Below are 106,072 nucleotides of genomic sequence, written 5' to 3'. Positions count from 1 at the left end.
CTAGAATGGCCGGCTTGCAGCTGACGTGTCGCAGCTCGCAACTATCTTTTTCTTTCCAGTCACTCTGGTTCGTCCCTTGCAAGCCGAAAGGCTTCTGCCACTGTGAGGCAGGCTTCCTTGATCAGAAGGCAGGTCGGATCTTGTACTGGCTCATCCCAACCCACGTGACCTTTGGTAGGGGTCACCACTAGGAGAGGAGGCGCCATGCCCGTTATTACTCTTCCCGATGGCAGTCAACGTTCGTTTGATCACGCCGTATCCGTTGCCGACGTCGCCGCATCCATCGGCGCGGGCCTTGCCAAGGCCACGGTGGCCGGCAAGGTCGACGGCAAGCTCGTCGATGCCTGCGACCTGATCCAACACGACGCTACGCTGCAGATCATCACCCCTAAAGATGAAGAGGGACTGGAGATCATTCGCCACTCGTGCGCCCACCTGGTTGGCCACGCTGTGAAGCAACTGTACCCGATGGCCAAGATGGTGATTGGCCCGGTGATCGACGAAGGCTTCTATTACGACATCGCTTACGAGCGCCCCTTCACCCCAGAAGACATGGCTGCCATCGAAAAGCGGATGATGGAGCTGATCGAGAAAGACTACGACGTGGTCAAGAAAATGACCCCGCGCGCCGAAGTCATCGAAGTTTTCAAGGCCCGTGGCGAGGATTACAAGCTGCGCCTGGTCGAGGACATGCCGGATGAGCAGGCCATGGGCCTGTACTACCACGAAGAATACGTTGACATGTGCCGTGGCCCGCACGTGCCTAACACGCGTTTCCTCAAAGCTTTCAAGCTGACCAAGCTGTCCGGCGCCTACTGGCGCGGCGATGCCAAGAACGAGCAGTTGCAGCGTGTGTACGGCACCGCCTGGGCCGACAAGAAGCAGTTGGCTGCCTACATCCAGCGCATCGAGGAGGCCGAAAAGCGCGACCATCGCAAGATCGGTAAGCAGCTTGACCTGTTCCACCTGCAGGAAGAAGCGCCTGGCATGGTGTTCTGGCATGCCAACGGTTGGACCGTGTACCAGGTACTTGAGCAGTACATGCGCCAGATCCAGCGCGCCAACGGCTATCAGGAGATCAAAACCCCGCAGGTTGTCGATCGTATCCTCTGGGAGCGGTCTGGCCACTGGTCGAACTACGCCGAAAACATGTTCACCACTTCTTCTGAAAGCCGTGACTACGCGGTCAAGCCGATGAACTGCCCATGCCATGTGCAGGTGTTCAACCAGGGCCTGAAGAGCTACCGCGACTTGCCACTGCGTCTGGCCGAGTTTGGCGCATGCCACCGTAACGAGCCATCGGGCGCCCTGCATGGCATCATGCGCGTACGTGGCTTCGTGCAAGACGATGCGCACATCTTCTGCACCGAAGACCAGGTGAAGAAAGAAGCTGCCGACTTCATCAAGCTGACCCTGGACGTTTACAAGGACTTCGGCTTCACCGATATCGCGATGAAGCTGTCGACTCGTCCGGCCAAGCGTGTGGGGTCCGAAGAGCTGTGGGACCGTGCCGAAGGCGCGCTGGCCGATGCACTGAACGAGTCGGGCCTGGAATGGGAATACCAGCCGGGCGAGGGCGCGTTCTACGGCCCGAAGATCGAGTTCACCCTGCGCGATTGCTTGGGCCGGAACTGGCAGTGCGGCACTCTGCAATACGATCCGAATCTGCCAGAGCGTCTGGATGCCAGCTATATCGCCGAAGATAACAGCCGTGTTCGCCCTGTGATGCTGCACCGCGCGATCCTCGGCTCGTTCGAACGCTTCATCGGCATGCTCATCGAACACTATGCAGGTGTGTTCCCGGCCTGGCTGGCACCGACCCAGGCTGTGATCATGAACATCACCGACAAACAGGCCGATTTCGCGCTCGAAGTGGAAAATGCCCTGAACGGTAGCGGATTCCGTGCCAAGTCGGACTTGAGAAATGAGAAGATCGGCTTTAAAATCCGCGAGCATACTTTGCTCAAGGTCCCGTACCTTTTGGTTATAGGGGATCGCGAAGTCGAAACACGAACCGTCGCTGTGCGTACTCGCGAAGGCGCAGACCTGGGCTCCATGCCCGTCGCCCAATTCGTTGAGCTTCTGACACAAGCGGTTTCCCGGCGTGGTCGCCAAGAATCGGAGTAATGACTATTAAGCGTGAAATGAGAAACGATAAACGAACTGCACCGAAAGCCCCGATCAACGAGAATATCTCGGCACGCGAGGTTCGGTTAATTGGCGCTGACGGCGAGCAGATTGGCATCGTCTCGATTGATGAAGCGCTTCGTATCGCTGATGAAGCGAAGCTGGATCTGGTAGAGATCTCTGCGGACGCGCAACCGCCCGTCTGCAAGGTCATGGACTACGGCAAGCACCTCTTCGAGAAAAAGAAGCAGGCCAACGAAGCCAAGAAAAACCAGAAGCAGATCCAGATCAAAGAAATCAAGTTTCGTCCAGGGACGGAAGAAGGGGATTACCAGGTAAAACTACGCAACCTGGTACGTTTCCTTACCGATGGGGACAAGGCCAAGATCTCTCTGAGATTCCGTGGTCGTGAGATGGCCCACCAGGAGCTGGGCATGGAGCTGTTGAAGCGGGTCGAAGTCGACCTTGCCGAATACGGCACCGTTGAGCAGCATCCTAAGATGGAAGGACGCCAACTTATGATGGTCATCGCCCCCAAAAAGAAGAAGTAATCTCCCGGGCACGGCAGGCCTGATGATTATTGTGTAATTTTTATCGAATGCGGAGTTCCAACATGCCAAAAATGAAAACCAAGAGCGGTGCTGCGAAGCGCTTCCTGAAGACCGCTTCCGGCTTCAAGCACAAGCACGCTTTCAAGAGCCACATCCTGACCAAAATGTCGACCAAGCGTAAGCGTCAACTGCGCGGTGCCAGCCTGCTGCACCCGTCTGACGTGGCAAAAGTCGAGCGCATGCTGCGCGTACGTTAATTCTGGTTTAGATAGAGGAAGTTACTCATGGCTCGTGTTAAGCGTGGCGTCATCGCTCGTAAGCGTCACAAGAAAATTCTGAAACTGGCTAAAGGCTACTACGGTGCACGCTCGCGCGTATTCCGCGTTGCCAAGCAGGCTGTCATCAAGGCTGGTCAATATGCCTACCGTGACCGTCGTCAGAAGAAGCGTCAGTTCCGCGCACTGTGGATCGCTCGTATCAACGCCGGTGCCCGCACCAACGGTCTGTCCTACAGCCGTCTGATTGCTGGCCTGAAAAAGGCTTCGATCGAAATCGACCGTAAGGTTCTGGCCGATCTGGCAGTGAACGAAAAAGCGGCGTTTGCTGCGATTGTCGAGAAAGCTAAAGCCGTTCTGGCTTAAGTACCCGCGACAATCACCCGGCGGCGCTCGCGGCGCTGGGCATTGAACGTCATCGATAGGGGAAGAGCCTTCAAAGCTCTTCCCCTATTTTCGTATCTGGAGTCTGTACATGGAAAACCTGGATGCGCTGGTCTCCCAAGCCCTAGAGGCCGTCGAGCGCGCTGAAGACATCAATACCCTGGAACAGATCCGGGTTCAGTACCTCGGCAAAAAGGGCGAACTGACTCAGGTGATGAAGACCCTGGGCAACTTGCCGGCCGACGAGCGCCCGAAAGTCGGTGCGCTGATCAACGACGCCAAAGAGCGCGTCACCGTCGTGCTCAATGCACGCAAGGCAGCTTTCGAAGAAGCCGAGCTCAGCGCTCGCCTGGCTGCCGAATGCATCGACGTCACCCTGCCAGGCCGTGGTCAGACCACTGGCGGGCTGCACCCGATCACCCGTACTCTCGAGCGCATCGAGCAGTTCTTCACCCATATCGGCTACGGCATAGCCGAAGGCCCCGAGGTCGAAGACGACTATCACAACTTCGAAGCGCTCAACATCCCTGGCCATCACCCGGCCCGGGCTATGCACGACACCTTCTACTTCAATGCGAACATGCTGCTGCGTACCCACACTTCGCCGGTACAGGTGCGGACCATGGAGTCCACGCAGCCGCCCATCCGCATTGTTTGTCCGGGCCGCGTGTACCGCTGCGACTCCGATATCACCCACTCGCCGATGTTCCATCAGGTCGAAGGGTTGCTGATTGACCGTGGCATCAACTTCGCTGACCTCAAGGGCACCATTGAGGAATTTTTGCGGGTGTTCTTCGAAAAAGAACTGGCCGTGCGCTTCCGTCCATCGTTCTTCCCATTCACCGAGCCGTCCGCTGAAGTCGATATCCAGTGCGTGATGTGTTCCGGTAAAGGCTGCCGGGTGTGCAAGCAGACCGGCTGGCTGGAAGTCATGGGCTGCGGCATGGTGCACCCGAATGTGCTGCGCATGTCTGGCATAGACCCGGAAGAGTTCCAGGGCTTTGCTTTTGGCATGGGCGCCGAACGCCTGGCCATGCTGCGCTATGGCGTCAACGATTTGCGTCTGTTCTTCGATAACGACCTGCGGTTCCTGGCGCAATTCCGCTAGGCCCAATCGACGCACTTTCTAGGAGAACAGCATGAAATTCAGTGAACAGTGGCTGCGCGGTTGGGTAAACCCGCAAGTCTCCCGTGATGAATTGGTTGCCCGCCTGTCCATGGCTGGCCTTGAAGTCGACAGCGTGACACCCGCTGCCGGCCAGTTCACCGGCATCGTGGTGGGTGAGATTCTCGCCACCGAACAACACCCGGACGCCGATAAACTGCGCGTCTGCCAAGTGAGTAATGGCCAGGAAACCTTCCAAGTCGTTTGCGGCGCGCCTAACGCTCGTCCAGGCATCAAGATTCCTTTCGCCATGATCGGGGCCGAGTTGCCCGGTGACTTCAAGATCAAGAAGGCCAAATTGCGCGGTGTCGAGTCGTTCGGCATGCTGTGCTCGGCAGCCGAGCTGCAGATCAGCGAAGAAAATGACGGCCTCTTGGAGCTGGCTACCGATGCTCCGGTGGGGCAAGACATCCGCCAGTACCTGAGCCTGGACGACGCCAGCATCGAGATCGGCCTGACTCCGAACCGTGGTGACTGCCTGTCCATCGCCGGCTTGGCTCGCGATGTCAGCGCCCTTTACGACGTGCCAGTCACCCGTCCTGTGGTGCCGGCCGTTGCAGCTGCCCACGATGAAGTGCGTCCAGTCGAGGTCAGCGCACCAGCGGCCTGCCCGCGTTACCTGGGCCGCGTCATTCGCAACGTCGACCTGAGCAAGCCGACACCGCTGTGGATGGTCGAGCGCCTGCGTCGCAGCGACGTGCGCAGCATCGACGCTGCCGTCGATATCACCAACTACGTGATGCTCGAACTCGGCCAGCCGATGCACGCCTTCGACCTTGCCGAGATCAATGGCGGTATCCGCGTGCGCATGGCCGAAGAGGGCGAGAAGCTTGTCCTGCTCGACGGCCAGGAAGTCGCCCTGCGTGCCGATACGCTGGTCATCGCCGACCACACCCGCGCGCTGGCCATTGCCGGCGTCATGGGGGGTGAGCACAGCGGCGTGAACACCGAAAAAACCCGCGACCTGTTCCTGGAAAGCGCCTTCTTTGAGCCGATCTCCGTCGCCGGTAAAGCCCGTTCCTACGGTCTGCACACCGATGCCTCGCACCGCTATGAGCGCGGCGTCGACTCGCAGTTGGCCCGCGAAGCCATCGAGCGCGCTACTCAGCTGGTACTGGACATCGTCGGCGGTGAAGCAGGCCCGGTGGTCGAGGCTGTCAGCGAACAGCATCTGCCGAACATCGCGCCTATTACCTTGCGCGCTGAGCGCATCGATCAGATGCTCGGCATGCAGATGGATCCGGCCCAAATCGAGCAACTGCTCAATGCTCTGGCGCTCAAAACCAGCCGCAGTGGGGAAGGGCAGTGGACGGTAACTGTGCCAAGCCACCGCTTTGACATCAGCCTGGAAGTCGACCTGATCGAAGAGCTGGCCCGTCTTTACGGGTACAACAACCTACCTGTGCGCTATCCGCAAGCCCGCCTGGCGCCGCAAGCTCGCCCGGAAGCTCGCGGCGAGCTGCCAAATCTGCGTCGCCTGCTGGTTGCCCGCGGTTACCAGGAAGCGATCACTTACAGCTTCATCGACCCGAAGCTGTTCGAGCTGTTCAGCCCAGGCATAGAGCCTCTGCTGCTGGCCAACCCGATCTCCAGCGACATGGCCGCTATGCGCGCCTCGCTGTGGCCGGGGCTGGTCAAGGCTCTGCAGCATAACCTCAACCGCCAGCAAGACCGCGTGCGCCTGTTCGAGAGCGGCCTGCGCTTCGTCGGCCAGCTGGATAGCCTGCAGCAGCAGCCAATGATCGCCGGGGTCGTCACCGGCAGCCGTTTACCGGAAGGCTGGGCCAACGGCCGCGATGCCATTGACTTCTTCGACGTCAAAGCCGATGTCGAAGCTCTGTTGGGCTACAGCGGCGCGCTGAGCGACTTCACCTTCGCTGCTGGCAAACACCCAGCCCTGCACCCAGGCCAGACCGCTGTCATCCAACGCGACGGCAAGGACGTCGGCTATCTTGGTGCCATCCACCCGGAACTGGCCAAAGCCCTGGACCTGGATCGCCCGGTGTTCGTCTTCGAGCTGGTGCTGGGCGATGTGGTCGAAGGTCGTCTGCCTAAATTCAGCGAGCTCTCCAAGTTCCCTGAAACCCGTCGTGACCTGGCTTTAATCGCAGGACGTGATGTGGCTTCTCAAAGTGTGCTTGAAGTAATTCGTGACAATGCAGGCGAATGGCTCACAGACCTCAGGCTGTTTGATGTCTACCAAGGTAAAGGCATTGATCCTGATAGAAAAAGCCTTGCGGTCGGCTTGACCTGGCAGCATCCATCGCGCACTCTTAACGACGATGAGGTGAACACTACCCTGCAAAATATCCTCACCTCGCTCGAACAAAGGTTGAACACCACGTTAAGGAAATAACGGCATGGGTGCTCTGACGAAAGCTGAGATGGCCGAAAGGCTGTACGAGGAGCTGGGGCTTAACAAGCGTGAGGCCAAGGAGCTGGTCGAGCTGTTTTTCGAAGAAATTCGGCACGCACTTGAAGAGAACGAGCAGGTCAAGTTGTCCGGTTTCGGCAATTTCGACCTTCGGGACAAACGCCAGCGGCCCGGTCGCAACCCCAAAACAGGGGAAGAGATCCCGATCACCGCAAGGCGCGTCGTCACCTTTCGTCCAGGGCAGAAGTTGAAAGCCCGGGTTGAGGCCTATGCTGGAACCAAGCCATAACGACGAACTGCCCCCCATACCGGGCAAACGCTACTTCACCATTGGTGAGGTGAGTGAGTTGTGCGCGGTCAAGCCACACGTGCTGCGGTATTGGGAGCAGGAGTTTCCTCAGCTCAACCCTGTAAAGCGGCGGGGCAACAGGCGGTATTATCAGCGGCAGGACGTACTGATGATTCGCCAGATTCGGGCCTTGCTGTATGACCAGGGGTTCACTATCGGTGGGGCGCGGTTGCGGCTTTCCAGTGATGAGGTGAAGGATGAGTCAAGCCAGTACAAGCAGTTGATTCGACAGATGATTGTCGAGCTGGAGGATGTGTTGGTAGTGTTGAAGAAGTAGCCTGATTGTTGGTAAACGAAATTTTTTTTGAGAAAAAGGTTTCATTTATCAGGAGGTTAGGGTACATTCTTCAACGTTCTCGGTAGCATTGAGAACATGCTTCAAGCCCAGTCGGGGCGTAGCGCAGCCCGGTAGCGCACTTGCATGGGGTGCAAGGGGTCGAGTGTTCGAATCACTCCGTCCCGACCATTATATTCAATGACTTAGCCACCTTCGGGTGGCTTTTTCATTTCTGCATGTGGGGAGTTTTTCGGGGCTTCATCCGATTTTCCTCTTCAAGATCGTCAACACCGGCCCGCGAGAGTCAGTAGTTGATACCATGTTCGCAGCCTCAATCAGCTTGCCCAGCTCTGCGCCGGAGTAATGACTGGTGATGCTGCCGTTTTTGTGCCCGAGCAGTGATTTCCGATCTTCCTCAGTAACGCCTGCTGCCCGCAGTCGTCGACCGAAGGTGTGCTTCAAATCGTGAATCCTGATCGAGGCATATCCAGGGTGAGCGGGGCGAAGGTTTATCTCCTGCCAGAGTTTCGCCGCTCTCACCCGTGCCTTCTTCCATGCCGAATCGTTCATGCGGTGCATCGCAGTGCCATTGTATGGGAACACCCATTCCTTGCTGATCCCGCGCTGCCTTTCAATGATCGACTTAGCCACGGTGTTCAGCACCACAAGGCGCTCGTCACCATTCTTTACGCCCGACCGGGCGTGTCTTCCGCCGAAGTCAGCGGGGATCAGGAAAACACTGGTTCCCAGTTCCGGCACCGATATCTCCCAATCCCACCTCAGCTTGCATACTTCTTGCTCCCGGCAGCCTGTGTTCACTTTGAAAAGGGCCATCGTTTGCAGGTGACCAGGCAATTCGTTGAAGAGGATCGATTGCTCTTCCCATGACATTGGGTAGGGCTTACGGCTCGACTTCCTCTCCTCGAGCTTTTTCAGCATTGGTACGCTGTCCAGCCAAGGCCTGCGATCATCATCCCGCCATTTTCGCGCGCAGAGGGTAAGAACCCGAATTGCACGCTCGATCGCAATGTTGATCGTCCGATTGCTCACGGCCTTTTCGATCGTGCCGTCATCCCGGACCTTCTCTGTCTGCCGGTCCTTGATGAACGGCTCTAGTGCCTGATCGTCAATATGCGTAAGCGGCAGGTGGCCCAGGTACGGGTGAAGCTGCTTCATGCACAAGGCGGTCAGGTGTATCGAGGGCTGATCCTTGACCTCAAGTAGGTAGCGCATTGCTGCCTCCTCCCAAGTGCGCACTTGCCGAACGCCGTATACCTTCCTTTGACGCAGCTGCTCGAGCTTGTGAATCAGGTACTGCTCTGCTTCTTCCCGGTCACCAGTTCCAGTACTCTCTCGAATTCGCTCCCCTTTGTAGACTTTGTCGATTTGCCAGACACCGCCCTTCTCGTAGAGGCCGGTGATCGTTTTTCGCGCCATGTATCATCTCCTCGGCGCTCGCTGCGGGGCCGATTGTTGTCCTGTCCGGTGGCTTTTTCAATTGCCTTGGCTTCGATGTAGGCATCTGCCCACTCGTCGAGCTCCTGGCGGTCGAAGGCCACGCCCTGTTTGCCAATCGGAAACTCGCGCACGTTCGGCCTGACCGTTTTGTTGAATTCATCCCGGCACATGCCGAGGTACCCAGGCGCATCGCCGAACCGGATGAACCGCGGCTGAATGCTTGAGGGCTTCGCTGCTGTGGCATTAGCCATGTATGTCTCCACGCCGCCGGTGGCGGCAGGTTGGTGGTCAGGTCGTGGCCTGGGCAATGGTCTGCTCAAAGCGCGATGCCAACGCAGCGTTGATCTCGGCCTTCTTGAGGCTGTCTTCGGTGCACTTGGCGCGGTGGTTCGCCTCGTAGCGGCGGAGGGTGGCAGCAGCCTCGACCAAGTCGGCCAGCATGTTCGGTGCCGCGGCGATCAGCTTGGCGTTGGCTTTTGTCTGGTCGCCGTTGAACCACTCGCCTGAATCGCTCGACTCATCCTCGTCAATGACCATCACGTTGCAGATGCCTATCTGCTCATGTCGATTGACGGGAGAGACGTAGATCGGGGTCTTTTCGGTCGATTCCACGAACCAAGGGCCTGGTGTGTGTTTCGTCATGGCAATAGCTCTCCATGCCCGCAGTCGGCGGGCTTGAGTAGTTGGGGGAGGGGTTACTTCTTCTTGAGGTCGGCTTTACGCTTGCGCTCGGCCCGGATGAACTCTTTGGACATGCTGGCAAGTCCGCCAACCACGTCCTCTGGCATGAGGGCGTTGTTGCAATGAGGGCAGAGAGGCGCCATGGTCGTGCTTCGCCATGCGTCGTCCATCGCCTTTGCAGCGCGACTGCGGAGCTGGAATTTCTCAGCCTGGGCCAGTTCTTCGGCTCGACGGTTGAGCTTGCTTACCGCTGCGCCGTAATGCTCGACCAGGTAGATGAACGCATCGAATGCCTCTACCTCGGTCTCGCAATCGCTGCACCAGACGCGCCGCTCCTTCTCGTCGTACACCATTTTCCGGTGTCGGCATGAGGATCTAGGTCGACGCGTTAGGCCTCGGGCGACCCTGATGTCTTCGATCTGGACAACCTTGACGCCGAACGACCACTCCTGCGGCTCGATAGGCGCGTCACTCATCGCGGCCCCCTGTATATCAGGTAGGCCATGTACATCAGGGGCAGGATCATAGAAGGTGTGCTCCTGCTTCAAGAAGGCCGTCGCGGTCCTCAGTCACTCGGGCCAGAGAGCTGGTGAGGTGCTCGATTTCCAGAATTAGGTTGAGCACCACCGCAGGCTGAGCAGCCACCACAAAGGCGGCATCCGGCACGCTCATGAAGGTGGCGAGAGATTTGCTCTGATCCGCCACCGGGCAAACCTGATTGCCGTCTCGCTCCCACTCGCCCTTGGTGGCTGCGCGCGCCAACTGCTTGAGTCGTTCTTTGTTCACAGCTCATACCTCTCATCAATCCAGCGCCCAGGCGCCATAGCGGGTGTAGGTTCGGGTTGGGTTTCGTGCGGGGAGAGCTGGCGCTGGTTGCGGGCGTTCTCCCTGAAGAGCTTGCGGCAGGCCTCGGTCTTGAGGTCATGTGTCATACACCGTTCTGGCTCAGGCTTCTTGAGCATCCAGTTCGGCAGGCAGGCCATACCGCTATCGGACTGCCAGCAGGTAACGGCACGGGCCGTGTCTTCCTTCACTTCCAGGTGACCTGGTTGCTCAATGCAGCCGGCCAGGGTGGCCAGCAGCAGGAGGCAGAGGGCGAGGCGGTTCATCAGCAGTCCACCCAGTTGAGCTCTTTGATGTAGTCACCGCCAGCGCACAGGTGTTCGTCGTTGATCGCCTCCAGATCCTTTATGTCGGCCAGGGCAGCCTTTGCTCGCTCCAAGGCTAATTCGGCGTGACTAAGCTGGTGGCGTTTGCGTGCTTTGTAGCTTCGCAGCGCCTTTTCTTTGTCGGGATAGGCGAAACGACGCCAAGAGTCTTTCGAAACGCGCTTGGCATTTGTCCAGACCTTGCCAGTGGCTTCCTGCCGCGCCATCGCATAGCCCTCGTGACCTTCTGGGACGAGCCAGTAGCAGTGCTCGCTTTCGCGGATTACCACATAACGCCGGCAAACGATCGTGACGCCCTCGGGGCCGATGGAATCTATGTAGCGGTAATGGTCAGGCCAGGTTGTTTGCTTTTCTTGAGACATGACTTCGTCCTTGGCCGCTTCTGCGACCTGCTTGTGCTTAATTGGCGAGTTCTGAATGGATACTTCTAGTTAGGGAGAACACTTATGCTTGGTGTTGGTATCGCGCTGTTTGCTGTCGGGCTTGCCACTTCGAACGCTGGTCTATGGATACCGGGCGCCGCGTTCATGGCCGCCGGCGTCGTGAAGCGTGTGCGCAGCTGATCCCCTGGCCGCCATATCGCGGCAGTGAATAGAGGGGAGAGGGGTTACAGCGAAAAGAGTACGGATGTACTCCGTCAGGGTTCGTCGTACTCAGCCGGGGGCGTGTGCACGATGCTGATTAACTTCGGGTCGTGGGTTGGCGCGCTCGGCTCTGCACTTGGCCTGCTTGGCACACACAGACATTCACCATCCTGCACGCAAGCACAATCAGGGCAGTCGGGTGTGCGGAAAGGCTGAGGCTTTGCGCTGGAGGATAGGGCGGATTTGATGCGTGCTTGCAAGCTATTTTGATAAGGGCCAATTGGGCCAGAAGTGTCAACTTCCCGCAGCAGCGCATGCGCCTCGGCCAGCTGGGCGCGCAGGGTATTTACTTCGCTATCAGCTGTTTCCAGTGCTCGAATCAAAGTGTCGCGTTCGACGCGCAGCCCCTCAACCTCGGCAGGGTCGGCGTGCGGGGTATCCAGCATTGGCAGCCAGCCTACCGGCTCGCCTTCGCCCTGCGTAAAGCAGTCCTGCTCCCATGACCAGCCTGCGAACTGCCACAGGTCTTCGCCCGTATGGTCGAAGCTATTCGCTCCGATTGTGGGAGACGGCATAGCTTCGCTGTCTTCCGTTGCGTGCTCAGTGAATTCTACGAGGAGGCGTACCAGCGTCCCGTCGCGTGGTGCAGTTGCCATGTCGCGCCATTTGGGGTCGTGGTTTTCCTGAGCGCCACATACTGTGCACACCAGCATAAATTCGCCGTCATCGGTCCACTCATGGCTACACGACACCGGCTCACCCTGATTGTGGTATCGCAGAAGGTCTACGAGGCTGATTTCCGGAGCTTTGCACTGGGCCGCGTCGATGGCAGCCATAGCCAAGTCGCAGTCGCGCATTCCTGGCACGCCCTTCAGGCGAGCGATGCACGCTGTGGCAGCCTCAACCTGCTGTTCTGTCCAGATGCTGCGCTCTACCAGCATGAACCCTTCGGGCACGCTGACCATCTCTGTGTTGCTGGATCGGTTTTCTGTGGGCATGGGGACGTCTCCATGTATTACAGCAGAATTAGATAAAGCGGTAATTAATTTGAGCAGTCTTCTGTTCGTGGTAGCCTTTGGCCATTTCCATGGAGGCTCAAATGAATATGGTTAACGGTTTGCTCGTGATAGTGGCACTGCTCGCGGGGCTGTCACTATACTTTTGGTTAAGGTTAAAAAGTGCGGACTCAAGAGAAGACGTCCAGCCTCTCGATACTGGCTTTGTCGCCTGGGTGGCTCTTGTTTTCATATTCATTATCGTTGGTTTGTTTGTTTATTTTGGGGAGAATCTCCCAAAGATACCTACCGATATTGGACAGATAGGTGACTTTGTCGGCGGCCTAACGAATCCTGTACTTAGCTTCCTCGCGCTATTGGTCCTACTGCGAACTACGAGGATTCAAACATTAGAGTCTCGAAAAACTACAAATTTCATGAGGGCTCAGCAAGAGATATTGGAGATAGAAAAGTTTGAGAGTACTTTTTTTCAGCTGCTTAACCAGCTTGAGACGCACTGCGAGAGGCATTTTCGGGAAATCACAGATGGAAAATCTAAAGGGGATATTATCTCGGCTCGTTTGTGGGGATCTTATAAAGAGCTGGCGGAGCTTCCCGAGACGGATCAGCTAGAGGCCGCAAACAAGCACATGTCTTTCATCGCTGATGATCCTTTAGGAATAATTCTTGCGCAGCGAGCGATGAGGGTCGTGAAATTTATTGATGACTCAAGGATTAATAAAGAAAAGCTGGCGAGCTATGCGGAAATCTTGCGTGATACTATTTATCCAGCTGAATGTGCGATAATAATGAGTATTTCATTTGAGTCTCGGGCAGCTCGTGAAGCGCTAAAAAAGTGGGGGATTGTTGACCTTACGAGCGGCCACTTTCCATGTCCTGCAATGGAACATTTCTTTTTCCCACCCGCGCCCTGAATGTTCGGGGCTGACCATGCGCTTAGAAGTATGTATTACTATAAGATGGCTAGATGCAGACGCCGAGGTGGAGCTTGTAGGTCATGGCTTACTCCATGAGTGCAGGCGCCGCCCTAGCCGGGGAGGCGTTATCGTTGAGTAGGGGAAGGCGCTGGCGGGCAGCGCCATGTTTTGCCGAGGGCGTCGATGTTTGATATAACGCCGGACCATTTCACAGGAGGGAACCTCATGAAACGCACCGTCATCGGCGCAATCCTTGTCGCCGTCACTGCGCTGTCGCTGAGCGGATGCTTTGACTCAGAAGACGAGCAGAAAGCTAAGGCGCAGCAGGAATCCAGTGACAAGCTCTGGGACATCCCTAAGCCAGATCGGAGCAAGGACAAGGGCTTCACGCCCTGATTTTTCTGCTGCCATCGACGCCGCCGATATAGGGCGGCGTTTTCGTTTGAGAGCTCGCTGGCAGCGCCGGAGGGTCAGGCGGTTGTGCGCGCGTTGAGCACGCGCTGGCGGGCTGTTTCGTACTCGCTGCTGACAATCTCCACCAGGCCTTCGACATCGCCGTCAGCGGCCTTGCTGCCCAGGTTTAGATACACAGTGTCGCCGTAGGTGAAGCACACCCCGCCGCTGAGCCAGATCCCGCCACGCTCCACGCCGATGGCCTCCCACATTTCGTCGCGGTCGATATCTTCCGGGCAATGAGCTTTCCAGAGGTCATCGAGGCGCTGATGCTCAGCCTTCTCGGCCGCGCGCACTTCTTTGTCCGTGCCCTTGGCATGCTTGGGCGCCCGGCGCAGCGAGCGGTAGCCGTACTCGTCTGGCCGGCACCAGTGCACGTCCAGGTCGCGGCTGGCGCTGAGCTTGATGCCGCCGACGTAGTTGCGGGAGCCGCTGTACATCGGCGATGCATCGGCGCCGAAGTGTTGGCCCAGCTTCTCGCGCTGGGCGTTCCAGGCGGCTTTCTTCTCGTCCCAGGCGCGTACTGCGGCCAGGACCTTTGGCGATTCGGTCTTGTAGAAGTAGCTCATGGCTTTCTCCATGCATGCGCCGCCATCCGTGGCCGGATGCGGCATGATTCGGTGGGATTCAGCCGTTGCCGAGCAGCAACAGGCCGGTGTCGTCGGGGTCGTCGCCCAACATCAAGGCTGGTGCGCGCAATTCGCGTCCGATCCTGAACCGCTCGAGGCTCTGCGCCACATATTCGGAAATCACGATTTCGTGGCGCGGAGCACTGAGGAAGTGGCGGGCCGCTTCAGGCCCTAATTCATGGATGCGGTGGATCAGCAGGGTCATGGCCTCGCCGTTTTCCTCGACCTGGGCCCACTGCATAATCTCAGCCAGGGCCTGGCGGGTGCCCGCACGCGTTTTCATACGCAGCTCTTCAACCCCGGCTTTGGCCTCTTTCTTTTTGCGCTTCTCGTCGCGCTCTTGCGGCGTCATCGCCATACGGCACCTCCTTCAATCCGCTGGGCGGTAGGTTGAACTGCTCACGCCGCCTGTGCAGCTGGAGCGACCGGGTGATTCTTCGTTTCATCAATTAATTCCATGTCGCAGTCGTGCCAGCCAGCGAGCCACCATGCGCTATCCGGTGTCATCTCGGAATGAGGTTGATGCGCTCGGCACCGTCCGGCGGATCGGGCTGTGCGTCCCTGATAGTAGGGGATTGGGTGTATCTGCTTAGGCTTGCGATGATTCATGGGCCCCTCCTGCCTTGCGGGATGGAAAGTCAATGCCGAATTTATTGATGAGCCGCGTAACAGTGGTGTGCCCCGTTTTTAAGGACTGGCATACCTTGTTTCGCGTCAGGCCTTCATCGCGGAGCGCCTTAATTTTCTCGGCCATTTCGGCATCGCGTTCTTCGTCGCCCGGCTTCGGCGTATGCTTTCCTGGCGTAGCAGGGACAAAGCTGAACCCGTTCCTCTTTGCCATATCCCACAACGAGCCTTGCGATATCCCAAGGACTTTCGACGCCTGACTGCAGGTCATGGTGGCCGCAAACTTGGCGACCATATCTGCCTTCGCTTTTGCCCTTTCCTGGCGATTTCCTTTCTGCACAGGATCAGGTCCACGACGGCGTTTTGGGGTTGGCTCGGGGTGTTTACGTTGCGGAAGTGGGCGGTAGGTGAAGCCCTCCAGTACCACAAGCTGACCTCCAGATGCGAAGAAGGCAGCCTTCGCTGCCTCCAGGTCAATTGATGGGTTCATGCTGCCTCCTTCATCCGCTCGCGCATCTCCTTTTCCAGGTCGCTGAGCTCTTCCAGAAACGCCTTGATCTCTGACTCCATCTCGCGGATGCGTTTGAAGTCGCGCTCAAAGCGGTGGCAAACGTACTGAAGCGGCTCGGGCAAGCGGTCGTCGTAGCTGACGAAGTCTGCCCAGGCCCTGCCGGTGCAGGCCATCTGCGCCAGCATTTGCCACTCGTACTGCGGGTCGTGTCGCTCAGACTGCATGGTGGCGATGTGGGTCGCAGTGTTTGGGCACTTGATCTCCAGCACGCCATCGTCGCCAACCAGGCCGTCCGGTGACGCACCAAAGCCAGCAATTGTCGGGTGCATGACCAGGCCGGTTTCGACCACCATCAGGCCTTTATCGGCCTCGTAGGCCATGCAAGCAAATGGCTCAAGCTCGACGCCGCGCTGCACGGCAGGCTTGTTGGACAAGTCAGGTCCGCTTTGCTGGCCGGTGAGGCGCTCGCACAGCAGCTCCATCATATAGTTCTTACGGGTCGCAGACGGCGCGCCTCCTCGGCCGCTCGCCATAACGTCCTTCACTCGACTGGCGGTCACGCACCCAAGGCGTGCCGCGAACCATTCAGCGCTACGCTGCTCCATCTAACACCTCCTCAGATTCGCCATCGATGGGTGCCGCTTCTGCCTTGATGGCGTCGGCGCGCTTGGTAACCTCAGCCTTGAAGCGAGCATGGCCGGTCGCATCCTTTGCCTGTTTCATGGCCGCAGTGCCCTGCTGGTAAACATCGGTCAGTGCTTCCAGGCTGCCGGCCTTCTGTGCCAGTGCGATCCAGTTGTTCACCATCTCGGGGTCGGTGGTTGCGGATCCGGCCACGCTGGCCAGGCCCTCACCGCCATCCGTGTTCAAGTGGTGAATGGCTTGCTCTAGGCGCTCAGTCTTCGGCCAGTACTTATAACCGCGCTTCACCACGGTCTTCTTAGCCATCTCGCCCGGGTCGGTGACCCACGGGCAGGATTTGTTCTTGCTGACCCAGGCCTTCCAGGCGCTCGATCTATCCCGGATGGCGTTCACATCCTCGATGCTCATGGTTTCGGTCAGGTAATCGCCGTCGGCGGTCTTGACCACCACGTAGACGCCGATCACCTCGCCGCGATCCTTGGCGAACGGGTTGTAGGAATGGGTCGGCGGCTTGTCGAAGCCGTTCAGGCTGAAAGCGTCGGCGGCGTACACCAGTTCGGCCTGGGCCCAACGTATGGCGCCGGTCGACATGGCCAGGTCCATCAAGCCGATATAGCTGATGTCCAAGCATATTCGGCCGTCTCGCGGGACCAGGTACGCCTGCTTCTTGGCCGGGTTCAAGCTAATGCCGATGGCGGCGATGTTGGTGATCGCATTGGCCACCGACTGCCGGTTCTGCATGGCCACCTTGGTGGCGTACTCGCTCGAGGTGATCACCTGGATGGCGAATTCGGCCTCGCGCTCGAAGTTCAGCGAGCGGTCAGTCAGCACATTTGCGAACTGGTTCCGCTGCGCGTAAATGTCCTGCGAGATGATGGCTACTGCTTGGCTCATGGCAACCTCAGTAGGAAATGGCGATGTTCGGGATCTTGCGCTGGGCGATCAGGGTGATTGCCTGCTTGGCGCATTCCTCGGTCATGCCGCCGGCGACGAAGGCCTCCAGGGCGGCGCGGTTGATGCTGGCGCGGTGCGCCTTGTCGCGCTCGCGGGCTTCTTGCTGTCGTAGGATCTCGGCAGCAGCTGCATCGGCGCGGCGGCGTTCTTCCTGGCGGGCCTGTTCGGCTGCCTCCTCTTGCCGGCGGGCTGCCGCCTGGCGCTCCTGCTCCATCCGCTGCTCGGCGGCAGCGCGATCGGCCTCGGCCTGAATGCGGGCGCGCTCTGCTTGCTCTGCCTGAAGCTTGAGCTGGAGGCGCTGGTTCTCGGCTTCGCGCTCCTGTGCAGCGGCCTGGTCAAGCAGTTCCTGCTCGCGGCGTGCCGCAGCTTCGCGCGCCGCCTGCTGTTCCTGGGCCACGCGCTGGCGCTCAGCCTCGACCGCGGCCTCTTGTGCCAGGCGGATGCGGTCTTGCTCGGCCCGCTCCTCTGCATCACGGCGCAGGCGGGCAAGTTCTGCCAGTTCCGCTTCGCGCTTTTGATGCTCCTCGAAAGAAGCTTTGAGCTTTGCCAGTGCCGTGGTTTTTGCGCGATGCGCCTCAGCTTCGAACTCTTCGAATGTCGCGTCGACGATGATCTTCTCTTCGAGTTCGCGGAAGAGAAGCTCGAACGGCTGTGGCTGGCCACCGATCAGGCCCAGGCCACAATCTTCAATATGGCGAATCATGGAGTTGTGCTTCTCGACCCTGGCATCTTCAGCAGCCTGCCAATCATTCAGCGGCTGACGAACGCGGTCGCGCAGGGCGTCCATTTCATTCACGAATTCGCGCAGCTCAGCTTCTACGACCTTTGGCATTTCCTTAAGGCGCTTCAGGTATTCGCGCCCTGGCTTTTCTACTGCCGTCTTGTGTCGGCTCACTTGGGCTGCCAAAGAGGCGATTCGCTCGCGACCCTTGCGAGTGGTCAAGTCTGGAACCTCACCCTCGGTCCCGGCCTTTGCGATTTCGATGAAGCGCTTGAGCCCACCAGCCACATAGATGACCGGAGCGTTCTCCTCGCTGATTTGGTCGATTTCGACCAGTTGCAGTTCTGCGGACATTAGTGCACCTCGCGCCAGGCCGGCGCCGTCAGTTGAAAGGGGAAATGCCAGGTCACCCAGGCACGGAGGTACGCTCCAGGCCCTGGCTGCGGTGGATGGTTGCGCGCTCTCGCCGCTTACGCTCCCGAAGGGGTACGGTTATCCCGAAGGGCCGCCGTGCTCGGCTACGTGATTCAGGAAGTGATGCTGCCAGCCAGAGCGCTGGCCAGCATGAAGGCGGTACAGGCGAATAGGGCAGAGAATGAGCCGCGCCAGATCACCAGGCGGCGGGCGCGCTGGTAGCGAGTCATGGGTCGTGCCTCCCTGCGCCATTGCACTTGTAGCAGGACGATGTTGAGCCGTGATACGGGCCCGAGAAGTGCTCAAATCCAGTGCCTTTGCAGACCCCGCACACAACCTTGTTGCGCTCGCGGTCGAGCTGCTTTCTCAAATCGCTCAACTCGCCTTCGCGGGGATCACCGGCCGGTGCATGAAAGGCCATCCCAACGTTCTCAGCCCAGCCAGCAACATCGTTTGCGATGGAGCGGATCTGCTCTTGCGTTGCTGTAACGCCGTGCTCTTCAAAGGCCTCGGCGAGCCCTTCGGCGTAGTAGTCAGTACGTGAGTAGCTCATGGCCTAGGCCTCACAGCGATCTGGCCCGATTTGAGCGCCGCTACGACCTCCGGCGGTAGCTTCTGCACCGGAAGCTCACGAGGAAGCCCCACGCCGATGATTGCCAGACTGCGCTCGATCTGCTCAAGCTGCTCGTCAATTAGGGATTTCACCGGTGCCGTGCTCATGCAACCTCCTTGCGCCCATCAACGATCTTGTTGAGGCGCCCGCAGTAGTGGTTGAACTCTTCGATGGTGATGCGCTGGTCCGCCAGCATTTCGGTGAGGAGCTTCTGCACCATGACGCTCCAGCTCAGATCCGTGCCGGGGTGCGCCATGGCGTCGAGCTCTTCGTCGATCAGCACATGAGGGCTCATAGCTGCGCCTCGTCTGCCTCGTACTGCAGGCCTTGGTCGGCGTACTGGTCGAGCATCGATTCTGCGATCTCGTACAGCTTGCCCCGGCAGTGGTTGCTCTGACCGACGACATCTTCGACCAAGCTTTTCACCGGCCCGCCTACCTGAGCCTGGAGCAGGAGCATGGCGAGGGCGGTTATATCGTCCTTCTCTGTCTCCTGAAGCGCCCGCAGATGCTCGGCTACCTTGGCCACGAACTGGTCTTGGCGCACACCTACCGGCCCGCCAAAGCGCTGCGGGATCAGAACATCACAGCCGCCGACAAGCTCCTCGGCCTTGCTCTCGATCCAGTTCTGCGCCGCTTCCTGATGCTCTGAGTCGTCTTCCGGCTCAGCATGGTCATACCGCCATTGTGCTGCTCGAAGTGCGCCCATGGCGTCCTCCTAGTGGTTGTGCGGCCGCATTGGTCAGGAGCCAGGCGCGGGTGACCAAACCCACCGTGAAAGGTGGCCTGGCGCCTGCCGATGCGGTCGTATGTGAAGGGAAGGGGATGCGGGATGCATCGGTGATGTGATTTGGTAGCCGGGCTCACTAGAGCGATCTCCATCCTCCGCGGATGGCGAGCTAAGCCTCAATGCCAGCTAAGTAGTTGGGCGGTGTCGACCCCGCCTTCCGTTCACATGGCATTTACGCAACCGCTGGCGCCATCGCGAATGGCCGCTTTAGGGTTAACACTGCTCTACCGACTACCAAATCACATCCCGATGCACCCTGCGATGGGGAGCAGGGCATCGGGCAGTTAACGGCAGGCTGGCGCGGCGCTAGTTGTCAGGTGTTGGCCTTGACTAAGGCCTCAGCCTCATCCAGGGTTTCCACAACGTCAATGAGCTCACCACGCCACCCTGTAACTCTGTAGTGCCCAGGCCCTGAGCCGTCTTCGTAGTCGGCGTCAGTGGCGCTTGGATCGTCCAAAACAAACTCCCAGCAGGGTCGCTTCATCGTCTTGCCCTCCCGGGCGGTTGATTTCCTATCTGGCCCTGTCGCCAAGGCCAGCCAGTGAAATCAGGATCGAATCATTTCTTCAGGGTCAAAGCCGAATTCACGGCAGAGCGCCGTAGCAACGCCGGACCCTACGCAAAATGTGTCACGCACCAAGGACCAGCGCGGCACACCGTATTTGCTTCGGTACTTGCTCGGCCCTTTGAGGTTTCGGATTGCCCGGCGGATAAGGTCGCGCTCATCAATTTCGCATCCGCTCAGCTTCATCACAGCCCGGCACCTCGACAGTCAGCAGCCGTCATGCGCTGACCGTCTTCAAGCTCAACCACGCAAACTCCGTTGCGATACCCGCGCTCGGTGTTGAGCCGGTTCGCCTCGCGAATGCAGGCGGCCAGATCGCTGTCGGCGAACAGTTCGCGTTCGCCTGCAAGGGTGATGCGAAGGACTTTGTTCATACCGTGTTCCTCCAGTGAATTCCCGAAACACCCGGTCGCCCAGGTGCTTCAGTGAATCTCGTGGTGTTTCTCCGCACCCGCTTACCAGGTCATTCACTCAGTTCGGTCAACACCTCGTCCGCCGTCGCAGTGGGCTGCGCGTGGGCAGGCTTTCGGGCCTGTCGGATCGCCGGTCGCCGGTAGAGGCAAGTGCGGTTTTGTTCATCGGTTTACTGACCTCCCACCGATGGAGCCGGGAGTGACCTAACCGGCTGTGCCGGGTAGTCGGGCATGGCGCTTGTTGTTAAAGAGCGGTCGGCTTGAGGGCCTGTCGAGGGGCTAAACCGTCTCGACAAATTAAAAGTAGCACTGCTGTTATTTGCGAGTCAACAGCAGTGCTGATATTTTTTTGAGAGACCACAAAAAAACCCGCTCAGAGCGGGTCTTTAGGTTTTGCGGCTATCGAATCAGCGGCCGTCGTCGTAGTAGAGATCGCAGAAAAGAGAGTTCCTCACTTGGAGAGTACGCTGCACGTCATACGCAGCAACCTTCAGTTCATATGGGCCAACCACAACGACAGGGTCTTCGGACTTGACTACTGGCAAGCCCTCCGCCTTGAGTCTGCCCAGGGTCGTAGTGTAATCATCACCAGGGCGACAAGGTATACGCACGGTCCATCCCTTCGACGGGGCCTTTCGCTCAAGCGCGGGAACGTCGGCCTGGCAGTGCTTACATTTGATTGCAGCGTGCTTGATCGGCTCGGCGCAGAAAGGGCAGGGCCTTGAGTCTTCCGCTTCCATCAGGCTCTGGATCTGTTCGCTGCTTAGCTTCTTCTTGCCACCGAAGATTGTCATGAGCAGGCCGGCTAACGCGATGAGAGCCCCGATGGTCAGGTAGTTTTGCTGCTGGGCAATGAGCCCGATGTTGTTCACCCTGCCGCCAATCCCTGTCGAAACGGACACGTCCATAGCCAATGCCCCGATCACGGCAATCAAGCCGACGATCATCGCAAAAATTCCGAAGCCCCGCATGGCATCCCTCCCAAGTAGATGAGGTGCCATCTTATCACTCTGGCCATCAGCCATCACGCAGGCATTTAAAGCCCGCGCTGCTATGCGGGCTAAGGGGGGGAAGATGGACGAGCCTTCACTGTGCAGGGTAGGGCATGAAAAAAGCGTGAAGGTGTGAAAGCCCGCCGAGGCGGGCTTGTCATGCCTCTGCCGTCATCAAAACTTGGCGCCTGACTGCTTGATGTAGGCCAGGAAGTCGATGACAGTTGTCGGGGGTTTTTTCAGAGAGCATACCGCAGGAATTTTGTATTTCGAAAGCGCTTTAGGCAGGCTTAGCTGTACAGCTTCATTTGAAACGAGAGGCAGGCTATTGATCTCCGCGGTTGCAATGATTATTAAATCATTTTCGCCAACACCGACTCCATAGCGATCACCTTCTATGCCAAGAAGCAATTTTAGCTTAGCGGCGCACTTCAGAATTGCAGTGCTGGGGTGCAGGACGCTCAGATTGGCATCTTTTAACCACTGGCCGCAGTCAGGAGATTTTGATGCTGTTTCCTCAAAAGCTACCAATGGCATCGTGATGATGCCCGATGATATTTGGGCGGCCACCCACTCCCACAATCTTGGGAAGTGTTTTTCTGGGTAATTGTCCCAGGCATAAATCATAGAAGAAGCATCAAACGCCCACATAGAATCCCTTAAGGCTATCTATATCCCTGATCTTAATTCCGTCCAGATAGCTACTGGCCTTGGCTAGGCTAATGTTCTTAGCGTTTAGCGAGTCCAGTACAACTCGCACAAACCTGTCACCAAAAATGTGCTTCGGTTCGCGATGCCTGTACATCCTGGTGCCGCCACCGTCCTGTTCTGGGATGCGCAACCCGGCTCTATAGCGTCGATAGTCTTCGTATTCGCTGGTACGCAAAAGTCCCTCGTCCAGAAGACGGCGAACGATTACCTCGCCACTCACACCCCATGCTTTTCTTTGCGGCTCCAGCCAATAGTCGTATTCATCAGCAGACTCAGGCTTGTCTTGCATTCTGATTTTAGTTAGAAACTCATCTGGAACCAAAATCAAGCCGGCAAATTCATTGGCCTCTCGTTCTTGTCCGCTCGAATGATGCAGGTCACAATCGTCATCGATTGAGCTGATCTTGTGAATAAGTACATGACTTAGCTCATGCATGAGCGTAAATGTTTGCAAGGTCTCAAAATATTGTTTTTTTACAAATATCAATGGACATTCAGCGTCGTATAAAGAAAATCCAAGAACGGGATTATCTTTAGCTATCTGCCATTGCCCGTGATAGCCATTGCTCCGAAAAACTAAGATGCCTTTCGACTCAACAGCTGCTCGATATTGGTCAAATGTGCATTGGTTTTTCAGCCCAAGCCAGTTCCGCACCAGAGTTGAGGCCTGCTTGAGGTTGCTTGGGAGAGCAGGGGGGGTGTATTTCGGGGCGTACTCGCTATCAGCATCTTCGAGCAAATCTAGATAGATATCGCGTTGCCGCTCAGCTCGCTCTATTAGACGGCGAAGTTTGTTACCCATTTCAGGCTTCTGATTAGCAATGCTGCGAAAGGCAGGTGTATGCACAGCATCAGGATTAGCATCGCCTTCCTCCATGAAGAAAAGGACTCCGCGCCCAAAGTAATCAGCGACCCGCTTAAGCTGGGCATACGTAAGACCCCTCTCTCCAGCAGACGCTTTTGAGAGGGTTGCCTCTGCCACGCCCGTTTCGGCGGCCAGCTCATGTAGCGTTATGCCGCTGTCCTCGCAGCACCACGCGATACGTCCATGATTGAATTCGATGCGGTCCATCTACCCACCAACCTGTTCAGGTGCCATGCTTTTCAGTCTATCGGACAGCTTGTAGCTATCATAATTTAGCCGACGGCTGTCATCCGTCATTGATTCTGAGATGCTCCATGCGAATCTTTGGTCACTCTGGAAGCCGGCTCCTTGGCCAGGCATGCCTACAGACAGCGCTCAATCCTTCGCACCTTCACCTCATCCCCATACCCGACCAACCGATCCTCGTCAGCCTGCAGCACCTGGTAGATACTGATCACCCACTGGCTACAGGTCGCCACCTCGCCAAATCACCTTGCCGATGATTCTGTGCTCATTCCCATCGCTGCGCAGATGCGACCGATCGGGATACTCGCCTTTGTCGTCGTTGTCACTACGAAGAACCCACTGACCAAGAGGCCCCTGTATAAGTCGCTTGACGATAGCGCCATCGGTGCCCGCCAGAACGAAAATCTGGCCGTCCACTGGGTCTATCCGGGACCGATCAACCAACAACACGTCGCGGTCGTTGATCGTTGGCCACATGCTTTGCCCTTCGGCGTAAATCACAGCAAGACTTTCCGGTTTAGCGCCTTTGGCCTTCAGCCAGTCGCGCTTAAACGCCAGCGTTGAGTGAACCTCAACGTGGGGATTCTCACTGCCCAGGCCTGCTGCTGCTTTGGCGTCATATTGCGGGACGAACGCATAGCGCTCATCCTCAGACTGGGGAACGTCAGCAGATGCAGGCAGCGGCGAATTGGCGGCCTGGGCCTCGTAGTCTGGAAGCTGCCCCGGCGACGCTCTTCTAATGCCAGCGGCCAGGGTAGGGCTAACCTCGGCGGGCTCAAAATCCAATGCCTCGGAAAGCTTGACGAGGGCCTCAAGGTTCAGAGCTACCTTACCGGTCATGTACTGACTAACAGTGCTTTGCGGGGACTTCCACTCGCACCGCTCCCCGACTTCGGTCTGAGTCAGGGCTGGCTTGGTCGGATCCTCTCTGGACTCCTTGGCGCGCTTTTTGTAAATGTCGTGCAGCCGCTTAGCATCGGCAAGCTGCTCGGCAGACAAAGGGGTTCTGATCGGTTTCTTCATGCGCGTGATTTAGTAGCACCGCTGATTCTTAAGCAAACAGCACTGCTACTCTTTGTCCTTGAATATTGTAAAACAGCAGTGCTAATATCCGATCAAACCCCTATGAGGCAGACCAGATGAACACTGTTTCCCTTGAGGAATACCTGGCCGGGCATGGAACCCAGAGCGACCTCGCCAAGGCTCTGGGGATTCAGCAAAGCGCCGTCTCCCAAATGTTCCGCGCCAAGCGAGACATCCGAATCACGATGCATGACGACGGGCACATCGAGGCGAATGAGATTCGCCCAATACCTGCTCGCAAGTCGGCTGCGTAACCATTTTTCAATCACAAGGAAATCCCTGAATGCACCTGGACCCCGCGAACAAACGCAGCGAAGTAATCAAGTTGCGCTGGAAGCCTGAGGACATCAGGAAGCTGCGCATGGAGGCCCGAATGGCCGGCATGCAGCTGGCGACCTACGTACATGAGCTGGCCAACCTTGGTCGTCGACTGGGCGCTGCTGATCTGCTCCGAGAAATGAACGGCGCTGGTGAGCAGGATAAAACGGCCTGAAGCCCCTATGGAGGGCCTATGCCTGAAACCACCTTCGAATTGCTGCCAATCGAGGTGAAGGCTGAGGTTCGACAGCTGGCTGCCGACCTTGGCTGGAGCCTGGACAGATCGACGGAGGAGTACTTGGAAATGAGTCGCTCACTCGCGGTCCAGGAGCAATTGAGACAAATGCGACACAAGGCCCCGGTATTGGGGCTGGTAGGGCACAAAAAGGGCCTCAATGTTCCCTGATTGTGAAAAGACAGAGGCCCTCTTTCGGGCTTCTTACGGGCACAAAAAAGCCGGGATTGCGGCCCGGCTCTCTGCAACACATAACTGAGACCAATTATATGCATACGCAGAACCTGAGTCTACATCCCAACAACAGGCCCGCGCCACAAAATGCGAACCACGATTCTGTGGCGCGCATGTCGTCGCGGGAGATTGCCGAGGTCACTCAAAAACGCCACGACAATGTGTGGCGGACAATCGAATCCCTTCACGCCAAAGGCCTGATCGGACTCCCTCAATTTGAGGAAGTCCCTAATCCGGGCCCAGGCCCCCTTTGCATCAAGCAGTACCTGATCGGCAAGCGCGACAGCTTCGTTGTCGTGGCCCAGCTTTCGCCGGAATTCACCGCCGCACTGGTGGACCGCTGGCAGCAGCTGGAAGCGCAGGTAGCGAAGCCGATGCCCGCCGACCTAAGCAAGCTGGAAATCCTCCAGATGGCCCTGGAGTCGGAGAAAGCCCGCGTCCTGCTCACCGTCCAGGTCGAGGCCCAGGCCAAGAAGATCGACAGCCTGGAGAACCTGTTCAAGGAAGGCATGAGCCACGTTCAGTTCTGCAAGGGCCTCAATGGGGTCAACGTGATGCAGGTCGGCCATTTCCTTGAGCGCCGCAACTGGCTCTACAACGAGAGCAAGTCCGGCACCCGGTACCGCGTGGCCGCCTACGCCCGCGACAAGTACATGACCGAGCACCAGCAGGAGATCACCCCGCACGGGAAAGAGGCGTTCATCAGCTACACGCCGGTCCTCCTGCGAAAGGGCGCCGTCCGCCTGTACGAGCTGTACCTGGCCGGCGAGCTGCCCATGAAGAAGAACTGGGACGGCCTGCACACCCACGACAAGGCAGTGCGGGGTGCAGCATGAGCATCATCCCGCAACAAACAACCGTCTACCTGGCCCCGACTGCTGGTCGCCGCTTCCTGACCAAGGCAGCCGCGATCAACAAGGAAGCCCGCGCGATCATCCAGAAGCACTTCCCGGACGAAGGCCGTAACCACAGCTGCGACGAGTCCTGCGGCTGGTGCCACGACCCGGGCTGGAGCCTTGAAGACGACCAGCCGGAGCGCTTCAAGCGCTACTACAGGATGCTGACTGCTGCGTTGAAGAATCGCATGGCCAAGGAGCGCGACAAATGAGCGTCCAATCCATGATGTGGGCACTGGGCAGGCAAGAGGTCGAGCCGCTGGAAAAGTTCGTGCTGCTCTGCATTTGCGACAACGCGCAGGAGCCATTCTCCAGCGTCAGTGTCGCCTCTATAGCGCGCTACACCAACATTCCAGAGGGCCAGGTTGAGCGCCTCATTGAACGCCTTGAGGACCGGAGGCTGATCGAGGCTGCAGGGAGAGATCGCTTTATCCTAGCCTTCGAAGGTGACGCTCCCGCCAAACCATCCTACCGGAAGAAGGTGATCAGCCCGAGGGTTCGGCTTTCTGTGTTTGAGCGCGACGGGTACGCCTGCCTGCGATGCGGTAGCAGGTCCGATCTGCGTGCCGATCACGTCGTTCCAGAGGCGCGGGGCGGCGAAGCTACAGAAGAAAACCTGCAAACCTTGTGCGCCCCCTGCAACAGCTGGAAGAGCATGAAAACCGTAGATTTTCGTGGCCAAGGGAGGCGCACAGCATGAGCATCATCCGCGCGCCTCGCCCAGAGGCCAATTTCTACATGCTAAACAAGTCGATCAGCGAGGACGGGCGCCTGAGCTGGGCTGCCCGTGGCCTGCTGGTCTTCCTGCTCGGCAAGCCTGACCACTGGGCTGTGTCCGTCACCCACCTGCGCAACGAGACGGCCAAGTCCTCGAAACCGACCGGGCGCGATGGTGTGTACGGCCTGCTGCAGGAGCTGATCGCCGCCGGCTACGTCGAACGCCGCCAGGACCGTGGCGAGTCCGGTTTGCTGGGCGAAACCCACTACGTCGTGTCTGAAACACCGCTTCCGGCTTTGCCGTATCCGGTTGAACCGCTTCCGGCTCAGCCGTATCCGGCAAATCCGACACTAGTAAGTATTGATGGTGAGCAAGGACTGAAAAAGCGAGCAAGGACTGAAAAACCTTCGCCAGCGAAGGTCGCGGGTTTTGATCCGCTCAAATCCTGCCCGGCAAACGTCACCCCGGATACCTGGGCGCAGTGGTGCCAGCACCGCCGCGAGATCAAGAAGCCGCTCACCAAGACCTCCTGCGAACAACAGGCAGCCAAGCTGGCTAACCACCCCGCACCTGACGCCGTGATCAACCAGTCCATCAGTAACGGCTGGACTGGCCTGTTCCCGGAGAAGGTGCTGCCAGGTGCCCAGCAGGGCCAGCGCCGCAACGGCCCCGACTTCAACGACACCACATGGGCTGATGACCTGGGGGCCTTATGAGTGCACAACCAAAACTGCGCAGCGTGACGCAGATCATGGCCACGGCCCGCAACCTGCCAGCCGAGGCGCAGGCCCCGGCCAAGCAGCTCGACCCGGGCACCACCGAAGTGGTCAACGCCCTGTTCAAGGAGCTGCAGGCCATCTTCCCAGCGTGGAAGCAGGCCTGGCCGGATGACGAGGCGCTGAAGGCTGCCAAGCGCAGCTGGATCAAGTCATTCGTCGCCGCGGGCATCAACACGCTCGAGCAGATCCGCTTCGGCATCCAGAAGTGCCGGGTTCTGGGTACCGACTTCGCCCCGAGCAGCGGCAAGTTCATCAAGCTGTGTCAGCCGACGCCGGAAGAGATGGGTATTCCGCCGCTTGCGCGGGCCCTGGCAGAGGCGCTGGAGAACTTCCACCCCAGCAGGGCAGGGTCACGCGTTTGGACGCACGCAGCGGTGCGCCACGCGGCCCTGCAGTGCGAGGCGCAGAACCTGGGTTCGATGGAGGTGGAGCGGGCTGAGAAGGTTTTCGCCCGGGCCTACGACATCACGATCCGCATGCTGGTCGCCGGCGAGCCACTGGGCGACATCGCCGCGGGCATCGGTCATGACAGCCAGAAGGGCGCCGCGCAGTTGGCCGACGAGTATGCCGCCCAGAAGCAGGTGCGCCTGCTAGAGATCCAGCAGATCCCAACCAGCGTCGCCGCCTGCCGTGCACACCTGCTGGCCAAGTTGAACATCAAGCGCGCCGGGCAGCCGGCCGGGGAGGGGGTGTGATGGGTCCATTACATAACGACCTTGAGCGTCATTTAAAGCGCGCCACCGCCATTGGTATCGCATGTCTGGTCTTTATCGCGGTATCTGCCTTCCTTGCCCGGAGATACCTATGAAGCGCGTATGGACCGTAATCGTAGGCCCCAAGGCCTTCCAGATGGTGCTGATGGAGCAGAGCCTTGACCGTGCAGATGCGCTGCGTGAGGCGCAGTTGGTCTGGCCTGAGTGTGAGGTGAGGGGATGACCATCGACAAGCAGAAGCTGAAGGCGCTGGCAGAGGCTGCCAACGCGATAACGACTGACGTGAAAATCACCATGGCTATTGGCGCCGACCCTGTTGAGGTCAAAGCCGTTCAGGATTATCTCCAGGTGGCCATGCCTAAGACCATCCTGGCCCTGCTCGCGGAGATCGAGCGGCTGGAGGCCAAGGTACGGCTGGCAGGTGTAGCGGCTGAGGTGACCGTGCATCAGGAAGTAGGCAGGGCGGTTACCCGGGAGCTTGTTCTGGCCTACGAGCGTGACCAGCTCAAGGCCGAGAACGAGGCGCTGCGCAAGGATGCCGAGCGGTATCGCTGGCTGCGCGAGCCTTGGCAGGACCAGCGCCAGGTGAGGGCTTGGACCTCGCTTGAGGTGATGGATGAAAACATCGACTCGGCCATGGCCAAGGAGGCGAGCCATGGCTGATCTCAATTCGATGTCTCAGGCGGCACGCTCCGCTGCAATGCGCGGCGGCATGGATGGCTGGGGCCAGGTCGGCGGACTGCCGGGCCAGATTCGGTACCACGAGCCTGTCGACGCGAAGTCGCGCCGCCGCTGCGGCTGTGGCTGCCGCCGGCGCGCCACTCACCGCGGCATGGCCAATGGCGTATGCCTGACTATGGGTTGCGACCTGTCGATGCGCCGCTGGGTGAAGGAGGCGAACCGTGACTGAGAAGATTAGCGTCAACAGCCAGGCCAAGCTCTCCAAGGCCGTGACCATGCTCACCCGCCTGTTCCGCGACAAGAAGTTCGTCGTGGTCAGCATGCGCCCAGGCAAGGACCGCACCCTTGACCAGAACGCCCTGTGGTTCGCCATGTACGACCGAATCGCCAAGAGCACCGAGATGGGCGACATCGAAGACGTGCGCCGGTACTGCAAGCTGCACTTCGGCGTGCCGATCATGCGCGCCGGCTGCGAGGAGTTCCGCACCGGCTGGGCCGAGTCGTTCATCCACCTGCCGTATGAGGTGAAGCTGCGCCTGATGGGGCCGTGCGCGATGTTCGGGCCGGATGGCTTCCCGGTGACCCGCCTGTTCGACCGGGCCCAGGGCTGCCAGTACACCGACCGCATCGTTGCCGAGTTCGCGCCGCAGGGCGTGGTGTTCGGCGACCTGCTGAACGAGGAGGCGGCATGACACTGGCCAAAGAAATCAAACCGAAGAAGTGCAAGGCTCCAGGTTGCGGCAAGCCCTTCAAGCCAACCATGACCACCCAAAAGGTGTGCAGCATCGCCTGCGCCAAGACCATGGCCAAAGACCCGAAGCTCCAGAAGATCGCGGCCAAGGCCATCACCAAGCAAAAGCGCGAGGACCTGCTGGCGCGCCGGGAGAAGCTGAAGACCCGACGAGAGCACATGGCCGAAGCGCAGTCGGCGTTCAATGCGTACATCCGCGAGCGTGACGCTGGCCTGCCGTGCATCAGCTGCGACTCGCTGCCGAGCGACCACGACCTCATTACCGGCAGCCGCTGGGATGCCGGCCATTACCGGTCAGTAGGAGCCTGCCCGGAGCTGCGCTTCGAGCCGCTGAACGTCCACCGCCAGTGCGTGAAGTGCAACCGGAACCTGTCGGGTAACGCGGTCGAGTACCGCATTCGTCTGGTGAAGCGCATCGGCGCCGACCATGTTGATTGGCTCGAAGGGCCTCATCAGCCCAAGCGCCTGACCATCGAAGACCTGCAGGCCATTAAGGCCCAGTACCGCCAAAAACTCCGCGATCTCAAGAGGGCAGCAGCATGACACCAGCATGGGCATTTCTGATTTTGGCGGCGCTGATCGTGGTGTCGGCCGGCGCGCTGTCCTGGGCCGGCGCGGTGCGCCGCAAGCGTTACTACGAAGAATTTATCTTGAGTAAGGCCAAGCAGGCAGGGGGCAAGCAATGAAGTATCAGAGCGTTTTGGCGGCAGTAGTGCGTGCCCTCGCGGCAGAAGCCATGAGCGGGGTGGGCGGCGGCGACTTCGAGCCGAAGGTCCAGGCCTCGAAGCTGAAGGGGGAGATCTCCGGGAAGGATGCGGCGATGCTGGTGGACTGCTGGGTGCACGCACGGCTGCACAGCAAGTTGATACCGCGGCACTGGAATGCCCTGACTGCCAGGTTCTCGACCCACAAGGCCAAGAAGGTGGAGGCGATCGGCAAGCTTGTGCCGCTTATCGCTACCCAGGCGCCCAACCTGTTCCGGTACAAGGCTGTCACCGCCTGGGCCATACCGCCGGTCAAAGGCGTGCCGGCGCAGTCGGGGCGTGAGGTGGCCAGCAGAGCGGCACGAGAGCGCGCACAGTTCGATTCGCTGCACGCTGGCGTGGTGCAGCACCTGGCTGGTGGCGAGATGCCCGAGGATGACGGCCAGGCACGCCGCGAGCAGTACGTGAAGCGCTCAACCGACATGATCGTACTGCCGGCCGAGTTCTACGACATCAACACATGGGACAACCAAGGCCTGAACCGGACCACTTACTGGCGATGGAAGAAGGCCATCGAGAAGGTGCTGGACGAGATGGTTCTAGAGGCGCTAGCGGCATCTGCCAAGATTCTGAAGGACGAAGGCATTTTGATGGCAGAAGCAGCTTGACAACCGTGCAACCGTGCAACATTATTCCCTCATCCTGTCATTCCTGCGTGTGTTGAGGATTGACGAACAGAACCCGGCCATAGTGCCGGGTTTTTTGTTTTCTAGATTGAGACTTCGTGGTCGCAGCTTGATATGGTTTCAACCTCATAACAGCTGAGCTAAGGAAGTCCTTTGAAGCGCGATTTGGAACATGTGGCCGGTCTCTTGGGGATGGTCGAAGAGACGGCTGACAAGAAGGGCATCATCAAGACGAGTCTGATCAAAAACTACTGCGATCAGGCCGGGTTAACCTGGAAAGATGCCGATCAGATGGACTACACCATCGAGCTGTGTATCCAAGAAGGGTTGCTCTCATTGGTGCGCATCGGTCACAACATGGATGTCGGTGTTCAACTGACGTGGAAGGGGCATAACTTCCTCGCGAAGTAGGCTACTCATTTTCGAAGCCCTGCTAATGCAGGGCTTTTTGATGCGTAAAAGAGGGCCTCAATAGGGCTTTTGGTCGATTAATCGGTTGCGGTACTGCTCCGAGGCAGCTCTTCGTCATGGGTTGGGCCCAAATCGTCGTGCTGCATTTTAGTCAGACTGAAAGCATCCCAGCCCATGCTAATCAGTCGTTCAGCGCTTCCGCTGAGCCACCAAAAATCCTCATGGTTGCCGTCTAGATCGACTGTCGCGATTTTGGGCGAGATGGCGGAATAGTCTTGAACCAAGCCAGCAGGAATACCCAGTTGATCCAGACCCATGTCGGCGCGATGGACCAAGAATCGGGTTGCATTCGGTTCGTTGACTTTGCGAATCATCAGTTTGGTTGCGTTCTTGCTCACGATCTTCAGCTCTACTTTTAGTTTCAAGGATTCCAAGGCGCGTTCAAGCTGCTCCATCTTGGAAGTGTGGAGGAAGTCTACTAGGCGGTCCCCGGTTGTCTGCGACACGCCCAGCGATCGGCACAGATCGGCCTTCCTCATCCCGCGCGCCTGCATCTCGTTCCATAGGGCAATCTTTGCGACTGTCACTGCTGGCAAGTGAATTGATACCTCACCATCTTTGGCCGGGGTTGCGGCCGGAATGGTACGACGTTGATCGACGTAGATCGACAGCGCCGACTCAATAGCATCGACAGCCTCGCTGATGGCGTGCTGGCGGTCATCTCCAAAGCTGTTCAGTTCCGGCAGGTCACGGCAGAAAACGGCAACGCCTGGCGCGGTGCCGTCCTCTTCGAAGCGGATTGCATAGTCGTACATGGTCACTCCTCAGGGTGATGCGTTCAGCGCTCATAGGCGAAGGGGGCTCTTAGAGCCCCAGTTGCTTGATGATCGCCTTGCGGGTCGGTTCTGGCATTTCCTTAGCGCCGTGGTCCGCGAAGACAGTCTGTTTGCCGTTTGGGGCCGTGATCTTGAAGTGGCTTCCTTTCGCCGCTTCGAAGGTCACCCCGTGGGCCTTCAACCATCGTCTGAACTCGCTGAACTTCATCACCTCGTCTCTGTTGTTTGGATGACTCCAGTATACAACAAATATGTGGTAATACAACATTTATGTGGTGTATCTCTCTAGAGATTCGCCGGGAGATTCTGGATGGACCCGACCGACCTCGGCCCAGGCACGGCAATAAAATTGGCGCTGAGTATCATCATCCACAAGGCTTGCCTCAGCCTCCGCCAGGTGTCTAAATGCCATTACGGTTGACAATGGAGGCTACATGACTGTCGGAATGATTCAGGGATTTGCAGCTTCTGATTGGATTAACGCTCGTGAAACTGCTCGCAGCCTTCTTATTCAGCGTGTAAGAAAGCCTGACCCTTTCATTTTTTATTCGGATTTGGTCACGCAGTTACCTCTCGCAATTGAGGCGAGTGATCCACGCCTGAGCGTGCTTCTTGACGAAATATCCTCCTCCGAGCATGAGCTTGGGCGGGGTTTTTTGACCGTTCTAGTGGTTCGGAAGGGGCGAACGAGAATTCCAGGGCCAGGCTTTTTCGAAATGGCCCGTAAGCATGGCTTCGAATTCCTCGATGACGAGCTGTTCTTCTTGCAGGAGTATCGGCGTTTAATCGAGTACTGGCGAGGCCAGCCCTAGCGATATTCTTATAAGCCCCTTCACTAAGGGGCTTTTTCATGCCTGGAGTAGAGCATGGAGTTATTTCACCGTCTGCTCGACAAGCTGGACTGGGCAATTGCGGGGCTATTGGGGGCCTTGGTAGCCACCCGTTGGCACAAGGACGACCTGACCGACCGAAAGGCCTGGATCCTGTTTCTGCTCACCGGCATGGCCTGCGCTCACTACCTGACGGGAATGGTCAGCGCCTACTTCGGTATCGTCGAGCCTCGCAGCGTTGCGGGGGTAGGGTTCCTGCTGGGCACATTCGGCGGCTCACTCATTGCTGCCGTCACCCGCGCCATCAAGGCCGCTGATCTCTGGTCTGTCATCAGGTCCAAGTTCGGAGGGCCTAACGGATGATTCTCGAATACGTCAACGCGCTGGCTGCCGGTGTGATCGCCCTATGGGCATCCTGGGCAGTGCTGAGCGGGAAAGTGCGGGATGGGGTAATCGGCAAGATCCTGTACTCGATCATCGCCCTGAGCGGCTACGCCATCCTGGCCAGGTCTGACCGCATGTTCTTCACCCCGAACACCGCTGGCGTGACGATGCACGTCGCTCTGGCCCTGGCTGGGCTGCGGCACATGTTCGTCATCACCTACTGGCCCCGCATGAAACGCTGGATCTGCCGGCGACTGGATTGCGATATGTGCAAGCGGTCGAACTGATCCGCGCCACAAAACCGACATGCGCCGTTTCGTGGCGCGAATACCTGAGGATCCACCATGGACAACCAGCACAAGAAGATCACCGGCTACCGCGACCTCACCCAGAGCGAGATCGACGGCATGAACTCGATCAAGGCCCTTGAGGCCGACGCTGGTGTGCTGTTCAAGCAGATAGGCCAGATCGAAGGCGTCGACCCGCGTCTACTGGCCCTGGCCAAGACTAACCTGCAGCAGGGCTTCATGTGGTTTGTGCGCTCGATAGCCAAGCCAGCTGACCCCTTCGTCTGACATTCCGCGGGGAGGCCTGCATGAGCAACGTGACCCGACTCCGGCAGGTCCTGCCGCTTCCTGCTGACGTGGTAGCCGCGACCAATGAGCTGGATGCTGCGGTGATCAAGGCTATCGATGAGGCCAAGAGCGCTGGCCTCCCTCAGGGCCTGCTTGCCGCTATTCTTCACGCCCACGCCCATGCTGAGACCCACAAGATGGTGTCCTCGTGAAGGTCTTGGAGTTCCAGCGTGAGGGATGGCGCGACACGGTAAGGGCGCTACGCAAGATCGCTGACGACCTTGAGCAGGGAAGCATCGACCCATGCGCCATTGGGGCGGTCGCCCTTCGCTCCCCGACGGGGAAGGTGACGGCTTTCGGTATCGGCCCGGCCGCAGATGACCTGCAGGCTCTGGCGCTGTTCAGGCTGGCGGAGCAGCAGCTGATTGATGTTTTGCTCGATTGCGGTGAAGGGTAGGTGTGCCGCAGGAGAGTGCGGCACGGGCAAGTTAAAGAGCGGCAGGCCGATTGATCATATCAATGACAGCCACGATATCGAAGGCGGTGCGACTTTCATGGCTGTTGCCTTGGAAGTTGACCGTTCCGGTGGTGGTGAAAACGTTCATGATCAGCCCACATGCAAACTTGAATTGATGCTGAGTAGCAGTTGGATGACCCTCCTTAACGTCCGGGTGCTTTTGTCTCACGACATTAATAAGGAAATTCAGGTCATTACATTTGATAGCCATTTAAACCACTCATTGGTTGGATTGAATGTAGACCAACGAGCGCTCAGACGCTCAAGCCCTCCTTGGCCGACGTGCTCTGTATGGTGGCTCAAGGACACTATTTCAAGAGCAGGTGGGTAGGAATGTCTAGGCCCATACCTTCCAGTGACCTTCTCGAATCACCATTCCTGACACTGAAGCCCGCTCCCGAGCTGTGGGAGTGGATACAGCGCGAGATCTTGGCCGAGACCGGCAGCATCCATAACCCAGATCACGCTCACCTGATCGACGCCAGCATCCGCGTGCTCTGGGCATCCTCATCATTCAACAAGAAAGGTCGCAGCGTGCTTGGCCAGGCCGAGCAGCTGATGATTCGCGCCGGTGGGTGGCAGAAGGCACGCCAAGAACAGCAGATGCGGGACTGGTTTGGCGAAGAGCCGGAGTTCCTCATCACCCTGGCCGGCGACTACTGCGCCCAGTGCAGTGAGGCTGAGTTCTGCACCCTGGTCGAGCACGAGCTGTACCACATCGGACACAAGCTCAATAAGTACGGCGCCCCCGCGTTCGGTGATGACGGTATGCCCAAGCTTGAGATGCGCGGTCACGACGTTGAGGAGTTCACCGGCGTGGTTCGCCGCTACGGTGCAAGCCACGACGTGCAGCAGCTCATCGACGCTGCAAGCAGGCCGCCCGAGGTGGCCAAAATCAACATTGCGAGGGCCTGTGGAACCTGCCTGCTGAAGTCGGCCTGAATCCTGACAGGTCCTGACGGACGACATTCACATGGCAGCACTACGAAGCGAGGTCAAAGCCTTCATTGTTCAGGCTCTGGCCTGCTTCGATACACCGTCGCAGGTGGTGGAGGCCGTCAAGAAGGAATTCGGCATCGAGCTGAGCCGCCAAACGTGCGAAGGGCATGACCCGACCAAGTACGCAGGGCGTGGCCTTGCTCAGAAGTGGATCGATCTGTTCAACGACACCCGCAAGCGTTTCCGCGAGGAGACAGCTGAGATCCCGATCGCCAACCGTGCGTTTCGCCTTCGCGGCCTCGGGCGTATGGCCGAGAAGGCCGAGAACATGCGCAACCTGGCGCTTACCGCCCAGCTGTACGAGCAAGCCGCCAAGGAATGCGGCGACATGTACGTCAACCGCAAGATCGAACCCGACAAGCCCCTGGGCTCCCAGGCGGACCAGCAGCACGCCGTTGCTGAGTACACGCTGGAGCCAGACGAGAATGTCCCGACTACCCCGCACCTATGACCCGCCGGTGAAGCTGACGCCAAAGCAGGCGAACATCTACGTCTGGGGCTTTCAGCCTGAGGCGCGCTTTCGTGATGCGGTGTGCGGGCGGCGATTCGGCAAGACGTTCCTCGGCAAGGCAGAGATGCGCCGAGCGGCTCGGTTGGCTGCGGAGTGGGGCGTAAGCGTTGAAGACGAGATCTGGTATGGCGCGCCGACGTTCAAGCAGGCCAAGCGGGTCTTCTGGCGCCGGCTGAAGCAAGCCATCCCTGAAGCGTGGCGCGCGGCCAGGCCGAATGAGACCGAATGCTCGATTACCCTCAAGTCCGGCCACATCATGCGTGTGGTCGGCCTGGATAACTACGATAACCTGCGGGGGTCGGGCCTGTTCTTCGTCTTGGTTGACGAATGGGCGGACTGCCCGTGGGCAGCCTGGGAAGAGGTGCTCAGGCCAATGCTCTCCACCTGCCAGTACACGATCCCCCAGACCGGGGAGTCGAGAAAGGGCGGGCATGCGCTGCGGATCGGCACGCCGAAGGGCTTCAACCATTGCTACGACACCTACCGCGATGGGCAGCCAGGCGGTGAACCTGATCACAAGAGCTGGCAGTACACCTCGCTGCAGGGCGGTAACGTCCCGGCCGATGAATTGGACGCCGCCCGGCGCAAGATGGACCCGCGCACGTTCCGCCAGGAATACGAGGCCGGGTTCGAGAACTACGCCGGGGTTGTGTACTACACCTTCGACCGAGCCGAGTGCCGCACCAGCGAGCGCGTCAAGCCGGGCGAGGCCGTGCACATCGGCATGGACTTCAACGTCATGAAGATGGCCGCGGTCGTGTACGTGGTCCGGGATGGCCTGCCGCTAGCGCTGGATGAGTTCCACTCGGTGCGGGATACGCCCGAGATGATCGAGAAGATCAAGGTTCGCTTCTCCGGCCACAGCGTCTCCGTGTACCCCGACGCCAGCGGCCAGAACACCAGCAGCAAGAACGCCAGTGAATCGGACCTTTCCCTACTCAAGAAGGCCGGCTTCACCGTGGTCGTCGACTCACAGAACCCCGGCGTGAAGGATCGCATCAACGCGGTCAACGCCATGTTCCTCAACACCTACGGTGAGCGGCGCCTGAAGGTCAACATCGACCAATGCCCGCAGCTCACTCAGTGCCTGGAGCGGCAGACCTACACCGATAAGGGTGAGCCGGACAAGGACCCCAAGAAGGGGCACGACCACATGAACGACGCCGCGGGCTATTTCATCGCCAAGCGGTTCCCGATCAAGACTCAGTCCGCCGGCACCCGCCGCATCGGAGGTTTGGCGTAATGCCTGTTCAATCCACCAACCCAGACTACGACGCTCACATCGAAGAGTGGCGGATGATGGACGACGCTCTGGAAGGCGAGGGCGCCATCAAGCGCAACCCGCGGAACCTGCCCAAGCCTAGCGGCATGGTCGAGGCCGAGAAGCTGGACGACCAGGGTAATGCCTACCTCTACCGTAACTACACTGACCGGGCCCAGTACGAGCACTGGGTACGGGATTCGCTGCGCTCGATGATGGGGCTGGTCTCCCGGTTGATTCCTGAGGTGAAGCTGCCCGCCGGTCTGAAGGGACTGGAGGACAACGCCACGGCCGATGGCTTCGGCCTGACCCAGCTGTTCCTGCGGATCGTTCGCCAGGCCATTTCCCACGGCCGGGTGCCGCTGGTGGTCAACATCGATGACGCCGGCCAGCCGTACTTCGCCACCTACGCGGTACGCAACGCCATCAACTGGGACACCGCCGACCAAGGTGGTCGCCAGGACCTGGTGCTGTCCGTTTTCCGCGAGTTCCGGCGTAAGGAGCAGGACCGCTACAGCCACGAATGCGAGACGGTCTACCGCGAGTTCTACATGGACGGCGCGGTCTGCCGCACAGGTGTGCGCAACGAGGCCGGCGAGCTCATCGAAGACGACCGCCCGCTGGGCTCCGTCGACGGCAGCAACAACCTGGTGCGCGGCCTGGGCTACATCCCGGTGATCTACTGCGGCTCCACCGACAACTCTCCAGACGTGGATGAGATCCCATTGCTGACCATGGCCCGGGCCGCGCTGAAGTCGTACCAGCTCAGTGCCGACTACTTCACCGCGCTGCACCAGACCAGCCATCCCCAGCCGTGGGTGTCCGGCCTGGACGAGAGCGTAGAGCTCAGCGTTACCGGCCCATCAGCGGCTTGGGACCTTGGGCCCAAAGGATCGTGCGGCTACCTCGAGTTTCAGGGAGCCGGCATCCAGGCCGTCCGCACAGCGATGGAAGACCAGAAGAACGCAGCCCTTGAGGCTGGCGCCAAGGTCATGGACGTGTCCGGCACTGAGTCGGGTGAGGCCCGCAAGACTCGCCAGAACGATCAGCACGCCACGTTGCACAGCATCGTCATCACCGCAGCTGCCGCCATCGAGCAGGCCCTGCGCTACGCGGCGGAATGGACTGGCTACAACCCAGACGAGGTCGTCTTCACGGTCAAGCCCGAGTTCGTGATCCCAGAGGTTAACGCCCAGGTCCTGGCCGAGCTGCAGAAGAGTGTCATGGCCGGCACCATTAGTGCCGAGACATACTGGCAGTACCTCACCACCGGAAAGCTTCCCGAGCGCCCCTACGACGAAGAGGCCGAACTGATCGGCGACGAGCACGGCGCGGGCGGCGTCAACCTGGACAAAGACGATGGCGATGAAACCGGAGCAAACGGCGGACGAGAAGCTGCTGGAGCAGGTGAGCCGCCACTCGGTGCTGCTTGAGCGACTGAAGGCCGGCGAGGTCAAGAAGTTCGAGAGCTACCTCCGCCGCGCTGACGCCCACGTTCGCGACCAGCTCACCCGCAAGGAGCTGACCACCTACGGCCGGAGCCGGCTTGAGGAGTTTCTGGGGCGGGTGGGCGGCAAGCTGCTGGAGATCTACAAGGCCTTCAGCGACCGGATGCAATCTGATCTCGTGGACATCGCGCAGTATGAGGCCGCATTCGAGGGGCGCAGCCTGGCGAAGGCGCTGCTGATCGACGCGGTGACGCCGTCGGATTCCCTGCTCCGGGCGGCTATCACCACGCAGCCCTTGCAGGTTGCCGGGCTGGATGGCGGCAAGCTGCTCAAGCCCTTCCTGAGCGGATGGACCCGAACCGAAGCGGACAGGGTCACCAACGCCATCCGGATGGGTGTTGTACAGGGCCAGACCAACGCCGAGATCACCCAGGCCGTGCGCGGCACCGCTGCGCAGAACTTCACGGATGGCGTGCTGGCGGTCACGAACCGCAGCGCCCGGGCAGTCGTCCAGACCGCAGTCCAGCATGTGGCCACCACCGCGCGCATGGAAACGCTCAAGGCAAATGCTGATGTGGTGCCTGGCTATCGGATCGTAGCCACCCTGGACCGGAAGACCAGCGTGCAGTGCAGGAGCCTGGATGGCAGGGAGTACGAGATGGGCAAGGGGCCTGTGCCGCCGTTCCACATCCACTGCCGGACGACCATCACGCCCATCACCAAGCTGTCAGCGGCATTCGCGAAGGGCGCCACACGCGCATCTGTGGGCGCATCTGGCGGCGCGCAAGTCTCGGCCAGCCTCAACTACTACCAGTGGCTGAAGACTCAGCCCGGCGCGTTTCAAGACGCTGCGCTTGGGCCAGTGCGCGCCAAGCTGTTCCGGGATGGCGGGCTCACGGCTGAGCGGTTCGCCGCGCTGCAACTGGACAAGAACTTCAAGCCACTGACGCTCGACCAGCTCAAGGAGCTGGAGCCGTTGGCGTTCGAGCGGGCAGGAATTTAGCCAGAGGCGACCTTCCCGCCCTCTCTTAGATCAGTAGTTAATCGTCACCGAACTGGCGCCACGAGCCTTGAGCTCTTGGATGATTTGTTCGACCGTCGACTCTGCGAGAGACACGTCCTCAGCTTGCGTAATCTTGCTATTCAGCGAATCCGTTGCCCGACCGGAAAAAAGTGCGTTGAGCTTCTGCCAAGTGGAATCGCGAGGCGCGCAGGCGCAGGAATGATCGTTGTTTTCGTACCGGGAGGGCATAGCCGGGTTGATACCAACCGCTTTCGCGAGCTCGGTGTAAGAAAGGCCCATGGCCTCGCGTGCTGCTTTCAAAGCGGGGGCGAACTCAGGGCTATTCGGGTGCGGTAGAGACATTTTTGTTTCCTTGCTGAGGGCTAATAAGTTGATAATACAGTACTAGTGCTGTATTTCAAGCTAAAAGTACCAACTAAGCTGTATTTAAATCTTTCATGCCCGCCAGGCGGGTCCACTCATCCCATGGGGATAGCCACATGCCTTTTGACTTCGACCCGGCCGCCCACGGTCTCACCCTCGACGAAACCCAAACCGCCGCGCTCAAGGCAGCGCTGGGCGGAGAGGTACAGAAATTCTTGGATGGCGAGGTCTCGGGCCTCAAGTCCAAAAACACCGAGCTGATCGGCTCCAACAAGACCATCAAGGCAGAGCTGGACAAACTGAAAGGTCAGTTCGACGGCCTGGACCTCGAGGCGGTCAAGGGCCTGCTGGCAAAGGCCGGTCAGGACGAAGAGACCAAGCTGATCGCAGAGGGCAAGCTGGACGAAGTGATCAGCCGCCGCACCGAGCGCCTGCGCACCGACCTGGACAAGCAGGTCAAGGCAGCCAACGAGCGCGCCGACAAGGCCGCAGCCTTTGCTGCCAAGTACAGCGACAAGGTGCTGGCTGACTCCATCCGCGCTGCCGCCATCAAGGCAGGCGCGCTGCCTGAGGCCGCCGAGGACATCATCCTCCGCGCCCGTGGCACCTTCAAACTGAGCGAAGACGGCGAGCCTATCGCCACTGACCGTGCCGGCGAAGTCGTGTACGGGAAGGACGGCAAGACGCCGCTGTCTCCCCTCGAATGGGCGGAATCGCTGCGCGAAACCGCTTCCCACCTGTGGCCAAGGGCTCAGGGTGCCGGGCAGACCGGCGACAACGGTGGCAAGGCCACGAAGAAATGGGGCGAGTACACCGAGACCGAGCGTGCTGCGATGGCTCGTGACAACCCCGACGCATTCAAAAAACTCCAAGCCACCCGAGGAACCTAATCCATGGCATCTACCCAACTGTCGGACATCTTCGTTGCCGACTACTACGGCACTCTGGAGCCGGTAAATTCCCCAGAAAAGACTGCCGTCTATGAGTCGGGCATCATCACCCGCTCCGCGACTCTGGACGGTATCGCGAAGAACGGCCAAGGCACTTCCGAAATCAGCTACTGGCAGGATCTCGACGCTGATGAGGCGCCGAATATCTCCAACGATGACCCGGATGACTTGGGTGAAGTTGGTAAGGCCGAGCAGGGCAGCATGCGTGCCCGGACCCTGTATCTCAACAAGGGTTACGGCGTTTCAGACTTGACCGCGGAGCTGGCCAACTCCGAGCCAATGCAGCACATCCGCAACCGCTTCGGCACCTACTGGACCCGTCAGTGGCAACGCTACCTGATGGGCGCGGCACGCGGTGTGATTGCGTCCAACATCGCCAACAATGGCGGCGACATGGTGAAGGACGCTGGCGCATCGATCAGCGCAAACGCCTTTCAAGACGCTGCCTTCACCGCCGGTGACGCCGCCGATATGTTCGCCGCGATCGGCGTGCACTCGGTCGTGATGAACCAGATGGTGAAGCAGGACATGATCGAGTACCTGCGCGACTCTCAAGGCAAGATCATCCTGGCAACCTACTTGGGTAAGCCGGTGTTCATGGATGACGGCCTGATCTACGCCCCAGGCCAGTATCTGTCGCTGTTCTTCGGCCAGGGCGCATTCGGCTATGGCGAGGGTAGCCCGCACATGCCGGTCGAAATGCAGCGCAAACCGGATGGCGGCAACGGCGGCGGCGCCGAGGTGCTGTGGGAGCGCAAGACCTACATCCTGCAACCGGCCGGCTTCAGCTGGAAAGGCAGCAACAGCCAGAACCTCAGCCCGACTGCCACTCAGTACGCCAGCGCTGCGAACTGGGAGCGCGTCTTCGACCGCAAGCAGGTTCCGTTCGCCGCAGTCATCAGCGGCACCGCCACCCCTTGACCCCATGATGCGGGGCGCCGGCCTGGCGCCCTGCGCAGGAGATCAGCATGAAAGTCATCTACACCAACACACCGGGCAGCGAGCGCGGCACCTGCTATCGCCGTCTGGACCAGTTCTTTGGCGTGATCGACGGCGCTACCTCGGTGTCCGTGCAGGGCGATGCTCCGCACATCGGCGAGGCCTACCAGCGGCAGGGCATCAGCGTCAGCGAGATCGAGGAAGGGCTGCGCCTGGACGGCCCAACCATCGCTCAGTGGGTGGCGGAGGGCTACAAGGCGTCGGTCTACCCGCCGAACGGCTACGCCCCGGTCAGCAGCCAGGCCGAGATCGACAAGGCGATCGAGGAGGAGGTGGGCGACGAGACCGACCCTCACAAGATGAAGGTGCCGGAGCTCAAGGAGTGGCTGACGGCGCAAGGCATCACCTTTGATCCAGCCCTCAACAAGCCAGATCTGCAGGCCCTGATCCCATCGAAGGAATAAGCCATGACCGACTTCATCACCGTCGCTGATGTTGACCAGGCGCTCGGGCAGGGCTGGGCAGGAGACGGTGATGCGGTTCTCGCCGTTGCCATGGCCAATGCCTGGCTCACGGCTAAGATCAAGCGTGCTGTGCCTGAGGTGGTGCCTGACGCAATCAAGTCCGCTGGCGCGCAGGTGGCCAAGCTGGCCGCAGCCGGCAAACTTTACAGGGACACCGACCGCGAGGTGCAGAGCAAGTCTGTTTCCGCGCAGGCCGGCACCTCGACGAGCAAGACCTACGTTGCAGGCTCCGTGGAGCGATCGAGCGCCGAGAACTTCGCGCTGGACCTGATCGCGCCGTGGACTCGCCGCCAGGGTACCGTAATCCTCAAGAGGGTTTAGGTCATGGGCATGCGTGAAGAAATCCAAGCGGAATTGGCTGAGGCCTTTGACGACCCAGACGGCCTTGCCAATGCAGTCCGGCTAGTGGAAGGAGTGCGCTCCATCAAGGGCGGCTACGACCCTGCCATCGGCGGCACGGCGCCGGCATCCACGCTTCACTACACGGGTCGTGGTGTCTTTGGGAGCTATCTGGCCAAGGAGATCGACGGCTCACGCATCCAGACCGAGGATGTGAAGCTGCTGGTACTCCAGAACGAGCTTTTCGAGGGCCAAGCCGGTGCCGTCACCGATGTCCCGGCGGCGCCCAAGATCGGCGACCAGGTGAGCGGCTACCGCGTACTCAACGTTTCCGAGGACCCAGCCCAGGCGACTTGGACGATTCAGCTGAGGAGGTGACATGGCGCGCGGCTCACACATGGCCCAGCGGTACGGCGGGCAGCAGGGTGGATTCGCGGAGGCCATACGGGTGTTCGCCGAGCAGGCTGAGCAAGCCCTGGACGCCACCTTCCGCGAGATCGTGATCGAGATCGGTAGCAGCGTTATCCGCATGTCGCCGGTCGGCAACCCGGAGTTGTGGGCGGCCAACGTGGCGCACCGGGCCAAGGCCACCAGGGCAGCCGATGACTACGACTTCAAGGTCGCGGTACGCAACACCCTGATCAACCTGAACCAGGACAACTTCACAAAGGCCGGCAAGCTGCGCAAGGGCGTGAAGTACGCCAAGCCCCTGACGAAGACCGAGCGGGAGCAGAATTTCGCCACCAATGGCCTGGTCGCCGGTCAAGGTTACGTCGGCGGGCGGTTCCGGGGTAACTGGCAGTTCTCCATCGACTCGCCCGCTACTGAAGAGCTTGACCGTATCGACCCATCCGGCAGTGAGACGATTGCTGCGTTGCTGAGCCAGGTGCAGGCGCTGACCATCGGCCAGACGGCCTACATCGTGAACAACCTGCCATATGCCGTGCCTTTGGAGTACGGACACTCTACCCAGGCGCCCAGCGGCATGGTCCGGGTGACCCTGGCCAACTTCCAGCGCATCGTCGACGAAGCCATCAGGAACAACAGCGTATGAGCCATGCACGAGCCCGCCAGGCCATCGAGATCAAGCTGATGGCCTGGGCCACGGCGCGCCCGATCCGGGTCGCAAACTTCGAGCAGGGTTTCGAGGCCGGGCCCGACGAAACCTACCTGCAGGCTTTCCAACTGCCGGCGGGCACTACCTGCCGCTACCTGGGTAGCGATGCATACGAGTATACCGGCGTCTACCAGGTGAGCATTGTTTGCCCGGCTGGCCAGCCTCTGGCTACCGCCGAGAGCCTGGTCGGTGAGCTTTCGAGCCTCTTCAGGGTGGACTCGGCGCTCAGCCGCAGCGGCTTTGAGGGCCTGGTGACCGAACCATTGGACCAAGGCCCAACCCTCACCGAGTCGGCGACCTACACGGTCCCGACCAGCTTCACCTACCGCGGCGTCGCGGACCAGTAACACCAGAACGCTCTTCAGGCCACAGCTAGGGGGCACCCGAAAGCGCCTTCCCTGGGGCGTTGCTGTGGCCGACCTATTTCCAGGGCTATTGCAGGGGATACACCGTGGACAAACTGATTATTGGCGACACCGAGATGAGCGTGATTGATCATGGCGGGCAGCCGTGCCTTACGCTTGCCGAGGTGGCGACCGCTCTTTACGGAAAAGGGGGTGATGGAAATGCGACCCCCTTTGAAACCCGTGTGCGCGACCTCTATCGGCGCCATGTAGATGAGTTCACTCCGACTATGACCGCACTGGTCAAGATGAAAACCAGGGGCGGCGAGCAGGAAGTGCGCGTATTCAGCCTTCGCGGTGCTCACCTGCTCGGCATGTTTGCTCGAACTGAGCGTGCCAAGCAGTTTCGCCGAGCCGTTCTTGATGTGCTGGACGAGCAGGTTCGACAGGGCGAAACGCTCAACGCCGAGTTCCAGCGCACGTTGCTCGAGTACAGTGGCAAGCAGGCGGTCGCCAGCTTGTGCGGGAAGGGCCTGCGCCAGTGGCAGCGCCAGAAGCCGCCGCTAGAAGCAAAATTGAGCGATCTGGCCTCACAGCTACAGCCATCGCTACCACTTCACTGACACCACCCTGACGAACGAAAGCCCGCCCTGTGCGGGCTTCGTCGTTTCTACCCAAGAGGAAAACACCATGGCCGCACGCTTCCCGCTGCCGAACGGCTCTGTGCTGGAAATCGCCAGCGTACTCGCTACTGCCGTTGCCTTCACTGCCCTGACCAACGCTGCACCTCCGGTGGCGACCGCCGCCGGCCACTCCATCAAGAACGGTGATGTGCTGGTGGTGAGTTCGGGCTGGTCGCTGATCAATGACCGTGCCGTTCGCGCGGCCAATGTCGCCACCGACAAGTTCTCGATGGCAGGCCTCGATACCACAAACACGGACAAGTACACGGCCGGCGCAGGCGTCGGCTCTGTAATCCCGGTAACCAGCTGGGCTCAGATCTCGAAAGTGACCGCTTTCACCTCTTCCGGCGGTGAACAGCAGTACCTTACTGTCGGGTACCTCGAGGACGATGACGATCGCCAGTTCCCCACCAACCGCAACCCTATTACCTTGTCGATCACTGTTGAAGATCAGCCTGCGGCTGCCTACGTTGGTCTAGTTGAGGCCTACGGCGACAGCAAAGAGCTGACGGTCGTCCGCCTCAAGCTGCCAAACGGCGACCAGATCCTCTATCCGGGTTATGTGAGCATCACCACCACCCCGACCATGGAGCGCAACAACCTCATGACCCGAACCATCAGCATCGCGCTCTCGGGCCGTCCGGTTCGCTATTTGGCTGCTGCCTAAGGAAATCCCATGGCGAAGATCAAAATCGCACAGAACCCGACGTTTACCGCCGAGGTGCAAGTGCCTCGAATCGGTGGAGAGTCGGTGCCGGTAGAGTTCGAGTTCCGCTACATGGACCGGGTAACGCTGGCCGGCATGTTTGATCGCTGGAACAACGCGCGCGAAGCCTGGGCAGAGAAGGCCAAGGCCGATAACGCGACCTGGAAAGAAGTGACCGCCGGCGAGATCGCTTTGCAGGCTGAGCAACTGGACGAAATCGTCACCGGGTGGGACCTGGAGGACAAGTTCAGCAAGGGCGCGATCCTCGAGTTGGTCCGTACCTGTACCGGGGCGCCAAAGGCCGTCATCGACGCCTTCCAGGCTGCCTACAGCCCGGCCCGCCTGGGAAACTGAGGGCGGCCGCTCGGGCGTGCTATGAGCAGGGTCCCTCGGCTGAGCAGTTGGCGGCTCTAGGCCTGACCCTGGCTGACATTGCAGAGAATGAAGTGGAGGTGTGGCCGGATGCCTGGTCCGCCTTCCGCCTATTCGACGCAATGGGCACGCAATGGCGGGTTGGCCCCGGTGGCCCGTCCGGGCTGGATTACACGGTCATTCCGACAACAGCCGCAATGTTGGGCATCAAGCGCCGCGACCTTCCCGATATTTTTCCCGATCTCCGCGTGATGGAGGTTGAGGCCTTGGCCGTCATGGCCGAATCGATGGAGTAGATCATGACCACCATTGCCTCTCTCGGTCTTCAGATCGACTCCGGTGATGCCGTCGAGGCCAAGGATAACCTCGACCAGCTGACGGACGCCGGCAAGCGAAGCGAGGAGTCGGCTGGGCGAACTGGTCGCGCCTGGGAAACTGCGCTGGGCAGCCTGCAGGGTGATACCCGGCAGATTGTGCAGGAGCTGCAGGCCCTCAACGCCAAGCAGACCGAGTTGGCCCAGCAGATGGCCACCGTGGGGCGCGCCGTTACCAGCGCTTCCACGGCGTTCAGCAGCGCCGCCGCCAACATGGGGGCGTTCCGGACTGAGGCTGCGCAGGCCGGACAAGTCCAGCAGGCGCTGACTACTGCCACGGATGCCGGTGCCCAGGCTGGCCGCCGTGCCGCTGAGTCCGCTGATGAGCAACAGGCCAGGATTCTGGCCGTGGCCAAGGCCTCGCTTGAGGCCAGCCAGTACGTTCAATCGCTCAACCGGGCAACCGAGCAGAGCGCCGAGGTCACCGCCCAGGCGAATGCCGTGCTGTCCGACAGTGCCAGCCGCCAGGCAGCCATCAACAGCCGGGCCCAGGCCCTCATCGCCACGGAGGAGCGTCAGGCTGAGGCGGCGAAGAAGGCCGCTGGCGCGCATCGGGACGAAGGCCAAGCCCTTGAGGAGCTGCTGGGTAAGATCGACCCGACAGTCGCGGCAATGGGCCGGCTGGACCAGATGGAGCAGAAGCTGAAGGGCTTCCGCACCAGTGGCGCGCTCGATGCGGAGACGTTCGGGGAGTACCAGACCAAGATCGACCAGGCGCGCACTGCGCTGGGCGGCGCCGATACTGCGCTGAACAAAACCGGCATGTCGGCCAAGGCCACGGCTGCGGCTTTGCGCGGCGTGCCGGCGCAGTTCACCGACATCGTGGTGTCCCTGCAGGGCGGCCAGGCGCCGCTCACCGTGCTGTTGCAGCAGGGCGGGCAGCTCAAGGACATGTTCGGCGGCGTTGGCCCGGCCGTAAAGGCCCTCGGCGGTTACGTCCTGGGCCTGGTGAACCCGTTCACCGCCGCGGCCGCTGCAATGGCCGTGCTCGGCTACGCCTACTATTCGGGCAGCGAGGAGGCGGTCGGTTTCCAGAAGGAGCTGATCAAGACCGGTAACGCCGCCGGTACAACGGCGGATCAGATGTCGGGAATGGCGCGCCAGGTCGCGGCGACCGTCGGTACCACTGGCGCCGCGGCTGAAGTCCTCACCCAGCTGGCCGGTAGCGGCAAGATCGCCTCTGAAAGCTTCGTCGAAATCACCGAGGCAGCCCTGGAGTGGCGGTCGGCGACCGGCAAGGCAGTCGAGGAGACCGTCGCCGAGTTCGTGAAAATCGGCAAGGACCCGGTTGCCGCAGCCAAGGACCTCAATGAGCAGTACAACTTCCTCACCGCATCGACCTACTCGCAGATCGTTGCCTTGAAGGAGCAGGGCGACACCATCGGGGCCGCCAAACTTCTCACCGACACCTACGTCGATACCATCAAAAACCGCAGCAAGGAGGTCACCGAGAACCTGTCGATCTGGGAGCGCGGTTGGAAAGCCCTGCGGGGCGAGGTTGCTGCCACCGTAGACTCGGTCAAAAACATTGGCCGCGACCAGGACATCGCAAGTCGTATCGTCGAGACGCAGCAGCGCCTGGCGGCGGCGCAGAGTGCGGTGAACGGTGATCCTGACGACACCGCAGCGCAGAAGAAGCTGACCGACGCCAACCTTGAGCTCAAAGCTCTCATCCAGCAGCGAGACACGCAGCAAGCCATTGCGAGGGCTCAAGAGCTGGATGCCCAGCGGCAGCAGGCGGCCATTGTGGCCATCGGCAAGATCGACGCCCTGGAGAAGTCCGCCAGGACCAACGCCGAGAAGCGTGCCGATGCGCTGAAGGAGTACAACAAGTCTCTGGACGCGATTCGCAAGGTCAATCCGAACGATGAGCGCCTCAAGCCCGAGAACATCACTCGGGTGCAAGCCGACATCGCCAAGCAGTTCAAGGATCCTGCTGGGCGTACCACGTCAGTCGACCTCTCCGGGTTCAACGATCAGAAGAACGCGCTGAGCGCCATTCTGGCCGAGTACAAGAACCACCAGAAGGAGCTGGACGCGGCACAGAAGGCCGGCCTGATCTCGCAAGAGTCGTACGCAGCCCAGCGGGCCGCAATCCTCCAGCAGCAAAAGGCCGAGGTCACTAACGCCTACGAGGCAGAGATCAAGGCGCTGGAGGATGCCAAGGGGCGGAGTAGCACCAGCGTCCAGCAGCGAATCCAGCTCGACCAGAAGATCGCCGACGCACGGGCCGCCATGGTGAAGGCGCAGAAGGACGCCGATACCGAGCTTTCGGTGCTGGCGACCAATGAGCAAGGCCGGCTGGTCAAACAGGCCAGGGCCGTGCAGACCTACACCGATGCCCTCGACCAGCAGGTCCTGGCGCTCAGGCTGCAGGGGCAGCGTTCCGCTGACGGCCTTGGGCTCGGCGATCGACAGCGCGGCTTGCAGGATCAGCAGAACGGCATCACCGATCGAATGAACCAGCAGCGGTTGGACCTGGCCAACCAGTACGGTGACGGCTCCCGCGGCATGAGCCTCGATGAGTACACCCAGAAGCTGGCGGCGCTGGGCAAGACCGAGAAGGACTTGCAGGAAACCACCATCGCCAACTACGAGCAGATGACGGCTGCCCAGGGCGACTGGCGGAAGGGTGCGTCGTCGGCCTTCCAGAACTACCTGGAGCAGGCCCGGGATGTCGCCGGGCAGACAAGATCCCTGTTCACCAACGCCTTCAGCTCGATGGAGGACGCCGTCGTGAACTTCGCCATGACGGGCAAGTTCTCGTTCGCCGACTTCACCAAGTCGGTGCTGGCCGATATGGCTCGCATTGCAACACAGCAGGCTGCTTCTGGCCTACTGGGTAGCTTAGTTAGCTGGGGCGCCACTGCGGCCTCTGCCTATTTCGGCGGCGGCACCGGCAACGGCATGGAGGCTGGGTCTTCAGGCGCGGTGTCGTCCAACCTGGGAGCATCCCAGGCCGGGTACTCGTCCGCGTATGGATTCTCTGACGGCGGCTACACAGGAGATGGTGGCAAATATGAACCTGCCGGCATTGTCCATGCCGGCGAGTTCGTACTGCGTCGCGAAGTTGTCAGCCAACCAGGAATGCTCGATTACCTGCAAACCCTGAACAGTCGCGGCTACGCAGATGGCGGGTTGGTGACGCCGACGGCGGTACCCCGCCAGATCTCCAGCACGAGTGGTGGGGCTTCGTACAGTTTCCCGGTATCGGTTCAGGTCGATGCGTCTGGGCAGTCATCCTCAGCGGTTCAGTCGCCTCAGGACATGGCTGCAGTCGGACAGGGCATCCAGGCTGCCACCAAGACGGAAGTCGAGAAGGCCATCGCCGCTGGGCTACGGCAGGGTGGTTCGATCTGGCGCGCAATCAACAGGAGAGGCTGATGGCCACCGAAACGTTCACTTGGCAAACCCAGCGCGGAGAAACGCCAGATATCACCTACCGGGTCCGCGAATCCAAGTTTGGTGGCGGGTACCGGCAGGTAGTGGGTGATGGCCCCAACAACAAAGAGGACAGCTATCCGATCACCGTAACCGGCACAAAGGCCCAGGTCCGCAAGATCATGGAGTTTTTTGACCGGCACGGCGGCGCCAAGGCCTTTCTGTGGTCCACGCCGCTCGGTGATTTGGGGCTGTTTACCTGTGCTGATCCGAAGCCCACTCCTGTGGGTGGCGGGCGGTTTAAGGTCTCCGCAACCTTCGCGCGGGCTTTCCACCCGTAAGGAATTCGCATGTCACTGATCAAGGACATCCAGACCTTGGAGCCTGGCAGCGAGGTCCTGCTGTTTGAGCTTGACGGCTCGGACTTTGGGGCAGACACGCTGCGGTTTCATGGGCACGCAATACCGCACACTCCCGAGGAGCTCGCAGCCGCTGGCGCGAACGCGGACCAGCTGCCGGCCAAGTCGATCTGGTGGAAGGGCAATGAGTATGGCGCCTGGCCCATGCAGATCGAGGGCATAGAAGCGAACTCGGACGGTACCGCCGTGCGCCCCACCCTCACGGTGGGTAACGTCAACGGCCGGATTACAGCCCTGTGCCTGGCCTTCGACAACCTGCTCGAGTTCAAGCTGACCATGCGCCACACGATGGCACGGTACCTGGATGCGGTGAATTTCCCGGCAGGCAATCCAGAGGCCGATCCGACGGAGGAAGCCATCGAGGTCTGGTACATCGACCAGAAAGTGTCCGAGCACGGCACGACGGTTTCATGGGAGCTGGCAAGCCCTGGCGACGTGGGCGGGGAGACGGTCGGCCGGCAGATGACCCAGCTATGCCACTGGGCAATGACTGCCGGATACCGTGGTCCGAACTGCGGATATACCGGCCCTTACTACGACCTGGACGGCAACCCCACGGACGACCCGGCCAAGGACCAATGCAACGGCTGTCTCGACTCAGGCTGTACTGTTCGCTTCGGCCAGGGCAACCAGATGCCCTTCGGCGGGTTCCCTGCCGTTTCCCTAATTGCACGGAGTTGATCATGCGCAAGCACATCATTGCCGCCGTGCAAACGCACGCTGCGGCGGAATACCCGCGGGAGTGTTGCGGGCTGCTCATCTCCGTGGGGCGGGGCCAGCGGTACTTCCCGTGTGAGAACACGGCTACCGACGCTACAGAGGAATTCCGCATCTCGCCCGAGCAGTATGCTGCGGCCGAAGAGCAGGGCGAGGTGATCGGTATTGTGCACTCGCATCCAGATGCCACCAGCAGGCCGTCACCTCGTGACCTAGCCATGTGCGAGGCCACTGGACTGCCGTGGCACATTCTGTCGTGGCCGGAAGGCGACCTGCGCTCCATCACGCCCACCGGCTACACGCCGCTGCTTGGCCGACCGTTCGTGCATGGCGCTTGGGACTGCTGGCAGGTCTGCGCGGACTGGTACCAGCGCGAGTGGGGGCTGAATTTTCCGTCGTATGTCCGGGAGGAGGGGTGGTGGGAGAAAGCTGACGGCCCGAGTCTGTATGAGCAGGCTTACGAGGCTGCCGGCTTCTACCAGGTCAGCCAGCCCCAGCGCGGCGACATGATCGTCATGGCAGTGGGGCGCACAGCTCACCCGAACCACGCCGGCATCTACCTGGGCGCTGACGCTCGGCTGCCGGAGGAAGCGGCGGAGGTCTTCGGACCTGGTCCGTTCATGCTGCACCACCTGCTGGGGCGGCCATCAGAAATCGTTGTGTTCGGCGGGCCCTGGCTCGACCGGACGCGCCTTGTGTTGCGTCATCGCGATGCGAAGTGATGGTACATTCCCGATTTTCAACGGAGGGAATCACATGCGAATTCTGATGGCAACCATGGGTCTGGCGTTGCTGGCGGGGTGTGTGACAACCGCAGATTTGGAAGGAAACGATCCTTCGATTAGCGCGGTGACGAAGAAAGATCCAAAGCAGTATGCTTTATGCGTATTCCCTAAGTGGCAGGCCGCCAGAACGGAGTCTTCTATGGTGGAGACCGAAAGCGGCTACCGCCTGTGGGTATCGAATGGCAGCATGGCAGACGAGCTTCTTGATATCACCAGGACGCCTGCCGGCAGCTCGATCACTCTTCGACAGCGCATGCCATGGTCGGCCATGCCGGGTCGTTCCGCTGTGGAGCGCGCCGTCAGGTCATGTATTTGATCGCACACCACAAACCGCCTACGGGCGGTTTTTTAATGCCTGGAGGAATCATGGCAGCTACAGCGGCCAGCTATCAACCAATGACCATTATCAAACTATCGGGATCTTTGGCTCAGAAGTTCGGGCGAACGCATCGTCGACAGCTTGACAGCGGTGAGACCTGGGAGGCTTTCAAGGCTCTGAAAGCCACGCTAGAAGGATTCGAGGAGGAAGTCAGGCGACTCGATGGGCTGGGGTTGCGCTTCGCCATCTTCCGTAATCGAAAGAACATTGGCCTAGATGAAATGAATCTCCGAGGCACTCGGGAGGTTCGTATTGTGCCGGTTATTCATGGCAGCAAGCGCGGCGGTATTCTTCAGACCATCATCGGTATCGCTTTGATGGTGTCTGCCATATGGTTGGGCCCATCCGCATTTTACGCTGGACTTTCTATGACGCTGGGCGGAGTAGTTCAGATGCTCAGCCCCCAAGCTAAGGGTCTGTCTCAGAGTGCCGCGCCGGAAAATCTGCCGAGTTACGCATTTGGCTCAGCCAAAAACACCACTGCCAGCGGCAACCCCGTCCCTATCTGCATCGGCGAACGACGGTGGGGTGGGGCGATCATTTCAGCGTCGCTTGAGGCGCAGGACAAGGCCTAGGGCCGATTCAGCGAACAAGCCGCCCACGGGCGGCATTTTTTTGCCCGGAGGAAACCATGGGCCCAGCAGATCACGTTGATATCACTGGCGCCAAGGGAGGCAGCAGCAAGCCGAAAACCCCTGTCGAGGCCCCTGACAGCCTGCAGTCGACGAACATCGCTAAGGTTCTGTTAGCTGTTGGCGAGGGCGAGTTCGACGGCGTGCCGACCGACCGCGACATCTACTTCGACAACACACCCATCATGGATGCCAGCGGCAACGTGAATTTTCCGGGCGTTAATTGGGAGTGGCGCCCAGGCTCCGTCGAGCAAGAATACATCCAGGGTATTCCTTCGGTTGAGAATGAAACCACCGTGAATGTCGAGCTGCGCAGCGACAACCCGTTCACTCGGGCGCTGAGCAACACGCAGCTTTCGGCCGTGCGCGTTCGCATGTCCTGGCCGCGCCTGGCGCAGCAGGATAGCAGCGGCAATACCAACGGCTACCGCATCGATTACGCGATCGATATCGCCACCGACGGCGGCGCCTACGTCGAGGCACACCTTGGCGCCGTGGACGGCAAGACCACCAACGGCTATCAGCGCTCGGTGCGTGTGAACCTGCCCAAAGCAACCTCCGGGTGGATGCTGCGCGTGCGGCGGATCACCCCGAACGCTAATAGCGGTACGGTGGCTGACACGATGACGATTGCCGGCTATACCGAGATCATCGACCAAAAGCTGCGGTACCCAAATACCGCGCTGCTCTATATCGAGTTTGATGCCCAGCAGTTTCAGAGCGTCCCGGCAGTGACCGTTAAGTGCAAAGCTAAGCGCTGGCCGGTACCGACCAACTACGATCCTATTGCGCGTACCTACACCGGCGTATGGGACGGCACTTTCAAGCAGGCTTGGACCAACAATCCTGCGTTCGTCACTTATGGCGTGTGTGTGGAGGATCGCTTCGGCCTGGGCAAGCGCATCAAGTCGTGGATGGTCGACAAGTGGGAGATGTACCGCATTGCCCAGTATTGCGACCAGCAGGTGCCGAATGGTGTCGGCGGCCAAGAGCCACGCTTCCTTTGCGATATGAATCTGCAGGGTCGCGCTGAAGCATGGACCCTGCTGCGCGATCTGTCTGCCATCTACCGGGGCATGGTGTATTGGGCACACGGTTCGCTGTTCATGCAGGCGGACATGCCGCGCGCGCAGGACATTGACTACGTGTTCACGCGGGCCAACGTCATCGACGGCGAGTTCGTGTACGGCGGTGCTGAACGCAATACCCACTACAGCCGGGCTCTCGTCAGCTATGACAACCCTGCCAACAACTACGACACCGACGTCATTCCTGTGACCGACAATGCACTCCAGCGTCGGTACCGGGACCGTCCAGTGGAAATCTCAGCCATAGGCTGCACCCGTGCGTCCGAGGCTCAGCGCCGCGGCAAATGGGCGCTACTGAGCAATAGTCAGGATCGTACCGTAACGTTCAAGACCGGCATCGAGGGCCGCATCCCGCTGCCTGGCTATGTCATCCCTGTGGCTGATGAACTGGTGGCCGGTCGCCCAAATGGTGGCCGTATCGCGGCCGCCGCCGGACGCGTTGTGACCCTGGACCGTGACACACCGATCAAGGCTGGCGACCGCTTGATCTTGAATCTGCCGAATGGAACGGCTCAGGCGCGCACCGTGCAGTCGGTTGCCCGGCGTGCAGTGACGGTGACCGCCGCGTACAGCGTGCAGCCTGAGCCTGAGCTGCAATGGGCGATCGACTATGACGATCTGGCAGTCCAACTATTCCGCGTCCTCAAGACTGTGCGCACTCAGGATGGCGAGTACGAGATCACTGCGCTCGAATTCAATCCGAGTAAGTTTGCGGCTATCGACACCGGCGCCAAGCTGGACGAACGACCGATCAGCGTAATTCCGGTGACCACCGTGCTGCCGCCGGCCAGCGTAACCCTGTCATCGGCGCACATGGTCGACCAAGGCATCGCGGTCAGCACCATGACCATCGCCTGGCCGGCAGTGGAGGGTGCCGTTGCTTACGATGTGGAGTGGCGCAAGGACAACGGCAACTGGGTTCGCCTGCAGCGCACAGGTGCGGCTTCCGTAGACGTCGTCGGTATCTACGCTGGCGCTTATCTAGCCCGAGTACGCGCGGTGAGTGCGTTCGATATAACCTCGATCTGGAAAAGCTCGGACCTGACCCAACTGAACGGCAAGGAAGGCTTGCCCCCGTCGGTAACGCATCTCACCACCGAAAGCTTGATCTTCGGCATCGGCATCAGCTGGGGCTTTCCAGCTGGCGCGGAGGACACTCAGCGGACAGAGCTATGGTACAGCGAGGGTTCGGATCTTGGCGCGGCCACCAAGCTGGCCGACCTGGCCTACCCGCAGAACGAGTATGTCATGCAAGGTCTGCGCGCCGGGCAGCGCTTTTACTTCTGGGCGCGCCTGGTGGATCGCACGGGCAACTTGGGGCCGTTCTTCCCTACTGAAGGCTCTTATGTCACTGGGGAGTCCAGTTCAGATGCCGGGCCGATCCTTGACCAGATTGCAGGCGAGATCCTTGAAAGTCACCTTGGGCAGGCGCTTACCGAGAAGATCGACCTTATCGACGGTGACGGGCCGGGCTCAGTGAACGACCGTCTTGGCGAGGTGCGCAGCGAACTGGACCAGCAACTCAGCGACGTGAATAACCACGTCAATGAGGTGCAGAACGAGCTCCAGCAGCAAATCGACACGATTGGCGATCTGGCTGACTCGATGCCCTATAAATCCGACCAGGCCTACACAGCTGGCCAGAGCGTATTAGGCGAGGATGGCCGTCTTTACCAGGCCAAAATCGACGTGCCGGCGGGCAATCCGCCGCCGAATGCCACTTACTGGACCGACATCGGCCAGGCAGTGCAGACAGCCAACGGCATGGCCGCACGCGTGCAGACGGTCGAGACCAAAGTCCAAAACCTTGAAGGCACATCCTCGGCACAAGCCCAGCAAATCACTGGCTTGCAGTCGAGCCTGACCACTACCAACGGAAACGTCACTGCAGCACAGCAGGCCGCCCAGGACGCGGCAGCGCTGGCCGGTGGCAAGGGCAAGGTTATTGTTCAGTCTGCGGCGCCGGCAGCAGTTGATCGCCTGGCGCAAAACCTTTGGATCGATACCACGGGCAATGCTAACACCCCGAAACGCTGGAATGGTTCGGCCTGGGTCGCGGTTACCGACAAGGTGGCCACCGATGCGGCTGCAGCTGCGGCCAACGCCCTGGCTGTTGCTCAGACCAAAGCGGACGCTTCTGTGGTGCAGGGCTTGACCACGCGCGTGACAGATGCCGAAGGTGCGCTGTCGTCCCAGGGCCAGGCCATCACAGGCCTGAATAACAGCCTGACCACCACCAATCAGAACGTCTCCGCCGCGCAGCAAGCAGCCCAAGCCGCAGCTGACGCCGCTGGCACCAAGGGTAAGGTGCTGTACCAGTCGACCGCGCCGGCAGTGGCGGATCGTCTGACCCAGAACCTCTGGATCGACACCACCAGCAACGCCAACACGCCGAAGCGCTGGAACGGCTCGGCATGGGTTGCCGTAACGGACAAAGTTGCAACGGATGCCGCCGCCGCAGCAGCAAATGCCTTGAACCAGGTGGCTACCAAGGCCGATGCCTCGACGGTTCAGTCCCTGACCAACACTGTGGATCAGCAGGGCGCAGCGATCACCGCCAATGGCCAAGCGCTCACCAACATCAATGCATCGCTCGGCCAACTTGCTAGTGAAAACCTGCTGTTCAACCCGTCTCTGGAGGCGGTTAATGCGAACACGGCCTGGCTGCCGGATGGCTGGGCGCTGGGCAACTCAGGGTCAACGCTATCGGCCAACTTTGTCGCATCTACCCTAGAGCCGGGCGGAAAAGCGCTGCGTTTGACAGTGACCATTCCGACCACCAACAACTACGTCGATCTCGTGCAAGACACCATCAAGTGGCCTGGCGTAGCGGAAGGACAGGTGTTGACGATCTCTGGCCATTTCCGGGCTACCAGCGGTCTGATTGCTCAGCTGTTCTTTCAATGGCGAGACGCCAACGGGGCCAACATCAGCACTGATGGCGCCACTTCGCAGAACGCCTCGACTGCACCAGAGGCTTGGCAGCGCTTCAGTCGCACTTCTGCACCGGTCCCGGCAGGGGCTGTCTCGGTAAGGATAATTTACCGAATCAGGGGGCAACTAAGCGGTGCCAGCACCACCGGTTGGTGTGAATGGGACCGTCTGCAGTTGGAATTGGGTAACACCATGACTGGCTGGCGTGACAACGGTAAGGTCAATGCGGCTGATACTCTTGCAAACGCTGCCGCCACGGCAGCGCTGACGGGTAGGGTTGCAACCACCGAAGCCGGACTCACGAGCACTTCGACTCAGCTGACGCAACTGGATAACGCGCTCGGGGATGCGGGCGGGGAGAACCTGTTCTACAACCCGGGCTTTACTAAGTTCGCAAGCTTGAACGGTGCGGCGGAAGGGTGGGACACCGAGGGTTCGGTTACCTCGACCGACACCCTGGTGACATCCTGGCTCAACACTGGCGAGAAAGCGCAGAGGATCGTTGCGTCTGGTCTCACCAGCAGCAACCAGTACAGGTCGCTTCGGCCAGCAGGCAGCAAAAGGATCAAAGTAAATAGCGGTCAGGCCGTTACGGCCTCGGTGTTTGCCCGGAAGAACGATAGCAATGTCGGGATGCGGATCTTCATCCAGTGGATAAACGCTTCGGGCGGCGTGATCAGTGCGCCCAACTCGAATCTGACGCCGCTGACGGTCGCCGGCACGCGGTTGACGTTCTCGGCGGTGGCGCCAACGGATGCCGTTGATGCATACGTGTACTTCCGCATCTATGCGATGACCGCCGCAGCGACCAATGGCACCGTTGAGTTCGCCAGGCCGCAGGCTGAGTACGGTTCACGTGCCACGGGCTGGAGAGACAACGGCCAGCTGAATGCAGCGGCCAACGCTGCGACCTCGGCAGCAGTGGACAGCTTAACCTCCACCGTGACCCAGCAGGGCAGCACCCTGAGCAGCGTGGCCGGGAGGACCACGAGCCTGGAAAACAACCTGACCACCACCAATGGAAACGTCACCGCAGCCCAGCAAGCCGCTCAGGCAGCTGCCACGGCGGCGGGCGCAAAAGGGGAGGTGATCTACGGAACGGCCGCGCCGGCAACTGACAAGCGCTTGGCACAGAACTTGTGGATCGACACCACGGGTAACGGCAACACGCCCAAACGGTGGAACGGTACTGCTTGGGTGGCCGTGACGGATAAGGTGGCCACCGATGCAGCAGCGGCGGCGGCGAGCGCGCTCAGCCAAGTCGCAACCAAAGCTGAGGCTTCAGCCCTGCAAGCGCTAACCAACCGGGTGACCTCTGTGGAGGGCGTCAACACCAGTCAATCCAGCAGTCTCACTGACCTGAGTAACAGTGTCGGCGCGATCCAGGGTGCAATGGGGGGCTTTGGTCTTGATCCTGCGCCAGGTGCGCTTTGGCAGTTCGATAGCACGGTGGAGGGATGGACAGGAGGCGCTGTAACGCTTACGCCAGGTGCTGGGTTTGTCACTGTGGCCTCGACGGGCACCGATCCGCAGATCTATAGCCCCGCCGCGCTGGCCTTAAACGGCGGGCTCTATACGAAGATCCGCGTGTCGATCACTCGCCGTGCCGGCTCTGGCTGGGATGGTCAGCTGTTCTACTCAACATCTGCACACGGCTATTCCGGCAGCTACCGCAAGACTATCGCCAATCCCCAGCTGGTGGTTGGCGCGAGTGCAGTGCTCGAGTGGGATATGGCGAACCTGTCCGCCGGCGGTACGGATTGGATCAGCAACACGATTGACCGGATCCGGATCGACTTAGGCAACTCAACCAACGACGTTTTTGATGTCGATTGGATTGCAATTGGCCGCGCTGCGCCGGCTGCATCAAGTCGAGCGCTGTCCTCTCTGGACTCGAAAGTCACCCAGCAGGGCGACAAGATTACTGCCGAAGCGCAGCGTACCGATGGGCTTTACACATCGGTAGGCAACGCTCAAGCGGCTATCCAAAACGAGATAACGGCGCGCACCAACGGCGACTCGGCGCTCAGTCAGCAGATCCAGAACACACAATCCTCACTGGGTGACACAAACGCTGCGGTGCAGAGGGTTACCAGCACTGTGGCGGGATTGAATGCCGTGGCTAATGCCTCGGAGGTCGTCAAGGTTCAGATCACCGCCAATGGCATTCGGCACATTGCAGGCTTTGGCATCGGAATCGACAACACCAATGGCGTTGTGCAATCGACGTTCGCGATCCTGGCGGGCAGGTTTGCGATTCTCAATCCGTCTGGGGATGCGATCTCAAGCCCGTTTGCCGTGTATGGCAACCAGACGTTTATCAGTGACGCATACATCCGCGATGCGAGTATCACTAACGCCAAGATCGCAGACGCAGCCATCACAGCAGCGAAAATCGGAACGGCGGAGGTCGATACTCTGCGGATCCGTGGCAACGCGGTGACTATCCCGGTAGGGGCGTTCGCTTCGGCGAGTTCGGTCAGCGTGACGGTTACGCTTGATGGCAATTACCCGGTGTTCCTGCTGGGCTCTTTGACGCAAACCTATTTTTCGGACATCACGATGGCTCGAAATGGGGTGGCGCTTTGGGTCGAGCGGCCGCAAGGCAGCAGCATCGCGAGCCGTGGGGTGATGGATTATCCCGGGCCTGGGACGCACACCTACACCCTTTCTTCCAACCACGCCGGCAACACTAACGGCGCCTCGATTCTTGCGGTGGTATGCAAACGATGAACAGTTTGACCGTGGACGGGCACGATCCCTATGAGGTCGTCTCCTACTTTGTTACGGACCAGCAGGGCGTGGTCATTCAGTCTGGCACCTCACAGCGCCTGCACCTGAATGATCACTCACTGGGAGGCGTGCTGCATCTTGGCACCGCGCCGCAGGGGCGCTTCAAGTACATCGACGGCGAGTTTCAACCCTACACGCCTGAGGTCAGCTATGACCTCGCGCGCCGGGACGCGTACCCGCCCATTGAGGAACAGCTGGACATGCTCTGGCACGCGATGGACCAAGGATCGATACCCAAGGCAGAGCCTTTCTACAGCACCCTGCAGGCGGTCAAGCAGCAAAGCCCGAAATTATGAATACCTCACAAACCATTGCCCGCCATGAGCGGGCTTCTTTTTGCCTGGAGAACCCCATGCCATTCGTCGCCATCAATCTGAGCAATGACTACGAAGTCGCCAACAAAACCCGCTACGCCACCCAGGAGGAGGCCGACACCCGTGCTCGAGAAATCCTAAACCAGTTTCCGGCAGCGCAAGTCTGCGTGGCACAAGTGCTGAAGGACTACAGCGCCAAGGTTACCGTCACCGCGAAAGACCCAGCTGAGCCGGAGCCCGCACCCCAGGATGCAGAAGCCTGACGCTTCAGTCTGAAATGACCATAGCCCGCCTAGTGCGGGCTTCTTTTTGCCTGGAGAAAACCCATGACCACACCCCGAGGCATCCGCAATCGGAACCCCGGCAACATTGATTTCAACCCGCGCAATGACTGGCAGGGTCAGATCGGCAAGGAACCTGGAGGCCGCTTCGCCATCTTCGACACGCCAGAGAACGGCATCCGCGCCTTGGGCAAGCTGTTGATCAACTACCGAGGCAAGGATGGCATGCCCGGCGTGGGCGGAAAGGGCATCGACACCGTGCTCGAAACCATCAGCCGCTGGGCGCCGAGCAACGAGAACGACACCCAAGCGTATGCCTCGGCGGTGGCCAAGCGCATCGGCGTGCTTCCCACCGATACGATCAATATCAAAGATCCGGCCACTCTTCGTGGGATGGTGATCAGCATCATCATCCACGAGAACGGCGGTAACCCATATGCGCCGGCGATCATCGATGAAGGGGTGCGGAGGGCGCTGGTATGACGTCTTGGGCCATCAGGGTGGCAGTTCTGCTGGCGCTGCTGGCTTCGTACTGGGGCGTCTACCAGCACGGCCGATCAGTAGAGCGAGCAGAGGCTGCAACAGCAACGGCAAAGCGCGATAGCGGTGACCGGCTGGCCGAGATTATCGGAGAGCGTGGCGCCCGACAGGAAGAACAGCGACGCGCCCAGTCGCAAGAGGAGGCGAGAGCTCATGCCCAAGAAGAACGAACGACTGCTGATGCTGGTGCTGCTGGTGCCGATGCTGGTGGCCAGCGGCTGCGCGACGAAGCTGGAAAGCTCGCCGCCACCGTCAGTTGCCCCGGCACGGATCCCACCGCTCTCGCCCGAGGCCAGGCAGCCACCCGCGCCGCCATGGTGCTCTCCGACCTGCTCGCACGGGCTGATGCTCGAGCGGGAGAACTGGCGAAGGCTTATGACCAAGCCCGAATAGCGGGCCAGCTTTGCGAGAGGTCCTATAATGCATTGATCAACTGATCGGAGCAGGTAATGGAGAAGCGTACCTTCATCGGAATGATCGAAGCAGGCGAGCCGCTATTGAAGGAGGCTCTCGACGCCCTGCGTGCCTATCACAAGGCTCAAGATGAGGGGAAACCCGCCGAGGAGGTCGAGCGGCTTCATTTGCTTGCAGAGTCCCTTTTCCAGGTAGTCAGCGATTACCAGCTTCGAGTCGTGGCCAAGGCTCGGGGGAAAGATCTTCCTCCTCTGCACTGATACCGCTGACCGGCAGTTGCCTCAGCGTCAGGAGGCATACGATACTGTACCAATATACAGTATTGAGCCAACCGACATGCCATTCACCATCCCAGTCCAAGATGACAGTATTCATGGGTCGATCGACGATCTGCTCCAGCTGCGCACGCCCAGCGTTTACTTGGTCAGGGTGGAGGGCGACAGCATGCAGGGCGCCGGCATCTTCTCCGGCGACCTGCTAATCGTGGACAAAGGGATCGAGGCAAGGCATGGGCACATCGTCATCGCAGCGCTAAACGGCGATGCCTACTGCAAGCGAATGGTGGTCCGGGATGGGATGGTGATCCTGGCTCCTGAAAACCCCAAGTACCCATCCCGGTACATCATGGCCGGGGATCACTTCGAGGTATGGGGTGTGGTGACGCACAGCATCCGGGATCATGATCGCTGGTTGTGAGTAGCTATATAAAGGAGGGGAAGCGGTCGGCAGAACGCCGGATGATGGCCGAAGCCAGTGGGGAGATTTTCGGGGGATTGTGAAATCGTGTATTGCACAGTGCGGCACCGTTTGCAGCGAGCGCCCGCTCAAGTCCTTGATCCGTAAGGCTTTAGGTATGTTCTGCACGCATGGGGTGCAAGGGGTCGAGTGTTCGAATCACTCCGTCCCGACCATATATTTCAACGACTTAGCCACCTTCGGGTGGCTTTGTTGTTTTCGGGCATAGTGACTTTTCGAGTGACTTCGCATTTTTCTTCATCCGATTCTCCTTTTCAGAATCGTCAGCACCTGCCCGCGTGAGTCGGTTGCCGACACCTTGTTCGCTGCATCTATCAGCTGACCAAGCTGTGCGCCGGAGTAGTGACTGTTCACGCTTCCGTTCTTATGGCCCAATAACGACTTGCGGTCCTCTTCAGTGACCCCTGCTGCTTTCAGCCTCCTGCCGAAAGTATGTTTGAGGTCATGGATGCGTATGGACGCGAACCCTGGGTGTGCCGGCCGTAAGTGTTGCTCCTGCCAGAGCTTCGCCGCGCGCACCCGAGCTTTCTTCCAGGCTGAGTCGTTCATGCGATGGATAGCCGTGCCGTTGTATAGGAAAACCCACTCACGGCTGATGCCTCGCTGACTATCGATGACCGACTTCGCCACGCTGTTCAGCACTACCAGGCGCTCGTCCCGGTCCTTGACCCCCGAGTTTTCGTGTCGGCCGCCAAATTCGGCCGGTATCAGAAACACGCTAGTGCCAAGCTCCGGTACGAAGATTTCCCAGTCCCACCTCAGCTTGCAGACCTCTTGCTCGCGGCAGCCCGTGTTCACCTTGAACAGGGCCTGTAGTGGTCAACTCATCCCGGGCACGGTTTTGAGTTTTTCTTCTGCTTTCGCTGGAGCCAGCCCATCGTTGAACTGATGAGGCCGGATCCAGTTGTAGTGGCCCATCAGGTATTGGCCAATGTCTCGTTGAGCTTGCTGCCCGGTCAGGTAGCCCGTGGTCGGTATCCACTCTGATTTCAAGCTGCGAAAGACTCGTCCCATCGGTGCATTATCCCAACAGTTGCCTCTGCGGCTCATGCTCTGGCGCATACGGTAGCGCCACAGTCTCTGGCGGAACTGACGGCTGCCATATTGCGATCCCTGGTCAGAGTGGAACAGGAGTCCTTGAGGCTTTCCACGTTGTTCGTAGGCGACGTGCAGCGCTTTGACCACCAGGTCTCCATCCGGCTTTTCTGATAAGGCCCAGCCAACCACTCTGCGTGCATAGAGATCCAGGACAACTGCCAGATAGTGCCATTTGCCCTGTGCCTAGACGTAAGTGATGTCCCCACACCAGACCTGATTTGGAGCTTCGACATCAAACGCTCGGTTCAAGGTGTTCGGTATATCTGGCCGCTCCACGGTGGCCTTTTTGTACGCATGTGATCCTGGCTGCTTGCTGATCAACGCCAGCTCTCGCATCAGGCTGCGTACCTTGAACCGCCCGGTTTGCTCACCCTCTTCTTGCATCATTGCCATGATGGTACGGCTGCCGGGCGCACTTCGACCTCGCGTGAACAACCCATTCACTCGACTACGCGACCGTAGTCATTCACCGTCCAGAGTTCGCCTTTTGTGACGATGTGCGTAGTGGATCGGTGTGTCGTCCTCCAGCAGAGCTCGCCCCGCCGGGTCAGAGGCCAGCAGGCTGTACTGGTGCAGGCTGAGGAAGCGCCCGTTCTTGTATTCCACATCTCTTAGGGTTCCCTCAAACACGAAGCCGACCCGCTCCAGCAAACGAATGCTGGCGGCGTTCTCCGGCTCAACCTCTGCGTGAATGCGATGTACGCCAAGGGTACCGATGGCGAAGCGGAGGATAGTGGGCAGGCAGTCTCGCATCAGCCCTTGGCCCCAGTGTTCCGGCATCAGCCAATAGCCGATATCCAGGCTCCGATCAGAGTGTGACCAATCGTTGAAACCACAAGCGCCTATCAGTTCGTCCCGTCCCGGGAAGGTAATGCCCCACCAAATGCCACGGTGCTCTTCCAGCAGAGCGTCATACCAGCGCATCTGCTCGTCCGTCGCTTCGAGGGTGTCGTAAGACACGCCGTAGTGGGCAACAACCTGCGGGTTAGAAAGCCCGGCAAAAATCGCCTCGGCGTCAGTGCGATTAATCCGCCGCAGCGTGCAACTGGGCAGGAAGAACTCGGGAAACTCGATAGCTAGGTCCATCATAAAAAAATCCGCAGGGCTGGGTCAGTGCAACAATGGTCGCAGCAAAAGGGGGCGGGAGTAAAAGGACAGTCAGGAAGCTATTAGGCGGAACAGTCCAATAGAGTAATTAGGTTATTACTGGCAGGGCGGGTAGCCAGTTGGTGCTATTGGACACCGGCACTACGGGTCGAAAGCGGACAGCCAACGGAGACTACCAGGTGATACCAATTTTGATACCACTGACACTGAAATTAGGGGGTGAAGAGGGAAGATTTCGCCCAATAAAATCAACTCTTTAGCACCGCTCAACAACCCTAAAATACTGCATGCTGATGTTGGCGCTAGAGATCAAGCGTCCTTGATGCGAGCCCTAGGTCTGGCTCAAATGGTTCTCGCATTCGGCTGAAGGCTGACTAGTCGCCCATTCATGCATTCAGCACTGTATGCCGTAGAGGTAACGCTCGTTAGGCTGCGCAAAACCCAGGCTGTAAGCCCCGTGTTTTCGTTTGCAAAAAGCTCGAAAAGTAAAGATTTTGAGCTGCGTTATGATGGTAAATATCTAACAAAATCACATGGTTATGTGGGTCTCGTCCACTGCATGGGGTGCAAGGGGTCGAGTGTTCGAATCACTCCGTCCCGATCATTATATTCAATGACTTAGGCCATCTCCGAAAGGGGTGGCCTGAGTTTTAGGTAGTTCTCCCGGTTACTACCAGTGCCCCTCGCCAGACCTCAGCCCCGGGGATGAATATTGGCAGGCACATACTCGCGGCCGCTGCGCCTCTTAGGCGCCATCCCGCTTCGCTAGGGCTTCCAGCGCCGTACTTCCTCAAGCTTGTATCATGGCTCCGAATCTCACCCCGGGAGCCGAATCTCACGGTTTTTTCAGATCCGTCTTATTTGCCAGTGCCACACGCTCCATACACTTATGGAGTTCGTCAGCGTCATTGCTGGCGTCCTGTTCCCTTCTCAGGCAGATTGACCGCAAGGGAGTTATGCCTCGCGTGCCCTGGCCACCCGATCATTTTCGCGTCCGAAGTCGGTACGCCAGCAGTTGGAGTCATAGGATGAGCAGATATGGTGTGGCCCTTGCGGCATTAAGCTTGTTGCTGACAGGCTGTGGAACGATCAATACGGTTTTCAGTTCGGACGAGGAGACGGCGCAAGGCCTGGCTTCTGCTCAAACACGCTGTGAAGCACTACCTCGCGTTTATAGCGGTGTGTTCTACAACCTGTGCATCCTGCACGGCCCGCCCCAGGTGGCAGAGCAGGTTCCCGGAGCGCCCGCGGGAATCCCATTGAGACTGATCGATTTCATCCCTTCCGGGGTGTTCGACACGTTGTTATTGCCTTACACCATTTCCGTTCAGGCTACCGAGGGTAGCCTGGAGCTGTGAGGCGCCGCGCGTTGTCAGCGAATTCTCCTGCGGCTTGACGCACGTTCGTTCCCTGCGCCATGAAATCTTTCATGTTCAAACGGACACAAAGATGTCAATCTGCTGGCAAGATAATGGCGTCAATAATCGGTGATGAAACGATTCTTTGGTATGAAGGTAGCGCTATCTCAGGCAATCCGCTCTTTAAGATCGGTCCTATTCGAGTCGCATCCGTTCTCGCGTAGCTTGTCGAACCTTGGTTTTGCAAGCATCAGCGCGGTGTGAGGTGGCCAAGCGCTTGCGACATTTTCGTGAGCGCTGGGAGGTGCTTCAGTAAGGCGCATCACGAGAATGAGGAGTGCTGATGGGCACGATATTGGACCCCACTAGTCATTGGCTTGGTGGTATGAGGGCGTTGGCCACGCTCTGCGGCGCGCAGTTGACGCTCACGGTGGTGTCGCAGCCGCCAGACGATGTCGCAGCTTTTGTATTTGCAGGCATTGGTCTGACTGACACGATGGCTGGTTTAATGCTGTCGACATCCGCAATCGATGATGCGATGTGGCTTGGGGTGCTTGTAGATGCACTGCTATAACCCGTTCGTGGTTGCCACCGACGCTGTTTACCACGTGGCCGAGCCTTGGTGCTCATCGCTTCACCTTGTGCCGGCTGTGGCAATAACGCCCTGGGTGGCTATGGACATTTTTGAAGCTCCACGACATGCCCGTTTCATTGAGAATTGCCCGTGAATGCAACAGAACGCTTTTCACCCAGAGTCGTGATTGCCGAAAGCGACCCGTGGGTGCGCGAAATGCTGCGCGAAATCGTTCGCAGCGTGCGCTGCGACGTTCGTCTCAAGGTTTGCAGAGACGGCTCTGAGGCTCTTAGTGCACTGGCCATCAAGGCGGATCTGGTCATTGCTGGGCGAGAGTTGCCCGACATCGATGGCTTGGACTTGCTGCGAGAAGTACGCACTAGGGGCGATGAGATGCCTTTGCCCTTCATCTTGATGAGTGAGCGCAGTGACATTGCCAGCGTGCGTGAAACGCTGCCATACAACCCCACTGCCTACCTGAGCAAGCCCCTTGATCTTGCTGGCTTTCGCAAGCGCCTGGAGCATCTTTTGCTTGAGCCCGGCGAGCAGATCCAGTGCCCTGCGCTGTCTGCGCAGCCAAGCGTCAGCTTGTCGGTTTTTCTCAAGCAAAGACGCGCTTTGGCCGATGGCGGCGCGTTGTTCGTCGATGTGCAGACAGTGCTGCAGCGCGCTTCGATGGGCAATGGGCTGGACTTGCGCGAACTGGAAGAGCAGTTACGCAATGACCCGCAGATATCTGGCGTGCTTATCGCCGCCGCCAACAGTGCCGCAATGTACCGCAATGCCCCAGTGCAGCGCCTACCGCAAGCGCTGAACGTGCTGGGCGGTGTCCACAGCATGAACCTGATTTTGGGCCTTGCCCTTAACCGCAGTGCGCACCTGAGCGATCCGCTGTTAACGCAGTACGCCCAGCATTTCTTGGATATTTCGCTGCAGGTTGCCGAGGCGGCCCGGGCCTTGGCTCGGATGCTGAATCTGGACCAGGACCGCTGCTATTTGGCAGGCCTGCTGCACCGCCTGGGCGACTTGGCGGTACTTCGCAGTTTGCAGGAGTGGGGTATGACCGGCGGCGAGCTCGATGATGAGCTGGTGCAGTTATCGCTCCAAGAGCATGCGGCGCCTTACGGTTCTGCATTGCGAGTGCGCTGGCGCGTGCCACATCAACTGCGACAGCTGGTCGCTGCCATCTATCATTTGGGCGGTGGGGTGTATTCGCAGGAAGTCCTGGTAATGAACCTGGCGGCTCAACTGGCAGGCTCGGTTCCCACTGAGAACAACGAGCAGATCGCCGGCAGCGTAGCAGCACGGTTGCTGAAGATCAGCCTGGCGGACCTCGATTCGCTACGCGAACCGCCCACATTGTCGGCCGTTAACGAGCAAGGGCAAGGCCAGCTTCAATCTTGAATGGCCCTACAGGGCGAGGAAACAGGTTATGTCGTTAGTTGCAAGCTCCGATGCCATGTATCGGTTGTTGGTGCAGAGTGTTATGGATTACGCCATCTACCTGCTCACCCCCGAAGGCTTGATCGCCAACTGGAACCTCGGTGCTCAGCGTGCGAAGGGTTATGAGGCCAGCGAGGTTATCGGGCAGCATTACTCGATTTTCTACAGCCAGGCCGATCGCGATGCAGGCAAGCCGGCAGCCAACCTGGAGCAAGTCCGACGCACTGGCCGCCTCGAGGATCACGGCTGGCGCGTGCGCAAAGATGGCAGCCTCATGCGTGCCCATGTCGTGATCGAAGCTGTACGGGACGATAACGGCGTACTGGTGGGGTTTGCCAAGATCACGCGCGATTGCACCGAGCAGTACTATGCCGAGTTGGCTCGGCGTGAGCATGAGCGGCATTTCCGCTTACTGGTACAGGGCGTTCAGGACTATGCCATCTACATGCTCGATACCGGTGGTCACGTGATCAACTGGAACGCCGGGGCGCAGCGTGCGAAGGGTTATACCGCCGACGAGATCGTAGGCCAGCACTTCTCGGTATTCTATACCCCACAGGATCGCGCTCTAGGCCTACCCGAACAGGGGCTGGAAACCGCGCGCCGGGAAGGCCGCTTCCAGTCTCAAGGGATACGCCAACGCAAGGACGGTTCGCATTTTTGGACCAGCGTAGTGATCGAAGCGATCCATGATGAAGAAAATGGGCAGTTCATTGGCTTTGCCAAAATCACTCGCGATATCTCCGAACAACATCGTTATGAGCTGCAACTGCTGCAAGCCAAAGAGTTGGCTGAGCAGTACAGCCAGGAAATGAGCAACCTGTCGCAATTCCTCGACTCGGTGATTTCCAATATCCCGGCCTGCGTCGTTGTTCAGGACCTGGCCAGCGGCAAAGTCTTGCTGGCCAACAACCATGCTGATCGACTTTTCTGTGGCGAGGCAGGGCACTTGATTGGCGGGCTACCCCGCGAATGCGCGCTGCCAATCACGGGCGAGTTTCTCGAAGAGCAGCTGGCCCGCGGGGCGCGAGCTGCCCATGGGTATGCAGCACAGACCTGTGTGCAAACCGCCATTGGGCCGCGCACACTGCGAAGCCGAGCACTGCTAGCGCAAAACGCCGGCTGCCGGGCCGACTACGTGTTGTTCATTGCCGAGGATGCCACGGATGAGCTCGCAGCTCAGGCGCAGATCCACCACATGGCTCACCATGATGCGCTTACCGGGTTGCCCAATCGCATGCTTTTCAATCAGCGCCTGAAAAAGGCGCTGGCTCAAGGCGAGCAGTCTGGCAAGTTGACAGCCACGCTGTGTCTGGACCTTGATAATTTCAAGAACATCAATGATTCGTTCGGCCACGCCTTCGGCGATAAATTACTACGTGCACTGGGTACCCGCTTGCGCAATGAGCTACGCGAGGCTGACACTTTGGCTCGACTGGGCGGCGACGAGTTCGCCGTCGTGCTGGCAGAGCTGGATAACCCAGAGGCGGCCTGCTGTACTGCGCAACGCTTGATCGACGTCATCTGCCCGCCGTTCCAGATCGAGGGTCATCAGTTCTCGGTCGGCGTCAGTATTGGTATTGCCTACGCGCCGCACGACCAGGATAACGCCGAGCAGTTGCTCAGTTTCGCCGACATGGCCCTCTACGAAGCAAAGCGCAACGGCCGCAACCGCTACGAGTGCTTCCATGCCGGGCTCCGTGCCGAGGCGCACAGGCGCCGGCTGGTGGAAACAGAACTGCGCGCCGCATTGCATCTGGGTCAGCTGCAGCTGCATTACCAGCCGATTGTAGATGTACAGAGCAACCTTATAACCGGCTACGAAGCACTGTTGCGCTGGGAGCACCCAAGCCGAGGCATGATCATGCCGATGGATTTCATTCCGATTGCCGAGGAAACCGGAATCATTCATGAGATCGGTGCTCGGGTGCTGAACCTCGCCTGCCAGGAAGCCGCAACCTGGGAAGCGCAAGAAACGGTCTCGGTCAATCTGTCGGCGATTCAGTTCAAAAATGCCGGGCTGGTGCGTACCGTGACCCTTGCCCTTTCGGATTCGGGGCTGGCGCCGCAGCGGTTGGAGTTGGAGATCACAGAGTCGGTACTGCTGGGCAACAATGAGCAAAATGTGCACATCCTGCGCGAGCTGAAAAGTATGGGGGTCGCGATTGCGCTGGACGATTTCGGTACCGGTTATTCGTCATTGGGTTACCTGCGCTCGTTCCCGTTCGACCGTATCAAGATCGATAAATCGTTCGTCCATGATATGTGCGAAAGCGCCCAGGCGATGTCGATCATTCGAGCCATTACCGAGCTCTCTACCAGCTTGATGATCAAGACCACTGCCGAGGGGGTCGAGTCGATCGAACAGATGCAGCGGCTAGCGGCCGAGGGCTGTTCGCATGTTCAAGGTTACTTGTATGGTCAACCCGAGCCTGCCAGCGCGCTTAAAGAAAATTGGAAAAAGCGCCGGTGACGAGCCTGCTATTACCGCAGGTCGGATGTGTCTGCGTCGGTTGCCATAACTGCGACTCTTAGGTCGATCAATCCGTCATTGCAGTGCTTGGGTGATGACATACTGACCCCGGGTGATAGGGTTGCCAGCTGAGCCAACCAGTATGTACTTTTGCTCGCTTTCATCGCCGCGCCTTGATTGGGGCGCGGCGCTGATGCTTATCCCTTCAGTTGTACCCACTGGCTTGACGCTCAGAGTCTGGTGCACGGCATCCTCGGGACAACGCTCGGAAAGGCCATGTTCGGCGTTACCGCTGAGGGTACAAGTACTGCCTACCACCGCTCCGGAGAAGTGGATGGTGCCATGCAGCGGCATTTCCTCTGCGGCGAGGCAGAGATTGGAGACAGCGCATAACAGTGTTGCAGCGGCAAAGCCTTTCATGGGTGACGTTCCGATTCGAGGTGATAATCGGCTTATCGGCTTGACCGCACAAAATCTGATTGCTGAATCGTTTTTTTCGACAAATGGTAGCGCTATTTTGGCGGAATCTGCGGGCAGCGTTGGGTTTTCCTGATCATCGCCGCTGCAATGGCCAGGCCCTGGATCGATACGCTCGGCATCTACTCAGGAACCATTGCCCTGTTCGCGCATTCACATCTCAGACAGTACTTGTGAGGGCAATACCATGACACATCACCAACAAGACCCGCAGCAATCCGAGGTCCCTGCTCACTCGACGGAGGAGGAAAAAGCGCGGCTCAAAGACAAGAACAAGGACGGTATTCCACCAGGCGCGGAGTGATCGACTCGTCGATCATATGGGCCGCTGTGCGGCCCATTGGCCAGTGAACCTGCGCCTATTGGTGTGCTCAGCGCTGATAGGCCTTGCCGAAATGCCTTTCAAGCCGCGCCTGTACTAGCTCCAGCAAGATCGACAGTACCCAGTAGATCACTGCTGCGGTGGTCAGCATCTCAAGGTAGCGGTAGCTCGAGCGCCCGTACGACTGCGCCAAAAACATTACCTCCCAAACCCCCATCACCGAGATCAGCGACGAGTCTTTGAGCATCGAGATGAACTGGTTGGCCGTAGGCGGAATGATCACCCGCATGGCTTGAGGCAGCACGATGCTGCAGAAAGTCTGCACTGGCCGCATGCCAAGCGCCACGGCAGCCTCGCGCTGGCCGCGAGCTACGCCAAGAATACCAGCGCGGAAGATTTCGCTCAGGTACGCACCGTAGTTCAGCGACAACGCAATAATGCCGGCACTGATGGCTCCAGGCACCAGGCCCACCTGCGGCAGGCCCAGATAAATGAGCAGAATCTGGATCAGCAGCGGCGTGCCACGAAAGAACGATGTGTAGAAACTGGCGATGCCCACCAGCACTGCGCTCTTAGACAGCCGCGCAAGCGCAGCAGCGAAACCCAACATCACTGACACGACCATCGAGCACAGGCACAGGAACAGGGTCAGCGCCGCACCCTGCAGAAAACCATTGGGTCCTAGCTTGAAACCGGCGAGGTTGGGAAACTTTTCTACGATGATCGCAAACTTCAGGTCGAAGCTTAGGAAAAACGCTACGAACAGGGCGAACAGGGCCAGCCAGGTCAGATACAACCGGGTACGAAAACCGAACAGGGCGGTGGTCTTGCTGCGGGCCGCAGGTTTGGGTGCGGGAGGGAAGTTGCTCATTTGCTGATATCGGCACCGATCCATTTCTGCGAAATCTTCGCCAGCGTGCCATCAGTTTTCAGCTCGGCGAACACCTGACGCACCTTGGCGTCCCATTCTGGGTCGCCTTTCTCGATGGCTACCGAGTTCGGCTCTTCATACAACGGGGCGCCGGCCAGCTTGAAACGCTTGTCCTCATCCAGGCGTGGCTTGGCGGTTACCAGGTTGGTGAGGATGGCGTCCAAACGTACGCCTGCACCCAGGCTCAAGTCCTGGAAAGCGACATTGTCGGTGTCGTAGGGCGCTACCTGCACGGCCTCGAACGGGTAGTCGATCTGACGGTCCTCGTCGCCTTCGATCACCAAATTCTTGTTCAGGTAGCTTTCATAACTGGACGCTGCGGTCAGGCCTACCTTGCGGCCATTCAGATCCTTGGCGCTGTGGATGCGTTCATCGTTGGCATTGACCACGATGACAGCAGGCGAGGCGTAGTACTCCACTGGGAAGGCGAAGACCTCAGCGCGTGCTTTGCTCGGAGTCATCGAGCAAATGCAGATGTCGTAGCGCCCACTCCAGCGGCCGGCGGCGATCACGTCCCAGGACGGAGTTTCCAGGCGCAGCTTGACCCCAAGTTTCTGCGCCACCGCCCTGGCCACGTCGACATCGAAGCCGTCGAGCTGGTTCTGATCGTTGAGGAACGAGAACGGCGGGTAGCTTTCCATCAGCACGTTCACCATTTCCTTATTCGACTCGACGCGCTCAAGCGTAGTGCCGGCGAGGGTTTGAGTAGCGGTAGCGAGCAATACAAGGCTCGCGCCGAGCAGGGCGGGGATGCGCATATAAATACCTGAAAAGTTGGCCAAAACTGAATTTGCGTATTAAATAGTTATAACTCATTCATACCTAGTGAATTTTATTCATAAGAACCTTCAGAGTAGTTATATGAAACAACGAGCGTTGGTAGTGCTGGATGGTGGCATGGGTCGGGAATTGCAGCGTAGCGGCGCGCCGTTCCGTCAGCCCGAGTGGTCGGCGTTGGCCCTGAGCGAGGCGCCCGAGGCAGTAGTGGGGGTGCATGCTGCATTCATCGCCGCCGGTGCGCAGGTGATCACTAGCAATAGCTATGCGGTGGTGCCATTCCATATCGGCGAAGAGCGTTTCGCTCAGGAGGGCCTGAAACTGGCCACAGTGGCAGGCCAGTTGGCACGCCGGGCGGCTAATGCCAGCGCGCAGCCAGTTCAGGTAGCGGGGTCGTTGCCGCCGCTGTTCGGTTCTTACCGGCCGGACCTGTTCCAGCCGCAGCGAGTGGCTGAAGTGCTCAAGCCGCTGCTGGAAGGGCTGGCGCCAAATGTGGACCTTTGGCTGGCGGAAACCCAGAGCTCGATTGCCGAGGTGCGGGCCATCCATAGCCATCTGCCTGCCGACGGCAAGCCGTTCTGGGTATCGTTCACCCTGCAGGACGAGGATGTCGACAGCGTGCCGCGCCTACGTTCCGGCGAGCCGGTGGCCGATGCTGTCGAAGCTGTGGCGGAACTGGGTGTTGCAGCGCTGCTGTTCAACTGCAGCCAGCCAGAGGTGATCGGCGCGGCGCTGGATGTTGCCCGTTCGATCATCGAGGCACGCCAGGCGGACATCGCCATTGGCGCCTATGCCAATGCCTTCCCGCCGCAATCGAAGCAAGCGACTGCCAACGATGGCCTCGACGAACTACGTGAAGACCTGGACCCGCCGGGTTATCTGGCATGGGCTCGCGATTGGCGCGGGCGAGGGGCTAGCTTGATCGGCGGCTGCTGTGGCATCGGCCCGGACCATATCACCCAGATCAAGCTCAACCTCTGAGGAGGTGGCAGCCGGACTTGAACTTGAGCGGACCTGAATTATTTCCTGTCCTGCCGGTCAGGTATTGAGTCTTTTCTCTACCTTCGAGGTGCTCATGCCTGTATATACCGTTCGCTACTGCCACGACGGCCAGCCGTCCACTCACACCTTTGACCTGAAGCAGCCTCGGTTGCCTGTTCACGAGGCTGCGCTGCATGTGATGCTGCTGCATTTCGGCGATGGTGAGAATAGCCTGGTGATGCCGCCAGCCGATGCTAGCCCTGAGCAGATCCTGGAGCAGGCTGAGGTCCTTGGATTTTCAGATATACAAGTTGTCTGAAACCATGGTCCGGCATTTATACGCCTGATACAAAAGGGCCGGCGGTGGAGCGCAGCTCCAAACCGCCGGCAACCGGTTTTTTTATTCTACGATGCAGGTCCAACGGTGGTTGTGCCGGTACGGCGCCCTGGTGAATACCACATCGGTTACAAGGGTCATGCCGCGCTCTTGGAGAGCTTCGGCAAGTTGAGCGAGTGTCTCTGCTTGGATAGTCATAGCTGTCACCTCGTCAGATTTACTACGTTCATAAATCCTGACCGGTCGGGCAATTGACTGATTCAATTTTTTTACAGCCTATCGCGCTCAAAACTCGAGTGTGCCCTGTTGATACGCGTCATCGAGCGGTTCGATCAAGTCGGCACCCTGGTTTTTCACGTTCCCCACGGCCTTGGCAACGGGGAACCAGCGAAAGTCCGTGGCTGGGCTGCAGCCCGATGCCACTATCTGCGCTGCGCGGGCGGGCGCGGTGGCGGGGTCCAGCCACTCTCTGGCCAGGTCGGCCGTGAGCACCAATGGTTTGCGGTCGTGCACGTCTATCAAACCTTGGTCCGCTGCGGCCGTGATGATCACGAAACCATCGCGCTCGTTGCCTTCGATGCCCGGCTGCACCTGTGCCAGCGCTGCGAAGTAAAGTGGTTCGCCGTTCACCCTGGTGATGTAGTAGGGCTGTTTCTGCCTGGGGTTGCCGGGGGCAGATACCCATTCGAACCACCCATTGGCTGGCGCCAGGGTCCGGGAGAATGGCCACAGCTCTTTGAAAAACCGCCCTGTCATCACCGTTTCTGCCCTGGCATTGATGGGGGCAGGGCGTTTGCTCTTTGCCCATATGGGTGACCATCCCCACTTGACTCGATCCACCCGCAAGCCCTGCTCGACCTGGTGAATCAGCTCGACACGGGTTGCCGGCGCGACGTTGAAGCGATTGATCGGTTCATGGTCATATCCATTGATGACCACCAGATCGAGGGCCAGCTGCTTCAAGTAGTGGTCCATGGATTCATAGATCGAGTAGCGCCCGCACATTTTTCACCTCTCGTCCGTCTGAAATCTCATTGTTCAGCATTGACCGTCTGCGCGATGAACGATTAACTGTATATGCATACAGTTTGCATCGGACTTCCTCCCATGACCATCACAATTTTTAGTACGCCGCCTGAAGGCTCTGAATCCCATGCGTTATACGGCTTCAATGTTCCAGCCGGCTTTCCCTCGCCTGCAGCGGACCATCTGGAAGGCCACCTTTCCCTTGATGAGTTATTCGACATCCGCGCGCCCCATGTGTATCTGGTGAGAGTGGAAGGCGACAGTATGCAGGGTGCCGGTATCTATTCTGGCGACCTGGTCATTGTGGACCGCAGCAGGGAGGCCGCGCATGGCGATATCGTGATCGCAGCCATCAATAGCGAGCCGGTGTGCAAACGCCTGCATCGGCGCGATGGCGTGGTGATCCTTAAATCGGAGAATACCGCCTACCCCCCGCGCTATGTGATGGAAGGTGACGACCTGATGGTGTGGGGCGTGGTGCGTTACAGCGTGCGTGATCATGCGCAATGATCAGGTGTTCGCGCTTATCGACTGCAACTCATTCTATGCCAGTTGCGAGCGCGTATTCCGCCCAGACCTCGCCAAGACGCCTATCGTGGTCTTGAGCAACAACGATGGCTGCGTGATTGCCCGGTCATACGACGCCAAGCCTTTCGTGAAAATGGGTGAGCCGTATTTTCAGGCCAAGGAGAAGCTCCGCCGTCATGGAGTCGTGGCGTTCAGCAGCAACTATGCGCTGTATGGCGACATGAGTGAACGCGTCATGACGCTCATCGAGTCGATGGTACCGGGCACCGAGGTGTACAGCATCGACGAATGCTTTGCGGATCTGTCCGGCATTCAAGAGAACTTGACCAACTTTGGCCATGGCCTGCGCTTACGCATTATGCAACGCACGGGCATTCCGGTAGGGGTGGGCATCGCGCGTACCAAGACGCTTGCGAAGCTGGCCAATCATACCGCCAAGCGGCTGCTCAGCCACACGGGCGGGGTGGTCGACATTACCGAGCCGGTAAAAAGGGATTGGGTTCTGCGCAACACCAAGGTCAAGGAGGTATGGGGTATCGGCCGAAAGATGACCGCGCACCTCGAAGCCATGGGGATCATCACGGCAATGGACCTTGCCAAGGCGGATGCCTGGACGCTGCGACAGAGATTCAGCGTGGTGGTTGAGAAGACCGCGCGGGAGCTGGCCGGCACCGCTTGCCTGGACCTCGATGAAGTCGAGCCGCCCAAGCAGGAAATCTGCAGCAGTCGAATGTTCGGCAAGCGCTTGAGCGAGCTGGCGCCCATCAAGCAGGCAGTGGCCACCTACGTAGGCCGAGCCGCTGAAAAGCTACGGGCCCAGGGTTCGGTGTGCAAGCGTATGCGAGTAAGCATCCGCACGGGTATGTTCAATCCGGATGAAGCCCACCACGCTCAGGGCGCTCTGGTGGAGTTGCCTTACCCCACAAGTGACACGTTGCTGATGACAAGGCTGGCTACAGATGCCGTCGCGCGCATTTTTCGCCCCGGCTACCGGTACAGCAAGGCTGAGGTGCTGCTACTGGACCTGAGGCAGCCGGGTGAATTCTCGCAAGATCTGTTTGCCCTTAAGCAGCCGGTATCTTGTGACCGACTGATGCAAGTAATGGATGACATCAACCAGCGCTGGGGTAGCGGAACGATGCGTGCCGCTACGGTACCGGCGGCCCCAGATTGGGGGATGAAGCGCGAGATGATGAGCCAGTCCTATACCACGCGGATCGATCAGCTGTGGACGATCAAAGGTTGAACCCTCTTCCTGAACCTCTGCGAGGGATGCCTATTCGAGGCAAGCAGCGCAAATGCAGATAAAAAAGGTATTTTCGGCAATTTGCTTACTATATTCTGAGACTTCAGGCTAATTAGCCACCCAACCAGCAGGTTCCCCATGACTTACAATAATTCGAACGACTCAGGGCCTGGCCAGCCGGAAATGAAGGATATTCTCGACGCAGCAGGGGTGTGGGTTGAGCCCCCCAATATCCGTAGAGGTGGTGAAAGCGGCGTTCTGAAGGTGGAGCTTCAGGGTTTGACCTTTTACAAAAAGCAGCAGGTAGGGCATGTCTATCGCAGCTTGCGCCATCCTTTCGGCTACCCAACGGTGGCTCGTGAGGCGAAGGCTATGCGTGCCGCAGCATCGCTGGGCGTAGCCACGCCGTCCTTGCTGCACAGCGATGTCCGTAAGGACCATGGCGAATGGAAAGCGGTAATGGTGACTGCAGCACTCGAAGGCTATGTGTCGCTAGAAGATTTTTATGCGCAAGGCATGCGTGAGTCCATCGGCCAGCGGCGCTATCACGAAGTGTTGGAAGCCTACGGCAGCCTGTTGGCTAAGTGGAATTCTGGCCGATGGCAGCATGGTTGCCTGTACCTCAAACATGTCTTCATCGACTTTAGCGAGCCGAACATCAAGGTTGCGTTTCTCGATTTCGAGAAAGCCCGCCGGCGGCTGACCGCTGTGAAAGCCAGCAGGCATGATTTAAGGCAGGTCAAGCGTCGATCCGGGTGGGGGAATGAAGAATGGGAGGCCTTCTGCAGAGGTTACAGGTATTCGTTCGGGACGAATGCCGAGCGGCTTCTCGTGGCGTGTTGAGCGGCGCCTGTTTGCGAGTGCTGGCCTTCAGTCCATCCATCGCCACAGCGGTTCGTCCAGCAGTCCAACGCCTCGTAGCTGGGTTTGCCCTTGGTGCTTTTCCAGCTCCAGCACATTGCATCCTTCGCACGCCGTCAACGCGTCAATGAGCACTCGGCTGTGTGACACCACCCATACCTGGCTACGCCGTGATGCACGGATAATAAGGCGAGCCAGTGCTGGGAGCAGGTCTGTATGCAGGCTGGTTTCCGGTTCGTTGAGCACCATCAGCGATGGCGGGCGCGGCGTCAGCAGCGCGGCCATCAGCAGCAGATAACGCAGTGTCCCATCCGACAACTCGGCCCCGCTAAGCGGGCGCAGCAAACCGTGTTGGTGCAGCCGCACGCTGAACAGGCCGCCCGCTGGCGCATCGATCGCTAGGCGGCTGCCTGGAAACGCATCTTCCAGGGCGGCGAATAGGTCTTCCACATCGCCGATTTCGATGATGGTCTGCAGCGCGGAGGCTAGGTTACGGCCGTCGTGGTGCAGCACTGGGGAACGGGTACCCAGTTGCGGGTGGCGGCATGGCGCATCCCGGTCGATTCGAAAGTGGTCGTAAAACCGCCAGCCGTTGATGAACGCCCGCAGCTCGCCGATCTCCGGTGCTTGCCGGGTTCGCCCTACGATGTTGAAAAAACTTTCGCAGCTATCGGCATGTTGATCGAGCACTGTCCAGCCGTGCCCATCACGGGCGCGCACCATGGCGTTTCTGCGCTCGACCAGCAACGAGGCTGGCCGATAAGCCCCGCCTCCCCAGATGCCTTCGCTCTTGATCTCGGGGTCGAGCATGAATGCAGTGGGGTAGGGTACGGGTATGGGCAGGCCAAGCGAAATGGCAAAACCGAAATCCTCAGTGGTAAAGCCTAAGCGCAGGCGTTTGGCTTCGTTCGGTTGCTGACCCTGTATGGGGACGTCACCGCGCTGCATCCGTGCACTCATTTCGGGCCCGGCCCACCAGGTCGAACCAAGCCCGCCTTCACGGGCGAGTGCCTCGATGACAACCCCCTGGGCCGTTTCGGCCAGTAGACGAAGTGCTTTGTACAGGTTGGATTTACCGCTGCCGTTAGCGCCAGTCACCAAATTGAGTTGGCCCAGGGGCATTACCATGTGCTTGATCGAGCGGTAGTTGGCGATGGCGAGCGTAGTGAGCATCGGTGCTCCAGTCGATACGTTGATAACGTAGGCGCAGGTATGCGATCGGGCTTGATGAGCGCAGTGGGGCGACAGCGACACAGAGCCTAGATTTCCCTGGCGAGGCATGCAACGAAAATCAGGTGTCGGCGGCATTTTTAAGAAATGTCTTAGTGGAACGGGTGAAGTGAAATTTCACCTCGTGGGGTAATGGCAGCAATGCCAGCTTGGGCGGCATGGCGGCCTTGGCAGGTGATATTCACAGTGGTTTTGCCTGTATCAGTCATGCTCAGGCACGAAATCACGGACAATTCATACTCTTTCTGCTGCTCGAAAGCGCTGCATGGCTTATCCTTGCATCACGCAATCAACGTAGAAGCAGTGAATTAACGATGGGTTTTGAACAACTAGCTGAATTACGTGACCGCCTGCGGTCTGAAAAAGCGCAGCAGGCAAAAGCCGACACCCCGCGCCCCGCCAAGCGTAAGCCTGCCTCCCAGGCCAAGGTGCGCGAGCAGGACCCGGCGGTGGAGGCCATCTGGCCATTGCAAAAGCATTTCCCGTTGGCTTTCCCGGTGAACCCGGCTCCGAAGGTTCCGCTCAAAGAGGGCATCTTCAAGGATGCCGAGCAACACCTGGAACTGCTGGGTATCACCAGCGAGCAGCTTAAGCTTGGCATTTCGACGTGGTGCCGAGGCAACCGTTACTGGTCCAGCATGGTCGAGAATGCCCCGCGTCTGGACCTTAACGGCCAGCCTGCTGGTGTAGTTACGGCAGGCCAGGCACTGTATGCCAAGCAACAAGCCTCGCGCCAGCGCGGCCAGGCTCGCAAGAACCGCGCCAAGGCGAAAGCGGCGGAACCTGCACCGGCCGTTCAAAACCCTGTAGAGCAGGCGGCAGACTAAGTTGGTTTTCGCGCTCGGCCCTGCGTCTTCGCTGGCACAGGGCCGCAGTATGTTCAGGGCCAGGGCAAGGTGTTTGACCCTGGCATCTGCAAGCCGGCGCTTAAGGCTACTAGCCGGTTTTCAGTTGCGATAGCTGGACTTTGAGGTCGGCCATCAAACGCTGGCCTGCTGCTTCGAGCAGGTCGCCATAGAGTGCGATGGTGTTGCAGCGGTGGCATGTCAGGACAGACTTCCTGTACAACCGTCGCGGCTTGGTGAACTCCTCACCTTCGCATTTGAGGCATCTCAACGTAACGCTCATGACCGTTCGCTCCATGAAAATTCTGCAGAATCCATCCTGCCCTTCGCCGCTCGAGAAACGCGCGACGGTAGATTGAGTCGCCGGGAGCGGTAAACGTTCATTTTGGTTGACCTGAAAAGTATCAACCAAGTCTCAGATGAGCCGAGGCCGCGCAGTGCCGGTGCGATCTACGCGTTGAGCGCCCGTTTCAACACCTCGTAAATGGTGCTGTCAGCTGACTGAGCAACATTGAAACGCATGAAGTCCTTTGCCGCCATGGCCTGGCTGAACGCGTTGCCAGGTGCCAGGACCAATCCTTCTCGCAGGCAAGTTCTGGCCAGCATTGCCGCATCCGTGCCTTCTGGCAATTGGCACCACAAGTACATTCCGGCTCGGGGCACGATCCAAGGTTTGATGCCGATGGCTTGTAGCTGCACCACTGTTTCATCCATTGCCTCGGTCAACCTCAGGCGCACGCCCTCCATGTGCTTTCGGTAGCCGCTATCGGTGATAGCGTGATGAACGATGTCTGCGGCCATGCGCCCGCCGCCGAACGTCGTGGCGATCTTGAGGTCTACCAGCGCTTCGATCCAGTCGCAGCGCGCGGCAATGTAGCCGCAGCGGATCGACGCCGAGATGGTCTTTGAGAAACTGCCGATTTGGATCACTTGCTCCAGGCCATCGAAGGCCGATAGCCGTGGGGCAGGGGTATGCTCGAAATCACCGAAAATATCGTCTTCCACGATCACCAAGTTAGTGGCATCGGCCAGCTTCAGCAGCCGATGAGCCGTGACCGCAGACAGGCTAGCGCCGGTTGGGTTGTGAATACCGGAATTGGTGATGTACAGACGAGGCTCGTGTTCGAGCAGTGCTGCACCGAATGCAGTGGTGTCCGGGCCTGTCGGGGTGTAAGGGACACCGACGATATTCACCCTGTGGGCTTTGAGCAAAGCGTGAAAATTGAAATAGCAGGGGTCATCGACCAAAACCGTGTCACCGGGCTGCAGCAGAAAGCGGCAGATCAGGTCGATGGCGTGAGTACCAGACTCGGTCAGCATGACCTGCTCAAGCGGGGCATCGATCCCGATCCCGCCCAGCCGTCGCGACAAGAATTGCCTGAGCGGGATATGGCCAAGTGGTTGCGCATACTCAGCCAGATTCATGGTGTCGGAGCGGGCAGCCACACGTAGCGCTTTGCGCACGCCGGCTTCGTACATCCAGGAAGCCGGCAGCCAGCCGCACCCCGGCTTCAGGGCGTCACTGCTGGTTTCCAGCGATTGGCGTGAGATCCAGAGTGGGTCCACCTCACGATCGAGTTTTGGGCCAAGCTCGGTGAGGGCCAAAGGTGCGACTGGCCCTCCCACGAAAAAACCTGAGCCAGGCCGCGAGGTCAGTACACCTTCTGCCATCAAGCGCTCATAGGCTTCCAGGACCGTAGACACCGAGACCTGCATGGCCTGGGCCATCGCCCGCACCGACGGGATGCGGGTGCCAGGGGTATAGGTCCGGGAGGCGATCCTGGCCTGTATCACTCCCATGACCGCTTTGATTCGCGTGCCGTCGCGCTTCATTACACCCTCGACTGTGCTGGATTCAAATGCATAACAGTTCGGTTGAACCGTACTGGACTGTACATGGTCCTGGTCTGCCTGTCAGTGCTGTACTGAGCACTGACAGGCAGAGGACTCATTGATGGAAAAGACAACCAGTGGCTGGCTCAATGGCTTTATGGGCGTGGCAATATTCGCCGGCTCATTGCCAGCAACTCGCATGGCGGTAAGCGCTTTCGAACCCACGTTTCTGACCTGTGCCAGGGCGACCATCGCCGCCTTGCTGGGCGCGTGTTGTTTGATGGTGCTGCGCCAGCCTCGGCCCAAGCGCTCGGATGTGGCGTCGCTGGCAGTTACTGCACTTGGCGTGGTAATAGGTTTTCCCCTGCTCACCGCTTTGGCCTTGCAGCATGTCAGCTCGGCGCATTCCATCGTTTTTGTCGGTTTGTTGCCAATGTGCACTGCAGGGTTCGCCGTACTGCGCGGCGGTGAACGCCCTGGGCCGTTATTCTGGCTATTTTCAGTTGCAGGTGCCGGGCTGGTGGCGGGCTATGCGTGGTTGAGCGCGAGCAACGGTTCGGTCCTGGGTGACCTGCTGATGATGGCAGCCGTAGTGGTATGCGGGTTGGGTTATGCCGAGGGTGCGCGCCTGTCGCGCAGATTGGGCGGTTGGCAAGTGATCTGTTGGGCGTTGCTGGTAGCGTTGCCATTGATGCTGGTGCTGACGATAGTCAATCTTCCAGCTCCTGAAGCCTTGACCAAGGCTAGCGGCGCCGCCTGGTTAAGCTTTGGCTACGTTTCGTTGTTCAGCATGCTGATCGGCTTCGTATTCTGGTATCGAGGACTGGTGCAGGGTGGGATTGCGGCCGTAGGCCAACTGCAACTGCTGCAGCCGTTCATGGGGCTGGGGTTGGCGGCGCTGCTGTTGGGAGAGCACGTCAGCCCGATAATGCTTGCTGTAACCCTCGGGGCTGTGGTCTGCGTTGCCGGAGCGAAGAAGTTCGCTTAATGAAGGCCTGCATAAAATCTACTGGCTGATAGAAGCGTTGTTGTCTCTCTCTGGTGAATGGGTATTGCTAGGCTGATCACGTACATCGTTCAACAGCATTTCAGGGGGATATATGTCAGTAGAGAAGGTTGCAATCGTTACCGCCGGCGGTAGCGGCATGGGTGCAGCGGCGGCACGTCGGCTGGCGGCTGAGGGGTTCAAAGTCGGTGTTCTTTCATCCTCGGGCAAGGGCGAAGCGCTGGCGCAGCAGCTGGGAGGCGTCGGCATCACTGGCAGTAATCAGTCCAACGAAGACCTGCAACGTCTGGTTGACAGAGTCATTCAGAAGTGGGGGCGCATAGACGTCCTGGTAAATAGCGCGGGCCACGGCCCCCGAGCCCCGATACTGAACATCAGCGACGAGGATTGGCACAAGGGCATGGAAACCTACCTGCTCAATGTGATTCGCCCAACCCGTCTGGTCACGCCATACATGCAGCGTCAGGGCGGTGGTGCGATCATCAATATTTCCAGTGCGTGGACATTCGAGCCAAGCGAGCTTTTCCCGACATCGGCAGTGTTCCGCGCAGGCCTTGCGTCGTTCAGCAAGATCTTCGCTGACCAGTATGCAGGTGACAATATTCGCATGAACAATGTGCTACCGGGTTGGATCGACAGCCTCCCAGCCACGCAGGAGCGCCGCGACGCTGTGCCGCTCAAACGCTATGGCTCCAGTGAGGAAATCGCCGCCACCATCGCCTTCCTCGCCAGCCAAGGAGCTGCGTACATTACCGGGCAGAACATAAAAGTAGACGGCGGTGTTACCCGCAGCGTTTGAGTGCGCAAGGGCCGGGTGCTTGATTGTGATTCTGGTGCAGCAAGGATGCTCGCGCTAAACATGATTTGTGTGCGGCTCAGATCACTTTCACAGCACGGCCAATGAACTTCACTGGCCCCGTCGGAAGCCCGGTGGATGAACCGCCGGCCTTCTCCAGGGTGAGCTCGAACAATTGGTTGGCCTCCAGCGGCGGCAGGCTCTGCAGCGGTAGCCGGTAAAGCTCTCCAGGCTTGACTAGGCCCAGCGAAACCGGTGCGCGCCACTGGTTGCCCTTGGTCCAGAACTGTAAGGCCATACCTTCGGGGATCGCCTCATTGCCAAGCGGAATCAGCTCGATCATGCGGCTGTCGCTGGCCTGTACCACCCAACCGGGCGCCTGAGTGCTCGGGGCCACCAGCACTACCATAAATTGAGGAGTGGGCGGCGGCGTGGTGAGCAAAGTGAACGCCAGCAACACGCTTGCGACCAGCCCCGTAGCGCTCAGCGCTTGCCACATGCCAAGGCGTTGCCACCACTTGACCCGTGGCAAGACCTGGGGGGTGATGCGTTCATTCAGGCTGCGTTGGATACGGCCCCAAAGGCGGGCGCTCGGTGGGTGAGGTGTAGCTAGTGCGGTCAGCTCGAGCAGACGCGCCTCCCAGTCATCTACCATGGCGCGCAAGGCCGGATCGTGCTCGAGGCGCTGGAGCACTGCGGCGTGTTGCTCTGATGACAAGGTACCCAGGACGAACTCGCCGGCCAAGGTATCCATTGCTTGGGCAGTATCCGGTTTCATCCTAGGCACTCCCGCAGCGCCTGGAGGCTGCGCTTGATCCAGGCTTTGACGGTGCCCAGTGGGGCGCCCAACAGGGCAGCGATCTCGGCGTGACTGCAACCGTCCACATAAGCGTGCAGGATGCAGCGCTGTGGTGCGGGCTGCAATTGTTCCAGGCAACGATATATTTTCGCTGAGCCGGACCACAGGTCGATGTCATCCAGGCCATTTTGCAAGCTGCTTGAGATATCGACGGCCCCATCGTCCAGCACGGTTTCACGCCGGGAATCGCGAATGGCATTGAGGGCCAAGTGGCGCACGATGCTGTAGATCCAGCCCTGTGCCGAACCGCGCGCAGGGTCGAAGCTACCCGCACGGGTCCAGATGCGGATGAAAGCATCGTGGACGATGTCTTCAGCAGTTGCATTGTCACGGGCGATACGCCGGGCGACGCCCAGTAGCCGCGCGCCTTCGTGGTCGTATAGCGCTTGCAGGGCTCGTCGGTCGCCCTGTGCACAGGCCTGCAGGCAACGACCGAAGTCAAAAGGGGTGACCGGCGAGTTCAACGTCTGTGGCTTCCTTGTGTCATGCAAGGTGCCCCGGCCTTGAAGCCGGGGGCTTGCCAACGAGCGTAGATGAACAATAGCAAGGTGTCTGTTCAACGTATTACTTATGTGTCCAGAACACGTAGTCGGCCTGGTACTGCACCACCTGCTTGGCACCTTTGTTTTGTACGGTGCAGTCACTGGCTGGAGCCACGCCGCCGCGGGTGGCCAGGCGCTGGATATAGCTCACGCCCTGCATGGCGCCTTTGCCTTCGGCAGGGTTGGCCTTGACCAGTTGGTAGGGCAAGGCGCCCTTGTCCGCTGGCGCTACCGCAAGCTGAGTGCCGGTGACCTTCGAGCCATCTTTGGCCTGCCAGGTAGCGGGTGGGCCGAAGTACTCGCCTACCTGCTTGCCGGCACGATCATTGAGCACGGCCTTGGGACCGACGAAGGTCCATTCGGTTTGGCCGGGGCTGTTGCTCTTGTCGCGGCATTCATAAGTGACCTCGCCCACGCCGACGGTCTCGAGCAGAACGCGATGGCCATCGGGCACCTTGACCGCATCTGGCAGCTCGGTTTGGCCATGTGCGGGTTGCAACGCCAGGGCGATGCTGAAGGCAAGCAGGCAGGCAGAAAGTTTGCGAGTCATTGGGAGTGCTCCTGACAGGTCATTAGGCAGGGCGGTCACAAGCCGCCCATTAGCAATACCCGCCAGCGCCAGGATTGGATGCACTCAAAGAGAAAAAAATATCGGCTGCGTTCGCTACAAAGCTAATCCGCGCAAACGCAGGCGCTGGCGCGCTGTAACGTAGCCTGGGCACACTGCCTCATCGCTCGTGAAAATCTATCGGCGCTGGATCTTGCCCATTGATGAATGTCACCACTTCATCCAAAACCGGCGCCAGCCAACGCATCGGGCGCGCGAACGCTGCCACCAATGTCCCGTGCCCAGGCTTGGAAAAATAGAGTTCGCGCACCGACACACCCTGCTCTCGCAAGCGCCGAGCCATGCCTGCGGTGTTGCGCTGGGGATTGACCAGCGAGTCGTCCTGCGCCGCCATCAACAGTGCAGGGGGCGACTTGGGGCCAACATGGTTGATCGGTTGGGAGTCAGGTGGGGAGTCCGGGAAAAAGAAAATCGGTTTCACTTCTGGGTTTTCAATGGGCAGAAAGTCGTACGGCCCGGCTAGACCGATCCAGCCACTGAGCATTGACGGCTGCATGTTCACCGCTGCTAGCCATTGAGGGTCTAGAGCGATCATGGCGGCGTTGTAACCGCCTGCGCTATGCCCCATCACATACAGCCGCTTGGGATCGCCACGGTATTGGTGGATATGTTGGCGGGTCCAGCCAACCGCCTGCGCACTGTCTTCAAGAAAGCCCTGATAGTGAACCTGCGGGTAGAGGCGATAATCGGCTATCACGGCAACGATGCCACGCGCTGCCAGAGCCTCACCGACGAAACCGTAGTCACTGCGTGAGCCGCGGGTCCAGCTGCCGCCATAGAAGAAAACCACCACCGGTACGTCGCTGGTGAGGTTGACCGGCGTGTACACATCCAGTTGGTTGCGCGGGTCGTTACCATATTTGAGGTTGGATGCTTTGGTGTAGGTGCCGTCTGGGGTAAGGAGGTTCAACACTTTCAGAGGTGAACAGCCCACCAACAGGCCCAGCAGTGCGCCAACTAAACCGATGCGTAAGGCTAACCTGATCATGGTGCGTACTCGGAGGCTGTGTGCTTTTGAGACTGCGAGCTTGCGTTGAAATTCAGCTATTGATCGGGTGCTTGGCGCACCCCTAGCTGAATCCATTGCCCGCAGCGGAGGTTCAGATTGGCCAGCCGCGAAACGATCGACACAATAAAACTTCAGTACACATAATCGAAACCTCACACGGATGGCCAGGAACGACCGACATGGATCGCTTTGCAACATTGACTACAGACCGCCTGCTATTGACGCCGCTGCAGCTGGAGGACTCCGACACCATTCAGCAGCTCTTCCCTTGCTGGGAGGTTGTTCGCTATCTGGATCGGCGTGTGCCATGGCCGTATCCCGATGATGGGGCACTGACCTACGTACGAGACGTCGCGCTGCGGGGGATGGCAGAGGGACGTGAGTGGCATTGGATGATCCGCATGCGCGACGATGCCGATTGCACCCTGGGCAGCATCAGTTTGTATGACCAGCCGGGCAACAACAGGGGGTTCTGGCTCGCACCACAATGGTGGGGCAGGGGCTACATGCGCGAGGCCTGCAGGGCTATCAACGCGTATTGGTTCCAGACCCTGGCTCGCCCGGTCATGCAGGTTCCCAAAGCGGTTGCCAACCACGCATCACGCAAGGTGTCGGAACATGAGGGCATGCGCTTGGTAGACGTCAGGGAAGGCGACTTCGTGGCTGGGCAGATGGCCGTCGAAATATGGGAGATGAGCCGTGCAGACTGGGTGGCTATGTCGGTGTCAACACGCTGACCGTCGCGCAACGGGCGCTGCTCAGAGCGTCCATTGCCGATAGGCCTGTTGGAGCGGATGAACCCGCTCCTGCAACAATGTGCTTTTGCTTGATGGGGGGATCGCGCCTCGAACCCTGACCCTTGCGGCCAGTGTCAGAAGACTGACCAGCCGATGCGCGAGCTGAGCAGCTCCAGCGCGGCCATGCCCGCATAGGAGTTACCTGCCGAGTTCAGCTCAGGCGACCAGACACACACGGTGAACTGCCCCGGAACGATGGCTACGATCCCGCCCCCCACGCCGCTTTTGCCGGGCAAGCCCACCCGGTAAGCAAAGTTACCGGCTTCGTCATAAAGCCCGCTGGTGGCCATGATCGAGTTCACCTGCTGAGTCTGACGCCGGGTGAGGATCTGCTCGCCACTGTGCTTGCAGAACCCGTCGTTGGCCAGGAAGCAGAAGGCGCGCGCCAGGTCCAGGCAGCTCATCTGCAGCGCGCAGTAGCTGAAGTAACTGCGCAGCACCGTTTCGACTTCGTTGTGAAAGTTACCGAATGACTGCATCAGGTAAGCCATGGCCGCGTTACGCGCGCGGAACTGGTATTCCGAATCGGCCACGCGTGCGTCGATTGCAATATGCGGGTTACCCGACAACCGCCTTACGAAATCGCGCATCGACAGGGTGGGCGCGGCGAAGCGCGACTGATTGATATCGCAGATCACCAGTGCGCCGGCATTGATGAAAGGGTTGCGCGGGCGGCCGCGTTCGAACTCCAGCTGTACCAGGGAGTTGAAAGGTTGACCCGAGGGCTCGTGGCCCAGTCGCTCCCAAATGGCTTCGCCTGAATGGCCGATCGCCTGGACCAGGCTGAAGACCTTGGAAATACTCTGCACCGAGAACGGTACCAAGGCGTCGCCTGCGCAGTGGTAGCTGCCATCGTTGCCGTAGACAGCAATGCCCAGTTGCTGCGCCGGCACGTCGGCCAGAGCGGGTATGTAGTCAGCGACTTTGCCCTTGCCGATCAAGGGGCGTACTTCTTCGAGAATCTCGTTCAACAGCGTTTGCATGGCGGGCTCTCTTGTCACTTCCCAGCATGACTGCCGGGGTAGGATCTCAGACGCAAGCGCGGCGGCAGAGATCACAAATCGATGGCCAAGTGTTGGGCAGGCCGCCTGCATGTGGCCCGATCTGCAGCCGTTCAGATCGGCGCCTGGGAGGGTTCGATGACGAAAGCTCGACATGGATCTTGCCGAGTGTGATGCCGTGAAACGACGATGCCCACATTCCTGAGGCAGGAAGTGGGCATCGAGGTGCTGCACTTACGGATTATTTCGCGCCGACGACTCCGGCCGTTTCAGCTTGTTGGTGTTGGCGCTTGCGGCCGATCACCAGTACGGCCACCCCGGCAACCAAGCACAGTGCGGCCAAGGGCATCAGCGCCAAGGCGTAGCTACCGGTGGCGTCGTGAATCGCACCATAGGCATTGACCATCAGACCTCCCCCGATCAAGTTGGCCATGGCGCCTACGGCAGCAAGGCCAGCTGCGGCGGTAGAGGATGACAACCAGCCTGATACCAGTGCCCAGAACGGCCCTTTCATCGAATACGCACCCACCAGCACCATGGTCAGCATCACCACAGTCGCCGGTAGCGACGAGGTGAACAGCGTCATCAGCAGCCCTGCCGCGATCAGCAGCATGGTCATTGCCGTGTGCCAGCGACGCTCGCCGGTACGGTCAGAACTGCGGCCCCAGATGATCATCAGCACTGATGCGATGCCGTAAGGAATGGCATTGACCATGCCGATTTCCATGGCACTCAGGCCGAAGGTTTTCAGCAGTTGAGGAGCCCACACGCTCATGGTGCTGCCAGCAGCCGAGGCGCCCGAATAGATCAGCGCCAATACCCAGATATCTTTGTGGCGCAGCAGCTTCCACAACGAGATATGGCCAATGGCGGTTTTCTTCGACGCCTCATCCGCCAAGCGCTTGGTGAGCCAGCCGCGTTGCTCGTCAGTCAACCATTTGGCCTGCTCGGGGCGATCGGTGAGGACGAATAGGCAGGCGATACCTAGAAAGACGGCAGGGATACCTTCGAGGATGAACAGCCAGTGCCAGCCGCGCATGCCCATCCAGCCATCCAGGCTCAGCAGCAAGCCCGACAGCGGCGATCCGATGAAATTGGCAGCAGGAATTGCCACCATGAACAGCGCCACCATCCGTGCCCGGTAAGCCGACGGCAGCCAGTAGGTGAGGTACAGCAGGACACCTGGGAAGAACCCAGCCTCGGCTGCGCCCAGCAGAAACCGCATTACGTAGAGGGAATTGGAGCCCTGAACGAAGGCTGTGCCTGCCGAGATCAGGCCCCAGGTAATCATGATGCGGGCGATCCAGATACGGGCCCCGTAACGTTGCATGGCCAGGTTGCTGGGTACTTCGACCAGAAAGTACGCAAAGAAGAAGAGGCTGCTGGCGAAGCCGAATACCTTGGCCGTGAGCTGCAGGTCCTCGTTCATCTGCAGCGAGGCCATGCCGATGTTGCCGCGGTCGATGATCGCGATCAGGTAGCAGATGATCAGAAAAGGCAGCAGGCGCCAGGCGACACGGCGCATGGTGCTGCGTTCGAGTTCATCCGGCAAGGACGTTGCTGAATTCATGATGCTCTCCAATTGTTGTTTTTCTGGAGTGACGCGTAGTGAAGGCCCCCAGGCGCACGGGGGCAGCCGGGGCATGCAATCAGCTGGCGAACAGATGGCGATTGACCACGCAGCGCGGGTCCAGAGCTTTGCCCGCCCAGACATCCAGGATCTGGTTCAATGCCACCAGGGCCACCCGGTCACGGGCCTCGCTGGTATTGGCGCCCACATGCGGGGTGGCAACCAAACTGGGCAAGCCCCACAGTGGGCTGTCGGCAGGCGGCGGTTCGGGGCTGAAGGTGTCAAGGCCAGCACCGGCGATGCGTCGCTCGCTAAGCGCTTTGACCAAAGCGTTGGAGTCGATCAGCTCACCACGGGCAGTGTTGATCAGGATGGCGCTGGGGCGCATACGTTCAAGCTGGGCTGCGCCAATCAGGTTGTGATTGGTCTCGGTCAGCGGGCAATGCAGGCTGATGATATCGCTTTCAGCGAGCAGGCGATCGAAATCCGCTTCACGTTCGACGTGCGGGCGCTCCGGCAGCTGTTTGAGGTAGGGGTCAAATACCTTGACCTTCATGCGCAGTGGCGCCACCAGGTCCATGAGGATACCGCCAATGGACCCTAAGCCAACCAGGCCCAAGGTTTTGCCAGCCAGCTCGATGCCGTTGGCCGAGGATTTGTCCCAGTGCCCATCACGCATACGCGCATCCAGCAATGCGGTTTGACGGGCCACGCTGAACATCAACGCGAAGGCCAGCTCTGCCACAGACTGCGCATTGGCGCCTACGGCGATCGAGACCGGGATGCCGCGGTCTGCAGCGGCTTGGATATCGATGGTGTTGTAGCCCACACCGTGCTTGGCGATCACCTTCAGGTTAGCCGAAGCGTCGATCATGGCGCGGGTCAACGCGCCCTGGCGGACCACGATGGCATCGGGCTGCTCTGCGCGAATGATGGCTTCCAGCTCTTCGGCCGGCAGGTACGGGGTGGTGGGAACGACTCTAATGCCTTGTTCGGCAGCCAGGTTCATAGCCTCAGCAGCGAGCTCGGGGCCGGTCAGCACAATGGTTCGTGACATCGTGAATACCTTGTTCTTGTGGGGGCAGTCAGCCGCCATAGCGGCATGATTGGAACCCTAGCATAATGAAACGCTGTTGCAATAATAAAATTTCAGCCAACGATAGAACGCATTTGGCGTGTGTAAAAAGTGATTGCAACGACAATTATGAAATGACATTCTAAAAATAGATTCGGCAGCAGTCGATGACATCGAATAAATCCAATAGAGGTATGTCACATGAGCATTGGCTTCCAAGTGCTTGAGCGCGCACGTAAAGTCGGCGATGAGTGGGTTGCACGGTACCGCGAGGTGCCGGTTGCCAATGTCAGCGATTCGATGAACCGCATGACGGCAGGCGGTGCCCGCCTGCGTCCTATGCACCGAGAAGGGGTGCTGTGCGGCCCGGCGGTGACTGTCAAGGCGCGTCCAGGTGACAACCTGATGCTGCACTACGCGCTCGACATTGCTCAGCCAGGTGACGTGATCGTGGTCGATGCCGGCGGCGATCTGACCAATGCACTGATCGGCGAAATGATGGTGGCTTACGCAGTCAAGCGTGGCGTGGCCGGCATCGTGATCAACGGCGCCATCCGCGATGCTGCCAATATCAGCGCGGGTGACTTCCCGTTGTTCGCGGCCGGGGTTTCGCACCGTGGCCCTTACAAAGACGGCCCTGGCGAGATCAACGTGCCGATTGCCATTGATGGTATGGTGGTCCAGCCAGGCGACCTGGTGATTGGTGATGACGATGGCCTGCTGTGCGTGCCTTATGACCATGTCGCTGAGGTATATGCCGCGGCCACCGCCAAGCACACTGCCGAAACCGCACAGATGGAAAAAATTGCCCAAGGTACCAATGACCGTTCCTGGGTTCTGGACTCCTTGAAGAAAAAAGGCTGCCTGCTTCCAGGCTGATCTTCCATGCGCTGCGCACCTTGCGATGGGGTGCGCAGCGGCTGAAAGCTCGGTGCCGGTCGCGGGTCTATTGAGGTTCGCAGACTTGTACGATTCATCTTCACCGCATCGCAAACGCTGGCCCGCCGCTGTGCGGGCGTTGGCTCATCGTAACTTTCAGATCTATTTCGTCGGCCAGGGGGTTTCTACGCTGGGCAAGTGGGTGCAGCAGGTTGCGTTGGCCTGGCTTGCGTATCACTTGACTGGTTCTGCCGTCTTGCTCGGGTTGATCACCTTTCTATCGCTGGCCCCGCAACTGCTGGTCGGTCCTTTGGCCGGCGCCTGGATCGACCGCCACGACAAGCGTCGGCTGCTGATCATCGTGCAAATGGTCCTTATCGGTCAGTCCGTGGCACTGGCGGTCGCTACTTGGCTGGGCTTGATCGACGGTCCACTCATTGCGGCCATGGCGTTGTTGCTCGGCTTGCTCAATGCTTTGGAAACGCCCTTGCGCCAGGCACTGATCGGCAGTTTCGTCGACGATCCAGCCGACCTTCCGAACGCGCTGGTGCTCAATGCCATGCTGATCAATGCTGCACGGTTTGTGGGCCCGCCACTGGCTGGCGGGCTGATTGCGCTAGCTGGTGAGGCCGCCTGTTTCGCCCTCACAGCTGTGGCTTTTCTAGCCTTGCTGGGGGGGTTGCTGAAGGTGCGCGGCACAGCTGCCCCCAGAGCCAGCGGTTCAACCGCCCAAGTGTTTCGCGAAGGGCTGGTGTATCTGTGGCAAACCCGCAGTGTTCGCCAGTTGCTGGTCAATGTGATCATGGTCAACCTGCTGGCGTCCTGCTACGCAGCATTGTTGCCCATCCTGGCCAGGGCTGTTTTCGCTGGTGATGCGCGAGTGCTGGGCTGGTTATGGGGGGCGGCTGGCGCTGGCGCATTCGTGGCTACACTGGTGCTGGCGTTCGGGGGTGCCTTGTCTCGTCTGCGGCAATTCACCGATGCAGGGGCACTGCTGTGCGCGTTTGCGCTGCTCGGCCTGTGTATGGCCGGAGCACTGCCACTGGCACTGTTTGCGTTGGGTGTATTGGGTTTTGGGATCACGCTTAGCAACGTCAGCACCAACATGCAATTGCAAAGTGGCGCCCCCAGCCATTTGCGTGGCCGGGTGATCGCGTTCTATATCGCCATGCGCTTTGGTTTCGAGGCCTTGGGCGGTATGGCTGCGGGCTTGGTTGCGGCACGCTGGGGGGCGCCAGCGACCTTGGGGGTCGCTGGCGGGGTTCTGGTAGTGGGGTTGTTGGGGCAATACAGCACGCGCCGTGGTGGCTGAGCGTCAGGCCGGCTGGCCTTGGCCTTGCAGGGTCTGTTTCTTTGCCGGATCGCCCAGCCAGAGCATCAGGCAGGTGCCTACCAGCAGAATGGATGCCACGGCGAAGAAGGGCATGCTGAAGCTCTGAGTGCTGTCTTTGATAAGGCCTATCAGGAACGGGCCGGTGAAGCCGCCCAGGTTGCCGATCGAAACGATCATCGCCAAGCCCCCGGCGGCGGCGCGCCCGGTCAGGATGGTCGAGGGTATGGCCCAGAACGTGGCCTGGAATGACAGGATGCTTGCCACTGCCACGCACAAACTGGCGATTTTCAGCACTGGCTGGTCGAGCAGGGCGGCTGCTACCAAGGCCACCGCGGCCAAGGCCAAGGCGCTGACCACGTAAGGCAGGCGATGAGTGCTGCGGTTGGCCAGGCGTGCCCAGATTGTCATGCACAGGGCGCCAACCACATAGGGCAGTGCAACCACAAAGCCCACAATGCCGCTATCGATGCCCAGCCCTTTGATGATCTGCGGTAGCCACATCCCTATGCCGATCGAACCGACGATGCAACAGAAATTGATGGCTGCCAGGGTGAACACCTTGGGGTTGGTCAAAGCAGCCCGCAGTGTGTTGCCGTGGGATGCGCCAATCGACTGCTGCTCTTGGCTAAGGCGCTGGTTGAGCCACGCTTTCTCGCGCACGCTCAGCCACTTGGCCTTGGCAGGGGTGTCGACCAAGATGAAAAGGCACGCGATGCCCAGCAGCACAGCTGGCATCGATTCGGTGACCAGTAGCAGTTGCCAGTTTTTCAGCCCCCATACGTCATGTTGCTGCATCAACCAGCCAGACAGGGGTGAGCCAACGATGTTGGCCACAGGAATACCTAGCAGGAACGCTGCAGTGGCTTTTGCCCGCCATTTGCCGGGGAACCAGTAGGTGAAGTACAGGTACACGCCCGGTGTGAAGCCTGCTTCGGCAAGCCCTAGCAAAAAGCGCGCGATGCTGAAGCTGATCGGCCCCGTGGCGAAGGCGGTCGCCATGGAGATCAACCCCCATGTAATCATGATCCGCGCAATCCATACCCGCGCGCCGAAGCGCTGCATCAGCAGGTTGCTGGGGATTTCGAACATGAAATAGCCGAAGAAGAACAGGCCGGCTGCCCAGCCGAACATCGTTGCGGTCAGGCCCAGGTCCTGGTTCATGCTGATGGCGGCGAAGCCTACATTGGTGCGATCCAGGTAGCTGATCACGTAGCAGATGAAAATGAACGGCACCAGGCGCCACAATAGGCGGCGCATCAGGCGTTCGCCCTCGGCATCGCTTAGCGGCGCCTGGGCTGCGGGGTTTTCGTGGGTCATGTCGTCACTCTTTTGTAGTTGTTGTGTGCCCTGACAGGGGGGCTGGGTCAGCTGTGGGAGTACATGGGCAGCCCAGGCGCAGTGGTGCGTACCTGCAGGATGCTGCCGGTTTCCGATTCGGTGATGTACAAGGTCTGCCCGTCGTCGCCGCCGAAGGCCAGGTTGGTGTTGCTGATACCTGCGCACGAAACGATGCGCTGCAAGGGTTCGGCGACTTTCGACAGCTTCCACACCGAGCCGAATCCGGTATGGGCGATGTACAGGTTGCTGTTGGCATCGAGCGCCAGGCCGTCAGGCCCGCCAAGGCCGCCGTGCAACTGGGCGAAGACACCTACCTTGCCAACGATCGAGCCGTTGCCCAGCGGGATGCGCCAGATCTGTTGGGCCCTTGTCACTGCCACCAGCAGGTGGTTGAGGTGTGGGTCATAGACGATGCCATTAGGGCTTGGGATGGTGTTCAGCAGGCAGGTCAGGTTGCCGCTTGCATCAAGCTTGTAGACGCGGCCGCTGGCATCCTGCAGCCCAGTCTGGCCTTGATCAGTGAAGTACAGGTCGCCGTTGGGTGCGAATACCAGGTCGTTGACCCCTTTGAAGCTTTCGGAACCTGCCGAGTCGAGCACGGCCTCGATGGCGCCGGTCTCTGGGTCCAGCTGCATGATCCCGCGCTTATAGTCGGTGATGAAGATGCGCCCGTCCTGGTGAATTTTCAGGCCGTTGGGCCAGCCATCGTACTGGCAGACCATTTCCCAGTCGCCCTGCGGTGAGATGCGAAAAATTCTGCCGTTGGGAATGTCGGTGACGTAGAGGCGCCCTTGACGATCAAACGATGGGCCTTCCAGGAACGAGTCGATGGCTCGGCCTTGGCGGTTGGCATTGGCCCAGGCAGTAGGTCGCGGGTCGCGAAATTGGTCAGGTAGGCGGGTAAAAACCGTGGTTTCCACGGTGGGCGGGGCAGCGAAGAAGCTCATAAGCGCTCCTGGGGTCTGGGTGGGCGGCTAAGCGTCCAATTATTGTTGTGACTTGTTTAATGCAACGCCGTTGCAAAATAAACCATAATCGGACGTGAGGTGAAGCATAAACTCAATTTTAAGCCCGATTTTTTCTCGTTATCCGCTGCCTGCTGTACATTTTGAGTTACCGCTTGACGAATAATGGAAATGGCATTTCAAAAAAACCATACCAGTCGTGCCTTTCTGATCAGCGTTTTGCTGATAAGCGCCAGTCGGAATTCGCCCGCCAGCAGCGGCCGCGCTGCCTGGCAGTTGCGGTTGGCAAGTGCGTACGCCAATTCATCTCCCGAGCCTTCCTGGTTTTTTATCCGTGCGATGGCGCATGCTACGTTGGCGGGGGCAGGCCATTGACGGATAATGCTGTTTTTGGGCCCTTGCCCTGAATTGAGGGTGTCAATCTGTGAGGTTTTGCAAAAATGGTTAAAGCGCGGCCGCGTCCGGCGGTGAATGGAGTGGCATCGGCAGACCGTGTTTTGACTGTGCTGACGGCGTTTCAGATAGGCGATTCAGCGCTCAGCCTTGTAGAGCTGGTCGAGCGGACTGGGTTGATCAAGAGCACCATCATGCGCTTGATGGTGTCCCTGGAAAATCATGGTTTCATCACTCGCATGGCCGATGGCAGATACCAGTTGGCGAGCGAGGTCATGCGTTTGAACACCGTGTACCAGGAGGCGCTCGACCTGGAAAAACACGTGATGCCACGTCTGCACCACTTGGCGGAGCAGTCGGGTGAGACAGCATCCTTCTATGTGCGCCATGGCGCGTATCGGATGTGCCAATACCGAGTCAACTCTTCCCATCGGCTGCGCTTGAATCTTCAGCCCGGCGATATGCGGCCTATGGATGAGGCCGCAGGCGCCCAAGCATTACGTGCGCCTTACCCGGTCGGAATCACATTGGATAAACCATTTTATTCCAAAGGCGCGACCGATCCGCATGCCGCTTCAATGGCCCTGCCCATCTACGGCGCGCAGCAGAAGCTCATGGGGGCGCTGGTGATTTCCGGGCCGGCCAGCCGTTTGACGGAAGACTATGCCGAGAGCCTCAGAGCGATGTTCTTTGAAGCGGCAAATGACCTGATGCGAAGCCTGGGCTACAAGCCTGCGTCTTCAGAGCCCGAAGCGATTGAGTGACCGGGCGACGGGCACCGCGGCATACGGGGTGCGATCGCCAACGGATCTTTTCATGCCAGGCATGCCATGCCTAGGCCACGAGTTGGCTTGCTCTGGGCCAGCCAACCCCAAGCCACCCCTTGCGCATGCCGGTCAGCTCAGCCCTTCGGCCTGTAGGGTTTTCTGCACGGCCGGCCGGCTGGCTACCCGCTTGTGAAATTGCGCGACCGCCGGCCAAGGTGTCAGGTCGATGCCTAACATCGGCGCCCAGTTGACGATGGTGAACAGGTAGGCGTCGGCCACGCTGAAGTGTTGTCCTGTCAAAAACGCCTGGCTGTGCAGGGCCGTGTTTACCAGGCCCAAGCGTTTGCCGAAGGTATCCAGGGTTTTTTGCTTGGCCTGGGGACTGATGCCTGGGTTGAACAGCGCAGCAAGCGTCTTGTGCAGTTCGGTGCCAATGAAGTTGAGCCATTCCTGCACCCGCGCGCGCTCCAGTGAACCCGCCGGGGGCAGCAGGTTGGCCTCGGGTTTCTGGTCGGCCAGGTACTGAACGATGGCAGGGCCCTCGGTGAGCACTTGGCCGTCATCCAGTTGCAGGGCTGGTACATAGCCCTTGGCATTGACCGAATAGAAGTCGGCCCCGCTAGCTGTGGTATGAGCCTTGAGGTCGACTTTTTCGGCGGTGTAAGGCAAGCCCAGTTCGTTCAGCACGATGTGTGGCGAGAGTGAACAGGCACCTGGTGAGTAATAAAGCTTCATGATTGTCTCCCATTGAGCAAAGGACGGGGCGCAGCAGCGTTAACGTTATGCCACCTACGTGCTATCTCAAGTACGGTGATGACCAAAGGTCGATGATCGCGCTGGCGCTTACGGTTCACCGAGCGTTTCGCGTGCGGGGGTTAGACGGCGGGTATGGAAGTCGTACTCGAACAATTCAGCATAGCGCCCCCACTCGATGGCTACTTTGAGTACGCGTTCGGCTTCTTCGGCATCCATCGACTCTGCCAGGCGTTCGAGCACCGCTTTTTCCAGCAACCCCGCAGGCTCCAGGCGCAGGCTGTCGAGGATATAGCCGATCAATCTCACGTGGCCCTTGCACTGGCGCGCGAACAAATCCTGGCGCCGTGCCTGGCGTGCAGTGACGTAGTTGCGCCCTTGGCGGGTAAGGCGGATGTCGCCCTCGACGACCTGGGCCAAGCCGAGCAGGCCAAGGGCCTCGTAGATCGGGAACAGCGCCTCGTCAGGCTGCTCGGCTTCCTCGGCCAGGTGAGGCAGGTCGGCTTCGCCGTTGAACGGCTCGCCAGCAATCAGTTCCAGCACGCTTTCCATGCGCGCGATGTCGGCATCAGGTAGCCGGTAGCCCAGTTCAACGGTTGACGGGGCGCCTGCGGCAGCTATTTCTTCGGGGCGTTGGGTCATCAGTGCATAGACCTCGTCGACCAGCCCGCGAACCTGGGCCGAGTCAGCGTTGCGCGGCCGGGGCAGGTCGATGTGCAGCTCGGAGCGAACGCGCCCTGGGTCGCTGGAGAGAATAAGGATGCGGTCAGCCATCATCACGGTCTCCTCGATATTGTGCGACACCACCAGAATGCCGCGAGTGGTGATGCGGCGCTCTTCCCAGAGTTCGAGCATGTCGTCGCGCAAGGTTTCGCCGGTGAGTACATCCAGCGCCGAGAACGCTTCGTCCATCAGCAGCACTTCTGGGTTCATCACCAAGGCACGGGCGATACCCACGCGCTGGCGCATGCCGCCAGACAGCTCACGGGGCAGGGCGCCACCAAACCCGGACAGGCCGATCAGCTCCAGTGCAGCGTTGGCCAGGCGCTCGCGCTCAGCTCGGTTCACGCCCTGGGCTTCCAGGCCAAGCTCGACGTTTTGCTGCACGGTCAGCCATGGGAACAACGCAAAAGTCTGAAAGACCATGGCTACGCCGTCGACCGGGCCGTGGATCGGCTGGCCGCGGTAGCTGACGGTACCGCGGTCGGTGCCAACCAACCCGGCGATGATCCGCAGCAGCGTCGATTTACCGGAACCGGAGCGGCCGAGCAGGGCGACGATCTCATGCTCGCGCAGTTGGAAGTCGACGCCTTCAAGAATGGTCCGCGGCGTGCCATCGCTGGCCCGGAAGGCCTTGCTCACGCCCTTGAGTTCGATTAGCAGTGGTTTCATGGCAAATCCTCAGCGGCGGCTCTCGGCAAGCACATACAGGCGGCGCCAGAAAAACCGGTTCAGCAGCATCACATAGATGCACATGACCCCTATGCCCAAGGCAATGCGGTGAAAGTCACCGGCGTCGGTCATCTGCTTGATGTAACTGCCCAGGCCGTCGGCGACCAAAGAAGTGTCGCCCCAGCTGACATACTCGGCGACGATGCTGGCATTCCACGAGCCGCCGCTGGCAGTCATGGCGCCTGTTACGAAGCTGGGGAGCACCGCCGGCAGGTACACACGGCGCCACTTCAGCCAGCCACGCAAACCCAGGTTGTCTGCGGCAAGGCGCAGTTCGTAAGGGATGGCCGTCGCGCCGGCGACCACGTTGAACAGGATGTACCACTGGGTGCCGAAAACCATCAGCGGGCTCAGCCAGATGTTTGGGCTGAGTTGAAAGTGCACCAGTGCCATGACCACCACGGGGAATAGTAGGTTGACCGGGAAGGCAGCGAGAAACTGGGCCAGCGCCTGGACTTTCTGCGAGTAGCGCGGGCGCAGGCCGATCCACACTGACAGCGGCACCCATATCAATGAGGCAAGGGCAATCAGCAGCATGACCCGGCACAGGGTGATCAAGCCCAGGCCCAGTACATGCAGTGCCTCGCCCCAGCCGACATCCTGGTGCACGAACAGCCCCAAGCGCGCGAAGGCCAATGCACAGGCAAGCACCAAGATGACGTCCCAGGCCTGCGGCCCCCAACCCGGCAGGCGCAGCCACCGGCGCGGCGCTGTACTGCCGTCGCGGCGCACAGGGAATGCGCCGGTAGCCTGTTGTATGCCTTTGGCTAACCACTCGCTCAATGCGCTCAGCCAACGGCTGCGCCGGGCAGCGTCGAGCACCCATGAGCGCTGCGCGGTGTCGCCTTGTGTGTCTTCGAAGCGAAAGCGGTCGGCCCAGGCCAGCAGGGGGCGAAAAAACAGCTGATCGTAGAGCACGATGCCGGTGAGCATCGCGCCGATGGCCCAGGCAATGGCGCCCAGGTTGCGTTGGTCGATGGCCACGGCGATGTAGGAGCCGATGCCAGGCAGCTTGATATCCTGCCCGGCCACCGAGATGGCCTCGGCGGCTACCAGAAAGAACCACCCGCCGGACATCGACATCATCATGTTCCACAACAGGCTCGGCATCGCGAACGGCAGCTCCAGGCGCCAGAAGCGCTGCCACGCCGAGAGCCGCAAGACACGTGCCGCCTCGTTCAGCTCCGCCGGCACGCTTCGCAACGACTGGTAAAGGCTCAGCGCCATGTTCCACGCCTGAGAGGTGAAGATGGCGAAGATCGCCGCGCACTCGACGCCCAGCAGGTTTCCCGGAAACAGCGCGATGAACGGGGCAATGGCGATGGCCTGAAAGCCCAGGATGGGCACCGACTGCAGTACGTCCAACAAAGGAATCAAGGCCTTTTCAGCGGCTCGGTACTTGGCGGCCAGCGTGGCGAACACGAAGGCGAACAGCAGCGAGATCCCCAGTGCGATGAACATCCGCACGATGGTCCGCATCAAGTAGTAGGGCAGGTAGGCCGGATCGAGTGAAATTGGCAGCGATTGGCCGACCACGAACGGCCGACTCATCTGCATGGCGGCATACGCGGCAAGCACAAGCACCACCAGCACCAGTGGCAGCAGAACCCAGTCCCAGCGATTCGGTACGCCATTGCGCAGGCCTGGCGACGGGTTGAACAGGCGGGCCATGTACGAATCTCGAGCGTCAGGGTGTGGGAGGGGCCGGTGCCATCACATGAGCCAGTATGGTTCAGGTGGGTGACAGTTCAATGTGCCCAAAGGGTCGGCCACAGGCAGAGGAAAGTCACGTGAAGGCGCGGTGCCCTTGGGTAACTTTTTTGATAGGTTCGGGCCGCTTCAGAGCCTGCCTTTGGCGCCTATCGGTAGCCCTGCGCGAAGCACTGACCCAAGCCTTACCACTCGATCGCTTGCCCGTCCCATGCCCAGAAGCCCCCGCTGTCTGCGGGCCCAAATCTTTGTACCTGTTCGATCACGCACTGTGCGGCGAATGCCGGGTCGAACAGCTTGCCCGCCGGTACATTGCCTTGAAATGGGCGCGATAGATCGGTGTCGGTTGTGCCAGGATGCAACGCCATTATCGTGGCTGCCGGGTTCAGGCGCCGCAGCTCGATACTTGCGGTGTGCAGCAACTGGTTGAGCGCAGCCTTGCTGGCCCGATAGCTGTACCAGCCGCCCAGGCGGTTATCGCCGATCGAACCCACCCTGGCCGATAGTGCAGCGAAGGTTGCCGGGTTGTTGCGCAAGAACGGTAGCAGGTGTTTGAGCAGGAGTATGGGAGCGAAGGCGTTGCTGGCGAAGCTCGCCTGCAGGCTGGCCAAATCCAACTGGGCCAGTGATTTTTCGGGCTTGGCGCCGTCCTGGTGGAGGGTGCCCAGCGTACTGATGACCAAGTGAAGGTGGTCGCATTGCGCCTTAAGCTCAGTGGCCATTGTTGCAAGTGCCTGTTCTTCGCGGGCATCGCAATCAATCAGCACCAAGCGCTTGCCATGCTGCGTGGCCAGGCGTGCCAGCGCGTCATTGTGGGTCGCATTGCGCGAGATGGCCCAGAGCCTGGCCACCTCATCGCTTGCCAGCAATGTGCTGCAGAGGGCCAAACCGATGCCACGGCTGGCGCCTGCTAGCAGCACATTGGCTTGGCCATCAAGGTTGGGTATCAAGGGCATGGGGCACCTCTTGCAGTTGTAAGCCACTGAGCTTAGCACCGGCCGAACCGTGCTGGCCTGGCATTGAACTCGCGAAACGGCGCGCTACGCTTTGGGCAGCGATGCTTTGTTCTACAGCCTTTGCCCCCGTCCATTGAGTGAGTGCGCAGATGATTCGCAGCTACCTGCTAATGCTGGTCGCCGCTGCCTTGTTGGCGGCCTGTGGCGACGACTCCTCCCACTACGCAGTCTCCGATGAGCATTGCCAGCCCGATCGGCTGAAAACGCTGCCCAACAATCCCAGCCGGGATAGCTTGGTGGAAAAGTGCATGCCGCGTCAGTCGCCCTGAGGCTGTAACTGCGTGCCTGGGGCAAACCGATCTTCAGGTCGCTGTTCGACGAGCGAATCGTTGTGGCGCCTGCTTGGGGCCAATGGCGGGGCGGCAGGCACCTTGTTCGCTATGCCAAACGGCACATGAACCATTGGCAGGTCACCTGCGGCCGAGAACAAATGGCTGCGTTGATCGTCGAAGAACATATGTGGCTTCAAGATCTGAAGCACGCGAGCCTTCTCCATGCCGCCGAGGAAGAATGACTCGTCTGGCGAAACGCCCCAGTTTTTCAGTGTTGTCACCACCCGCTCATGGGCTGGAGCGTTACGCGCCGTGACGATCGCGATACGCAGAATCCGCTTGTACTGCGGGTCTTCTGCCAGCTTGCGGTCTTCGAGCTGGCGTATCAGCGAGAGCTTGCGATACAGGTCTGCCAGGGGCCCAGGTTGGTGTGGGATGGCCTTGCGGTCGCGCTCATGGGCCTGGAACTCACCCAGATCAAGGTGCTGTTTGTACACACTCTCTGCCTCGTCATCGGCGATGACGCCATCGAAGTCGAAGGCCACGCGTAATTCGGAGTCGATTTCGTCATCATAGATGCGCGTGGGCAGCACAAGGCCAGCAGGGTAGTCGGCATCGATGGCGCGCTGCACGTCGCCCTCGTGGGCGCTGAGAAACAGCGAAGCGTTGAACGCGGGGATGTACTCGTAGGGTGAGCGCCCGGACATGAACGCTGCCCGGGTGATATCCAGGTTGTAGTGGTTGATCGAGCGGAACACCCGTAGCCCCGTCTCTGGGGAATTGCGCGAGAGTAGCACCACCTCGACCGGCAGTTGTTCGGGGAAGGCTTGGTTGATGCTCAGGAAACGCCGGATGAACGGAAACGCCACGCCTTTGGGGAAGGGCACGTCGAGGTTTTGTTCCTGATGCAGGCGGTACGCTTCGACGCCTTCGGCTTGATAAATGTCGTCGGACACCGTCAGGTCGAACAGAGCGCTGGAGGCGACGCCGACGACGAGTTTCTGCTCGATGGGGTAGGGCATGGATTGTCCTGGGAAAAACGGCAACATGCTCAATCATAGGCCAATGCCCCTCCAGGATGGGCGATTTCATATCGGCGCTGCTCGCTGCGCCGCCGGTGCTAAATGACGGTGGGCGAGCCATCCAGATCGCGACGGGCCCTGGCCCGCTCGGCTGAGTCATCAACGCTGTCTATCAACCCATCCACGCTATCAATTTGACTGCGACAACCTGCCTCAGTAACTTGCCCCGCTGTTCGCTGCAACCCAGAGATCATCCGCTTTGCCTTCCTCCTGACCTACCGCCGCCACACCCCCGCAAACCGTAAATTCACGATCTTCGGCATGCCTTCTGGCATCGCTGTCGTCCCTGCGTTCGAGCCTTTCAAATGTCTGTCAATGCACCCTCCCAGATCACCGAACTCGTTATCGAGGCCGGTACCAAGAAAGCCCAGTTGCCCGCCCGTGCCTTGCTGATTCTGGGGTTTCTCGCCGGCGGCTTCATTTCGATGGGCTTTATCCTGGCCATCCATGTCAGCGCCATGATTCCCGGGCAGTGGGCCTCGCTGGGCAACCTGCTGGGTGCGGCAGTGTTTCCCATCGGCCTGATTCTGGTGATCCTGGCCGGAGGTGAGCTGCTGACCGGCAACATGATGAGCCTGCCTTTAGCCATGTTCGCCGGGCGTATCCGCGTGGCGGCCGTCGCGCGTAACTGGCTTTGGGTGACTTTGGCCAACTTGCTGGGGGCCTTGTTCGTGGCCTACTTCTTCGGCCACCTGCTGGGCCTTACCGAAGGTGCCTACCTGGACAAGACGGTGGCCGGGGCCACGAGCAAGGCCAGCGCCGACTTCGTACATGCCTTCGTTTCCGGCATCGGTTGCAATTGGCTGGTGTGTCTGGCGGTTTGGCTGGCCTACGCAAGCCGGGAGATGAGTGGCAAGGTCCTGGGCATCTGGTTCCCGATCATGGCGTTTGTGGCCATCGGCTTTCAGCATGTGGTGGCCAACATGTTCCTCATCCCTGCTGCAATCTTCGCCGGTTACCTGAGCTGGGCCGCCCTGCTGCACAACCTGGTGGCGGTATTTCTCGGCAACGCGGTGGGTGGGGCGATTTTCGTGGGCCTTGCTTACTATGTATCGTTCGGCGCCGCTGCCAAGCACCAGGCAACGGCGCAGTCATCTCAGGCCCCCGCGAGTTAAGGCCCAGGGCGAGATATGTTGAGTGCGTGGGGATTGGCCACGTTCTTCGGAGTGCCCTGGAAAAAGGCCAGTAGGTTGTCGAACGCATCGCCGAAATAAAGCTCGTAGCCGTTCCTTTCCACGTAGCCAAGGTGCGGTGTGCTTAGCACCCGGGGGTGGGTGAGCAGCGGATGGTCAGTGGCTAGGATCGGTTCCTGCTCGAAGACATCCACTGCTGCGAAGCCTGGCCTGCCGGCTTCGAGCGCCTGCAGCAGTGCCCCCGGAGCGATGAGTTCGGCACGGCTGATGTTTACCAGCAGGGCATCGGCCTTCATGCGTGACAAATCGGCGAAGGTCACAGCATGGCGCGTGGTATCTGACAAACGCAGGTTCAGGCTGAGGATATCGGCCTCGGCGAAAAAGGCCTCGCGCGACGCCGCCGCCCGATGCCCGTGCGCCTGTGCCGCAGCCCGGCTGGCTTCGCTGCCCCACACCAGTACCGGCATGTCGAATGCCTGGGCGTAGCGGGCCAGGCGCTGGCCAATCTTGCCGTAACCCCAGATGCCCAGTACCTGGCCGGCCACTGCCTGGCCCAGATTGACCTGCCATTGGCCTTGTTTGAAGGCTTCGATCGCCGGCACCAGTTGGCGCCGGGCATTGAGGATCAGCGCCCAAGCCAGCTCAGCCGGTGCCACCGGCGAGCCACGCCCCTCGGTGACGACGATGCCGCGGGCGGTGCACGCTTGAAGGTCAAGGTGCCCCGCGACCTTGCCGGTTTGGCTGATCAGCTTGAGATTGGGCAAGCGCTCGAGCAGGGCTGCGTCGATACGGGTGCGCTCACGGGTCAGCACCAGGGCGTCGGCGTTGGCCAGACGTGCAGCCAATGCCTCCAGTGAGGCAGGCTGCCTATCGTGAAACACGCTCACCTCATGCCCTGCCAGGCGCTTGTAGCAATCGAGTGTGCGGATCACGTCCTGATAGTCGTCTGGAATGGCAATGCGCATTGTCGTAGGCCCTGGGGTTGGTCGTGGCGATGGTGCTGAGAGTTGCGGTTCTGCCACACAGAAGTCAACCATGACCGCCTACGGCCGATGGCGCGTTCAAAGGGCAGCTTACTCAGCCCAATGCCTGGGGCCAGGCTTTGTGGTGCTCCACCAGAAAGTCCACGAACACCCGCACCCGCGCTGGCATCGCCGACCCGCCCACGAACACGGCGTGCAAAGGCTCCTGGTCGCAAGGGTTGTAGTCCTCAAGAAGCGCCACCAGCTGGCCGCTTTTCAACTCATCTGCCACGGTGAATGTACCAATCCGGGCGATGCCTGCCCCCAACCTGGCCAACTGCGCGAGCGCTTCGCCACTGTTGCACTCGATGTTACCCGTTACCTTCATTGAAAAATGCGCTTGCCCGCGGCGAAAAGGCCAATCCGGCGCCGCGCGCCGGAAGTTGAAGCGCAGGCAGTTGTGCTTTTCCAGGTCCTCAGGCACTTGTGGCGTACCGCAGCGTGCCAGGTAGTCGGGCGATGCCACCACTACCTGGCCAGTGTGGCCTATGTAACGTGCAGTCAGCGAGCTGTCTGGCAGCTGGCCAAAGCGCAGCGCGACATCGGCTTGCCCGCCATGGATGTCAGCGATTTCATCGCTCAGGGCCAGGTCCACCAGCACCTGTGGATACTTGGCGCTGAATGCCGTCAGCAAGGGCACTAGGGTCTGGCGTCCGTGGCCGAGTGCCGCACTGACCCGTAAACGCCCCCGTGGTACCCCTTGGTCGGTGATCGCCTCTTCGACCTCCAGCAGGTCTGCCAGGATGCGCCGGGCGCCGCGCAGATAGGCCTCACCCTCGGTGGTCAGGTTGATCGCGCGTGTGGTGCGCAGTAGCAGGCGAGTCCCCAGGCGCTGCTCGGCACGGGCAACGATGCGGCTCACCGCTGACGGTGTAAGGCCCAGCGCCCGTGCGGCGCCCGACAGGCTGCCGCTTTCGACCACCTTGCAGAACACCTCCATTTCCCCGGATCGACCGTAGTATTCCATTTGTGCCTCCAGCGCAAAGGTGATTGCCAATAAAGCTGTCTAGTGCGCAA

130 protein-coding genes, 1 tRNA gene and 4 pseudogenes are annotated in these 106,072 nt (G+C 59.6%); 81 read left to right on the top strand and 54 right to left on the bottom strand.

The genetic code is table 11. The features are described 5' to 3' along the window. Nucleotides 1-204 precede the first annotated feature (204 nt). From thrS to J5M56_RS08500, 9 genes are all read left to right on the top strand, one after another. Nucleotides 205-2,127, top strand: a complete 1,923-nt coding sequence (gene thrS, locus J5M56_RS08540; RefSeq protein WP_207936463.1) for a threonine--tRNA ligase — start codon at nucleotides 205-207, stop codon at nucleotides 2,125-2,127. Then, on the top strand, nucleotides 2,127-2,678 hold the full coding sequence (infC, locus tag J5M56_RS08535; protein WP_186478189.1) for a translation initiation factor IF-3: 552 nt from the start codon (nucleotides 2,127-2,129) through the stop codon (nucleotides 2,676-2,678). Before thrS ends, infC begins: the two co-directional genes overlap by 1 nt. 62 nt (nucleotides 2,679-2,740) lie before the next feature. Beyond that, a complete protein-coding gene (gene rpmI / locus J5M56_RS08530; protein ID WP_003250667.1) occupies nucleotides 2,741-2,935 on the top strand; it encodes a 50S ribosomal protein L35 in 195 nt (64 codons plus the stop codon). 27 nt (nucleotides 2,936-2,962) lie between these two features. After that, nucleotides 2,963-3,319 carry a 50S ribosomal protein L20 gene (rplT, locus tag J5M56_RS08525; RefSeq protein WP_003250671.1) on the top strand — a complete coding sequence of 119 codons (357 nt, stop codon included), beginning with the start codon at nucleotides 2,963-2,965 and terminating at the stop codon, nucleotides 3,317-3,319. 109 nt (nucleotides 3,320-3,428) lie between these two features. After that, a complete protein-coding gene (pheS, locus tag J5M56_RS08520; protein ID WP_054887103.1) occupies nucleotides 3,429-4,445 on the top strand; it encodes a phenylalanine--tRNA ligase subunit alpha in 1,017 nt (338 codons plus the stop codon). Nucleotides 4,446-4,476: 31 nt separating this feature from the next. After that, on the top strand, nucleotides 4,477-6,858 hold the full coding sequence (gene pheT, locus J5M56_RS08515) for a phenylalanine--tRNA ligase subunit beta (RefSeq protein WP_207936462.1): 2,382 nt from the start codon (nucleotides 4,477-4,479) through the stop codon (nucleotides 6,856-6,858). A gap of 4 nt (nucleotides 6,859-6,862) precedes the next feature. Next, the gene (gene ihfA, locus J5M56_RS08510; protein WP_003250679.1) at nucleotides 6,863-7,165 is read left to right on the top strand and encodes an integration host factor subunit alpha; all 303 of its coding nucleotides are present in this window, start codon (nucleotides 6,863-6,865) and stop codon (nucleotides 7,163-7,165) included. After that, nucleotides 7,146-7,502, top strand: coding sequence for a MerR family transcriptional regulator (locus tag J5M56_RS08505; protein ID WP_008100384.1), 357 nt, complete (start codon nucleotides 7,146-7,148; stop codon nucleotides 7,500-7,502). Before ihfA ends, J5M56_RS08505 begins: the two co-directional genes overlap by 20 nt. Before the next feature lie 112 nt (nucleotides 7,503-7,614). Then, a tRNA-Pro gene (locus J5M56_RS08500) sits at nucleotides 7,615-7,691 on the top strand. A 69-nt stretch (nucleotides 7,692-7,760) separates the two neighbouring features. Here J5M56_RS08500 and J5M56_RS08495 read toward each other — a convergent pair. The 8 genes from J5M56_RS08495 to J5M56_RS26740 form a co-directional block, all read right to left on the bottom strand. Then, nucleotides 7,761-8,888, bottom strand: coding sequence for a tyrosine-type recombinase/integrase (locus J5M56_RS08495; protein WP_347709424.1), 1,128 nt, complete (start codon nucleotides 8,886-8,888; stop codon nucleotides 7,761-7,763). Continuing rightward, entirely contained in the window at nucleotides 8,810-9,211 is a 402-nt protein-coding gene (locus J5M56_RS27240) for a hypothetical protein (RefSeq protein WP_230849534.1), read from the bottom strand. The genes J5M56_RS08495 and J5M56_RS27240 overlap by 79 nt, the downstream gene beginning before the upstream one ends. A 37-nt stretch (nucleotides 9,212-9,248) precedes the next feature. Further along, nucleotides 9,249-9,602 carry a hypothetical protein gene (locus tag J5M56_RS08490; protein ID WP_207936460.1) on the bottom strand — a complete coding sequence of 118 codons (354 nt, stop codon included), beginning with the start codon at nucleotides 9,600-9,602 and terminating at the stop codon, nucleotides 9,249-9,251. Nucleotides 9,603-9,655: 53 nt separating this feature from the next. Then, nucleotides 9,656-10,117, bottom strand: coding sequence for a hypothetical protein (locus tag J5M56_RS08485; RefSeq protein ID WP_207936458.1), 462 nt, complete (start codon nucleotides 10,115-10,117; stop codon nucleotides 9,656-9,658). 46 nt (nucleotides 10,118-10,163) lie between these two features. Beyond that, a complete protein-coding gene (locus tag J5M56_RS08480) occupies nucleotides 10,164-10,427 on the bottom strand; it encodes a hypothetical protein (RefSeq protein WP_173890452.1) in 264 nt (87 codons plus the stop codon). Next, the gene (locus tag J5M56_RS08475) at nucleotides 10,424-10,750 is read right to left on the bottom strand and encodes a hypothetical protein (protein ID WP_207936456.1); all 327 of its coding nucleotides are present in this window, start codon (nucleotides 10,748-10,750) and stop codon (nucleotides 10,424-10,426) included. The genes J5M56_RS08480 and J5M56_RS08475 overlap by 4 nt, the downstream gene beginning before the upstream one ends. Then, on the bottom strand, nucleotides 10,750-11,172 hold the full coding sequence (locus J5M56_RS08470; RefSeq protein WP_207936454.1) for a hypothetical protein: 423 nt from the start codon (nucleotides 11,170-11,172) through the stop codon (nucleotides 10,750-10,752). The genes J5M56_RS08475 and J5M56_RS08470 overlap by 1 nt, the downstream gene beginning before the upstream one ends. A 275-nt stretch (nucleotides 11,173-11,447) precedes the next feature. Beyond that, nucleotides 11,448-12,392 (bottom strand): hypothetical protein, encoded by a 945-nt coding sequence (locus J5M56_RS26740; protein WP_243430630.1) that lies wholly within the window; start codon nucleotides 12,390-12,392, stop codon nucleotides 11,448-11,450. Between the two features lie 101 nt (nucleotides 12,393-12,493). On the opposite strand from J5M56_RS26740, the gene J5M56_RS08460 reads away from it, so the two are divergent. Then, nucleotides 12,494-13,324 carry a hypothetical protein gene (locus J5M56_RS08460; RefSeq protein ID WP_207936452.1) on the top strand — a complete coding sequence of 277 codons (831 nt, stop codon included), beginning with the start codon at nucleotides 12,494-12,496 and terminating at the stop codon, nucleotides 13,322-13,324. A gap of 228 nt (nucleotides 13,325-13,552) precedes the next feature. Continuing rightward, nucleotides 13,553-13,723 (top strand): hypothetical protein, encoded by a 171-nt coding sequence (locus tag J5M56_RS08455; RefSeq protein ID WP_168199530.1) that lies wholly within the window; start codon nucleotides 13,553-13,555, stop codon nucleotides 13,721-13,723. Between the two features lie 74 nt (nucleotides 13,724-13,797). On the opposite strand, the gene J5M56_RS08450 is transcribed toward J5M56_RS08455, so the two are convergent. From J5M56_RS08450 to J5M56_RS08380, 15 genes are all read right to left on the bottom strand, one after another. Then, complete coding sequence (locus J5M56_RS08450; protein ID WP_230375094.1) at nucleotides 13,798-14,349, bottom strand: hypothetical protein; 552 nt, start codon at nucleotides 14,347-14,349, stop codon at nucleotides 13,798-13,800. Nucleotides 14,350-14,407: 58 nt separating this feature from the next. Continuing rightward, the gene (locus tag J5M56_RS08445) at nucleotides 14,408-14,767 is read right to left on the bottom strand and encodes a hypothetical protein (protein WP_207936450.1); all 360 of its coding nucleotides are present in this window, start codon (nucleotides 14,765-14,767) and stop codon (nucleotides 14,408-14,410) included. 231 nt (nucleotides 14,768-14,998) lie between these two features. After that, entirely contained in the window at nucleotides 14,999-15,526 is a 528-nt protein-coding gene (locus J5M56_RS08440) for a hypothetical protein (RefSeq protein WP_207936448.1), read from the bottom strand. After that, complete coding sequence (locus J5M56_RS08435) at nucleotides 15,523-16,152, bottom strand: lambda exonuclease family protein (RefSeq protein WP_207936446.1); 630 nt, start codon at nucleotides 16,150-16,152, stop codon at nucleotides 15,523-15,525. The genes J5M56_RS08440 and J5M56_RS08435 overlap by 4 nt, the downstream gene beginning before the upstream one ends. Next, nucleotides 16,139-17,083: a RecT family recombinase gene (locus J5M56_RS08430; RefSeq protein ID WP_207936443.1), complete on the bottom strand. Its 945-nt coding sequence runs from the start codon at nucleotides 17,081-17,083 to the stop codon at nucleotides 16,139-16,141. The genes J5M56_RS08435 and J5M56_RS08430 overlap by 14 nt, the downstream gene beginning before the upstream one ends. 7 nt (nucleotides 17,084-17,090) lie before the next feature. Beyond that, on the bottom strand, nucleotides 17,091-18,218 hold the full coding sequence (locus J5M56_RS08425; RefSeq protein ID WP_207936442.1) for a hypothetical protein: 1,128 nt from the start codon (nucleotides 18,216-18,218) through the stop codon (nucleotides 17,091-17,093). 286 nt (nucleotides 18,219-18,504) lie between these two features. Further along, complete coding sequence (locus J5M56_RS08420) at nucleotides 18,505-18,831, bottom strand: hypothetical protein (RefSeq protein WP_207936441.1); 327 nt, start codon at nucleotides 18,829-18,831, stop codon at nucleotides 18,505-18,507. After that, nucleotides 18,828-18,998 carry a hypothetical protein gene (locus J5M56_RS08415; protein WP_207936439.1) on the bottom strand — a complete coding sequence of 57 codons (171 nt, stop codon included), beginning with the start codon at nucleotides 18,996-18,998 and terminating at the stop codon, nucleotides 18,828-18,830. Before J5M56_RS08415 ends, J5M56_RS08420 begins: the two co-directional genes overlap by 4 nt. After that, entirely contained in the window at nucleotides 18,995-19,186 is a 192-nt protein-coding gene (locus tag J5M56_RS08410) for a hypothetical protein (RefSeq protein ID WP_164524746.1), read from the bottom strand. Before J5M56_RS08410 ends, J5M56_RS08415 begins: the two co-directional genes overlap by 4 nt. After that, a complete protein-coding gene (locus tag J5M56_RS08405; protein ID WP_207936437.1) occupies nucleotides 19,183-19,599 on the bottom strand; it encodes a hypothetical protein in 417 nt (138 codons plus the stop codon). The genes J5M56_RS08410 and J5M56_RS08405 overlap by 4 nt, the downstream gene beginning before the upstream one ends. An 831-nt stretch (nucleotides 19,600-20,430) precedes the next feature. Then, the gene (locus J5M56_RS08400) at nucleotides 20,431-20,619 is read right to left on the bottom strand and encodes a hypothetical protein (RefSeq protein WP_207936435.1); all 189 of its coding nucleotides are present in this window, start codon (nucleotides 20,617-20,619) and stop codon (nucleotides 20,431-20,433) included. 446 nt (nucleotides 20,620-21,065) lie between these two features. Then, nucleotides 21,066-21,629 carry a hypothetical protein gene (locus tag J5M56_RS08395; RefSeq protein ID WP_207936433.1) on the bottom strand — a complete coding sequence of 188 codons (564 nt, stop codon included), beginning with the start codon at nucleotides 21,627-21,629 and terminating at the stop codon, nucleotides 21,066-21,068. Nucleotides 21,630-21,824: 195 nt separating this feature from the next. Next, nucleotides 21,825-22,301: a DUF4411 family protein gene (locus tag J5M56_RS08390; RefSeq protein WP_207936431.1), complete on the bottom strand. Its 477-nt coding sequence runs from the start codon at nucleotides 22,299-22,301 to the stop codon at nucleotides 21,825-21,827. Then, nucleotides 22,288-23,433 (bottom strand): ImmA/IrrE family metallo-endopeptidase, encoded by a 1,146-nt coding sequence (locus J5M56_RS08385; protein WP_207936429.1) that lies wholly within the window; start codon nucleotides 23,431-23,433, stop codon nucleotides 22,288-22,290. The genes J5M56_RS08390 and J5M56_RS08385 overlap by 14 nt, the downstream gene beginning before the upstream one ends. 258 nt (nucleotides 23,434-23,691) lie before the next feature. After that, nucleotides 23,692-24,495, bottom strand: a complete 804-nt coding sequence (locus tag J5M56_RS08380; protein WP_207936427.1) for a LexA family transcriptional regulator — start codon at nucleotides 24,493-24,495, stop codon at nucleotides 23,692-23,694. Between the two features lie 116 nt (nucleotides 24,496-24,611). On the opposite strand from J5M56_RS08380, the gene J5M56_RS08375 reads away from it, so the two are divergent. The 16 genes from J5M56_RS08375 (at nucleotide 24,612) to J5M56_RS08305 (ending at nucleotide 31,681) form a co-directional block, all read left to right on the top strand. Beyond that, nucleotides 24,612-24,809 carry a Cro/CI family transcriptional regulator gene (locus tag J5M56_RS08375; protein WP_027916433.1) on the top strand — a complete coding sequence of 66 codons (198 nt, stop codon included), beginning with the start codon at nucleotides 24,612-24,614 and terminating at the stop codon, nucleotides 24,807-24,809. 29 nt (nucleotides 24,810-24,838) lie between these two features. Further along, nucleotides 24,839-25,048 (top strand): hypothetical protein, encoded by a 210-nt coding sequence (locus tag J5M56_RS08370; protein WP_207936426.1) that lies wholly within the window; start codon nucleotides 24,839-24,841, stop codon nucleotides 25,046-25,048. Nucleotides 25,049-25,066: 18 nt separating this feature from the next. Beyond that, nucleotides 25,067-25,279 carry a hypothetical protein gene (locus J5M56_RS08365; RefSeq protein WP_207936425.1) on the top strand — a complete coding sequence of 71 codons (213 nt, stop codon included), beginning with the start codon at nucleotides 25,067-25,069 and terminating at the stop codon, nucleotides 25,277-25,279. Between the two features lie 98 nt (nucleotides 25,280-25,377). Continuing rightward, on the top strand, nucleotides 25,378-26,178 hold the full coding sequence (locus J5M56_RS08360) for a Rha family transcriptional regulator (protein ID WP_207936423.1): 801 nt from the start codon (nucleotides 25,378-25,380) through the stop codon (nucleotides 26,176-26,178). Next, nucleotides 26,175-26,450: a hypothetical protein gene (locus J5M56_RS08355; RefSeq protein ID WP_207936421.1), complete on the top strand. Its 276-nt coding sequence runs from the start codon at nucleotides 26,175-26,177 to the stop codon at nucleotides 26,448-26,450. Before J5M56_RS08360 ends, J5M56_RS08355 begins: the two co-directional genes overlap by 4 nt. Further along, nucleotides 26,447-26,938: an HNH endonuclease gene (locus J5M56_RS08350; RefSeq protein WP_207936419.1), complete on the top strand. Its 492-nt coding sequence runs from the start codon at nucleotides 26,447-26,449 to the stop codon at nucleotides 26,936-26,938. Before J5M56_RS08355 ends, J5M56_RS08350 begins: the two co-directional genes overlap by 4 nt. Further along, nucleotides 26,935-27,672 (top strand): hypothetical protein, encoded by a 738-nt coding sequence (locus J5M56_RS08345; protein WP_207936417.1) that lies wholly within the window; start codon nucleotides 26,935-26,937, stop codon nucleotides 27,670-27,672. The genes J5M56_RS08350 and J5M56_RS08345 overlap by 4 nt, the downstream gene beginning before the upstream one ends. Further along, nucleotides 27,669-28,430 carry a replication protein P gene (locus tag J5M56_RS08340; RefSeq protein WP_207936415.1) on the top strand — a complete coding sequence of 254 codons (762 nt, stop codon included), beginning with the start codon at nucleotides 27,669-27,671 and terminating at the stop codon, nucleotides 28,428-28,430. The genes J5M56_RS08345 and J5M56_RS08340 overlap by 4 nt, the downstream gene beginning before the upstream one ends. 109 nt (nucleotides 28,431-28,539) lie before the next feature. Then, a complete protein-coding gene (locus J5M56_RS27050) occupies nucleotides 28,540-28,671 on the top strand; it encodes a hypothetical protein (protein ID WP_279381808.1) in 132 nt (43 codons plus the stop codon). Further along, nucleotides 28,668-29,111 carry a hypothetical protein gene (locus tag J5M56_RS08335; RefSeq protein ID WP_207936413.1) on the top strand — a complete coding sequence of 148 codons (444 nt, stop codon included), beginning with the start codon at nucleotides 28,668-28,670 and terminating at the stop codon, nucleotides 29,109-29,111. Before J5M56_RS27050 ends, J5M56_RS08335 begins: the two co-directional genes overlap by 4 nt. Beyond that, the gene (locus tag J5M56_RS08330; protein ID WP_207936411.1) at nucleotides 29,104-29,358 is read left to right on the top strand and encodes a hypothetical protein; all 255 of its coding nucleotides are present in this window, start codon (nucleotides 29,104-29,106) and stop codon (nucleotides 29,356-29,358) included. The genes J5M56_RS08335 and J5M56_RS08330 overlap by 8 nt, the downstream gene beginning before the upstream one ends. Then, nucleotides 29,351-29,821 (top strand): hypothetical protein, encoded by a 471-nt coding sequence (locus J5M56_RS08325; protein ID WP_207936409.1) that lies wholly within the window; start codon nucleotides 29,351-29,353, stop codon nucleotides 29,819-29,821. Before J5M56_RS08330 ends, J5M56_RS08325 begins: the two co-directional genes overlap by 8 nt. Beyond that, on the top strand, nucleotides 29,818-30,423 hold the full coding sequence (locus J5M56_RS08320) for a recombination protein NinG (RefSeq protein ID WP_207936407.1): 606 nt from the start codon (nucleotides 29,818-29,820) through the stop codon (nucleotides 30,421-30,423). The genes J5M56_RS08325 and J5M56_RS08320 overlap by 4 nt, the downstream gene beginning before the upstream one ends. After that, a complete protein-coding gene (locus J5M56_RS08315) occupies nucleotides 30,420-30,566 on the top strand; it encodes a hypothetical protein (protein ID WP_207936405.1) in 147 nt (48 codons plus the stop codon). Before J5M56_RS08320 ends, J5M56_RS08315 begins: the two co-directional genes overlap by 4 nt. Beyond that, the gene (locus J5M56_RS08310; RefSeq protein ID WP_207936403.1) at nucleotides 30,563-31,252 is read left to right on the top strand and encodes a hypothetical protein; all 690 of its coding nucleotides are present in this window, start codon (nucleotides 30,563-30,565) and stop codon (nucleotides 31,250-31,252) included. The genes J5M56_RS08315 and J5M56_RS08310 overlap by 4 nt, the downstream gene beginning before the upstream one ends. Nucleotides 31,253-31,423: 171 nt before the next feature. Beyond that, entirely contained in the window at nucleotides 31,424-31,681 is a 258-nt protein-coding gene (locus J5M56_RS08305; protein ID WP_207936401.1) for a DUF2513 domain-containing protein, read from the top strand. 77 nt (nucleotides 31,682-31,758) lie between these two features. On the opposite strand, the gene J5M56_RS27235 is transcribed toward J5M56_RS08305, so the two are convergent. Then, entirely contained in the window at nucleotides 31,759-32,496 is a 738-nt protein-coding gene (locus J5M56_RS27235; protein ID WP_347709421.1) for a hypothetical protein, read from the bottom strand. 49 nt (nucleotides 32,497-32,545) lie between these two features. Then, the gene (locus J5M56_RS08295; protein WP_060507189.1) at nucleotides 32,546-32,725 is read right to left on the bottom strand and encodes a type II toxin-antitoxin system HicA family toxin; all 180 of its coding nucleotides are present in this window, start codon (nucleotides 32,723-32,725) and stop codon (nucleotides 32,546-32,548) included. A gap of 226 nt (nucleotides 32,726-32,951) precedes the next feature. Between J5M56_RS08295 and J5M56_RS08290 the strand changes: the two genes are divergently transcribed. Genes J5M56_RS08290 through J5M56_RS08265 form a run of 6 tightly spaced genes read left to right on the top strand, consistent with a single transcriptional unit; the run spans nucleotide 32,952 to nucleotide 34,763 of the window. Then, nucleotides 32,952-33,329: a hypothetical protein gene (locus tag J5M56_RS08290; RefSeq protein ID WP_207936399.1), complete on the top strand. Its 378-nt coding sequence runs from the start codon at nucleotides 32,952-32,954 to the stop codon at nucleotides 33,327-33,329. 54 nt (nucleotides 33,330-33,383) lie between these two features. Beyond that, nucleotides 33,384-33,710 carry an MFS transporter gene (locus J5M56_RS08285; protein ID WP_207936397.1) on the top strand — a complete coding sequence of 109 codons (327 nt, stop codon included), beginning with the start codon at nucleotides 33,384-33,386 and terminating at the stop codon, nucleotides 33,708-33,710. Beyond that, the gene (locus J5M56_RS08280; protein ID WP_207936396.1) at nucleotides 33,707-34,018 is read left to right on the top strand and encodes a hypothetical protein; all 312 of its coding nucleotides are present in this window, start codon (nucleotides 33,707-33,709) and stop codon (nucleotides 34,016-34,018) included. The genes J5M56_RS08285 and J5M56_RS08280 overlap by 4 nt, the downstream gene beginning before the upstream one ends. Nucleotides 34,019-34,075: 57 nt before the next feature. Next, nucleotides 34,076-34,306, top strand: a complete 231-nt coding sequence (locus tag J5M56_RS08275; protein ID WP_207936395.1) for a hypothetical protein — start codon at nucleotides 34,076-34,078, stop codon at nucleotides 34,304-34,306. Nucleotides 34,307-34,326: 20 nt separating this feature from the next. Further along, entirely contained in the window at nucleotides 34,327-34,518 is a 192-nt protein-coding gene (locus J5M56_RS08270) for a hypothetical protein (RefSeq protein ID WP_207936394.1), read from the top strand. Next, complete coding sequence (locus J5M56_RS08265; protein ID WP_207936393.1) at nucleotides 34,515-34,763, top strand: hypothetical protein; 249 nt, start codon at nucleotides 34,515-34,517, stop codon at nucleotides 34,761-34,763. The genes J5M56_RS08270 and J5M56_RS08265 overlap by 4 nt, the downstream gene beginning before the upstream one ends. Before the next feature lie 31 nt (nucleotides 34,764-34,794). Here the strand turns inward: J5M56_RS08265 and J5M56_RS08260 are convergent, their stop codons facing one another. Next, nucleotides 34,795-35,034, bottom strand: a complete 240-nt coding sequence (locus J5M56_RS08260; RefSeq protein ID WP_207936392.1) for a hypothetical protein — start codon at nucleotides 35,032-35,034, stop codon at nucleotides 34,795-34,797. A 122-nt stretch (nucleotides 35,035-35,156) separates the two neighbouring features. Between J5M56_RS08260 and J5M56_RS08255 the strand changes: the two genes are divergently transcribed. The 5 genes from J5M56_RS08255 to J5M56_RS08235 are packed head-to-tail and all read left to right on the top strand — an operon-like array spanning nucleotide 35,157 to nucleotide 40,045. Further along, the gene (locus tag J5M56_RS08255; protein WP_207936391.1) at nucleotides 35,157-35,765 is read left to right on the top strand and encodes a putative metallopeptidase; all 609 of its coding nucleotides are present in this window, start codon (nucleotides 35,157-35,159) and stop codon (nucleotides 35,763-35,765) included. 31 nt (nucleotides 35,766-35,796) lie between these two features. After that, complete coding sequence (locus J5M56_RS08250; RefSeq protein ID WP_207936389.1) at nucleotides 35,797-36,273, top strand: DUF2280 domain-containing protein; 477 nt, start codon at nucleotides 35,797-35,799, stop codon at nucleotides 36,271-36,273. Further along, nucleotides 36,248-37,576 (top strand): terminase, encoded by a 1,329-nt coding sequence (locus tag J5M56_RS08245; protein WP_207936387.1) that lies wholly within the window; start codon nucleotides 36,248-36,250, stop codon nucleotides 37,574-37,576. The genes J5M56_RS08250 and J5M56_RS08245 overlap by 26 nt, the downstream gene beginning before the upstream one ends. After that, a complete protein-coding gene (locus J5M56_RS08240) occupies nucleotides 37,576-39,027 on the top strand; it encodes a DUF4055 domain-containing protein (protein ID WP_207936386.1) in 1,452 nt (483 codons plus the stop codon). Before J5M56_RS08245 ends, J5M56_RS08240 begins: the two co-directional genes overlap by 1 nt. Beyond that, the gene (locus J5M56_RS08235) at nucleotides 38,954-40,045 is read left to right on the top strand and encodes a minor capsid protein (protein ID WP_207936385.1); all 1,092 of its coding nucleotides are present in this window, start codon (nucleotides 38,954-38,956) and stop codon (nucleotides 40,043-40,045) included. The genes J5M56_RS08240 and J5M56_RS08235 overlap by 74 nt, the downstream gene beginning before the upstream one ends. A 30-nt stretch (nucleotides 40,046-40,075) precedes the next feature. Here J5M56_RS08235 and J5M56_RS08230 read toward each other — a convergent pair whose 3' ends face one another. Next, nucleotides 40,076-40,408: a helix-turn-helix transcriptional regulator gene (locus J5M56_RS08230; protein WP_207936384.1), complete on the bottom strand. Its 333-nt coding sequence runs from the start codon at nucleotides 40,406-40,408 to the stop codon at nucleotides 40,076-40,078. 137 nt (nucleotides 40,409-40,545) lie between these two features. Here J5M56_RS08230 and J5M56_RS08225 point away from each other — a divergent pair, with 137 nt between their 5' ends. The 25 genes and pseudogenes from J5M56_RS08225 (at nucleotide 40,546) to J5M56_RS08110 (ending at nucleotide 62,150) form a co-directional block, all read left to right on the top strand. Beyond that, nucleotides 40,546-41,319, top strand: coding sequence for a hypothetical protein (locus J5M56_RS08225; RefSeq protein ID WP_207936383.1), 774 nt, complete (start codon nucleotides 40,546-40,548; stop codon nucleotides 41,317-41,319). A 3-nt stretch (nucleotides 41,320-41,322) separates the two neighbouring features. After that, the gene (locus J5M56_RS08220) at nucleotides 41,323-42,300 is read left to right on the top strand and encodes a major capsid protein (RefSeq protein WP_047934281.1); all 978 of its coding nucleotides are present in this window, start codon (nucleotides 41,323-41,325) and stop codon (nucleotides 42,298-42,300) included. Nucleotides 42,301-42,347: 47 nt separating this feature from the next. Beyond that, nucleotides 42,348-42,782 carry a hypothetical protein gene (locus tag J5M56_RS08215; protein WP_207936382.1) on the top strand — a complete coding sequence of 145 codons (435 nt, stop codon included), beginning with the start codon at nucleotides 42,348-42,350 and terminating at the stop codon, nucleotides 42,780-42,782. A 3-nt stretch (nucleotides 42,783-42,785) separates the two neighbouring features. Then, nucleotides 42,786-43,163 carry a hypothetical protein gene (locus J5M56_RS08210; RefSeq protein ID WP_207936381.1) on the top strand — a complete coding sequence of 126 codons (378 nt, stop codon included), beginning with the start codon at nucleotides 42,786-42,788 and terminating at the stop codon, nucleotides 43,161-43,163. Between the two features lie 3 nt (nucleotides 43,164-43,166). After that, a complete protein-coding gene (locus tag J5M56_RS08205) occupies nucleotides 43,167-43,559 on the top strand; it encodes a hypothetical protein (RefSeq protein WP_207936380.1) in 393 nt (130 codons plus the stop codon). 1 nt (nucleotide 43,560) lies between these two features. After that, on the top strand, nucleotides 43,561-44,235 hold the full coding sequence (locus J5M56_RS08200; protein WP_207936378.1) for a hypothetical protein: 675 nt from the start codon (nucleotides 43,561-43,563) through the stop codon (nucleotides 44,233-44,235). Further along, nucleotides 44,232-44,645, top strand: a complete 414-nt coding sequence (locus J5M56_RS08195) for a phage tail terminator-like protein (protein WP_207936376.1) — start codon at nucleotides 44,232-44,234, stop codon at nucleotides 44,643-44,645. Before J5M56_RS08200 ends, J5M56_RS08195 begins: the two co-directional genes overlap by 4 nt. A 104-nt stretch (nucleotides 44,646-44,749) precedes the next feature. Further along, nucleotides 44,750-45,265 (top strand): hypothetical protein, encoded by a 516-nt coding sequence (locus J5M56_RS08190; protein WP_207936374.1) that lies wholly within the window; start codon nucleotides 44,750-44,752, stop codon nucleotides 45,263-45,265. Between the two features lie 67 nt (nucleotides 45,266-45,332). Next, complete coding sequence (locus J5M56_RS08185; RefSeq protein ID WP_207936372.1) at nucleotides 45,333-45,992, top strand: phage tail protein; 660 nt, start codon at nucleotides 45,333-45,335, stop codon at nucleotides 45,990-45,992. Between the two features lie 9 nt (nucleotides 45,993-46,001). Then, nucleotides 46,002-46,385, top strand: a complete 384-nt coding sequence (locus J5M56_RS08180) for a phage tail assembly chaperone (protein WP_207936370.1) — start codon at nucleotides 46,002-46,004, stop codon at nucleotides 46,383-46,385. Between the two features lie 62 nt (nucleotides 46,386-46,447). Next, nucleotides 46,448-46,699, top strand: a complete 252-nt coding sequence (locus tag J5M56_RS08175) for a DUF1799 domain-containing protein (RefSeq protein WP_207936573.1) — start codon at nucleotides 46,448-46,450, stop codon at nucleotides 46,697-46,699. 3 nt (nucleotides 46,700-46,702) lie between these two features. Continuing rightward, a complete protein-coding gene (locus J5M56_RS08170) occupies nucleotides 46,703-50,161 on the top strand; it encodes a phage tail tape measure protein (protein ID WP_207936368.1) in 3,459 nt (1,152 codons plus the stop codon). Then, a complete protein-coding gene (locus tag J5M56_RS08165) occupies nucleotides 50,161-50,499 on the top strand; it encodes a phage tail protein (RefSeq protein WP_207936367.1) in 339 nt (112 codons plus the stop codon). Before J5M56_RS08170 ends, J5M56_RS08165 begins: the two co-directional genes overlap by 1 nt. A 9-nt stretch (nucleotides 50,500-50,508) precedes the next feature. Further along, entirely contained in the window at nucleotides 50,509-51,258 is a 750-nt protein-coding gene (locus tag J5M56_RS08160; RefSeq protein WP_207936366.1) for a phage minor tail protein L, read from the top strand. A 2-nt stretch (nucleotides 51,259-51,260) separates the two neighbouring features. Next, nucleotides 51,261-52,016, top strand: coding sequence for a C40 family peptidase (locus J5M56_RS08155; protein ID WP_207936365.1), 756 nt, complete (start codon nucleotides 51,261-51,263; stop codon nucleotides 52,014-52,016). A gap of 34 nt (nucleotides 52,017-52,050) precedes the next feature. Next, nucleotides 52,051-52,395 carry a hypothetical protein gene (locus J5M56_RS08150; protein WP_207936364.1) on the top strand — a complete coding sequence of 115 codons (345 nt, stop codon included), beginning with the start codon at nucleotides 52,051-52,053 and terminating at the stop codon, nucleotides 52,393-52,395. A 50-nt stretch (nucleotides 52,396-52,445) separates the two neighbouring features. Beyond that, nucleotides 52,446-53,033, top strand: a complete 588-nt coding sequence (locus tag J5M56_RS08145) for a tail assembly protein (protein ID WP_207936363.1) — start codon at nucleotides 52,446-52,448, stop codon at nucleotides 53,031-53,033. Nucleotides 53,034-53,089: 56 nt separating this feature from the next. Beyond that, a pseudogene (locus tag J5M56_RS26735) lies at nucleotides 53,090-56,470 on the top strand (host specificity protein J); the annotation flags it as partial. An 834-nt stretch (nucleotides 56,471-57,304) separates the two neighbouring features. After that, nucleotides 57,305-59,845, top strand: coding sequence for a DUF1983 domain-containing protein (locus J5M56_RS27230; protein ID WP_347709423.1), 2,541 nt, complete (start codon nucleotides 57,305-57,307; stop codon nucleotides 59,843-59,845). Continuing rightward, complete coding sequence (locus J5M56_RS08135; RefSeq protein ID WP_207936585.1) at nucleotides 59,842-60,201, top strand: hypothetical protein; 360 nt, start codon at nucleotides 59,842-59,844, stop codon at nucleotides 60,199-60,201. Before J5M56_RS27230 ends, J5M56_RS08135 begins: the two co-directional genes overlap by 4 nt. Before the next feature lie 56 nt (nucleotides 60,202-60,257). Then, nucleotides 60,258-60,482: a hypothetical protein gene (locus J5M56_RS08130; protein ID WP_207936362.1), complete on the top strand. Its 225-nt coding sequence runs from the start codon at nucleotides 60,258-60,260 to the stop codon at nucleotides 60,480-60,482. Nucleotides 60,483-60,545: 63 nt separating this feature from the next. Further along, entirely contained in the window at nucleotides 60,546-60,983 is a 438-nt protein-coding gene (locus J5M56_RS08125; RefSeq protein WP_207936361.1) for a structural protein P5, read from the top strand. Then, nucleotides 60,980-61,477 (top strand): DUF2514 domain-containing protein, encoded by a 498-nt coding sequence (locus tag J5M56_RS08120; RefSeq protein ID WP_207936359.1) that lies wholly within the window; start codon nucleotides 60,980-60,982, stop codon nucleotides 61,475-61,477. Before J5M56_RS08125 ends, J5M56_RS08120 begins: the two co-directional genes overlap by 4 nt. Nucleotides 61,478-61,489: 12 nt before the next feature. After that, nucleotides 61,490-61,714, top strand: a complete 225-nt coding sequence (locus tag J5M56_RS08115) for a hypothetical protein (RefSeq protein ID WP_207936357.1) — start codon at nucleotides 61,490-61,492, stop codon at nucleotides 61,712-61,714. 76 nt (nucleotides 61,715-61,790) lie between these two features. Next, nucleotides 61,791-62,150, top strand: a complete 360-nt coding sequence (locus tag J5M56_RS08110; protein WP_207936356.1) for a S24 family peptidase — start codon at nucleotides 61,791-61,793, stop codon at nucleotides 62,148-62,150. Between the two features lie 297 nt (nucleotides 62,151-62,447). Here the strand turns inward: J5M56_RS08110 and J5M56_RS08105 are convergent. The 3 pseudogenes from J5M56_RS08105 to J5M56_RS08095 all read right to left on the bottom strand — a co-directional run. Then, nucleotides 62,448-63,020, bottom strand: a pseudogene (locus J5M56_RS08105) (tyrosine-type recombinase/integrase); the annotation flags it as partial. Nucleotides 63,021-63,029: 9 nt separating this feature from the next. Beyond that, nucleotides 63,030-63,797: pseudogene (locus J5M56_RS08100) on the bottom strand (IS3 family transposase); the annotation flags it as partial. 105 nt (nucleotides 63,798-63,902) lie between these two features. Then, nucleotides 63,903-64,394: pseudogene (locus tag J5M56_RS08095) on the bottom strand (GNAT family N-acetyltransferase); the annotation flags it as partial. Nucleotides 64,395-65,443: 1,049 nt separating this feature from the next. On the opposite strand from J5M56_RS08095, the gene J5M56_RS08090 reads away from it, so the two are divergent. From J5M56_RS08090 to J5M56_RS08075, 4 genes are all read left to right on the top strand, one after another. Next, a complete protein-coding gene (locus J5M56_RS08090) occupies nucleotides 65,444-65,773 on the top strand; it encodes a YceK/YidQ family lipoprotein (RefSeq protein ID WP_207936355.1) in 330 nt (109 codons plus the stop codon). Nucleotides 65,774-66,116: 343 nt separating this feature from the next. After that, nucleotides 66,117-66,347, top strand: a complete 231-nt coding sequence (locus J5M56_RS08085) for a hypothetical protein (protein WP_207936354.1) — start codon at nucleotides 66,117-66,119, stop codon at nucleotides 66,345-66,347. 150 nt (nucleotides 66,348-66,497) lie between these two features. Then, nucleotides 66,498-67,751, top strand: coding sequence for an HDOD domain-containing protein (locus J5M56_RS08080; RefSeq protein ID WP_207936353.1), 1,254 nt, complete (start codon nucleotides 66,498-66,500; stop codon nucleotides 67,749-67,751). 28 nt (nucleotides 67,752-67,779) lie between these two features. Beyond that, nucleotides 67,780-70,263 (top strand): EAL domain-containing protein, encoded by a 2,484-nt coding sequence (locus J5M56_RS08075; protein ID WP_243430628.1) that lies wholly within the window; start codon nucleotides 67,780-67,782, stop codon nucleotides 70,261-70,263. A gap of 75 nt (nucleotides 70,264-70,338) precedes the next feature. On the opposite strand, the gene J5M56_RS08070 is transcribed toward J5M56_RS08075, so the two are convergent. The 3 genes from J5M56_RS08070 to J5M56_RS08060 form a co-directional block, all read right to left on the bottom strand. Beyond that, on the bottom strand, nucleotides 70,339-70,683 hold the full coding sequence (locus J5M56_RS08070; protein WP_186477992.1) for a type 1 fimbrial protein: 345 nt from the start codon (nucleotides 70,681-70,683) through the stop codon (nucleotides 70,339-70,341). A gap of 428 nt (nucleotides 70,684-71,111) precedes the next feature. Then, on the bottom strand, nucleotides 71,112-71,933 hold the full coding sequence (locus J5M56_RS08065; protein WP_207936352.1) for an amino acid ABC transporter permease: 822 nt from the start codon (nucleotides 71,931-71,933) through the stop codon (nucleotides 71,112-71,114). Further along, complete coding sequence (locus tag J5M56_RS08060) at nucleotides 71,930-72,751, bottom strand: ABC transporter substrate-binding protein (RefSeq protein WP_207936351.1); 822 nt, start codon at nucleotides 72,749-72,751, stop codon at nucleotides 71,930-71,932. The genes J5M56_RS08065 and J5M56_RS08060 overlap by 4 nt, the downstream gene beginning before the upstream one ends. 103 nt (nucleotides 72,752-72,854) lie before the next feature. On the opposite strand from J5M56_RS08060, the gene J5M56_RS08055 reads away from it, so the two are divergent. Beyond that, entirely contained in the window at nucleotides 72,855-73,751 is an 897-nt protein-coding gene (locus tag J5M56_RS08055) for a homocysteine S-methyltransferase family protein (protein ID WP_207936349.1), read from the top strand. Nucleotides 73,752-73,845: 94 nt separating this feature from the next. Further along, nucleotides 73,846-74,070: a hypothetical protein gene (locus J5M56_RS08050; RefSeq protein WP_060480240.1), complete on the top strand. Its 225-nt coding sequence runs from the start codon at nucleotides 73,846-73,848 to the stop codon at nucleotides 74,068-74,070. A gap of 81 nt (nucleotides 74,071-74,151) precedes the next feature. Here J5M56_RS08050 and J5M56_RS27045 read toward each other — a convergent pair whose 3' ends face one another. Both J5M56_RS27045 and J5M56_RS08045 read right to left on the bottom strand, forming a co-directional pair. Beyond that, nucleotides 74,152-74,286 (bottom strand): hypothetical protein, encoded by a 135-nt coding sequence (locus J5M56_RS27045; protein WP_279381807.1) that lies wholly within the window; start codon nucleotides 74,284-74,286, stop codon nucleotides 74,152-74,154. Nucleotides 74,287-74,373: 87 nt separating this feature from the next. Further along, nucleotides 74,374-75,093 carry an SOS response-associated peptidase family protein gene (locus tag J5M56_RS08045; RefSeq protein WP_207936347.1) on the bottom strand — a complete coding sequence of 240 codons (720 nt, stop codon included), beginning with the start codon at nucleotides 75,091-75,093 and terminating at the stop codon, nucleotides 74,374-74,376. Nucleotides 75,094-75,195: 102 nt separating this feature from the next. Between J5M56_RS08045 and J5M56_RS08040 the strand changes: the two genes are divergently transcribed. From J5M56_RS08040 to J5M56_RS08030, 3 genes are all read left to right on the top strand, one after another. After that, a complete protein-coding gene (locus J5M56_RS08040) occupies nucleotides 75,196-75,624 on the top strand; it encodes a S24 family peptidase (RefSeq protein ID WP_060480238.1) in 429 nt (142 codons plus the stop codon). Continuing rightward, nucleotides 75,614-76,888: a Y-family DNA polymerase gene (locus J5M56_RS08035; RefSeq protein ID WP_186477988.1), complete on the top strand. Its 1,275-nt coding sequence runs from the start codon at nucleotides 75,614-75,616 to the stop codon at nucleotides 76,886-76,888. Before J5M56_RS08040 ends, J5M56_RS08035 begins: the two co-directional genes overlap by 11 nt. 138 nt (nucleotides 76,889-77,026) lie before the next feature. Then, nucleotides 77,027-77,731: a lipopolysaccharide kinase InaA family protein gene (locus tag J5M56_RS08030; protein ID WP_186477986.1), complete on the top strand. Its 705-nt coding sequence runs from the start codon at nucleotides 77,027-77,029 to the stop codon at nucleotides 77,729-77,731. 27 nt (nucleotides 77,732-77,758) lie between these two features. On the opposite strand, the gene J5M56_RS08025 is transcribed toward J5M56_RS08030, so the two are convergent. Beyond that, on the bottom strand, nucleotides 77,759-78,922 hold the full coding sequence (locus J5M56_RS08025) for an AAA family ATPase (RefSeq protein WP_186477985.1): 1,164 nt from the start codon (nucleotides 78,920-78,922) through the stop codon (nucleotides 77,759-77,761). A gap of 371 nt (nucleotides 78,923-79,293) precedes the next feature. On the opposite strand from J5M56_RS08025, the gene J5M56_RS08020 reads away from it, so the two are divergent. Continuing rightward, nucleotides 79,294-79,806, top strand: a complete 513-nt coding sequence (locus J5M56_RS08020) for a ProQ/FinO family protein (protein ID WP_186478003.1) — start codon at nucleotides 79,294-79,296, stop codon at nucleotides 79,804-79,806. Nucleotides 79,807-79,915: 109 nt separating this feature from the next. On the opposite strand, the gene J5M56_RS08015 is transcribed toward J5M56_RS08020, so the two are convergent. Both J5M56_RS08015 and J5M56_RS08010 read right to left on the bottom strand, forming a co-directional pair. Beyond that, complete coding sequence (locus J5M56_RS08015) at nucleotides 79,916-80,107, bottom strand: hypothetical protein (protein WP_225915485.1); 192 nt, start codon at nucleotides 80,105-80,107, stop codon at nucleotides 79,916-79,918. 167 nt (nucleotides 80,108-80,274) lie between these two features. Beyond that, nucleotides 80,275-81,657 (bottom strand): PLP-dependent aminotransferase family protein, encoded by a 1,383-nt coding sequence (locus tag J5M56_RS08010; RefSeq protein WP_207936345.1) that lies wholly within the window; start codon nucleotides 81,655-81,657, stop codon nucleotides 80,275-80,277. 121 nt (nucleotides 81,658-81,778) lie between these two features. On the opposite strand from J5M56_RS08010, the gene J5M56_RS08005 reads away from it, so the two are divergent. Together J5M56_RS08005 and J5M56_RS08000 are read left to right on the top strand one after the other, a co-directional pair. Next, nucleotides 81,779-82,645, top strand: coding sequence for a DMT family transporter (locus tag J5M56_RS08005; protein WP_207936344.1), 867 nt, complete (start codon nucleotides 81,779-81,781; stop codon nucleotides 82,643-82,645). A 112-nt stretch (nucleotides 82,646-82,757) separates the two neighbouring features. Next, nucleotides 82,758-83,462, top strand: coding sequence for an SDR family oxidoreductase (locus tag J5M56_RS08000; protein ID WP_207936342.1), 705 nt, complete (start codon nucleotides 82,758-82,760; stop codon nucleotides 83,460-83,462). Nucleotides 83,463-83,538: 76 nt separating this feature from the next. Here J5M56_RS08000 and J5M56_RS07995 read toward each other — a convergent pair whose 3' ends face one another. The 4 genes from J5M56_RS07995 to J5M56_RS07980 all read right to left on the bottom strand — a co-directional run bounded on the left by J5M56_RS07995 (nucleotide 83,539) and on the right by J5M56_RS07980 (nucleotide 86,476). After that, nucleotides 83,539-84,237, bottom strand: a complete 699-nt coding sequence (locus J5M56_RS07995; RefSeq protein WP_207936340.1) for an anti-sigma factor — start codon at nucleotides 84,235-84,237, stop codon at nucleotides 83,539-83,541. Continuing rightward, complete coding sequence (locus tag J5M56_RS07990; protein WP_186477980.1) at nucleotides 84,234-84,782, bottom strand: sigma-70 family RNA polymerase sigma factor; 549 nt, start codon at nucleotides 84,780-84,782, stop codon at nucleotides 84,234-84,236. Before J5M56_RS07990 ends, J5M56_RS07995 begins: the two co-directional genes overlap by 4 nt. A 100-nt stretch (nucleotides 84,783-84,882) precedes the next feature. Then, a complete protein-coding gene (locus tag J5M56_RS07985; RefSeq protein WP_207936338.1) occupies nucleotides 84,883-85,410 on the bottom strand; it encodes a DUF3455 domain-containing protein in 528 nt (175 codons plus the stop codon). A gap of 178 nt (nucleotides 85,411-85,588) precedes the next feature. Further along, a complete protein-coding gene (locus J5M56_RS07980) occupies nucleotides 85,589-86,476 on the bottom strand; it encodes an alpha/beta hydrolase (RefSeq protein WP_207936336.1) in 888 nt (295 codons plus the stop codon). A gap of 200 nt (nucleotides 86,477-86,676) precedes the next feature. On the opposite strand from J5M56_RS07980, the gene J5M56_RS07975 reads away from it, so the two are divergent. Beyond that, nucleotides 86,677-87,234 carry a GNAT family N-acetyltransferase gene (locus tag J5M56_RS07975; RefSeq protein ID WP_186477977.1) on the top strand — a complete coding sequence of 186 codons (558 nt, stop codon included), beginning with the start codon at nucleotides 86,677-86,679 and terminating at the stop codon, nucleotides 87,232-87,234. A 134-nt stretch (nucleotides 87,235-87,368) separates the two neighbouring features. Here J5M56_RS07975 and glsB read toward each other — a convergent pair whose 3' ends face one another. From glsB to J5M56_RS07960, 3 genes are all read right to left on the bottom strand, one after another. Beyond that, nucleotides 87,369-88,277, bottom strand: coding sequence for a glutaminase B (gene glsB, locus J5M56_RS07970; RefSeq protein WP_186477976.1), 909 nt, complete (start codon nucleotides 88,275-88,277; stop codon nucleotides 87,369-87,371). A 259-nt stretch (nucleotides 88,278-88,536) separates the two neighbouring features. After that, complete coding sequence (locus J5M56_RS07965; RefSeq protein ID WP_060478466.1) at nucleotides 88,537-89,865, bottom strand: MFS transporter; 1,329 nt, start codon at nucleotides 89,863-89,865, stop codon at nucleotides 88,537-88,539. A 79-nt stretch (nucleotides 89,866-89,944) separates the two neighbouring features. Next, the gene (locus tag J5M56_RS07960; protein WP_186477975.1) at nucleotides 89,945-90,922 is read right to left on the bottom strand and encodes a hydroxyacid dehydrogenase; all 978 of its coding nucleotides are present in this window, start codon (nucleotides 90,920-90,922) and stop codon (nucleotides 89,945-89,947) included. A gap of 219 nt (nucleotides 90,923-91,141) precedes the next feature. Here J5M56_RS07960 and J5M56_RS07955 point away from each other — a divergent pair, with 219 nt between their 5' ends. Further along, on the top strand, nucleotides 91,142-91,819 hold the full coding sequence (locus J5M56_RS07955) for an RraA family protein (RefSeq protein ID WP_186477974.1): 678 nt from the start codon (nucleotides 91,142-91,144) through the stop codon (nucleotides 91,817-91,819). Nucleotides 91,820-91,949: 130 nt separating this feature from the next. After that, entirely contained in the window at nucleotides 91,950-93,131 is a 1,182-nt protein-coding gene (locus tag J5M56_RS07950; RefSeq protein WP_186478002.1) for an MFS transporter, read from the top strand. A 3-nt stretch (nucleotides 93,132-93,134) separates the two neighbouring features. Here the strand turns inward: J5M56_RS07950 and J5M56_RS07945 are convergent, their stop codons facing one another. Continuing rightward, complete coding sequence (locus tag J5M56_RS07945) at nucleotides 93,135-94,469, bottom strand: MFS transporter (RefSeq protein WP_186477973.1); 1,335 nt, start codon at nucleotides 94,467-94,469, stop codon at nucleotides 93,135-93,137. Between the two features lie 47 nt (nucleotides 94,470-94,516). After that, complete coding sequence (locus J5M56_RS07940; protein WP_207936334.1) at nucleotides 94,517-95,437, bottom strand: SMP-30/gluconolactonase/LRE family protein; 921 nt, start codon at nucleotides 95,435-95,437, stop codon at nucleotides 94,517-94,519. A 458-nt stretch (nucleotides 95,438-95,895) separates the two neighbouring features. Between J5M56_RS07940 and J5M56_RS07935 the strand changes: the two genes are divergently transcribed. Then, nucleotides 95,896-96,612 (top strand): helix-turn-helix domain-containing protein, encoded by a 717-nt coding sequence (locus tag J5M56_RS07935; RefSeq protein ID WP_207936332.1) that lies wholly within the window; start codon nucleotides 95,896-95,898, stop codon nucleotides 96,610-96,612. Nucleotides 96,613-96,744: 132 nt separating this feature from the next. Here J5M56_RS07935 and gstA read toward each other — a convergent pair whose 3' ends face one another. The 4 genes from gstA to J5M56_RS07915 all read right to left on the bottom strand — a co-directional run bounded on the left by gstA (nucleotide 96,745) and on the right by J5M56_RS07915 (nucleotide 101,486). Continuing rightward, nucleotides 96,745-97,350, bottom strand: a complete 606-nt coding sequence (gstA, locus tag J5M56_RS07930) for a glutathione transferase GstA (RefSeq protein ID WP_060478461.1) — start codon at nucleotides 97,348-97,350, stop codon at nucleotides 96,745-96,747. 108 nt (nucleotides 97,351-97,458) lie between these two features. Continuing rightward, complete coding sequence (locus J5M56_RS07925) at nucleotides 97,459-98,760, bottom strand: nitrate/sulfonate/bicarbonate ABC transporter ATP-binding protein (protein ID WP_186477969.1); 1,302 nt, start codon at nucleotides 98,758-98,760, stop codon at nucleotides 97,459-97,461. A gap of 9 nt (nucleotides 98,761-98,769) precedes the next feature. Continuing rightward, complete coding sequence (locus J5M56_RS07920; protein WP_207936330.1) at nucleotides 98,770-100,491, bottom strand: ABC transporter permease subunit; 1,722 nt, start codon at nucleotides 100,489-100,491, stop codon at nucleotides 98,770-98,772. A gap of 224 nt (nucleotides 100,492-100,715) precedes the next feature. After that, the gene (locus J5M56_RS07915; protein ID WP_186477967.1) at nucleotides 100,716-101,486 is read right to left on the bottom strand and encodes an SDR family NAD(P)-dependent oxidoreductase; all 771 of its coding nucleotides are present in this window, start codon (nucleotides 101,484-101,486) and stop codon (nucleotides 100,716-100,718) included. A 149-nt stretch (nucleotides 101,487-101,635) separates the two neighbouring features. Here J5M56_RS07915 and trbK point away from each other — a divergent pair, with 149 nt between their 5' ends. Beyond that, nucleotides 101,636-101,815 carry an entry exclusion lipoprotein TrbK gene (gene trbK / locus J5M56_RS07910; RefSeq protein WP_186477966.1) on the top strand — a complete coding sequence of 60 codons (180 nt, stop codon included), beginning with the start codon at nucleotides 101,636-101,638 and terminating at the stop codon, nucleotides 101,813-101,815. Here the strand turns inward: trbK and J5M56_RS07905 are convergent. Continuing rightward, a complete protein-coding gene (locus J5M56_RS07905; protein ID WP_243430625.1) occupies nucleotides 101,803-102,840 on the bottom strand; it encodes a 5'-nucleotidase in 1,038 nt (345 codons plus the stop codon). The two genes, trbK and J5M56_RS07905, sit on opposite strands and share 13 nt — an antisense overlap. Before the next feature lie 365 nt (nucleotides 102,841-103,205). Between J5M56_RS07905 and J5M56_RS07900 the strand changes: the two genes are divergently transcribed. Further along, on the top strand, nucleotides 103,206-104,015 hold the full coding sequence (locus J5M56_RS07900) for a formate/nitrite transporter family protein (protein WP_186477965.1): 810 nt from the start codon (nucleotides 103,206-103,208) through the stop codon (nucleotides 104,013-104,015). On the opposite strand, the gene J5M56_RS07895 is transcribed toward J5M56_RS07900, so the two are convergent. Further along, a complete protein-coding gene (locus J5M56_RS07895; protein WP_207936328.1) occupies nucleotides 104,012-104,998 on the bottom strand; it encodes a D-2-hydroxyacid dehydrogenase family protein in 987 nt (328 codons plus the stop codon). The two genes, J5M56_RS07900 and J5M56_RS07895, sit on opposite strands and share 4 nt — an antisense overlap. A 112-nt stretch (nucleotides 104,999-105,110) precedes the next feature. Continuing rightward, the gene (locus tag J5M56_RS07890; protein WP_207936326.1) at nucleotides 105,111-106,022 is read right to left on the bottom strand and encodes a LysR family transcriptional regulator; all 912 of its coding nucleotides are present in this window, start codon (nucleotides 106,020-106,022) and stop codon (nucleotides 105,111-105,113) included. Nucleotides 106,023-106,072 lie beyond the last annotated feature (50 nt).

Source organism: Pseudomonas sp. 51_B, assembly GCF_017491595.1.
In the GTDB taxonomy this organism is placed as follows: Bacteria; Pseudomonadota; Gammaproteobacteria; order Pseudomonadales; family Pseudomonadaceae; genus Aquipseudomonas; species Aquipseudomonas promysalinigenes.
This window is presented reverse-complemented; position numbering and strand designations above follow the sequence as displayed.

Coding starts and splice junctions, on each gene's coding strand:
- thrS (WP_207936463.1), top strand. CDS start 205: ATGCCCGTTATTACTCTTCCCGATGGCAGTCAACGTTCGTTTGATCAC.
- infC (WP_186478189.1), top strand. CDS start 2,127: ATGACTATTAAGCGTGAAATGAGAAACGATAAACGAACTGCACCGAAA.
- rpmI (WP_003250667.1), top strand. CDS start 2,741: ATGCCAAAAATGAAAACCAAGAGCGGTGCTGCGAAGCGCTTCCTGAAG.
- rplT (WP_003250671.1), top strand. CDS start 2,963: ATGGCTCGTGTTAAGCGTGGCGTCATCGCTCGTAAGCGTCACAAGAAA.
- pheS (WP_054887103.1), top strand. CDS start 3,429: ATGGAAAACCTGGATGCGCTGGTCTCCCAAGCCCTAGAGGCCGTCGAG.
- pheT (WP_207936462.1), top strand. CDS start 4,477: ATGAAATTCAGTGAACAGTGGCTGCGCGGTTGGGTAAACCCGCAAGTC.
- ihfA (WP_003250679.1), top strand. CDS start 6,863: ATGGGTGCTCTGACGAAAGCTGAGATGGCCGAAAGGCTGTACGAGGAG.
- J5M56_RS08505 (WP_008100384.1), top strand. CDS start 7,146: ATGCTGGAACCAAGCCATAACGACGAACTGCCCCCCATACCGGGCAAA.
- J5M56_RS27240 (WP_230849534.1), bottom strand. CDS start 9,211: ATGGCTAATGCCACAGCAGCGAAGCCCTCAAGCATTCAGCCGCGGTTC.
- J5M56_RS08490 (WP_207936460.1), bottom strand. CDS start 9,602: ATGACGAAACACACACCAGGCCCTTGGTTCGTGGAATCGACCGAAAAG.
- J5M56_RS08485 (WP_207936458.1), bottom strand. CDS start 10,117: ATGAGTGACGCGCCTATCGAGCCGCAGGAGTGGTCGTTCGGCGTCAAG.
- J5M56_RS08475 (WP_207936456.1), bottom strand. CDS start 10,750: ATGAACCGCCTCGCCCTCTGCCTCCTGCTGCTGGCCACCCTGGCCGGC.
- J5M56_RS08470 (WP_207936454.1), bottom strand. CDS start 11,172: ATGTCTCAAGAAAAGCAAACAACCTGGCCTGACCATTACCGCTACATA.
- J5M56_RS26740 (WP_243430630.1), bottom strand. CDS start 12,392: ATGCCCACAGAAAACCGATCCAGCAACACAGAGATGGTCAGCGTGCCC.
- J5M56_RS08460 (WP_207936452.1), top strand. CDS start 12,494: ATGAATATGGTTAACGGTTTGCTCGTGATAGTGGCACTGCTCGCGGGG.
- J5M56_RS08455 (WP_168199530.1), top strand. CDS start 13,553: ATGAAACGCACCGTCATCGGCGCAATCCTTGTCGCCGTCACTGCGCTG.
- J5M56_RS08450 (WP_230375094.1), bottom strand. CDS start 14,349: ATGAGCTACTTCTACAAGACCGAATCGCCAAAGGTCCTGGCCGCAGTA.
- J5M56_RS08445 (WP_207936450.1), bottom strand. CDS start 14,767: ATGGCGATGACGCCGCAAGAGCGCGACGAGAAGCGCAAAAAGAAAGAG.
- J5M56_RS08440 (WP_207936448.1), bottom strand. CDS start 15,526: ATGAACCCATCAATTGACCTGGAGGCAGCGAAGGCTGCCTTCTTCGCA.
- J5M56_RS08435 (WP_207936446.1), bottom strand. CDS start 16,152: ATGGAGCAGCGTAGCGCTGAATGGTTCGCGGCACGCCTTGGGTGCGTG.
- J5M56_RS08430 (WP_207936443.1), bottom strand. CDS start 17,083: ATGAGCCAAGCAGTAGCCATCATCTCGCAGGACATTTACGCGCAGCGG.
- J5M56_RS08425 (WP_207936442.1), bottom strand. CDS start 18,218: ATGTCCGCAGAACTGCAACTGGTCGAAATCGACCAAATCAGCGAGGAG.
- J5M56_RS08420 (WP_207936441.1), bottom strand. CDS start 18,831: ATGAGCTACTCACGTACTGACTACTACGCCGAAGGGCTCGCCGAGGCC.
- J5M56_RS08415 (WP_207936439.1), bottom strand. CDS start 18,998: ATGAGCACGGCACCGGTGAAATCCCTAATTGACGAGCAGCTTGAGCAG.
- J5M56_RS08410 (WP_164524746.1), bottom strand. CDS start 19,186: ATGAGCCCTCATGTGCTGATCGACGAAGAGCTCGACGCCATGGCGCAC.
- J5M56_RS08405 (WP_207936437.1), bottom strand. CDS start 19,599: ATGGGCGCACTTCGAGCAGCACAATGGCGGTATGACCATGCTGAGCCG.
- J5M56_RS08400 (WP_207936435.1), bottom strand. CDS start 20,619: ATGAACAAAGTCCTTCGCATCACCCTTGCAGGCGAACGCGAACTGTTC.
- J5M56_RS08395 (WP_207936433.1), bottom strand. CDS start 21,629: ATGCGGGGCTTCGGAATTTTTGCGATGATCGTCGGCTTGATTGCCGTG.
- J5M56_RS08390 (WP_207936431.1), bottom strand. CDS start 22,301: ATGTGGGCGTTTGATGCTTCTTCTATGATTTATGCCTGGGACAATTAC.
- J5M56_RS08385 (WP_207936429.1), bottom strand. CDS start 23,433: ATGGACCGCATCGAATTCAATCATGGACGTATCGCGTGGTGCTGCGAG.
- J5M56_RS08380 (WP_207936427.1), bottom strand. CDS start 24,495: ATGAAGAAACCGATCAGAACCCCTTTGTCTGCCGAGCAGCTTGCCGAT.
- J5M56_RS08375 (WP_027916433.1), top strand. CDS start 24,612: ATGAACACTGTTTCCCTTGAGGAATACCTGGCCGGGCATGGAACCCAG.
- J5M56_RS08370 (WP_207936426.1), top strand. CDS start 24,839: ATGCACCTGGACCCCGCGAACAAACGCAGCGAAGTAATCAAGTTGCGC.
- J5M56_RS08365 (WP_207936425.1), top strand. CDS start 25,067: ATGCCTGAAACCACCTTCGAATTGCTGCCAATCGAGGTGAAGGCTGAG.
- J5M56_RS08360 (WP_207936423.1), top strand. CDS start 25,378: ATGCATACGCAGAACCTGAGTCTACATCCCAACAACAGGCCCGCGCCA.
- J5M56_RS08355 (WP_207936421.1), top strand. CDS start 26,175: ATGAGCATCATCCCGCAACAAACAACCGTCTACCTGGCCCCGACTGCT.
- J5M56_RS08350 (WP_207936419.1), top strand. CDS start 26,447: ATGAGCGTCCAATCCATGATGTGGGCACTGGGCAGGCAAGAGGTCGAG.
- J5M56_RS08345 (WP_207936417.1), top strand. CDS start 26,935: ATGAGCATCATCCGCGCGCCTCGCCCAGAGGCCAATTTCTACATGCTA.
- J5M56_RS08340 (WP_207936415.1), top strand. CDS start 27,669: ATGAGTGCACAACCAAAACTGCGCAGCGTGACGCAGATCATGGCCACG.
- J5M56_RS27050 (WP_279381808.1), top strand. CDS start 28,540: ATGAAGCGCGTATGGACCGTAATCGTAGGCCCCAAGGCCTTCCAGATG.
- J5M56_RS08335 (WP_207936413.1), top strand. CDS start 28,668: ATGACCATCGACAAGCAGAAGCTGAAGGCGCTGGCAGAGGCTGCCAAC.
- J5M56_RS08330 (WP_207936411.1), top strand. CDS start 29,104: ATGGCTGATCTCAATTCGATGTCTCAGGCGGCACGCTCCGCTGCAATG.
- J5M56_RS08320 (WP_207936407.1), top strand. CDS start 29,818: ATGACACTGGCCAAAGAAATCAAACCGAAGAAGTGCAAGGCTCCAGGT.
- J5M56_RS08315 (WP_207936405.1), top strand. CDS start 30,420: ATGACACCAGCATGGGCATTTCTGATTTTGGCGGCGCTGATCGTGGTG.
- J5M56_RS08310 (WP_207936403.1), top strand. CDS start 30,563: ATGAAGTATCAGAGCGTTTTGGCGGCAGTAGTGCGTGCCCTCGCGGCA.
- J5M56_RS27235 (WP_347709421.1), bottom strand. CDS start 32,496: ATGTACGACTATGCAATCCGCTTCGAAGAGGACGGCACCGCGCCAGGC.
- J5M56_RS08295 (WP_060507189.1), bottom strand. CDS start 32,725: ATGAAGTTCAGCGAGTTCAGACGATGGTTGAAGGCCCACGGGGTGACC.
- J5M56_RS08290 (WP_207936399.1), top strand. CDS start 32,952: ATGACTGTCGGAATGATTCAGGGATTTGCAGCTTCTGATTGGATTAAC.
- J5M56_RS08285 (WP_207936397.1), top strand. CDS start 33,384: ATGGAGTTATTTCACCGTCTGCTCGACAAGCTGGACTGGGCAATTGCG.
- J5M56_RS08280 (WP_207936396.1), top strand. CDS start 33,707: ATGATTCTCGAATACGTCAACGCGCTGGCTGCCGGTGTGATCGCCCTA.
- J5M56_RS08275 (WP_207936395.1), top strand. CDS start 34,076: ATGGACAACCAGCACAAGAAGATCACCGGCTACCGCGACCTCACCCAG.
- J5M56_RS08270 (WP_207936394.1), top strand. CDS start 34,327: ATGAGCAACGTGACCCGACTCCGGCAGGTCCTGCCGCTTCCTGCTGAC.
- J5M56_RS08260 (WP_207936392.1), bottom strand. CDS start 35,034: ATGGCTATCAAATGTAATGACCTGAATTTCCTTATTAATGTCGTGAGA.
- J5M56_RS08255 (WP_207936391.1), top strand. CDS start 35,157: ATGTCTAGGCCCATACCTTCCAGTGACCTTCTCGAATCACCATTCCTG.
- J5M56_RS08250 (WP_207936389.1), top strand. CDS start 35,797: ATGGCAGCACTACGAAGCGAGGTCAAAGCCTTCATTGTTCAGGCTCTG.
- J5M56_RS08245 (WP_207936387.1), top strand. CDS start 36,248: ATGTCCCGACTACCCCGCACCTATGACCCGCCGGTGAAGCTGACGCCA.
- J5M56_RS08240 (WP_207936386.1), top strand. CDS start 37,576: ATGCCTGTTCAATCCACCAACCCAGACTACGACGCTCACATCGAAGAG.
- J5M56_RS08235 (WP_207936385.1), top strand. CDS start 38,954: ATGGCGATGAAACCGGAGCAAACGGCGGACGAGAAGCTGCTGGAGCAG.
- J5M56_RS08230 (WP_207936384.1), bottom strand. CDS start 40,408: ATGTCTCTACCGCACCCGAATAGCCCTGAGTTCGCCCCCGCTTTGAAA.
- J5M56_RS08225 (WP_207936383.1), top strand. CDS start 40,546: ATGCCTTTTGACTTCGACCCGGCCGCCCACGGTCTCACCCTCGACGAA.
- J5M56_RS08220 (WP_047934281.1), top strand. CDS start 41,323: ATGGCATCTACCCAACTGTCGGACATCTTCGTTGCCGACTACTACGGC.
- J5M56_RS08215 (WP_207936382.1), top strand. CDS start 42,348: ATGAAAGTCATCTACACCAACACACCGGGCAGCGAGCGCGGCACCTGC.
- J5M56_RS08210 (WP_207936381.1), top strand. CDS start 42,786: ATGACCGACTTCATCACCGTCGCTGATGTTGACCAGGCGCTCGGGCAG.
- J5M56_RS08205 (WP_207936380.1), top strand. CDS start 43,167: ATGGGCATGCGTGAAGAAATCCAAGCGGAATTGGCTGAGGCCTTTGAC.
- J5M56_RS08200 (WP_207936378.1), top strand. CDS start 43,561: ATGGCGCGCGGCTCACACATGGCCCAGCGGTACGGCGGGCAGCAGGGT.
- J5M56_RS08195 (WP_207936376.1), top strand. CDS start 44,232: ATGAGCCATGCACGAGCCCGCCAGGCCATCGAGATCAAGCTGATGGCC.
- J5M56_RS08185 (WP_207936372.1), top strand. CDS start 45,333: ATGGCCGCACGCTTCCCGCTGCCGAACGGCTCTGTGCTGGAAATCGCC.
- J5M56_RS08180 (WP_207936370.1), top strand. CDS start 46,002: ATGGCGAAGATCAAAATCGCACAGAACCCGACGTTTACCGCCGAGGTG.
- J5M56_RS08170 (WP_207936368.1), top strand. CDS start 46,703: ATGACCACCATTGCCTCTCTCGGTCTTCAGATCGACTCCGGTGATGCC.
- J5M56_RS08165 (WP_207936367.1), top strand. CDS start 50,161: ATGGCCACCGAAACGTTCACTTGGCAAACCCAGCGCGGAGAAACGCCA.
- J5M56_RS08160 (WP_207936366.1), top strand. CDS start 50,509: ATGTCACTGATCAAGGACATCCAGACCTTGGAGCCTGGCAGCGAGGTC.
- J5M56_RS08155 (WP_207936365.1), top strand. CDS start 51,261: ATGCGCAAGCACATCATTGCCGCCGTGCAAACGCACGCTGCGGCGGAA.
- J5M56_RS08150 (WP_207936364.1), top strand. CDS start 52,051: ATGCGAATTCTGATGGCAACCATGGGTCTGGCGTTGCTGGCGGGGTGT.
- J5M56_RS08145 (WP_207936363.1), top strand. CDS start 52,446: ATGGCAGCTACAGCGGCCAGCTATCAACCAATGACCATTATCAAACTA.
- J5M56_RS27230 (WP_347709423.1), top strand. CDS start 57,305: ATGACTGGCTGGCGTGACAACGGTAAGGTCAATGCGGCTGATACTCTT.
- J5M56_RS08135 (WP_207936585.1), top strand. CDS start 59,842: ATGAACAGTTTGACCGTGGACGGGCACGATCCCTATGAGGTCGTCTCC.
- J5M56_RS08130 (WP_207936362.1), top strand. CDS start 60,258: ATGCCATTCGTCGCCATCAATCTGAGCAATGACTACGAAGTCGCCAAC.
- J5M56_RS08125 (WP_207936361.1), top strand. CDS start 60,546: ATGACCACACCCCGAGGCATCCGCAATCGGAACCCCGGCAACATTGAT.
- J5M56_RS08120 (WP_207936359.1), top strand. CDS start 60,980: ATGACGTCTTGGGCCATCAGGGTGGCAGTTCTGCTGGCGCTGCTGGCT.
- J5M56_RS08115 (WP_207936357.1), top strand. CDS start 61,490: ATGGAGAAGCGTACCTTCATCGGAATGATCGAAGCAGGCGAGCCGCTA.
- J5M56_RS08110 (WP_207936356.1), top strand. CDS start 61,791: ATGCCATTCACCATCCCAGTCCAAGATGACAGTATTCATGGGTCGATC.
- J5M56_RS08090 (WP_207936355.1), top strand. CDS start 65,444: ATGAGCAGATATGGTGTGGCCCTTGCGGCATTAAGCTTGTTGCTGACA.
- J5M56_RS08085 (WP_207936354.1), top strand. CDS start 66,117: ATGGGCACGATATTGGACCCCACTAGTCATTGGCTTGGTGGTATGAGG.
- J5M56_RS08075 (WP_243430628.1), top strand. CDS start 67,780: ATGTCGTTAGTTGCAAGCTCCGATGCCATGTATCGGTTGTTGGTGCAG.
- J5M56_RS08070 (WP_186477992.1), bottom strand. CDS start 70,683: ATGAAAGGCTTTGCCGCTGCAACACTGTTATGCGCTGTCTCCAATCTC.
- J5M56_RS08065 (WP_207936352.1), bottom strand. CDS start 71,933: ATGAGCAACTTCCCTCCCGCACCCAAACCTGCGGCCCGCAGCAAGACC.
- J5M56_RS08060 (WP_207936351.1), bottom strand. CDS start 72,751: ATGCGCATCCCCGCCCTGCTCGGCGCGAGCCTTGTATTGCTCGCTACC.
- J5M56_RS08055 (WP_207936349.1), top strand. CDS start 72,855: ATGAAACAACGAGCGTTGGTAGTGCTGGATGGTGGCATGGGTCGGGAA.
- J5M56_RS08050 (WP_060480240.1), top strand. CDS start 73,846: ATGCCTGTATATACCGTTCGCTACTGCCACGACGGCCAGCCGTCCACT.
- J5M56_RS27045 (WP_279381807.1), bottom strand. CDS start 74,286: ATGACTATCCAAGCAGAGACACTCGCTCAACTTGCCGAAGCTCTCCAA.
- J5M56_RS08045 (WP_207936347.1), bottom strand. CDS start 75,093: ATGTGCGGGCGCTACTCGATCTATGAATCCATGGACCACTACTTGAAG.
- J5M56_RS08040 (WP_060480238.1), top strand. CDS start 75,196: ATGACCATCACAATTTTTAGTACGCCGCCTGAAGGCTCTGAATCCCAT.
- J5M56_RS08035 (WP_186477988.1), top strand. CDS start 75,614: ATGCGCAATGATCAGGTGTTCGCGCTTATCGACTGCAACTCATTCTAT.
- J5M56_RS08030 (WP_186477986.1), top strand. CDS start 77,027: ATGACTTACAATAATTCGAACGACTCAGGGCCTGGCCAGCCGGAAATG.
- J5M56_RS08025 (WP_186477985.1), bottom strand. CDS start 78,922: ATGCTCACTACGCTCGCCATCGCCAACTACCGCTCGATCAAGCACATG.
- J5M56_RS08020 (WP_186478003.1), top strand. CDS start 79,294: ATGGGTTTTGAACAACTAGCTGAATTACGTGACCGCCTGCGGTCTGAA.
- J5M56_RS08015 (WP_225915485.1), bottom strand. CDS start 80,107: ATGAGCGTTACGTTGAGATGCCTCAAATGCGAAGGTGAGGAGTTCACC.
- J5M56_RS08010 (WP_207936345.1), bottom strand. CDS start 81,657: ATGAAGCGCGACGGCACGCGAATCAAAGCGGTCATGGGAGTGATACAG.
- J5M56_RS08005 (WP_207936344.1), top strand. CDS start 81,779: ATGGAAAAGACAACCAGTGGCTGGCTCAATGGCTTTATGGGCGTGGCA.
- J5M56_RS08000 (WP_207936342.1), top strand. CDS start 82,758: ATGTCAGTAGAGAAGGTTGCAATCGTTACCGCCGGCGGTAGCGGCATG.
- J5M56_RS07995 (WP_207936340.1), bottom strand. CDS start 84,237: ATGAAACCGGATACTGCCCAAGCAATGGATACCTTGGCCGGCGAGTTC.
- J5M56_RS07985 (WP_207936338.1), bottom strand. CDS start 85,410: ATGACTCGCAAACTTTCTGCCTGCCTGCTTGCCTTCAGCATCGCCCTG.
- J5M56_RS07980 (WP_207936336.1), bottom strand. CDS start 86,476: ATGATCAGGTTAGCCTTACGCATCGGTTTAGTTGGCGCACTGCTGGGC.
- J5M56_RS07975 (WP_186477977.1), top strand. CDS start 86,677: ATGGATCGCTTTGCAACATTGACTACAGACCGCCTGCTATTGACGCCG.
- glsB (WP_186477976.1), bottom strand. CDS start 88,277: ATGCAAACGCTGTTGAACGAGATTCTCGAAGAAGTACGCCCCTTGATC.
- J5M56_RS07965 (WP_060478466.1), bottom strand. CDS start 89,865: ATGAATTCAGCAACGTCCTTGCCGGATGAACTCGAACGCAGCACCATG.
- J5M56_RS07960 (WP_186477975.1), bottom strand. CDS start 90,922: ATGTCACGAACCATTGTGCTGACCGGCCCCGAGCTCGCTGCTGAGGCT.
- J5M56_RS07955 (WP_186477974.1), top strand. CDS start 91,142: ATGAGCATTGGCTTCCAAGTGCTTGAGCGCGCACGTAAAGTCGGCGAT.
- J5M56_RS07945 (WP_186477973.1), bottom strand. CDS start 94,469: ATGACCCACGAAAACCCCGCAGCCCAGGCGCCGCTAAGCGATGCCGAG.
- J5M56_RS07940 (WP_207936334.1), bottom strand. CDS start 95,437: ATGAGCTTCTTCGCTGCCCCGCCCACCGTGGAAACCACGGTTTTTACC.
- J5M56_RS07935 (WP_207936332.1), top strand. CDS start 95,896: ATGGTTAAAGCGCGGCCGCGTCCGGCGGTGAATGGAGTGGCATCGGCA.
- gstA (WP_060478461.1), bottom strand. CDS start 97,350: ATGAAGCTTTATTACTCACCAGGTGCCTGTTCACTCTCGCCACACATC.
- J5M56_RS07925 (WP_186477969.1), bottom strand. CDS start 98,760: ATGAAACCACTGCTAATCGAACTCAAGGGCGTGAGCAAGGCCTTCCGG.
- J5M56_RS07920 (WP_207936330.1), bottom strand. CDS start 100,491: ATGGCCCGCCTGTTCAACCCGTCGCCAGGCCTGCGCAATGGCGTACCG.
- J5M56_RS07915 (WP_186477967.1), bottom strand. CDS start 101,486: ATGCCCTTGATACCCAACCTTGATGGCCAAGCCAATGTGCTGCTAGCA.
- trbK (WP_186477966.1), top strand. CDS start 101,636: ATGATTCGCAGCTACCTGCTAATGCTGGTCGCCGCTGCCTTGTTGGCG.
- J5M56_RS07905 (WP_243430625.1), bottom strand. CDS start 102,840: ATGCCCTACCCCATCGAGCAGAAACTCGTCGTCGGCGTCGCCTCCAGC.
- J5M56_RS07900 (WP_186477965.1), top strand. CDS start 103,206: ATGTCTGTCAATGCACCCTCCCAGATCACCGAACTCGTTATCGAGGCC.
- J5M56_RS07895 (WP_207936328.1), bottom strand. CDS start 104,998: ATGCGCATTGCCATTCCAGACGACTATCAGGACGTGATCCGCACACTC.
- J5M56_RS07890 (WP_207936326.1), bottom strand. CDS start 106,022: ATGGAATACTACGGTCGATCCGGGGAAATGGAGGTGTTCTGCAAGGTG.